Origin of the sequence: Dietzia sp. B32 (assembly GCF_024732245.1) — a bacterium.
Classification (GTDB): domain Bacteria; phylum Actinomycetota; class Actinomycetes; order Mycobacteriales; family Mycobacteriaceae; genus Dietzia.
Window position 1 is genome coordinate 513,686 of sequence record NZ_CP093845.1, and the last position, 115,343, is coordinate 629,028.

The window sequence follows — 115,343 nt, forward strand, 5'->3', positions numbered from 1 at the left end:
ACTCCTCGACCGCCTCCAGCGCCGCGATCGCGGCGTCCACGACCTCACGGGCCTCCGCCTTGAGGTTCTTGGCAGCCGACTTCTCGTCGACCGTGAACGCGGACTCGTCCACGATGAGGAACCGGATGAGGTCCCACGCGTCCGACAAAACCACGATGCGGGTCTGGAGCAGGTCCGCGACCATCGCCCACCGCGGGCCGTCGAGTTCCTCGGGCAGCGTCAGCCCGTCCTCGGCCGGATGTGCGACGAGGTACTCGCGCAGGCGGCGGGCGAACTCGTCCACCGGAAGCTGCCTGATGTGCTCGGCGTTGATCGCGTCGGCCTTCTTCTGGTCGAAGCGGGCCGGGTTGGCGTTGACCTGGCGAACGTCGAACGCGTCGACCATCTCCCGGAGGGAGAACACGTCGCGGTCATCCGAGAGCCCCCATCCGAGGAGCGCCAGGTAGTTGAGCAACCCCTCCGGCAGCATCCCGCGGTCGCGGTGGAGGAACAGGTCCGACTCGGGGTCGCGCTTGGACAGCTTCTTGTTGCCGTCCCCCATCACGAAGGGCAGGTGCCCGAACGAGGGGACCGCCTCGGCCACCCCGATCCGCATCAGGGCGCGATAGAGGGCGATCTGCCTCGGGGTGGAACTGAGCAGGTCCTCGCCGCGGAGGACGTGGGTGATCTTCATCAGCGCGTCGTCGACCGGGTTCACCAACGTGTAAAGGGGGATCCCGTTGGCGCGCGTGAGCACGAAGTCCGGCACTGTACCCGCCTTGAACACGGTCTCCCCGCGGACCAGGTCGTCCCAGGACAGGTCCTCGTCCGGCATCCGCAGCCGGATCACCGCGCCGCGTCCCTCGTCACGGAAGGCCTGCTTCTGCTCCTCGGTGAGGTCGCGGTCGAACCCGTCGTATCCGAGCTTGGGGTCGCGCCCGGCGGCCCTGTGCCGGGCCTCGACCTCCTCAGGGGTGGAGAACGACTCGTACGCCTCCCCCGCCTCGACGAGCCTGCGCACGACGTCGAGATGCAGATCGCGACGCTCGGACTGGCGGTACGGCGCGTACGGGCCACCCACCTCGGGGCCCTCGTCCCAGTCCAGACCGAGCCACCGCAGCGCCTCGAGGATGGACTGGTAGGACTCTTCCGAATCCCGGGCGGCGTCGGTGTCCTCGATGCGGAAGACGAACGTGCCGCCCGTGTGCCGGGCGTGGGCCCAGTTGAACAGTGCCGTGCGGACGAGACCCACGTGGGGTGTTCCGGTGGGAGACGGACAGAAGCGGACGCGGACGTTCGAGGCGGTCATGGGGACCATCCTAGTGTCGGTCCCGGGTCGCACCCCCGGCGAGGACCGGCCTAGGATCGGCGGGTACCCGTGGCCGCCACCGTGTAGGCGGGATCCACGCTGGAGTCCGAACCGAGGGAGGCGTGCCGTGGCGTCTGGGCACCATCCCGACGTCGCACGCCCGGTGACCGCCCCGGACTTCCTCCTGTCCCGTCCGACCGGTTCGCTGCGCACCCAGGGTGCCCTGAACTCGTTCACGGATCCGGCGGACGCGGCCCTGGCCCTGCGCTCCGGGGCCAGCGGACTGGTGGTCGGCGCGATCGGGTTCGAGCCCGACGCGCCCGCGGCCCTGGTCGAACCCGACGTGGTGGTCCGCGTCGACGGGCCGCTGGAGCCCCCCGCCTACTTCCGCCGGATGCGCACCCGCGCCCACGTCGCCCGGGAGATCCCCACGGCGTCGGAGCACCGATCCCGGGTGTCCACCGCGATCGCCGGGGTGCGCTCCGGCGAGATCGACAAGGTGGTGCTGGCCAGGGCCGTCCGTCTCGCGTCCGATGAGCCCATCGACCCTCACGCCGTGTGTGCGGCTCTGATCGACTCCAGCCCCGCTGCGGACGGCTACCTGGTCGACCTCTCCCCCGCCGGTGGGGCCTACGCCGGCCGGGTCCTGGTGGGCTCGAGCCCGGAGTTGCTCGTCCGCCGTCGTGGCGACCTGGTGGAGTGTCACCCCCTGGCCGGCTCCGCACCACGGTCCGCCGACCCCGCCACCGACCAGGCCGCCGGGCGTGCCCTGCGCGCCTCCGGGAAGGACGCCTCCGAGCACGCGTTCGTCGTGGACTCGCTCGCACGGGCGCTCGGCCCGCTCTGCACTGATCTCGAGATCCCCGATCAGCCGACCCTGACCTCCACCCGCGAGATGTGGCACCTCGGCACCCGTATCCGGGGCCGTATCGCCGACCCCCGCACCACCTCGCTGGACCTCGCCCTCGCCGTTCACCCCACCCCCGCGGTGTGCGGGACCCCGACGGACGGGGCGCGCAGGGTGATCGCGGCAATCGAAGGGGATCGGGGGTTCTACGCCGGGGCCGTCGGCTGGTCCGACGCCGACGGCGACGGCGACTGGATGGTCACCATCCGGTGCGCCGAGATCGACGCGGACCGCTCGGGGGCGATCGCCTGGGCGGGCGGCGGCCTGGTCGCGGACTCCCAGCCGGACGACGAGGTGGCGGAGACCGGCGCCAAACTCCGCACCATCCTGCGGGCGTTCGGAGCCGACTAGCGAACCGGGGACCCCGGTCCGTGGGCCGGAGCCGGCCGGGCCGGGATCTACCTGTCGACGACGGGGTTCGTCAGGGAGCCGATGCCCTCGATCTCGACCTTCACGCGGTCTCCGGGCAGCATGGGGCCCACCCCGGCCGGGGTGCCCGTGAGGATCACGTCGCCGGGCAGGAGCGTCATGACCCGGCTCACGTACTCGACGATCTCGCCGACGGTGTGCATGAACTGGGACGTGTTGCCGTCCTGGCGCACCTCGGACGTGCCGTCGGAGTGGGTGAGAGTGACCCGGACGTCCAGTCCGTTGGGGTCCAGGTCGGTGACGATCCACGGCCCGAGTGGGCAGAACGTGTCGTAGCCCTTCCCACGCGTCCACTGTCCGTCCGATAGTTGCTGGTCCCTGGCGGTGACGTCGTTGGCGCAGGTGTATCCGAGGATGACCTCATGGGCGCGGGCGGCGGCGACATCCCGACACGGCTGCCCGATCACCACGGCCAGCTCGCCCTCGTGGTCGACACGCTCGGAGCTCGGCGGGTACGCGATGGCCGCCTCCGGGCCGATCACCGAGGTGTTGGGCTTGAGGAAGATCAGCGGCTCCGCCGGGGCCGCCGACCCCATCTCCTCGGCGTGGTCGGCATAGTTCTTGCCCACGCACACGACCTTCGACGCCAGGATCGGGGCGAGCAGACGCACGTCGGCCAGCGGCCAGTCCCGTCCGGTGAACTCGGGGGTACCGAAGGGGTGCTCGGAGATCTCGGCGCAGATCAGTGAGGACGGGTCGGAGATGTCTCCGCGGACCTCGACGAAGGCGAAACCCTGCGGGTGGGCGATACGGGCGAGACGCATACCCGCGATCCTAGGCGGTCCGTAGGTCGCGAAGCGTGCGCGCCCCGCGGTCCCGGAGTTCGGGGACCTGCGCGAGATACAGCTCCGCGCAGGCGAGGGCGTCCACCAACGGGTCGTGTGCCCGGTAACGGGGTAGGCCGTACCGCTCGCGGGCACCCCAGAGCCGCAGTCGCTCGGGAGACGGGTCCGCGGTGAACCCCATGTCGACGCCTCCGCCCAGGACGCGGCGGTGCAGTTCGAGGGTGTCGACGGACTCGAGCGGCGGGCGCACTCCGCACGTGCGCCGACACACTGCGCCGAGGAAGTCGACTTCTATCGGACTGTAGTGCGCGACCAGGATCCTCCCGGTGAGCGCGGTGAAGACCAGGTCCAGCACGTCGACGACGTCGGCCCCCGCCGCCACCCTGTCATCCGTGAGCCCGTGCACCGTGGCGCTCTGGCCCACCCCGTCGTCGTCGTCGCCCGGGCGGTGATCCGGGCGCACCACCATCGACCCCGCGCCGCCCAGGTCGATCCGGTCCCCGTCGATCGGGACGAACCCCACGGCCAGCACCCGGTCGTGGCGCGAATCGAGTCCCGTGGTCTCCACGTCCACCGCGAGCAGCGACAACTCCTCGAGCGGCGTGTCCGGATCCGGCGTGGGTGTCTCCAGAAATCGTCGCAGCGGTCCGTCGGGGGCCCGCCGCGCGGCCCGGCGACGACGACCCGCCGAGGTCAGCCGTTGCAGCACCATCACATCTGCCCCACCCGGTATCTTATCGCCAACGCGCTCTGCGCCCCGGCGATGATGCGGAACGCCGCCCTGAGCCGGTGGCGGTCTTTGGTCCCGAAGGTCGAGGGGTCCACGTTGTTGTCGAGGGCCGACCCCTCGCTGATCTGCCGTCCGTGGTGCCGGGAGGCCAGTCCACGCAGGAACCGGAACGCCTCGATGAGGTTCTCCGCATCCGACCGGGCGATCACCCCGGCCGTCGCCGCAGCGTCGAGCCGGTCGATGGTCGACACCTCGTCGAGGCCCGCGGACAGGGCGTACAACCGGGCGATCTGGACGACGGGCGCCACTCCCCCGGCCTTGAGGTCCAGGGTGTTGCGGTACTCCCCACGACGCGCGACGACCAGACCGCGCAGGAATCCGAGGGGAGGTTGCCAGTCGCACGCTATCCGGGCCAGGTGGGCCTGGAAACGGGGACTGCCCTGGGAACGCACCACCGTCTCCCTCCGGACCCGCTCCGCGAGCGCGGTCTCCCCGTGCACGGGGCGCAGGTCGAAGAAGACCTGGCTGTGCAGCACCGATTCGGCCTCCGGGGCTCCCACCCAGTCCCGAACCGTCTGCTCCCAGTCCGAACAGGTCCGCCGCCACCGGGGATTGGTCGCCATGACCTCACCCGGACACAGCGGGAAGCCGGCCCGGTCCAGCCCCGTGCAGACACGCTCCGCGAGTGCAGCGAAGTACGCGTCCGCGCCAGCTCCCGCAGCGGCCCGGTCGTCGAGGATCAGCGCGTTGTCCTGGTCACTGGCCACCCCGAGCTCACCGCGGGCCTGGGAGCCGAGTCCCACCCAGCAGTACGGCACCGGTGGCGGGCCGAGCTCGGACTCGGCGAGCGCGATCAACCGTCGGGTGGCCGCGTCGGCGGTGGCGGTGACGACACGGCCGATGTCCCGCGGCGTGGTCCCGCGGCGGACGAACTCGGCGACCAGCGGCAGCAACCGCGCGGACAACTCGGCCACCCCGTCGGCATCCTGGGCCCGGGAGATCCGCGCGGCCAGATACACGGGGTCCGCCTGGGCGAGGCGCAGCAGGTCCCCGCTCGTGACCATCCCCACCGGAACACCGTTCTCGCACACCGGCAGGTGGTGGACGCCCTTCTCGATCTGGAGCAGTGTCGCGTCGAACGCGCGGGTGCCCGCGTCCACCGAGACCGGGTCGGGGGTCATGATCGTCGACACGGGTTGCCCGGTGTCACCACCGACCGCGACCACCTTGGAACGCAGGTCACGGTCGGTGAAGATGCCCACCACGCGCCCGTCCCGCACCACGAGCAGCGCGGAGACGCGTTCCCGCGACATGATCTGCGCCGCTTCCAGGATCGTGGTCCCCGGGGCGGTGGTGACCGCGTCGCGGATCAGGAGATCCCCCACCGGGGTGCTCAGGGGGTCCCCGCCGGCCGCGGCGACGCGCGCCGAGGCCAGATCCTGCCGGATCCGGTCACTGCGCTCGCCGAAGAAATCCCGGATGCTCGGATACTCGGCCGCGAGCTCGTCGAAGACCGCCCGCGGCATCTCCAGCAACAGGGTGTCCGCGACCGCCTCCATGCGGTACCGCGACGTGCTGGGGCGGGTCAGCGTCGAGTAACCGAAGCAGTCACCCTCGTCGCGGGCGTCGAGCAGGGCACCATCCGGATCGCACACCTCGACGGCACCCGTGCGGATGATGTGCAGCGTGTCATTGGCGGCCCCCGCGTCGATGATGACCGTCCCCCGGCGGTGATAGCGCTGACCGAGCCTCGCCGGCAGGCGGTCGAGTACGTCCCCGGGCAGTTCGTCGAACGGGGCACAGCGCGCGAGGAAGTCCCTCACCTCGGCGAGTTCGACATCCATGCCACCACTGTGGACGCCGACGGCCCGCGGCGTGATCACTTCAGGTGATTCACACCCGCGGGCCGCGGGGCCGGACGTGGGGTCAGCCGGGCGGGGTCTGACCGCTGACGGCCGCGACGATCCGGTCGCCCACCTCGGAGGTGACGATCGGTGCGTCGCCGCGCGACCCGAGGTCGGCCTCGACGGCCGCCTCGACGCGGTCGGCCTCGCCCGTGTGCCCCAGGTGGCGCAACAGCAGTGCCACCGACAGGATGGCGGCGGTCGGGTCCGCCTTGCCCTGGCCGGCGATGTCCGGGGCCGAACCGTGGACGGGTTCGAACATGGACGGGTTGGTCCCCGAGGCGTCGATGTTGCCCGACGCCGCGGTGCCGATGCCGCCGGTGACCGCGGCCGCCAGGTCCGTGATGATGTCGCCGAAGAGGTTGTCGGTGACGATCACGTCGAACCGGGACGGGTCCGTGACCATGTAGATGGTGGCGGCGTCGATGTGGCAGTAGTCGACTTCGACACCGGGGAACTCCGGAGCCACCTCGTCGACGGTGCGCTGCCACAGCCCACCGGCGTTGACGAGGACGTTGGTCTTGTGGACCAGCGTGAGTTTGTTGCGCCGCGACTGCGCGCGGGCGAACGCGTCGCGGACCACCCGCTCGACGCCGTATCGGGTGTTGACCGAGGTCTCGGTACCGATCTCGTGCGGGGTGCCGACGCGGATCGCGCCACCGTTGCCGGTGTAGAGGCCCTCGGTGCCCTCGCGGACCACGACGAAGTCGATCTCGCCCGGGTTCTTCAGTGGCGTGGCCGACCCCGGGAAGAGCCGGGAGGGCCTCAGGTTGACGTGGTGGTCTAGTGCGAACCGGAGCGGCAGCAGCATGCCTCGCTCGAGCACACCGGCCGGCACCGACCGGGGGTCACCGATGGCACCCAGCAGGATCGCGTCGTGCGTCCTGAGGCTGTCGATGTCGGCATCGGTGAGGGTCTCACCGTTGCGCAGGTAGCGCCGCGCGCCGAGGTCGTACTCGGTCGTGGAGACGCCGGGCACCAGGGCGTCGAGCACCCGGAGCGCCTCGGCCGTGACCTCGACGCCGATGCCGTCGCCGGGGATGACTGCGAGCTTCATTGCTGTGTGGGTTCCTTCTGCTCAGTCCAGGTTGATCTGGGTGGCGGTGGCCCCGAGCTCGGAGACGATCCGATCGACGGTCGGCTCGGCGACCGCGCGGTCGACCCGGAGGATCAGGGACGCTCCCTCGCCGGAGGCGTCCTGGCTCAGCGCGGCGGCCTGGATGTCGATGTTCTCGCCGCCGAGAATGGAACCCACCTTGCCGAGGACGCCCGGCCGGTCGGAGTAGTGGACGAACAGGTTCTGACCCTCGGCGCGCAGGTCGAAACCGCGCTCGTTGATCCGCACGATCTTCTGGACCTTCTCGAGGCCGGAGAGCGTTCCGGTCACCCTGCCGGTGGCGCCGTCGGCGGCCACGGCCGTGACGGTGACGGTGCTGCGGTAGGACTTGGACTCACTGCGGGTCTCGACCGAGTGGGTGACGCCCCGCTGCTCGGCCATCTGTCCGACGTTGACGAACGTGGCCGGCTCGTCGGTGATGGCGGAGAACAGGCCGCGCAGGGCGGCGAGGCCCAGGACGTCGACCTGCTCGGCGGCGAGCTCTCCCGCGACCTCGACGTTGACCGTCGTGGGCACGCCCGGGCAGAGGTGACCGGCGATGAGCCCGACCTTGCGGACCAGGTCGAGCCAGGGCGCGACCTCGTCTCCGACGGGGCCGCCGGAGACGTTGACCGCGTCCGGGACGAACTCGCCGCGCAGGGCCAGCAGGACGCTACGGGCGACGTCGGTGCCGGCGCGGTCCTGGGCCTCGCTGGTGGAGGCGCCGAGGTGCGGCGTGACGACGGTGTTCTCGAGCTCGAACAGCGGCGAGTCGGTGCAGGGCTCGGTGTCGAACACGTCGAGCGCGGCGGAACGGACCTTGCCGGACTTCAGCGCGTCGACGAGGGCGTCCTCGACGATCAGGCCGCCACGGGCGGCGTTGACGATCACGACGCCGTCCTTGGCCCGGGCCAGCCGCTCGGCGTCGAACAGACCGGCGGTCTCCTTGGTCTTGGGCAGGTGCATCGTGATGATGTCGGCGCGGGAGACCAACTCGTCGATGTCGACGAGCTCGATGCCCAGCTGCGCCGCGCGAGCCGCGGGCAGGTAGGGGTCGTAGGCGATGAGGTTGGTCTCGAACGCGGCCAGTCGCTGCGCCACGAGCTGACCGATGCGGCCCAGCCCCACGACGCCGACGGTCTTGCCGAGCAGCTCGACGCCGTTGAAGGAGCTGCGCTTCCAGGTGTGCTCGCGCAGGGTCGCGTCCGCGGCCGGGATCTGGCGGCAGGCGGCCATGAGCAGTGCGACGGCGTGCTCGGCCGCCGAGTGGATGTTGGAGGTGGGCGCGTTGACCACCATGACGCCCCGCTCGGTGGCGGCGGGAATCTCGACGTTGTCAAGTCCGACGCCGGCGCGACCGATGATCTTGAGGTTCGGCGCGGCGGCGAGCACCTCGGCGTCGACGGTGGTGGCGGAGCGCACGAGGAGCGCGTCGGCGTCGGCGACCGCCTCGAGGAGCTTCGGACGATCCGGGCCGTCGACCCAGCGGACCTCCACGGCGTCGCCGAGCGCGTCGACGGTCGACTGGGCGAGCTTGTCGGCGATGAGGACGACGGGCCGTCCGGATGCTGTCACAGTGGGATCTCCTCGGTGTCAATTCGGGCACGACCAGTCTAGGGCACCGGAAAGCGGCGGCGACCAGTGGCCGGTACGCCCCCGGACGCCTACCGTGGCGGGGGTCCGCCCGGACGTGACCACCGACACGCGATGAACGGAGCACCGATGCCCCGCACCCCCCGGTCGGCCCCGCCGCCGGCACGTTTCCCCGACCCCTGGTTGCCCGTGCTCGCCCCGGCGCGCGGCCCGACGGCGGTGGCGACGTATCTGCGGGCCCACCTGTACGGCGCCGCGGTGGGACGCAGCGTCCTGGACCGCTGCATCAGTGCCGTCGACCCGGCGGACCGCGTGCGGTTGGTCCCGCTGCGTGAGGAGTTCGAGCAGGAGATCGCCAGTGCCTCCCGGCTCCTCAGGGTGCTCTCACCGGTCGGCACCCCGGGCCGTCGGCTGGTGCGTGTGTCGTCCGCGATCACCCTGTCCGCGCTCCCGGTGGGCCCGCTGCTGCGCGACCCACTCGCACGACTCGCCGTCCTGGAGGCACTGCGCACGCTGGTGGTGGCCAAGCGCTCGATGTGGGAGCTGCTCGCCGCCTCCTGGGTCGCGGACGGGCCGGCCTCGGCAGGCGGGGGGCCTGTGGGAGAGCGCGACGACGACGACGAGCTCGGCGGTCCGGGCACCGGCCGGCTCCTGCTGGGCCTGGCGGAACAGGCGCGGGCGCAGGAGGAGTTGCTGGAGCAGCTGCGCCGTACCTACGGTCTGGCGGTGTTCGAGTGAGCGCTGTGGGACGCGTTCGTGCCGACGTCGTCGTGGTGGGCTCCGGCCCCAACGGGCTGGCCGCGGCGTTGCTGTGTGCGAGGGCCGGGCGCAGGGTGGTCGTCCTGGAGGCGCAGGACACGATCGGCGGTGGGTGCCGGACCCTGCCGATGGGCGATGTCGCGTCCGGGATCCCCGGCGACCTCGCGGACGGATTGATGGTCGACCCGTGTTCGGCCGTGCATCCCATGGCGGGGGCCTCGCCGTTCTTCCGAGAATTCGACCTGTCCGCCCACGGGGTCGAGATGGTCACGCCCCCGGTGCAGTTGGCCCACGCGTTGCCGGGCAGGGACGCGATCGTCGTGCCGGCGGCCCCCTCCCCCGACACCCTCTCCGAGGGGTTGGGGTCACGCGCCGAGGCCGACCGGTGGTTCAGCCTGATCGGCCCTCTGGGCCGTCGGGCGGAGGACGTGGTCGCCACGGCTCTGTCCGATCAGCGGTCGGTCCCGCCCGTGGCCGCGACCGCGGCGCTCGGCGCGGCGTTCCTGCGGGCCCATCCCCGTGGCGCACTCGGCGACGCCCTGGGACCGGATGGGCGGACACTGTTGTCCGGTATCTCGTCCCACGCGATCACGCCGCTGTCCTCCCCGGCCGCGACGGGCGTCGGCCTCGTCCTGGGCTCGTTGCTCCACTCCCCTCTCGGCTGGACCCTGCCGGTGGGTGGCAGCGGCGCGATCACCGCCGCGCTGGAGGAGGCGATCCGGGACGCCGGCGGCGAGCTCCGGACCGGGGTCGGTGTGGACTCGTTGGCACGGATCGACGCCCGGGACGTCGTGTTCAACACCTCCTCGCGGATCCTCGGCGAGATCCTCATGGCGTCCTCGCCCTCTCCGTCCGTGGCCCGCCGTGCGCGCCGGCTCCAGGAGGCCCCGGTCGGCGGTGCGGCGGCCAAGGTGGACCTCGTGCTGTCCGGCCCGGTGCCGTGGCGTGACGGCCGGCTCGCCGACGCCGGGACCGTCCACCTGGGAGGGGACTCCCACGCGATCGCGGCCGCCGAGCGCGAGGTCGCCGCCGGCAGGCACGCCGACCGGCCCATGATCCTCGTCTCCCAGCCGTGGGTGACCGACCCTGGACGTGTCGCCCCGGACGGTCGGCGCCCGCTGTGGACCTACGCCCACGTGCCGGCGTTCTCCGACCGTGACCAGACCGAGCAGGTGCTCTCCGCGCTGGAGGAGGTCGCGCCGGGGGTGCGGGACGTGGTCGTCGCCGCCCACTGCACGCCCGCGGACCGGATGGCCGAACACAACGCCAACAACGCCGGTGGGGACATCGCGGCGGGGCGGGTGGACCTGCGGGGCCTCATCGCGCGCCCGGTTCCGCGGGCCGACCCGTTCGCGACCGGGGTGCCCGGGGTCTGGCACGCCTCCGGCTCGACCCCGCCCGGCCCGGGCGTGCACGGCACGGCCGGGCAGCACGTGGCCCGGAGGATCCTCGGCCGATTACCGGCTCACTGGTAGGACACGAACCAGGGCCGGGGGCGCACCGCCATCGTCTGCTCGGGCGTGAACGTCGGGGTGTCCTCGTCGTAGAAGTTCTTCCACGCCATCCAGATGTCGGGCGACAGGCCCTGACGCAGGACGTCCCACGTCTCCATCTTCAGGTCCGGCGTGCCGTGGCCGTCGGCGTGCAGGGCGATCGCCACCTCGGGCCGGGAGGTGTCGATCCGCTCCCGGTCGTCGATCATCGCCATGCTGAACTGGTGGAGGATGAGCAGCTTCTGCGGTCCCCCGCTGTCGCGGGTGAGATCGGCCAGCCAGGTGGTGACCTGGTTGATCTCCTCGGCGTCAACCGACCCGATCTGCGCACCCGGCTGTTGACCGGGGTCGAGTTTCCACTCTGGATCGAGCGCGAGGCCCACCCCGGGGCGCTTGAGCAACTCCTCGAAGATCTTGGCCTGGTCGAGCATGTCGGCCATCCCCGGCTGCAGGTCGATCACGGCGTACCCGCCGGCGTCGGTGATGGCGTCGACAAGGGGGAGGAAGACCTCGGGGTCCCATTCGTTGGTGAAGTTGCCGTCCGCGCCCGGGCCCCCGGCCGCGACGGTGCCGATGATCTCGAACGCCGGGACCACCGGCTCCGGGGAGTACGGCTGGTACTCCTCGACCAGGCGCTGCACCCGCGCCACGCTCTCCTCCGGCCCCTGCTCGCCGAGGATGCCCAACACGGGGGTGATGGGTGAGCCGTACGCCGCCACGAACCGGCGGCCGGGGAACAGCAGTTGTCCCCCGCCCGGCAGTTCGGGAACCGTCCGAGCCTTCTCGACCCGGTCCTCGAGCTCGTCCTCGGTGCCCCATCCGGGCCCCAGTGCGTAGACCGCCTCGGCGTCCCGCACCGCCTCCACGGACCCGCCGTCCACCCGCGGGTCCGGGGCGCGCAGATGCGACACCGCCGCGCCCACGGCCACGGCGGTGGCGATCGCCGCGACCGGGGTCTCGTCGTGCACGAGCACGCTGGGCGCGCCGTCTCCGTCCCACGCGGGCTCGCCGCGCTCGAACGGCTCGGCCGCCTCACCCGCGCCGTCGGCCGGGGTGAACTCCCCCGCCGTCATCAGCGACGGCGTACCCGGCGACTGGTGGACGGTGACGTCGTCGATCCGGCCCTGCGGGACCTCGACCTCGGAGTCGAAGGAGATCCCGGTCAGCTCCTCGAGCTCCGGCCGGCCTCCCGGGGTGTCGACGACCTCGCCGTCGTCGGGTGTGAAGGCCACCTGCCCGACCCTCAGCACCCGCTCGGCGCCCAGCCGCTGCACCTCGTCGGCCAGCGCCTCGTCCCCACCCGGCACCGCCGTGAGCATCGGTGCGCGCAGGCCCACCGCGACGGAGGCGGCACGCGCCTGGGCGGCGTCGTCCGGCGCCGCCACCACGACCACCGGCGCCGATTCCACCAGCAACCGTGTGGTCTCCACGCCGGATCCGTCGGCGTCCGCGGCGACCCGTGTGCCCTCCACCGGGGTGACCTCGGCCCCCGAGCCGTCGCCACCCGAGTCCCCCGTACACGCCACCGTCGTTCCCACCAGGGAAATGGCGAGGACCGCCGCACCCACTCCTCGGTTGAAGTGGCGCACGGCGGTCCTCCTGCTGGACGTGGGGAATCGATCCCGCAGGACCCTACAGGGGTCTCACCGGGACCGGGCCCGCAACACTCAGGCGGTCTCCGTGATCGGCCGGTCGACCCAGCTCATGAGGTCGCGCAGCTTCTGGCCGGTGACCTCGATCGGGTGCTCGGCGTTCTCCTTGCGGAGGCCCTCGAGCTCCTTGTTGCCACCCTCGACGTTGGCCACGAGACGCTTGGTGAATTCGCCGCTCTGGATGTCGGCGAGGATCTCCTTCATGCGCTCCTTGGTGCCGGCGTCGATGACGCGCGGGCCGGAGAGGTAGCCGCCGAACTCCGCGGTGTCGGACACCGAGTAGTTCATGCGGGCGATGCCGCCCTCGTACATGAGGTCCACGATGAGCTTGAGCTCGTGGAGCACCTCGAAGTAGGCGAGCTCGGGCTCGTAGCCGGCCTCGACCATGACCTCGAAGCCCGTCTTGACGAGCTCCTCGGTGCCGCCGCAGAGCACGGCCTGCTCACCGAACAGGTCGGTCTCGGTCTCGTCCTTGAAGGTGGTCTTGATGACGCCCGCGCGGGTGCCACCGATCGCCTTGGCGTAGGACAGCGCGAGCGCCTCGCCCTCGCCCTTGGGGTCCTGCTCGACGGCGATGAGCGCCGGGACGCCCTTGCCGTCGACGAACTGACGACGCACCAGGTGGCCGGGGCCCTTGGGCGCGACCATCGCGATGGTGATGTTGTCCGCCGGCTTGATGAGGCCGAAGTGGATGTTGAGGCCGTGGCCGAAGAACAGCGCGTCGCCGTCGTTCAGGTTGGGCTCGATGTCCTCGGTGAAGATCTGGGCCTGCGAGGTGTCGGGGGCGAGCAGCATGACCACGTCGGCCCACTTGGTGGCCTCGGCTGCGGTCATGACCTTGAGGCCGGCCTCCTCGGCCTTCGCGCGGGACTTGGAGCCCTCACGCAGGCCGATCGCGACCTCGACACCGGAGTCGCGCAGGCTCAGCGAGTGCGCGTGCCCCTGCGAGCCGTATCCGATGACGGCGACCTTGCGGCCCTGGATCAGCGACAGATCCGCCGAGTCGTCGTAGAACATCTCCACTGCCATGGTGGATTCCCTTCGTGTTGGTTCGTGTAGCCGAGACTTGTGTAGGAGTCGAGACTATCGAGTGGTGTTGATGGACTTGGGGCCGCGTCCGAGCGCGACCATGCCGGACTGCACGATCTCGCGGATGCCGTAGCCGTCGAGCATCCGCAGCAGCGCATCGAGCTTGTCGGGGGTACCCGTGGCCTCGAGCGTGAGCGACTCCGGCGAGACGTCCACGATGTGAGCGCGGAACAGACTCGCGATCTCCACGATCTGACCGCGGTTGGTGGCATCGGCGCGGACCTTGACGAGAGTGAGCTCGCGGGCCACCGAGCCGGCCGGATCCTGCTCGACGATCTTGATGACGTTGACGAGCTTGTTGAGCTGCTTGGTCACCTGCTCGAGCGGGAAGTCCTCGACGTTCACGACGATGGTCATGCGCGACAGACCCTCGGTCTCGGTCGGGCCCACGGCCAGCGACTCGATGTTGAACCCGCGCCGGGAGAACAGCGACGAGACGCGCGCGAGCACGCCTGGCTTGTCCTCCACCAGCACGCTCAGGGTGTGGGAGCGAGCGCTCACTGGTCCTCCTCCTCGGCGGCGATCACCGCGGCGTCGATCCGCTCGGTCGCCTCGTGGATGTCCGTGGCCTCATCCGCCACGGAATCGGTGTCGTCGAACAGCGGCCGGATGTCCCGGGCCGCCATGATCTCGTCATTGGACGTACCCGCCGCGACCATCGGCCACACCTGGGCGTCCTTGCCCACGATGAAGTCGATGAGGACCGGGCGGTCGTTGATCGCGCGGGCCTGCGCGATCACGTCGTCGACGTCCTCGGCGCGCTCACACCGCAGCGCTACGCAGCCTAGGGCCTCGCCGAGCTTGACGAAGTCGGGGATGTGCATGGAGTGCGTCGACAGGTCGGTCTGCGAGTACCGCTCCTCGTAGAACAGTGTCTGCCACTGACGGACCATGCCGAGGTTGCCGTTGTTGATCAGCGCCACCTTGATGGGCGCGCCCTCGATGGCGCAGGTGGCCAGCTCCTGGTTGGTCATCTGGAAGCAGCCGTCACCGTCGATGGCCCACACCTCGGCGTCCTGGCGGCCGAACTTGGCACCCATCGCGGCGGGCACTGCGTACCCCATGGTCCCCAGACCGCCCGAGTTCAACCACGTGCGGGGCTTCTCGTACTTGACGAACTGGGCGGCCCACATCTGGTGCTGGCCGACGCCGGCGCAGTACACGGCGTCCGGGCCGGCGGCGGCGCTCAGCCGCTCGATGACGTACTCCGGAGAGAGGGAACCGTCCGACTGCGGGCCGTACCCCAGCGGGAACTCGCTGCGGATCTCGTCCAGCTCGCCGACCCACGCGGACGGCTCGGTCAGCGTGCCGGACTCGCTCTCGCCGCGCAGCGTCTGGACGAGCTCGACGAGGACCTCCCTGATGTCGCCCACGATCGGGACGTCGACGGCCCGGTTCTTGCCGATCTCGGCCGGGTCGATGTCGGCGTGGATGACCTTGGCGTCGGGGGCGAACGTGTCCAGGCGGCCGGTGACGCGGTCGTCGAACCGCGCACCGAGGGTCACCAACAGGTCGGACCGCTGCAACGCGGCGACGGCGGCGACCGTTCCGTGCATCCCCGGCATGCCGTAGTGCAGGCGGTGGGAGTCGGGGAACGCCCCCCGTGCCATCAGCGTAGTGACGACGGGGATGCCGGTGAGCTCGGCCAGTGCCATGAGCTCCTCGGAGGCGTCGGCCTTGATGACGCCGCCGCCGACGTAGAGCACCGGGCGGGTCGCCTTGGCCATCATCCGCGCGGCCTCACGGATCTGCTTGCCGTGTGGCTTGGTGACCGGACGGTAGCCGGGGAGCTTCATCTCCGGCGGCCACGAGAAGGTCATCTCGGCCTGCAGCACGTCCTTGGGGATGTCCACCAGCACGGCACCGGGGCGACCGGTCTGTGCGATGTGGAACGCCTCGGCGATCATCCGCGGGATGTCGTCGCCGTGCGCCACGAGGAAGTTGTGCTTGGTGATCGGCATGGTGATACCCGAGATGTCGGCTTCCTGGAAGCCGTCGGTGCCGATGAGTGCGGTCCCCACCTGCCCCGTGATCGCCACGATCGGGACCGAGTCCATCTGGGCGTCCGCGAGCGGGGTCACCAGGTTGGTGGCACCGGGCCCCGAGGTGGCCATGCAGACGCCCACCCTGCCGGTCGCCTGCGCGTACCCGGTCGCCGCGTGCCCCGCGCCCTGCTCGTGCCGGACGAGGACGTGCCGGACCTTGGCCGAGTCGTAGAGCGGGTCGTAGACCGGCAGGATGGCCCCGCCGGGGATGCCGAAGACGACCTCGGTCCCGATCTCCTCGAGGGACCGGACGACGGCCTGCGCCCCCGTCATCCGCTCTGGGGCCGCTGACCGGGCCTTCTGGTCTGCACCCGGACGAGGTCCGGGCTGTGCCGTTGGTGCGCTCACTTCAACTGTCCTTCATGCTGGTCGTGGAGCCGTGGTTCGTGGTCGGCCGTGTTGTCTGGGATTTCTGACCGCGGTCTGACCCGGCAACAAAAAACCCCCGTCGGCCACGGAGGCCGGCGAGGGTGCGCGTCGACGGAAAGCCAGGTAGGGCTCAGGCGCCGACGCGCCGGCCGAGTACGAGACCGTTCCAGGTGTTCACGGGCCCCAGACTAGGCCGCGGCCGAGCGCGTCGTCAACTCGTGGAACATCGATCCCACGATGTGGACCGTGCCAGACTGGTGGCATCATGAGTGCCCCTTTCAGATCCCCCGTCCCGGAGTCGAGCCCCCGCGATCACGCCCTCTTCCGGGTCAATCCGATGTCGTACGTCGTCGTCGTCATCTTCGTACTCGCGATCCTCTGGCCCGTCACGTCCTACCCCGTGGCCCTGGGCTGGCTGGTGCTGCTCCCGATGGCCTTCGCCTGGTGGGTGGCCCGGACCTGGACCCGCCTGGACGAGGGGGGCGTCCACCTGTCCTCCTGGCGCGCCCGTCAGTCCGTGCCGTGGGATGAGGTCAAGGGCGTGATGTTCCCGAAGCGTGGGTTCGCGCGGCTCGTGACCACCGCTGACGCGTCAATCCCGATGGGCGGGGTCTCGTTCCACGACCTCCCGCGGCTGTCCGGCGCCAGCCGCGGCCGTATCCGCGACCCGTACGCCACGCCCGGGGCCGACGCCTCCTGATCCCGCCCGGTTGTCGGCCTCGCCGCGCGCGTCCGCCGCACCGCGACCCTCCGCCGCACCGCGACCGACCGCAGTTCCGCGCCCGACCGGAACCCCGCGCCCGGCGGGGACCCGGTCGGCCACGGCCTGGCGACGCATCCCCATCCGCTCGTAGACCAGGGTGACCACCACGCCCACCGCGAGTCCGGCGACAGCCCAACCGCCGAGCACCCAGACCGCGTGCCCGAGACCCGCCTCCCAACCGGAGTCGAAGAACATGATCGACCGCAGCCCGAGGTAGGCCTGGTGCATCGGTTGCAGCGTGCCGATGGCCACGAACACCCGCGGCAGCATCTCCGTCGGGGTGGCACCACCGGAGGTGGGGATCCCCAGCACCACGAACACCACGAGGTTCACCAGCAGCCCGGCGTTGCCGACGGCCGCGATGATCGTGTGCGCGCACAGCCCCACCGCGATGATGACCAGGTTCGAGAACCAGAACATGTGCCACGGGTCGTATCCGGTCACACCGATGATGTGCGCCACCCAGAGCACGAGCGCCGACACGAGTGGGGCGGTGATCAGGGTGACCACCCACTTGCGGACCAGGGTCTGGAGCCGCCCGAACGGCGCGACGTGGACGTGGAGCGCCAACGGTCCGATCTCCAGCGGGATGAAGCCGAGTCGCGCGTCGAGGAGCGCGGAGATGATCATCGCCCCCGTGAAACCCGCCAGGATCACGATCAGCGCGTAGAACATCGGGAGCGATGCGTTCGACACCCCGTCGGGCAGCGGATTCCACGCGGTCACGTCGATCATCACCGGGTCCGCGAGGGCGACCGCCGCCGCGGCTCCGACGGTCCTGCTCTCCGCCTCGGCCAGCAGACGGGACTGCGACAGCAGTTCGGTTCCCATCCGGTCGTGGAATGACTCCTGCATCGCCTCGGCCATCGTGTTCATGACCTGGCCGGACACGATGGACACGCGTGGCGAGTACTCGAGCGTGATGCGCGCCCGTTCGGGCGGCTCCGCCGCGGCACCCGCCTCCGTCGCCGCGGCGTCGATGAGACCGACGACCTGCCGGCTCAGATCGGCGGGGATCCTGACCGCGCCGAAGAACGTCCCGTCGCGGAGTCCCTCCTCGGCGGCCTCCGGGTTCACCACGTGCAGGCGGACCCGCTTCCAGTCGTTGTTCTGGAGCAGTCCTGCGGTGATCTGCGACCCGATGTCGACCCCCCGCGGCCCGATCGGCGTCTCCAACGTCGCGGCGTCGTCCTCGTCCACCACCGCCACGGGGATGTATCTGGCGTGGGCCTGCGGATCCGCCGTGCCTCCCAGGTACATGAACGACAGGAGGAAGAACAGGCCGCAGACCAGCACCACCGCCCCCGCGGAATGCGACAGGAACTCACGTAGTCCGCCCGTGTGACCAGAGTCGGTCATGTCCATCCCCGTTCGTGCCGCGTTCACGGTCGGCCGGGTGGCCGACCGTGAAAAGGGTAGACCCACGCCGGGGCGTATTGTGTGGTGGTCACGGCGCGTTCGGGTGCCGCCTCGGACGCGCGCACAGCGCGGCACCGTGCGGCACGGCCTCCGGAATGCGCCCTCCCCTTCGAATCGGAGCGAGGTCCCATGCCGCCCCTGAGGTCACGAACCAGTACCGCCGGACGTAACGCCGCGGGGGCCAGGGCCCTCTGGCGGGCGACCGGTATGACGGACTCGGACTTCGGCAAGCCGATCATCGCCATCGCCAACTCGTACACCCAGTTCGTCCCGGGCCACGTGCACCTGAAGAACGTCGGCGAGATCGTCGCCGAGCAGATCGCGGCAGCGGGTGGAGTGGCGCGCGAGTTCCACACCATCGCGGTGGACGACGGTATCGCGATGGGCCACGCGGGGATGCTGTACTCGCTTCCCAGCCGGGAGATCATCGCCGACTCGGTCGAGTACATGGTCAACGCGCACACCGCGGACGCCCTGGTGTGCATCTCGAACTGCGACAAGATCACCCCTGGCATGCTCAACGCCGCGATGCGGTTGAACATCCCCACCGTGTTCGTCTCCGGCGGCCCCATGGAGTCGGGGTTCTCGGTCGTCGTGGACGGTGTGGTCAAGGCCGGTTCGGACCTCATCACCGCGATCTCCGCCTCGGCCAACGCCGCCGTTGACGACGAGGGACTGGACGCCATCGAGCGGTCAGCCTGTCCCACCTGCGGATCCTGTTCGGGCATGTTCACGGCCAACTCGATGAACTGCCTCACGGAGGCCCTGGGGCTGTCGCTGCCCGGGAACGGCTCGACTCTGGCCACGCACAGTGCCCGGCGGGCGCTGTTCGAAGAGGCCGGCCGTGTCATCGTCGATCTGTGCACCCGGTACTACCGGGACGAGGACTCCTCGGTGCTGCCCCGTTCGGTCGCCACCAAGTCGGCGTTCACCAACGCGATGGCGCTGGACGTCGCGATGGGCGGTTCCACCAACACCGTCCTCCACATCCTCGCCGCCGCACAGGAGGGCGAGGTCGACTTCGACCTGGGCGACATCGAGCAGATCTCCCGCCGTATCCCCTGTCTGGCGAAGGTCGCACCGAACTCGGACTACTACATGGAGCACGTCCACCGGGCCGGGGGCATCCCCGCGATCCTCGGCGAGCTCTACCGGGGTGGCCTGCTGGAGACGGATGTCCACTCGGTCCACTCCCCGTCGCTCGAGCAGTACGTCGCGGACTGGGACATCCGCAGCGGCACCGCGACCGAGAAGGCGATCGAGCTGTTCCACGCGGCCCCGGGCGGCGTGCGGACGATCGAGCCGTTCTCGACGGACAACCGCTGGGAGTCGCTGGACACCGACGCGGTCAACGGCTGCATCCACTCGGTGGAGCACCCGGCCACCGCCGAGGGCGGGCTCGCGGTCCTCCGCGGCAACATCGCACCGGATGGGTCGGTGTTCAAGACGGCGGGCGTGTCGGAGGAGAACTTCCACTTCTCGGGCCCGGCTCGCGTCGTCGAGTCGCAGGAGGAGGCCGTCTCGGTGATCCTGGGCAAGACCCTGAAGGCCGGTGAGGTCCTGGTCGTGCTCTACGAGGGGCCGGCCGGCGGTCCCGGGATGCAGGAGATGTTGCACCCGACGGCGTTCATCAAGGGCGCCGGCCTGGGCACGAAGTGTGCGCTCATCACCGACGGCCGCTTCTCGGGCGGCTCGTCCGGACTGTCCATCGGCCACATCGCCCCGGAGGCCGCCGCGGGCGGCCCGATCGGCCTGGTCCGTGACGGGGACATCGTGACCATCGACGTCGCCACGCGGTCCATCTCGGTGGATGTCGACGACGACGAGTTGGCCCGCCGCCGGGCCGAGAAGGGCCCCCTCCCGTGGCGCCCGGAGAACCGGGACCGGAAGGTCTCCACCGCGCTGCGGGCCTACGCCTCGATGGCGTCCTCGGCCGACAAGGGCGCGGTCCGCATCCTGCCCGACTGAGTCTCCCCGCAGGGATCAACGGTCTCCCCGTAGGGATCCACACCCTCCCCGTCAGGGGTCCACGCCCCGGCGCCCGGGCTCTCAGCCCGCGGTGACCGGGGCGCTGTCGGCCGTGGAGGTCAGCGGGTTGGTGCCGTTGAGGAAGTACCAGACAAGCCCGGCGACGACGGCGACGACCACCAGCCACACGATCCCGGAGAAGCGGGGACGGTGGGACCACGCCCACTTGCGGTCGGCGGACCAGCGTCCCGGGCCGGCGAAGAGCAGCGCCACGAGGGCGGCGGCGTAGAGGATCGAGACCTCGAGCCCGCGAGTGGTATCGCTCAGCACGGGGATGGGATCGGCCCCGGTCAGTCGGATCGCGATGCCCAGTCCCACCAGACCCAGCAGGCCGGCGGCGGCCACCGGGGTGGCCAGACCCACCACGAGCATGACCCCGGCGACCAGCTCGACGGCCCCACCGGCGATCGCGATGATGCGGGCCTGGTCGAACCCGGAGTCGGTGAGGGTCTGGGTGAACCCGTCGATGCCGGGGCCGCCGAACATCCCGAACAGTTTCTGCAGCCCCCGCATCGCGAGGAGTACGCCCACCGCCAGGCGCAGGACGAACAGTCCGAAGTCCGTCGTCCCCCGTCGTGCTATCTCATCGCGGGACGCGGGGGCGATGGTGGCCGGCTGGTCGCCGAACGGCAGCGGGGAGGACATGTCGTAGCCACCGGACTCGGCGAACTGGGAGTAGTCCGTGCGCCCGGCCGCGGGGAAGGCGGTGGTCGCGGTATCCGTGGATCCACCGGCCGAACCGGATGCACCGGCCACGCCGGCCGTGCCGGCGGTGCCGCCACTTCTCCCCGGGGCGTTGGGTACGTCCAGCGGGTAGTCCACGTCGTGGATGATCTCGGTACGGGCGTCGTCGTCACCGCGTTTTGAGGAAGTCACGTACCGACTGTATGCCGATGCCGGTGCCCCGGCATCGAGGACACGGCGCGCCGTAGTCTTGTCGGCATGAGATCGCTCCCGCTGCTGCTGGCACTGGCCGTCGCCGTGTCCGGTTGCGCGAGGTTCGACGACCGTCTCGAGGACCCGTTCACCCCCGCCCCCGGGCCCGGGATGGCGGCCGGACCGCCCCCCGCCAGCCCCGGCTCGCCGTCCCCACCGCCGTCGTCGCGATCGGGGGAACCGGAACCCCCGCCCGAGACAGGGCCGTGCGTCGACCCGGATCCCGCCGTCATCGCGACCTGCCTCGACCCCGCCGTCGCCGTGGCAGGGCTGGGTGAGCGAGCCGTGGTCGCGGAGTCGACGGGAGCGGTGAAGATCGTCTCGCCCGATGCGCCGCCCGAGCGGTTCGGCCGGGTCGACCCCCGGGGCGGCCGGGTAACCGCCGTCGCACCCTCCCCGGACTTCGCCCAGGACCGCTTGGTGTATCTCCTCGTCGTCGGCGACGGACCCACCCGGGTGGAGCGCCTGGCGCGCGGTGACGCCCCCCGGACGGTCGCCGAGCTGCCCCCCGCGGACAGTGGGGGGCTCGCGTTCGTCAATGACGTCCTCACCGTGGGCGTCGGCTCCGATATCGTCCGGTTCCCGTCGTTCACCGGTATCGGCCGAGCCGAGAATCCCCAGACCGTCGGCCGGGAGTTGGGCCGCATCCAGGCGCTGTGCCCTCTCGGAGACGAGGTGTTCCTCTCCACCGTCACCGACCGGGGCGCCGCGATCCGGACGCCTGAGCGCACGGTGTGGACGTGGCCGGACCAGCGCTCGGCAGGGGGGTGCGCGGCGTCCGAGGGCACACTCGCCATCGCGCTACCGGACGCCGAGCGGGTCGACACCCTCGAGACCGCCGGGGGCGCGGCAGGAGGTCAACCAGAGGCGCTGGCCGAGGGTCGGTACGGGCGCCTGACCGGGCTCACCGTTGCCGGGCAGGGCCTCCTCCTCGCCGGTACCGCGAACAAGTCGGGCGGATCCGCCGTGCCCACGGACGACCGCGTGGTGATCCTCCCCCAATCCGGCGGCGGCGCGGACGCCCGGACCTAGTCGATTCGAACGCTTGTGCCATTTCCCGCCCGCGGATAGAGTAGTACACACATTCGATCAACGGTGGCGTGCGGGGTGAGGGCCTTGGTGACGACGACGACGAGCTCGTCCGGATTCACGGCGCTGCGCGCGGTGGATGAGCCGTTGGAGTCGTTGGACGCGGCAGCGCTCAGCGAGGCGGCCCGGTCAGCGACGCTGGCGCAGAACCTCGCCGCGGCGACCCGGCTGCACGCCGCGTACCTGCTCGTGGAGAGCTTCCGGCGCCTGGACGAGGCCACCCACGGCGACCCCGCCGGCGACACCCGCCCCGCCCACGCCCGCCTGGACCCGGCCGGCCGGGCCCGCGATCACCTGGCCGCGGCCATGTCACTGACCTGCTGGCACGCCGGACACCTGGTCACCGCCGCCATCCAGGCCCACACCCGGCTACCGCGACTGCGGGGCGCCGTCGAACGCGGCCTGCTGCCCGAACAGTTGGCCATCGACGCCGCCTGCCGCCTGGCCGACGTCCCGGACGAGGCGATCGGCCCCGTCGAGTCCGAGGTCATCGGCCACCTCACCCGGGCCCTTGCCGGTGGCCATCGGCCCAGCCGCTCCGCACTGGACACCTCCGTCGACAACGCGGTCGCACGCCACGCCCCACAAGCCGCCCAGGACGCCGTCGACGCCGCCGCCGACCAGCGCACCGTGCGATTCCGTCCCGGCCGCAACGGCATGACCTCCATGTGGGCCCACCTGCCCTCCGGCGACGCCGAGAAACTGCGCCGCCGCATCGACGCCGCCGCCCGCGCCGCCACGGACCTGTGCCACCCCCGCAGCCGCAACCAACTGCGCGCCGACGCCCTCATCGCCCTGGGCGACCCCAACACCACCGACATCGCCGACCCCGCACACCACCCCGCACACCACCCCGAGCACACCCCGACCAGCAGCCCCGCCGGCACCGGTACCGACGACCGCGGACACCGGCCCCCGCTCGGCGCCTCGTGGGGCACCGACAAGCCCATCCGCATCTCGGTCATCAACACCCTCGCCGACGGACTGCCCAACCAGGTCCAGTTCGTCAACGGCGCCTACGCCAGCTTCGACTGGCTCTGCGAAGAACTACTCTCCGGCGGCGACGCCACCGTCCGGTTCGAACTCATCGACCCCGCCCCCGGCAACCTCGACGTCCCCGACGCGATCCTCAAATACTTCATCACCCCCGCGCTGGCAGAACGCATCCGACTGCGCGACGGGACCTGCCGCCACCCCGGATGCACCGTCGACGCCCACGACTGCGAGATCGACCACGCCATCGTCTTCGACCACAGGCGGCCCGAACTCGGCGGCCCCACCGCCGAGTGGAACCTGATGTGCCTCTGCCGCAAACACCACCGGGAAAAAACCTTCGGCCACTGCGCCTATCGCCCCGGCCCCCTGGGCGAGCTGACGATCATCACCGAAACCGGCCACGAACACCACACCAGCCCCACCGGCCCCCTGGCCCAGGCGCGCAACCACATCCTCGAACGCCAATGGCGAGCACACCTCGACCACCTCACCGCCGACGACGGCCACCTCACCAACCCACCAGGCACCACCCGACACCGGCGGGCCGCCACCGGCAGCACCCGGCCACCTGTCGGGACCGAGCCGCCTGACGGGGCCGAGCCTCCAGTCGGGACCGAGCCGTCGGTCGGAGTCGAGCCGTCGGTCGGAGTCGAGCCGTCGGTCGGTGCCGGGCAGTCCGACGACTCGGTGTGGCGCCGCACGCGGGGCCGAGACTGCCCACCGCGCGACGCTACCGAGGGCGATCAGTCCGCCTAGCCATCGCCGATCGGTATGGATGTCCGTGCCGCTCAGCTACCGTGCTGCTCGGCTACTGATGATTCGGCTACCGTGCGAACCTCAGTTGCACGCCGCGATGACCAGCTCTTTCACGCGCGCCGGGTCTGCCTGACCGCGGGTCGCCTTCATGACGGCACCGACGATCGCGCCGGCAGCCTGCACCTTGCCGGAGCGGATCTTGTCGGCGATGTCGGGCTGGGCTGCCAGGGCGTCGTCGACGGCCTTCTGCAGGGCCGAGTCGTCCCGCACCACCTCGAGGCCCTTGTCCGCGACGATCTGGTCGGGCTCGCCCTCGCCGTCGAGGATCGCGTCGACTACCTGGCGGCCGAGCTTGTTCGTGAGCTTGCCCTCGGCGACCAGTTCGATGACCCGCGCCAGCTGTGCTGGGTCGATGGCGAGTTCGGTGAGGGCGACACCGCGCTTGTTGGACTGCTGGGTCATGTACGACACCCACCACGACCGGGCCTCGGCGGCCGGGGCGCCCGCGTCGACCGTGGCGAGGATGAGATCGAGGGCTCCGGCGTTGACGAGGTCCCGCATCTCCTCGTCCGAGACGCCCCAGTCCGCCTGGACTCGTGCGCGGCGGACCCACGGCAGCTCCGGTAGCGTCGCGCGGATCTCCTCGATGAGTTCTTCGGTGGGCTCCACGGGCGCGAGATCCGGCTCGGGGAAGTAGCGGTAGTCCTCCGCAGACTCCTTTGGCCGCCCGGACGTCGTGGTGCCGTCCGACTCGTGGAAGTGGCGGGTCTCGAGCACGACCTCGTCGCCTGCGGTGAGGACGTCGGCCTGGCGGCACATCTCGTGCCGAACCGCGATCTCGACGCTGCGCAGGGAGTTGACGTTCTTGGTCTCCGTGCGGGTGCCGAACTCGGTGGCGCCCTTCGGCATCAGCGACACGTTCGCGTCACACCGCATCGAACCCTGGTCCATCCGGACGTCCGACACGTCGAGACTGGAGAGCAGATCTCGCAGCGTGGTGACGTAGGCGCGGGCGATCTCCGGCGCCCTCTCCCCCGCCCCGACGATCGGCTTGGAGACGATCTCGATGAGAGGGACGCCGGCGCGGTTGAAGTCGAGCAGCGAGTGGGTCGCACCGTGGATGCGGCCGCTGGCGGAGCCGACGTGGGTGGACTTGCCGGTGTCCTCCTCCATGTGCGCGCGCTCGATCTCGACCCGCCACGTCTCGCCGTCCTCGAGCTGTACGTCGAGGTAGCCGTCGTGGGCGATCGGCTCGTCGTACTGCGAGATCTGATAGTTCTTCGGCTGGTCCGGGTAGAAGTAGTTCTTGCGCGCGAAACGGCTGTGCGGCGCGATCGAGCAGTTGAGCGCCAGACCGATCTTGATGGCCCACTCCACGGCCTGACGGTTGGCCACGGGCAACGCGCCCGGCAGACCGATACACACCGGACACACCTGGGTGTTGGGATCCGCCCCGAACGCGGTGGGACATCCGCAAAACATCTTGGTGGCGGTGTGCAGCTCTACGTGCACCTCCATGCCCATGACGGGATCGAAACGTGACACGACCTCGGTGAACTCCATGCGGAACAATCTAGCCGAAGAGGCAGGCGGCCTCGCGGTAGCGGTCCTCCGGAACGGTCTTGAGCACCGCGACGGCGTCCTCGACCGGCACCATCTCGATCGACTCCCCGCGTAGCGCGACGATCTGGCCGAAGTCACCGCGGTGCACGGCGTGAGCCGCGTGCACCCCGAAACGGGTCGCCAGGACGCGGTCGTACGCGGTCGGGGTCCCGCCTCGCTGGATGTGACCCAGCACGGTGGTCCGGACGTCGCGGTTCATGCGCTCGGCGATCGCGGCGGCCATCTGGTCGGCCACCCCGGTGAACACCTCGTGGCCGAACTGGTCGTTGCCGCCCGCGCGGAGCGTCATCCCGGATCCCTCGACGGGCGTCGCCCCTTCGGCCACCACGCAGATCCCGTAGGCCTCCCCCATCTGGAACCGGCGCTTCATCACCTTGCACACGTAATCGATGTCGAACGGCACCTCGGGGATGACGATCATGTGCGCGCCGGACGCCAACCCCGCGTGGAGCGCGATCCAGCCGGCGTGCCGGCCCATCACCTCGACGAGCATGACCCGCTCGTGGGACTCCGCCGTCGTGTGCAGCCGATCGATCGCATCGGAGGCGATCGAGACGGCGGTGTCGAAGCCGAAGGTGTAGTCGGTGCCGCCGACGTCGTTGTCGATGGTCTTGGGCACCCCCACCACGGGGATGCCGTTCTCGGTCAACCAGCGGGCCGCCTTGAGCGTTCCGTCGCCACCGATGGCCACCAGGGCATCGATCGCATGCCGCTCGAGGGTCTCGCGGATCTCCGGCAGGCTCGCCGTGAGGATGTCGGGGTTCAGTCGACCGGTTCCGAGAATCGTGCCACCGCGCAGCAGGATGCGATCGATGCCCTCGTCGTCGAACAGCGGTACCGCACGGTCGTTCACCAACCCGGACCACCCGTCCTGGAACCCCAGGACCGGGGAGTCGTACTCCGAGTTGGCGGTGCGGACCAGCGCGCGGATGACCGCGTTGAGTCCGGGACAGTCGCCGCCGGCGGTCAGGACACCTATACGCACGTCGAGCTCCTCTCGGTTCCCCCGCAGTCTAGGTCCGCATGCGGCCCACCACGGTGGTCACCGCGCCGGGCTCACCGACTGTTCACCGGTTCGGAACGCCATGGTGGCCAGACCGCCCAACAGGACGACCGCGGCGGGCAGGTACATCGCGTCCGCCACGGCCTGACCGATGTCACCGTGCGCGACGAACCGGGCCTGCACCAGGGCGCCGATCGCGGCGGACCCGAGGACCGCACCGACCTGGCGGGTGGTGTTGTAGACACCGGACCCCGCGCCAGCCGACGCCATCTCCAGGCGCCGCATCGCCGTCGACGACGTCGGGGCCCACACACACCCGTTGGCCACACCCATCAGTGCGATCGGACCGAGCAGGACGGGAATCGAGGTCTGGGCGTCCATCACCAGGGCGAGCCAGAACAGGGACACCGCGTACGAGAAGTAGCCGATGCCCGTGAAGATCCTCGGGTCGATACTGTCCGCCCACCGGCCGACCACCGGTGCGAGGACGCCCGCGATCAACGCCATCGGCAGCAGCATCATGCCCGCGCGGGTCGGACTGAGCTCCTTGACCCCCTGGAGATAGAACATGATCGGGACCATGGTGCCGGCGGTGACGAAGCCGATCGTGGAGACCCCGAACGTCCCGATCGAGAAGTTGCGATCGCGGAACAGGCGTAGAGGAACGAGCGGCTCGGTCCGGACCCGGGACTGCCACCACACGAACACCACGAGTCCCACCACGCCGGCGACGATGAGCCCCGTGGTGGTGCCGCCCCACCCGTGCTCCTCCCCCTGCTGGATCCCGAACACCAGGAAGAACATGCCGACGGCGGACAGGACGATCCCCGGCACGTCGTACGAACGCGACCGGGTCTCCAGAACCGGTACCCACAGCCACACCAGCACCACGGCGAGGACGCCGAACGGGATGTTGACGAAGAAGACCCACCGCCAGTCGAACGCGTCGATCAATACCCCGCCGAACACCGGGCCCACGACGGAGGCGATCCCCGCGACGGCGCCCCATGCGCCCATGGCCGCGCCGCGCCGGGCCGGCGCGAACACACGGGTGATGACACTGAGCGACTGCGGGGTCAGCAGTGCCGCGCCGAAACCCTGGAACACCCGCGCCACGATGAGCGTCTCGATGTCGGGTGCCAATCCGCACCACAGGGAGGCGCCGGTGAACACCACCAATCCCGCGATCGCCACGGTGCGGGGCCCGACCTGGTCACCGAGACGGCCGGTGAACAGCAACGGCACCACGTACGCCAGCAGATACGCGCTGGTCACCCAGATGACCTGGTTGGTGGTGGCACCGAGCTGGGTGACGAACGCGTCGGTGGCCACCGCGACGATCGTCTGATCCACCAGGATCATGAAGAACCCGATGACCAGTGCCGCGAGCGCCTTCCATGCGTCCCTCTCGGGGACGGTCGTCACGCTATCGCGCCTCTCGCGGCCTCGTAGGCGGCCCCGACCCGGTACAGGCGGTCGTCGGCGAGCGCCGGCGCCATGATCTGCAGACCGGCGGGCAGGCCCTCGACCAGGCCGGACGGAACAGACATGCCGCAGTGCCCGGCCAGGTTGAGCGGCAGGGTGCACAGGTCGAACTGGTACATGGCGACCGGGTCCTCCACCTTGTCCCCGAGCGGGAACGCGGTGGTCGGCGTGGTCGGCGAGATCAGGACGTCGACCTTCTCGTAGGCGGCGTCGAAGTCGCGTGCGATGAGCGTGCGTACCTTCTGGGCCTGGCCGTAGAACGCGTCGTAGTACCCGGCCGACAGGGCGTAGGTGCCGAGCATGATGCGGCGCTTGACCTCGGGGCCGAAGCCGGCCTCGCGGCTGGCGGCCATGACCTGGTCCGCCGAACCGTCACCGGTCCGCAGGCCATAGCGCATGGCGTCGAAGCGTGCCAGGTTGCTGGAGACCTCGGACGGCAGGATGAGGTAGTAGGCGGGCAGTGCGTACCGGAAATTGGGGCACGAGACCTCCACGATCTCCGCGCCCAGCTCGCGCAGCGTGTCCACCGCCGCACGGAAGGACGCCTCGACACCGGGCTGGTAGCCCTCACCGGAGAACTCCGTGACCACGCCGACCCGCAGGCCGGTCAGATCGCCCCTGGCGCCCTCCCGGGCGGCGGCGACGACGTCTGGGATCGCGACGTCGAGACTGGTGGAGTCGCGCGGGTCGTGCCCGGCGATCACCTGGTGCAGCAGCGCGGTGTCCTCGACCGTGCGGCCGCACGGGCCGCCCTGGTCGAGAGACGACGCGCAGGCCACGAGGCCGTAACGCGAGACCGTGCCGTAGGTGGGCTTGACGCCGACCGTCGCGGTGAGCGCGGCGGGCTGGCGGATCGACCCGCCCGTGTCGGTGCCGATGGCGATCGGCGCCTGGTGGGAGGCCAGCGCGGCGGCCGAACCGCCGCCGGACCCGCCGGGGGTCCGGCTCGGATCCCACGGGTTTCGGGTGGGCCCGTAGGCGGAGTTCTCGGTCGAGGACCCCATCGCGAACTCGTCCATGTTGGTCTTGCCGAGGATCGGGATGCCCGCCTCGCGGAGCCTGGCGGTGACCGTCGCGTCGTACGGCGAGCGGTAGCCCTCGAGCATCCGAGAGCCGCACGTGGTGGGCGCGTCCGTGGTGGTGAACACGTCCTTCAGGGCGATGGGCACGCCGGCCAGCGGGCCGAGCTCCTCGCCGGCCGCCAGTCGGGTGTCGACGTCCCGGGCCGCCCGGAGGGCCTCGTCCGCGCCCACGTGGAGGAACGCGTTGATCTGGCCGTCGACCTCGTCGATCCGGTCCAGGTGCGCACGGGTGACCTCCTCCGAGGACACCTCCCGCGCGGCGATCCGGCCCGCCAGCTCGGCGGCGGTGGCGGTGGTGAGCTCGGTCATGCGTCCTCCCCCAGGATCTGCGGAACCTCGAAGCGCTGTTCGTCGGCGGCCGGGGCCTGGTCGAGGGCCTGCTCCGGGGTGAGGCCCGGGGTGACCACGTCGTCCCGGTACACGTTGGTGATAGCGGTGGGGTGGCTCATCGCGGGCACGTCCTCCGCGGCGACCTCGGACACCGCCTGCACGTGGTCGAGGATGTCGGTGAGCTGCTGTGCGAACGAGTCCAGCTCGGAGTCGCTCAGTTCCAGGCGGGAGAGCCTGGCCAGATGCGCGACGTCCCCGCGTGAGATCGAGGTCACGTGCCTGCCCCTTTCCGTGACGTGGTCGGTACCGGCCCAGCCTAGTCAGCCCATATGCGTGCGGCACAATGGGCGTCATGTCTTATCTTCTCCGTGTCATGCTGCCCGACCGACCGGGCAGTCTCGGTTCCCTCGCGGTGGCGCTGGGGACCGTGGACGCGGACATCATCAGCCTCGACGTGGTCGACCGTTTCGACGGGGTCGCCGTGGACGACATCGTCGTGGAGGTCCCCCACGGCACCTTCCCCGACGCCCTCATCACCGCGGCGGAGCGACTGGACGGCGTGCACGTCGACTCCCTTCGCCCGTTCGGCGGGATCCTCGACGCCCACCGCGAACTCGAACTCATCGACGCCGTCGCCGGGGCGGGTGCAGGGGCCGCGCAAATGCTCGCGGACGAACTCCCCGCCGCGCTGCGCGTCGGCTGGGCCCTGGTGGTGGAGGTGACCGGGGACGCGGTGTGCCGGCTGGCCGCGCGGGGCGAATCCGCGCCGATGTGGGACGGTGGCGAGGTGTCCGTGTTGTGCGGCCTGGACCGGGTCACCGCACTGGATGACGACGACGACGGCGTGCCGGCGGAGTGGAGGGCCATGGACACCTCGCTCGCCGCGGCGCCGTTGAACTCGGGGCACGTCCTCGTGGTGGGCCGACCGGGCGGTCCCTCGTTCCGGCCGTCCGAGATCGCCCGCCTGGGATATCTCACGGGGATCCTCCGGACCCTCGACGCGGGCTGAGGCGCAGCCCCGCCGCGACCAGGGCCGAGACGATCGCGACCGCGGGGAGGATCCACGCGAGCCGCCAGAGGGTCGCGAACATCGAGAACTGCTCGTTGCTGAGGAACTGGGTCGCCGGCGACCAGATGCCGACGAGATGCTCGAGCACCCCGACGCCATCCGTCGCCCGGTAGGTTTCCCGCAGCCACAGCAGTCCGAGGAACGCTGAGGCCGCGGACGCGGCGATCGCCGTCGCCGTCCAGAACGCCGGACGGGCGGCCCACCGGCGACCGCCCGCCACGGCGGTCACGATCACGCCCGCCAGCGCCCCGCAGTAGACCGGCCACCCCGAGCGCCAGGGCAGATACATCGGCATCTCGAGGATCGGCTCCACGGGCTGCCTACTCGTCGACCGGGGCCGGGGCCGGACCGTTCTCCATCAGGTCCACGAAGCCGGCCTCGTCCAGGATCGTCAGCCCGAGTTCCTCGGCCTTGGCCGCCTTGGACCCCGGATTGTCCCCCACGACCACGTAGTCGGTCTTCTTCGACACCGAGCCGGAGGCCTTGCCGCCGCGGGCGATGATCGCCTCCTTGATCCCGTCCCGGGTGAAGCCCTCCAGCGAACCCGTGGCGACGATCGTCAGACCCTCCAGGGTCCGGCGGATCGACTCGTCCCGCTCGTCGGCCATCGAGACCCCGGCGGCGGTCCAGCGGTCGACGATCTCCCGGTGCCAGTCGACGTCGAACCACTCGACCACCGAGGCCGCGATGGCCGACCCCACACCGTCCGTCTCCGCCAGCTCCTCCTCGGAGGCGGCGCGGATGGCCTCCATGGTCCCGAACCTGGTCGCCAGGGCGCGCGCGGCCGTGGGGCCCACGTGCCGGATCGACAGGGCGACCAGCACCCGCCACAGCGGCCTGTCCTTCGCGGTGGCGAGGTTGGCCAGCAGCTTGCGGCCGTTCTCGGTGAGCACGGTGCGCTCGGCGTCGGCCCCCGCCTCGATCTGCTTGCGGGTCGCCTTGTCGATACGGGTGTAGAGGTCCGTTCTGAGCAGGTCGGACTCGGAGAGGTCGAACAACCCTGCCTCGTTCTCGAGCACCCCGCTGGCGAGCAGGTCCGAGGCACCTTCGTATCCGAGCGCCTCGATGTCCAGGGCGTTGCGGGAGGCCAGGTAGAACAGCCGCTCCCGCAGCTGGGCGGGGCAGGAGCGCTGGTTGGGGCAGCGCCAGTCCGCATCGCCCTCCTTGGCCGGGGCCAGGACGGTGTCGCACTCTGGACAGCGTTCGGGGAAGACGAACTCGCGCTCGGTGCCGTCGCGCCGCTCGACCACCGGGCCCAGCACCTCGGGGATCACGTCACCGGCTTTGCGGATCACCACCGTGTCGCCGATGAGCACGCCCTTGCGGATGACCTCCGTCTGGTTGTGCAGGGTCGCCAGCGAGACCGTCGACCCGGCGACGGTGACGGGCGCCATGTGGGCGAACGGGGTGACACGCCCGGTGCGTCCGACGGAGACCCGGATGTCCAGCAGTTCCGTCATGACCTCCTCGGGTGGGTACTTGTAGGCGATGGCCCACCGCGGCGCGCGCGAGGTCTGACCGAGCCGGCGTTGGACCGCACGGTCGTCGATCTTCACGACCAGACCGTCGATCTCGTGCTCCGGATCGGTGCGGTGTTCGCCCCAGTACCGCATCCGCTCGACCACCTCCTCCACCCCGGTGGCGGGAGCGGTGTGCGGTGAGACCGGCAGGCCCCATTCCGCCAGTGCGAGGTAGACGTCGTGGAGGCTCTCGAAGGTCGCGCCCTCCACTGCGCCCAGTCCGTGGCAGTACATGCCGAGTCGACGCTGGGCCGTGACGGCCGGGTTCTTCTGACGCAGTGATCCGGCCGCACTGTTGCGGGGGTTGGCGAACGGCGGCTTGCCCTCGGCCACCAGGCGGGCGTTGAGGTCGGCGAAGTCCTCGAGACGGAAGAAGACCTCCCCCCGGACCTCGAGGAGCGACGGCACCGGTCGGTCGTCCGACGAGGTGAGGGTGACCGGGATGTCATCGATGGTCCGTGCGTTGAGGGTGACGTCCTCGCCGGTGCGACCGTCTCCGCGGGTCGCGGCGCTGACCAGTCTGCCGTCGCGGTACACCAGATCAAGTGCGACGCCGTCGATCTTGACCTCGCACAGGAACGGCAGCCTGTCCTCCGGTACGCCCGCCTGCTCGACGGCGGAGGCGACCCAGTCCCGGAGCTCCTCCTCGGAGAAGACGTTGTCCAGGCTGGTCATCCGCTCGAGGTGTTCGACCGGGGTGAACTCCGTCGAGAACCCGCCGCCGACCAGCTGCGTGGGCGAGTCCGCGTTCCGCAGTCCCGGGTGCTGCTCCTCGAGCGCCTGCAGCTCGGTGAAGAGCCGGTCGAACTCGGCGTCGGAGACGATGGGCGCGTCCTTGACGTAATAGCGGAACTGGTGGTCGCGGACGGTCTCCGCGAGTACGGTCCACTCTTGCCGCACCTCCGGCGGGATGTCCCCTGTGCCGACCGGCTCGCTGCTGTCATCGGGATGGCTCACGTGGACAGGGTAATGCCGAGCGGACCTCGATGTCGGAGCGCTGCCCTACGGTGAGCCCATGACAACCGACATCCAGCACCCCACCGCCATCGACCGGAACCGACTTCTCGCCTTCGATCTGGAGACCACCGGTCCCGATCCACGAACCGCGCACATCGTGTCCTCGGCGCTCATCGCGATAGACGGGGCAGACAAGAAGGAACGGAACTGGCTCGCCGACCCGGGGATAGAGATACCCGAGGGGGCGACGGCGGTCCACGGCATCACCACGGCGCACGCACGGGAGAACGGTCGCCCCCACGCCGAGGTGGTGACCGAGACCGTGGCGGCCATCCGGCGCGGTTGGCGCGAGGGCCGCACCCTCGTCGTGTTCAACGCGTGCTACGACCTGACGATCCTGCGCCGGTGGGACCCGTCATTCGAGATCCTCGGGCCCGTGGTCGATCCGTATGTCGTGGACCGGGCTGTCGACCCCTACCGGAAGGGCAAGAGGACTCTCGCGGCCGTGTGTGGGGTCCACGGTATCGCGTTGGACTCCGCTCACGAGGCCGCGGCGGACGCGCTCGCGGCCGCACGGCTGGCATGGAAGATGTTGGGCGTCCAACAGGAACTGTCCGGGTCCGACTGGCGGGAGGTCAACGCGCAGCAGTCGCGCTGGCACCAGACGCGGCAGCGTGACTTCGTCGACTATCTGGAGCGCTCGGGCAAGGATTCCTCCGACGTCAACCTGCTGTGGCCTCTGGCTGCGGTGTAGACGCGTCGCGCGGCGCCGTCACCGTCGGTCACTCCGCCACCCGCGGGGCCGTCTCGGCCACCAGCCGGGCTCCACGGAGAGCGGCCGTGGCCTGTGCGGCACCGGAGGTGGTCTCTTCGGGGGTCAGCGAGAGCACCACCCGACCCAGGCTCGAATACCTGGGTGCGCTCAGGCGGTCGAGCAGTGCGAGCAGACTCACCGCCGTCTGCTCCGCCTCGGCCGTGGTGCGCGGTGGACGGGCAGCACCGGGAAGCCCCTCCAGATGGAGGATCCCACCGTTGCCGAGCACCGTACCGGCGGCGTCGAGTGCGTCGTGCGACTGTGCGGAGTAGAGCGGGGCCGCGGTCAGGCACACCCCGTCGAGTGGCGTCTCGTCACGTGGTGTCTCGGTGACGACCGACCAGGCCGGGGGTGCCCCGGGATCGGAGATGACCGGGACGCGAATCAGGACCTCGGCTGCCCCCGCGCGACGCAGTGCGTCGCCGAACCGGCACAGCGACACGGCGAGTCGATCCGGCGGCACGGCCGCGATGGGATCGAATCGGCTGGGCGAGTGGACGGTGCCGGCCGCGACGTGCCAGAGAAGCGGCTCGTCCAGCACGATGCGGGCGCCCGCTCCGATGCGGCGTGCCAGTTGCGCGGCTCGCGCGCTCGCCCCCTCCGCGAGGGAGGCGGCGAGGTCTCGTCGGGCCCCGCGGTCGCTGAGGACGGGCATCCCACCGGGAAGCTCGATCCCGGCGGCCAGGGACCACGGGCCCACCACACGGACCTGCAGGCGGCGGCTCCCCGGTGACGGGTCCGCCTCGGGATCCCTGGCCTGCTCGTCGGCCTCCTCGAGCGCGTCCGCGTCCCGGTCGAGGAAGTCGGTGGCCCGACGGGCGAGGCGGCCCGGGGCATCGGCGAGTCTCCACCCGCGCGGCGAGACGTCGACCGGAAGGTCCGCGAGCAGAGCCAGCGTGCGTCCGATCTGGTCCGCGCCCGGGCCGCGTTCCGGCAGCTCCGGCAGGAAGGGCAGCGCGTGGCATTCCCCCATCACGACCCGGGCCGACTCCCGAGGGTCGGTCCCGGGCATGGGTCCGGGCCCGGTACCGGCCGGTGCCACCGGGGTCACGCGGTCTCCGTCACCGGTCGTGATGCGGAGATGGTCCCGCTGCCGAGCACGCGGTCGCCGTCCGGTTCGGGCCGGTACAGCACGGCCGCCTGCCCCGGGGCCACACCACGGATCGGCTCGTCGAGGGTGATCTCGAGGAGGGCCTGCGCGCCGTCGCCTACCCGCCGGACGTAGCCCGGTGTCGCTTCACCATGGGCCCGGATCTGCACGAGGCAATCGGTCTCGCGGATGTCGTCGTCGACCAGCCAGTAGGGCGAGGTCGCGGTCATCGCGACGGAGAGCAGATGATCCGCGCCGCCGACGGTCACCGTACCGGTGTCGGCGTCGATCGCGGTCACGTAGCGGGGACGGCCGTCCGCGGCGGGGCCCCGGACCCCGAGGCCCTTTCGCTGGCCGATGGTGAACCCGTGCACGCCCTCGTGGCGCCCGAGCTCGTCGCCTGTGTCGGCGTCGACGAGCGCTCCGGGACGCAGTCCGATGCGCGCCCCGAGGAACGCGCGTGTGTCCCCGGAGGGGATGAAGCAGATGTCGTGACTGTCGGGCTTGGAGGCCACGGGCAGCCCGGCGGTCCCGGCCTCCGCTCGGACCTGGGACTTGAGCGAGTCCCCCAGCGGGAACATCGAGTGCGCGAGTTGTTGCGGGGTGAGCACGCCGAGGACGTACGACTGGTCCTTGGCGTCGTCCACGGCGCGACGGAGAACCGGCCGGTGGGAGCCGTCGGGCAGTTCCTCGGTCGACAGACGTGCGTAGTGGCCGGTGGCGACGGCGTCGAAGCCGAGCGCAACCCCCCGTTCGAGGAGTGCCTCGAACTTGATGCGCTCATTGCACCGCAGGCAGGGGTTGGGCGTCTCGCCCCGGGCGTAGGACTCGACGAAGTCGTCGATCACGTCCGCACGGAAGCGTTCGGCGAAGTCCCAGACGTAGAACGGGATGCCCAGCAGGTCGGCGACACGGCGGGCGTCACCGGCATCCTCCCGGGAGCAGCATCCGCGTGACCCGGTACGGAGGGTCGCCGGATCGGCGCTGAGCGCGAGGTGGACACCGACGACATCGTGTCCGGCGGCGACGGCCCTGGCGGCGGCGACGGCGGAGTCCACTCCCCCGCTCATGGCGGCGAGAACCCTCATGACGCGGCCACTCCGGCGCGGGCGAGCCCGAGGCCGGCGACGCGGGCTCGTTCGGCTGCGGGTCCGAGAGCGGCGATCGCGGCGTCGACGTCGGCCTCGGTGGTGGTGTGCCCCAGACTCAGACGCAGACTGCTGCGGGCCGCGGCGTCGTCGGCCCCGAGGGCCAGGAGAACGTGGCTCGGCTCGGCCACGCCGGCGGTGCAGGCCGACCCGGTGGAGCATTCGATCCCGGCGGCGTCGAGCAGCAGGATGAGCGACTCGCCGGAGCAACCCGGGAACGTGAGGTTGGCGATCCCGGGCAGGCGCTGGCCTCCGCCGTTGGCGATCGCGCCGGGAACCTCGGCGAGCACACCGGCGACCAGTCGATCGCGGAGCCGGCTGAGGCGCAGGGCCTCGGAATCCATCTCCCTTACCGCCTCCTCGAGCGCGGCGGCCATCGCGACGGCCCCGGGGACGTCCACGGACCCGGACCGCAGGTCCCGCTCCTGGCCGCCCCCGTACCCGATCGGCAGGCAGTCGGCACTTCGGTCGAGGAGCAGTGCGCCGACACCGAGCGGGCCACCGAACTTGTGCGCGGAGAGGCTGAGGGAGGTCACGCCGAGGGCGGAGAAGTCGACCGGGACGTGCCCGACGGCCTGGACCGCGTCGGTGTGGACGGCCGCACCCACCGCGCGGGCCGGGCCGGCCGTCGCCGCGACGTCGGTGAGGGTGCCTATCTCGTTGTTGCCGAGCATCGTCGCGACGAGGGCGAGCCGGGACCCGACCTCGTCGGCGAGGTCGCGGACCGTGCCCGGGGTGACGGCACCTCGGGAATCCACGGGCAGCACGCGGACGTCTTTCCGCCCGCCGCGGTCGGTGGCCAGGTGCGCGGCGGCGTCGAGGACGGAGTGGTGTTCCGTCGCCCCGACGGCCACCACGTCGCCGGCCGCGGCGCCGGCCTGACCCAGGACGGCGAGATTGTCGGACTCGGTCCCCCCGGAGGTGAACACGACCTCGGACGGTCGGCAGCCGAGATGGTGCGCGAGCGACTCGCGGGCTTCCTCGACACGGCGGCGGGCACGGCGTCCGGAGCCGTGGAGCGAGGACGCGTTACCGACCGCGGAGGCCGCCTCGGCGTAGGCGGCGACGGCGGCCTCACGCATCGGGGTGGTCGCGGCGTGGTCCAGATAGTGCACGGAGCGGGTGGTGGGCATATCGCTGGCAAGGATACGCCCGAACGCGCCGGACCCCGGCACCGCAGGGGTGCCGGGGTCCGGGGACGCTGGTGGACGCGGTGTGCGTCCCGACTCACTTACGGGCGTTGATGGCCTCGGTGAGCTGCGGTGCGACGTTGAACAGGTCGCCGACGATGCCGTAGTCCGCGATCTCGAAGATCGGGGCCTCCTCGTCCTTGTTCACGGCGACGATGGTCTTCGACGTCTGCATACCGGCGCGGTGCTGGATCGCGCCCGAGATACCCAGGGCGATGTACAGCTGCGGCGAGACGGTCTTGCCGGTCTGGCCGACCTGGAACTGGCCCGGGTAGTAACCCGAGTCGACGGCCGCACGCGACGCGCCGACCGCACCCTTGAGGGAGTCGGCGAGGGGCTCGACGACCTTCTCGAAGTTCTCCGCGGAGCCGACGCCACGACCACCCGAGACGACGACGGTCGCCTCGGTGAGCTCGGGACGGTCGCCACCGACGATCGGGTTGCGCGAGATGACCTTGGCGGCGTTCTCGGGCTCGGGAACCTGCACCTCTACGACCTCTCCGGCGCCGGCGGCCGGGGCCGCCTCGACGGAGCCCGGACGCAGCGTGTAGATCGGGGTCTCGCCGGAGACGGTCGCCTCGACGGTGAATGCGCCACCGAAGATCGAGTGGACGGCCGAGCCGTCGGACTTGATCTCGACGACGTCGCAGAGGGTGCCGGACCCGGTGCGGGCCGCGAGACGACCCGCGACCTCCTTGCCCTCGAACGTGGCGGCCAGGACGATCGCGGCGGCGCCCTGCTCGGCGAGGCCAGCCAGGACGTCGACCTTGGGTGTGACGAGGTAGTTCTGGACCGCGTCGCCCTCGGCGACGTAGATCTTCTCCGCGCCGGCCTCCTTGAGGGCCTCGGTGAGCGCGGCGGCGGTGCCGGTCTCACCGAAGACGACCGCGGAGGGCTCTCCGAGTGCACGAGCGGCGGTCAGCAGCTCGAGGGACACCTTCTTGAGTTCGCCGTCGACGTGCTCGACCGCGACGAGGACTTCAGCCATGGTGGATTCTCCTTGAAAAAGACTGGGATGAGTCGGTCGGGGTGAGTTCGCGTCAGATGAGCTTCTGCGACACGAGGTACTTGGCGACGTCGTTGCCGCCCTCGCCCTCGTCCGTGACCTTCTCACCGGCGGCGCGCGGCGGCTTGGGGCTCGCGGAGGTCACACTCGACGCCGCGTTGTCCTTGCCCACCTGTCCGGCCTCGACGTTCGCGTCGGCCAGGGTCAGGTTCTCGACCGGCTTCTTCTTGGCGGCCATGATGCCCTTGAAGGACGGGAACCGCGGCTCGTTGATCTTCTCTCCGACGGAGACGACGCACGGCAGGGGCGCCTCGACCTCGAAGATGCCCTCGTCGGTCTCGCGCTCGCCCTTGGCGACGCCGTCGGCGATCTCCAGGGTGCGCATGTGCGTCAGCTGGGGAAGGCCGAGGTACTCGGCGAGGATGGCCGGGACGGCACCCATGCGCCCGTCGGTGGCCTCGTTACCGGCGATGACCAGCTCGGTGCCCTCGATGGTGCCCAGGACGTTGGCCAGGGCCCACGAGGTCTGGACGACGTCGGAGCCGTGGAGCGCCTCGTCGTTGAGGTGCACGGCCTTGTCGGCGCCCATCGACAGGGCCTTCCGGATGGCCTCGGTGGCGCGGTCCGGGCCGGCGCACAGGACGGTGACCTCGCCGCCGTGGGCCTCCTTGATCTGGAGAGCCTGCTCGACGGCCTTCTCGTTGATCTCGTCCAGGACCGCGTCCGCGGCCTCGCGGTCCAGGGTGTAGTCCCCGTCCGAGAGCTTGCGCTCCGAATAGGTGTCGGGAACCTGCTTGATCAGTACGACGATGTTCGTCATGGGCCTGCGTCGACCTCCTGCGAGTCGGGGCGGGGTGCGCCCCCGTCATGACCGGGCGCACCGGATTGTGGTCCTGCCACACACAATAACGCGGCCACGCCCGCGGTGACGGGGCCGGGGCCGGTCGGTGGCCGCCGGCGGTCGGTGGCCGCGGTCGGCGGCTCAGTTGATGCGCTTCTCCCAGCCGGACCACGCGGCGTCGCGCAGTTCGTTCTTGCGCACCTTGCCCGTGGACGTCCGCGGCAGCGCCTCGGTCAGCTCCACGGCGCCCGGTACCTTGTAGCGCGCGATCCGGGTCCGGCAGTGTTCGACCACGCCGTCGGCGTCGAGGGCCGAGCCCGGCCTGACCACGACGTAGGCCTTGGGGCGCTCGCCCCATTTCTCGTCGGGCATGGAGACCACGGCGCAGTCCACGACGTCGGGGTGCGAGACGATCGCCTGCTCGACCTCGATCGTGGAGATGTTCTCGCCGCCCGACACCACCACGTCCTTGGCCCGGTCGAGGAGCTGCACGTAGCCGTCCGGATGCATGACGCCCAGGTCACCCGAGTGGAACCAGCCGCCCGCGAACGCGGTGGCCGTGGCCTCGGGGTCGCCGAAATACCCCTTCATGACCCCGTTGCCGGTCATGACGACCTCGCCCATGGTCACTCCGTCGGCGGGCACGTCGACCAGATGGCTCTCCCCCGGCGAGGTGCGTTCGACGACGCGCACGGTGTCGGCGTGGATCATCGCCACCCCCTGCCGCGACTTCAGCCCTGCGCGCTCGTCGGGATCCAACCCGGACCACCCCGGCTGCGGCGTGCAGACCGTGAACGGGCCGTAGGTCTCCGTCAACCCGTACACCTGGGTGACGTCGATTCCGAGGTCCTCGAAGCGCCGCAGGATGGTCGGCGAGGGCGGGGCCCCGGCGGTGACCATGCGGATCCCCTCGATCGGCCGGGCTGCCGGGTCGTCGGCGATGGTGGACAACACGGCTGGTGCACCGGCCAGGCGGTTGACCCCCTCGTCGTCGAACAGTCGCCAGATCTCGTCCCCGCGGACGGCGCGCAGACACACATGGGTCCCCCTCGCACCGGTCAGGGCCCAGGTGGTGCACCACCCGTTGCAGTGGAACATCGGCAGCGTCCACAGGTACTTCGAGTCGGCGTCGAGGCCCTGGGTGATGATCTCGCCGAGGGAGTTGAGGTAGGCGCCCCGATGCGTGTACATGACGCCCTTGGGTCGGCCGGTCGTACCGGAGGTGTAGTTGACCGCGATGACGGAGTCCTCGTCGGCGACAGTCCACGACACGGGCTGCGGCGAGGCGGACGCGAGGGCGTCCTCCAGGGACTCGGCGCGCGGGCCGAACCGGGCCGGGTCGGGTTGCGAGCCGTCCGCGTCCGGGGCGACCAGGACGAGGCGCAGCGCATCCGGGACATCGTCGCCCAGCCCCGCGAGGAGGTCGGCGTCCGCGATGAGGACGGCGATCCCGGCGTGCTCGACGATGTAGGCGATCTCCGCAGGGGCGAGGCGGGTGTTGAGGGCGACCACGGCGCCGCCCGCGAGCGGAACGCCGAACTGCGCGAGCAGTGCCTCGGCCGAGTTCGGCGCCAGGACGCCCACCCGGTCACCGCGCGCGACGCCACGCATCTTCAACACGGAGGCCAGCCGGGTGGCCCGGTCGGCGAACTCGGCGTAGGTCTGACGGCGCGGGCCGTCGACGACCGCGGTGGCGTCGGGTGAGACGCGCGCGGCCTTCTCGAGGAAGCTCAGCGGGGTGAGCGCGGTGTCGAGTCCGGAGTTCGCTGTCATCGGGGTGTAGCCGCCTCTCGTGGGCACGGGTGATGCCCGTCACGGTAGCGGCGGAGTGCACTCCGCGATCCGCGATTCCCCCTCCCGCACCCCTGCCCCGGGCGGCTTCGGGGAGCGCCGGTCAGGTGAGGGGCGGGCGGCGGACTACTCTCTCGTGTGACTGTCTCGACTCGACGGGGGGACCTGTGGCACCGGCATCGACACCGGCACTGACACCGCGCACCGCGCGGTCCCTGGTCGCCGTCGCGCTCGCGGCGGGAGTGCTCGCCGGGTGCGCCTCGGACACCGAGAGCGGCGGTGCCCGCCTGGGCCAGGCCGCGAGCTGGTCCTCGGTCGCCGGCGGGCCGCCCAACTCCGGTCGTGCCCACTCCGCGGTCACGGACGCCCCCGAACTGCTGTGGTCCCGTGCGTTGGGGGCGCCCGCGATCGGCGTGGCCTCCTCGGACGGCATCGGCACGTCATTCCAGGCCACGGTCTCCGAGCGCGGGTGCAACCTCTTCGCACTGACCGCCGAGGACGGCCGCAAGCGCTGGTGTCTACGACTGCCGACGGACGGCCCGCGCATCACCGCGACGGTCGACGCACGCGGGTCGTTGTTCGTCCCGATGTACGGCGGGGTGGGCGCGCTGGCGGCCGAAGGCGAGAACCGCTGGTTCGCCGCGACGAAGGGCGTGCCCACCACCGTGACGTTGCTGGACGGCCGTCACCTGCTGCTCGTGTCGCATCTCGGGGTGGCGCGGGTGGTCAACGCCCACACCGGTCTGGACGCCACTCCCGAACTGCGGCTCACCGGGAACATCGCGACCGACGACCGGGCCTACGGCCTCCCGTGGTGCGCCACCGGTGAGCGCGGCTGCCCGGCGCCCTCCCCCGCCGCCGTGGACACCGACACGGCGACGGCCTACCTCACCGCATGGACGCCGGGCGCCGACGACCCGGAACTGGTCGCGGTCCGGCTGGTCCCCGGCGAGTTCACGGCCCTCGAAGAAGTGTGGCGCGTGCCCCTGCCCGACGGTCGCCTGGGCACGCCGGTGGTGTTGTCGAACGACCGCGACGAGGTCTACGTCCACGCCGCCGACGGCACCCTGGGCGCGTACTCGACGTCGGACGGCGCGGTTCGGTGGTCCGCCCCGGTCGGCTACCGGCCGGACACGCCCCCCGCCCTGCTGCCCGACGGGACGCTGGTCAGCGGCGGTCGCACGACCACCGTGTGGAGGGGACCCGACGACGACCACGACGACGACGCGGGCCCGGCGCCCGTGGTGGCCGTCCGCGGGGAGGACGGAACCGGCCGGGAGGTCTGGCGCCGGGACGACCTGCGTCAGCTCACCAACCCCGCCGCGACGGCCGACGGGCGGGTGCTCGTGGCCGTGCGCTCGGGAGGTACCGACGACGAGCCCGGGATCGCGGTCCACCTGCTCGACGGCGACGACGGGGCCACCCTCCACCGGATCGAGGTACCCGCGGCGACGGGCCCGGTCTCGGGGCTCAGCGTGGACTCGGACGGCCGGATCGCGCTGACGACCGCGGTGGGCGCGGTGTACGTGTTCGAGTGACCGGGTGGTCGGGCGGTCAGTCCCGTCGGGCGGAGCGCGGCCCGCACACGAACACCACCGCGGAGCTGCCGATCCGGGTCACGACGAGGGCCAGCGGCCGTGACCCGCTGAGGGCGAGCGATCGCCGCAGCACGTCGGGATCCGTGTCGACACCGCGCACGAGGATCTCCAACGACCCGCAGTCGCGCTGCCGCAGCACGCGGCGCAGCTGCTTGCGGTCCAGCCTGCACTTCTCGAGGACCTCGAACCCGGTGTAGCCGTCCGGGACCCGTGGGCCGGTCAGGTGGGCGATCCTCGGGTCGAGCTGACGGAGCCCGTGACGGCGGGCCCAGTGACGTACGAGACCAGCGCGGACGACCGCCCCGTCGGGATCCACGATGAACCGCTCGGCCTCCTCGTGGGCGTCGACCTCGTCGTCGTCGCGGTCGGTCACCTCCTCCACGTGGACCGCGACACCGTCCGCGACGAGGCGCGGTGGCCCCCACGGCCCCGGCGCGTGGGCGGCGGTCGTGCGGAGCACCGTGGCCCGACGGCGCACGCCGGCCGACAGGCCCGGCGACCACAGGCACGCCTCCCGCACCGAGCCGTCGAGGGACACCAGTTCGACCTCCCCGGAATGGTCGAGCTGCGAGGTGTCCAGGCCCGGGGCGCACTTGATGACGTGATCGCGGTCGGCGGCGACGGTGAGCAGGTCCGGCAGCGGCGGGCTGAGCCGGGCCGGGTCGTGGACGCGCCGGCCGGCGGAGCGGCGCGCGGGGTCCGCCACCAGGACGGCGTCGCGGCTGGGCGGGGCGAGCGCGTCGGCCACACACACGAGCGCGTCCGGGACGTTGTGGGCGGCCATCCGGGCGCGGACCGGGTCCAGGTCGGAGCCGATAACCCGGTCGGCGGTGCGCACCAGCTCGTTCAGTTCGGCGCCGACGGAGCAGGTGACGTCGTGGACGTCCCGGCCGGCCAGACGGCCCGCCCGCAGCGCCGCGACCGGCCACGCCGTGGCCTGCTGGACCGCCTCGTCGGTGAGGAGCATCGCCCCGGAGCCCCGGATCCGACCGTGAGCACGGGCCCGCGCGGTGACGACGTCGATAGCCGCCGCCGCATGCACGGGATCGGCGCGGCGGACGGCCGCGGTCGAGGCCACGAGGCCGGCGCGGGACCACTCCAGGCCCGCCGCGAGGTCGAGCAGGTCGCGTCCGGCGGGAGTGCGCAGGAACTCCAGGTCCTCGGGGGTCACCGCCGCAACGTTAGTTCCCGCCCGGCGCGATGGCTCGCGGGGTGGCCAGGACCTCGGCGACGTCCGCGGCCCCCGCCAGGTCGGACAGCACGTCGAGGGTGGGACGGAGCATGCCGAGCCGACCCAGGATCCCCGCCTGGGCGGCGTCGTCGGCGCGGATCCACTCGGTCGCGCGCGCCTCGGTCGTGCCGCCGTCCGGGTCGACGCCCGCCGGCAGGGCAGCCACGAAGAACAGGGTGTCGTAGCGGCGTGGGGGCCCGACCGGGGTGGTCCAGCGATCCCACGGGCGCAGCAGGTGGGCGGCCAGCACCAGCCCGTGCGCGGCGAGCAGCGAGTCCAGGTCCCCCTCCCCCGCGTCGAGCGCGCGCCGCTCGTCGGGTCCCGGCGGTCCGGCCGGTGCCGTCGCGGCCAAGCCGCCGACACCCGCCCCGGACCCCGACGCGCCCTCCGGTTCGGCGAGCAGCACCCCGGTCTCCTCGAACAACTCCCGGGCGACCCCGCGCACGGCGGCGGCGGCGCGGTCGGTGTCGATCCCGAACCGCTCCGCCCACCACGCCGGTCCGGGCCCGCGCCACGGGCGGGTGCCGTGGTAGTCCCGCGGCTCGACGCCGCCGCCGGGGAACACCGACATCCCGGCGGCGAACTGCATGGTCGCGACCCTGTGCTGGAGGAAGACCTCGACACCCCCGCCGACCCGTGCGTCGCGGATGAGGGCGACCGTGGCGGCCTCGCGGATCGGCACGGATCCCGGCGCGACGATCGCGGGCGCCTCGCGCCCCGGTCCGCCGCTCACGCCCGCGGGGCCCGTCGGTGCCGACCTGAGCGCCGTGCACGACGCGCGAAGTAGCGGCCGTCGATCGAGTCGACCACGATCGACTGGGCGAACGCGCGGCTGAGGTTGTCCGAGGTGATCACCTCGTCGATGAGTCCCATCGCGGTGACCTCTCCCTCCGCCAGGAGCATCGCGTGGGTGAAACCCGGGGGGATCTCCTCCACGTGGTGGGTGACCAGGACCGTGGCGGGGGCGTCCGGGTCCATGGCCATGTCCCCCAGACGGGCGACGAGATCCTCACGGCCTCCCAGGTCCAGGCCGGCACCCGGCTCGTCCAGCAGGAGCAGCTCGGGGTCGGTCATCATGGCGCGGGCGATGAGGACGCGCTTGCGCTCCCCCTCGGAGAGGGTGCCCCAGGTGCGCTCGGCCAGGTGCTCGGCCCCGATCGATTCGAGGGTGTCCGCGGCGCGGGCGAAGTCCTCGGGGTCGTACCGCTCCCGCCATCGGCCGAGCACGGCGTACCCGGCGGAGACGACCAGGTCCTGCACCACCTCGTCACCCGGGATGCGGCCCGCCACCGCCACCGAGGACAGACCCACCCGGCTCCGCAGCTCGGTCACCTCCGTCCGCCCCAGCTGCTCGCCGAGGATCACGGCCGTCCCGGTACTCGGGTACTCGAGCGCCGATGCGATCCGCAACAGCGAGGTCTTCCCCGCGCCGTTCGGTCCGAGCACCACCCACCGCTCATCCAGTTCCACCTGCCAGGACAGGGGCCCCACAAGGGTCTTGCCGTCCCGCCGGAGCGAGACGTCACGGAGGTCGAGGACGAGGTCGGGGTCGCTGTCGATCAGGGTGCTCACGTCGCCCATCTAACCGGTTATCGGGTCGCCGGGTGGCCAGGAACACGGCCCCGCAGGTGAACGCCGACTCGTGCGGCCCTGAAGGATCGTCCCGACTTCGATAGCGTCGTGGGGGTGACGCCGTCCACCGCGGCGCCCGCCCGCCGAGAGGAGCACCGACGTGAACGACCGTCTGGCCATCGATGAGGTCCGTCCCCTCGTCTCCTGCGGGAGGTTCCCGTCCAAGTCCGTGGTCGAAGAGATCCTGCCCGTCTCGGCGATCGTGTGGCGCGAGGGCCACGACGCGCTGTCCGCCAGCCTGGTGGTCCGACGGCCCGGTGGCGCCTCGTCCCGGGCCACGATGGTGCCCGGCACCGAGCCGGACACCTTCCACGCGCTGCTGCCCACCGACGTGCCGGGGATGTGGTCGTTCCGCGTGGAGGCGTGGTCCGACCCCTACGCCACGTGGCGTAGCGGGATCGTCAAGAAGATGGCCGCCGGCCAGGACTCGGATGAGCTGGGCAACGAGTTCGAGGTGGGCGCCCGGGTGCTCGACACGGCGATCGCCCGGGCGACCGTCGCCGGCGTCGCCGACCGCGTCGACCTGCTGACCGCCGCCGCGGCAGCGCTGCGCGGCTCCGGTGACGCGGCCACCCGCACCTCCCCGGCACTGTCGGACGAGGTCGCCGACGCGTTGGCGGACGACCCCGTGCGCGAGCTGGTCACCGTCGGCCAGACCCATCGCGTGTGGGTGGACCGCCGCGAGGCGCAGTTCAGTTCCTGGTACGAGTTCTTCCCCCGCTCCACCGGCGGCTGGGACGACGAGGGACGCCCCGTCCACGGCACGTTCGCCACCTCGCGCTCCTATGTGGACCACGCCGCCGACCTCGGGTTCGACGTCGTGTACCTGCCACCGATCCACCCCATCGGCGAGATCAACCGCAAGGGCCGCAACAACACGCTGACCCCCGGGCCCGGCGACGTCGGGTCCCCGTGGGCCATCGGTTCCGCCGAGGGTGGGCACGACGCGGTCCACCCTCTCCTCGGCACCATCGAGGACTTCCGCGAGCTGGTGGCCCACGCCCGCGAACGCGGCGTCGAGGTCGCGCTGGACCTGGCCCTGCAGTGCGCACCCGACCACCCGTGGGCCGCCGAGCACCCGGAGTGGTTCACCGTGCTGCCCGACGGGCACATCGCCTACGCCGAGAACCCGCCCAAGAAGTACCAGGACATTTATCCGGTCAACTTCGACACCGACGCGGAGGGCATCTACGCCGAGGTGCTGCGCGTGGTCCGGCTGTGGACCTCGCTCGGGGTCCGGATCTTCCGGGTCGACAACCCGCACACGAAGCCGGCCGACTTCTGGAACCGCCTCATCAGCGAGGTCAAGCGGACGGAGCCGGACGTGCTGTTCCTCGCCGAGGCCTTCACCCGTCCGGCGCGGCTGTTCGGCCTGGCCAAGCGCGGCTTCTCGCAGTCGTACACCTACTTCACCTGGAAGACCACGAAGTCCGACCTGGTGGAGTTCTGCGAGCAGCTGCTGGCCCACGTGGACGAGGCCCGCCCCAACATGTTCACCAACACCCCGGACATCCTGCATGAGTCGCTCCAACGCGGCGGCCCGGCGATGTTCGCGATCCGGGCGGTGCTCGCCGCGACGCTCTCCCCCTCGTGGGGCGTGTACTCCGGCTACGAACTCTACGAGTGGCAGCCCGTCGCCGACGGCAGCGAGGAGTACCTGGACTCGGAGAAGTACGAGCTCCGCCCCCGCGACTTCGCCGCCGCGGAGGCCGCCGGGCAGTCACTGGCCCCGTGGTTGCGCACCCTCAACCGGGTCCGCCGCGAACACCCCGCCCTGCAGCAATTGCGCACCCTGCGGTTCCACGACGTGGACAACGACCAGATCATCGCCTACTCCAAGATCGATCCGGCCACCGGGGACTGCGTGCTCGCGGTGGTCTCCCTGGACTCCCTCGGTGTCCAGGAGGGCACCCTGCACCTGGACATGGCGGCCCTGGGGTACGACGACGACGCCCGGTTCAGCGTGCGCGACGAGGTGTCCGGCTCCGAGTTCCACTGGGGGTCGAGCAACTACATCCGGCTCGAACCCTGGACCGCCGTCGCCCACATCATCGTCATCCCGCCCTGCGACGAAGCACGTAGGGTCGAACTGACCTACCGCACGCACACCGTGGATTGAGGCGAACGGCCATGGCAAAGCACAAGAAGAAAATCCGCTCCACCGACCGGCTCGGACCGGAGCAGACCTCGTCGTCGTCATCGGCGCCCGCGGCGGCTCCGGCGACGCCTGCCGTGCCCACCACTCCCCCCGCGCCCCCTGAGCCGGCCATCGCCGCCGAGCCCACGCCGATCCCCGACGAGGTACTCGGTCGGCTCCGGTCCGGAACCCACCACGACCCCCACTCGGTCTACGGCGCGCACCGGGACGGGGACGGCTCCGTCGTGCGCACCGTCCAGCCGGGCGCGGTGGAGGTGGAGGTCGTCATCGGCGACCGCACCGTCCCCATGCGCCCGATCGGTGACGGACTGTTCCACGCGGCGCTGCCCGACCCCGACGTTCCCGACTACCGCTACCGGGTCCGCTACCCCGACGGCCACACCCGCACCGTCGCGGACGGTTACCGTTTCCTGCCCACCCTCGGCGAGATCGACCTGCACCTCATCGGCGAGGGACGCCACGAACGACTGTGGGACGTCCTCGGCGCCCACGTGCGCACCTACGACACCCCGGGCGGGCCGGTCACCGGCACCTCCTTCGCGGTGTGGGCGCCGGGCGCCCGCGGGATGAGCGTGGTCGGCGACTTCTGCGGATGGAACCCCACCGCGCTGCCCATGCGCTCGATCGGATCCTCCGGGGTCTGGGAACTGTTCGTGCCCGACGTCGCCGACGGCGCGGTCTACAAGTACTGCGTCCGCGGCGCCGACGGCCGGACCATCGACCACGCCGACCCCATGGCGGTGGCCACCGAGGTGCCCCCCGCCACCGGGTCCAGGGTGTTCACGTCCGGATACGAGTGGAACGACGACGAGTGGATCGCCGCCCGCGCGACCCGCGACCACTCGCGTTCCCCGATGACCGTCCTCGAGGTCCACGTCGGATCCTGGCGACCCGGACTCGACTACCGGGAGTTCGCGCACGAGCTCGCCGACCACATCGCCGAGACCGGGTTCACCCACGTGGAGCTCATGCCCGTCGCCGAGCACCCCTTCGGCGGTTCGTGGGGCTACCAGGTCTCCTCCTACTACGCCCCGACCAGCCGGTTCGGCTCCCCCGACGACCTGCGCTATGTCATCGACCACCTGCACTCGCGCGGCATCGGCGTCCTGGTGGACTGGGTACCCGCGCACTTCCCCAAGGACGAGTGGTCACTCGGCCGGTTCGACGGCACCCCGCTCTACGAACACGCCGACCCCCGCCGCGGCGAGCAGCCCGACTGGGGCACCTACGTGTTCGATTTCGGCCGTCACGAGGTGCGCAACTTCCTCGTCGCCAACGCCCTCTACTGGGCCGAGGAGTTCCACGTCGACGGCCTACGAGTGGACGCCGTGGCCTCGATGCTCTACCTGGACTACTCCCGCGAGGCCGGCGAGTGGACCCCCAACATCTACGGTGGCCGGGAGAACCTCGAGGCGATCTCGTTCCTCCAGGAGGTCAACGCGACCCTGGCGCGGGAGCATCCCGGATTCCTCACCGTGGCCGAGGAGTCCACGTCCTGGGGCGGCGTCACCTCGCCCACCTACACCGGCGGCCTCGGGTTCTCCATGAAGTGGAACATGGGGTGGATGAACGACACCCTGCGGTACGTGGGGCTCGACCCGATCTACCGCGGATTCCACCACGGCGAGATCACCTTCTCGATGATGTACGCCTGGAGTGAGCGCTTCGTCCTCCCCCTGAGCCACGACGAGGTGGTCCACGGCAAGGGGTCGATGTGGGAACGCATGCCCGGCACCTCGTGGGACCGGGCGGCGGGCATCCGGAGTCTCTACGCCTACATGTGGGCGCACCCCGGGAAGAAGTTGCTCTTCCAGGGGCTCGAGTTCGGCCAGACCACCGAGTGGGACGCCGACAAGGGTGTCGCCTGGGAGAACCTCGAGGGCTGGGAAGGCGAGTACCATCGCGGCATCCTCGCCTGCGTGCGGGACCTCAACACCCGCTACGCCGACAACCCCGCCCTGTGGTCGCTCGACGACGAGCCCTCCGGCTTCTCGTGGATCGACGCCAACGACGCCGCCCACAACACGTTGTCCTTCCTGAGGACGGACCACGCCGGCAACACGATCGCGTGCGTGGTCAACTTCTCCGGCGCCCCGCTCGGCGACTACCGCATCGGGCTGCCCGAGGGCGGGTACTGGGAGGAGATCCTCAACACCGACGCGTCGGGTTACGAGGGTTCGGGCGCGGGCAACCTGGGCGGGGTCGACGCCGAGAACACGCCCCACCACGGGCGGCCCTACTCGGCGGCGATCACGGTCGGTCCCCGGGCCACCGTGTGGTTCCGGCACGCGACGGACACGTCGGTCGGGGCGTCGGTCGAGGCGTCGGACGCCTGATCTGCGCCGCCGCCCGCCCGATGGCGGGCGGTCGGTCGGCGCACGGCCGGTCGGCAGACGCCCGCCGACCAGCTCGGTCGCGGATCGTCAGTAGAGTGCGCTCGCGAGGTCACGGCGTCCGGCGAGGACACGCGGGTCGTCCACCGGCAGTGCCTCGAGGAGCTCCAGCAGGCGTGCACGCAGCGTGGCGCGGTCGTCCCCGAAGTGGACACGGATCGCGTCGACCAGGGTCGTGAACGCCGCCTCGTACTCGCCGCCCACGAGCGCACCATCCGCCGCCCGCAACGCGTCGGGGACGGCCCCCTCGCCCACATCGGTCCCCTCCGCCACACGGCGGGTGGCCTGCACGTAGCGCAACGCCTCGACCAGGGAGTGCTCGCCGGGGCGGGACTGCACGAGCGCACTGAAACGCTCCTCCGCCGCGACGAGGTCACCGTCGGCGAGCGCGTCCTCGGCGGCGTCCCGCTCGGGGTCCGTGGGTTCCTCGGGCTCCGCGTCGCCGGTGTCCGGGGCGGGACCGCTCAGCTTGCCCTCGGTCGCCCGGAGCACGGCGTCGAGCCACTGCCGCAGGGCGTCCTCCGGCTGCTCGCCCTCGAAATCGGCGAGTGGGCGACCCGCCGCCACGGCGTAGACCGTCGGGACGGCGCGGGCCTGCAGGGCCTGGGCGATGCCCGGGGAGACGTCGACGTCCACCGTCGCGTGGACCCACCGGCCACCGGCCTCCAGCGCCAACGCGTCCAACAGGCTCGTCAACGCGGTCGGTGCCCGCTGCGAGACCAGTTCGAGGATCACGGGAACCTGGCTCGAACGGACCAGTACCTCCTGCTCGAAGGAGGTCTCGTCCACCTCCACCAGAACCGCGGGACCCGAACCATCCGGACCCGGGCCCGGCGGCGGGCCGCCCGGCCCGGGGGCGCGACCGGTGTCGGTCGCGCCCCGGCGGGTCTCGGCCCGCTTCTTCAATCCGGACAGGTCGACGGCGCCGGCGAGCGACGCCGCGAGCTTCTGCTCGGCGGCGGACGGGGGTCGGTTACCTGGTCTCGTCACGGTTCCGATCCTGCCACGGCGGGCGCGTGGGGGTGTCAGCCGGCCGCGGGCACCCGGATGATCAGGGCGTCACCCTGGCCGCCGCCACCGCACAGCGCGGCCGCGCCGAGCCCTCCGCCGCGGCGGGCGAGTTCGAGGGCGAGGGTGAGCACGACGCGGTTTCCGGAGACCCCGATCGGGTGACCGAGCGAGATGGCACCGCCGTTGACGTTGACCTTGTCGGAGCTCAGGCCGAGCATGCGGGTCGAGTGCAGGCCGACCGAGGCGAAGGCCTCGTTGAACTCGAACAGGTCGATGTCGGAGACCTCCACGCCCGCCCGCTTGCACGCGTCCAGCACCGCGTCGGCGGGCTGGTGCTGCAGGGTCGAGTCCGGGCCCGCGACGGTGCCGTAGCCGACGATCTCGGCGAGCACGGGCCACCCCTCGGCCTCGGCGCGGGCAGCGGAGGTCACGATGACCGCGGAGGCGCCGTCGGAGATCTGCGACGAGGAACCGGCCGTGATGGTGCCGTCCTTGGCGAACGCGGGACGGAGCTTGCCCATCGACTCGGGGGTCGAGTCGGCACGCACGCCCTCGTCGGTGTCCACGACCGTGTCACCCTTGCGGCCCTTGACCGTGACCGGCACGATCTCGTCGGCGAACCGGCCCTCCTTCGCGGCCGCGGCGGCGCGCTGGTGGGAGATCGCCGCGAACTCGTCCTGGTGCTCGCGGGTGATCTCCAGCTCGACGTTGCGGGCCTCGGTGAGCGCACCCATCGGCTGGTCGGTCGGGACGTCGTGCAGGCCGTCGTACGCCATGTGATCGAGCACCTCGATCGATCCGTACTTGTACCCGGCACGGCTCTTGGGGAGCAGGTGGGGAGCCTGGGACATCGACTCCTGACCGCCGGCCACGACGACCTCGGAGTAACCGGAGCGGATCGCCTGATCGGCCAGGGCGATCGCCGTCAGTCCGGACAGGCACATCTTGTTGATGCTCAGTGCGTCGACACGCTTGGGCAGACCGGCGGCGAGCGAGGCCTGGCGCGCGGGCATCTGGCCGTTGCCGGCGGAGAGAACCTGCCCCATGATCACCTGGTCGACGGCCTCCGGCGAGACGCCTCCGCGCTCGAGCGCGGCGCTGATGGCGATGCCGCCCAACTCTGGGGCGGAGAGGGACGACAGTCCGCCCTGCAGGCGGCCGAACGGGGTGCGGGCCCCGGAGACGATGACGGTGCGGGTGGGGTCGGCGGTCATGGGACACCTTCCGGTGGAGGGGATGAGACTGTACTCGCCAAACTACCGCGAGAGGCGACCGACTAGCGTGGCAGGTATGACCACTACCCCAGCAGGCCAGCCCCTACTGCCCTCCGAGCTCGTCGTGGCGATCGACCACGTCGGTGTCGCGGTTCCCGACTTCGACGCCGCCGTGGCCTGGTACCGCGACAACCTGGGTATGGAGAACCTCCACGAGGAGGTCAACGAGGAGCAGGGGGTGCGCGAAGCGATGCTCGGCTCCCCCGGTCGCCCCGAGGGCAGCGCCCTGCTCCAGGTCCTCGCCCCCTTGGACGAGTCCTCCACCATCGCGAAGTTCATCGACCGGAACGGTCCCGGCATCCAGCAGATGGCCGTCCGGGTGACCGACATCGATGCGATCACCGCTCACCTCACCGGCCGCGGAGTCCGGGTTCTCTACCCGGCGCCCAAGAGGGGCACCGCGGACTCGCGCATCAACTTCGTCCATCCGAAGGACGCGGGCGGTGTGCTCCTCGAGCTCGTCGAGCCCGCGGACGGACATCACTAGTCGCCCGGTCGGCCCCCGCCGCTAGGGTGGGGGCCATGTCGAGCATGCACACGTCACCCACCACCACGGAGGCTTTCGCGGTGGTGCGCAAGGGTTTTGACCGTGAGCAGGTGATGAGCGCCCTCAGCCGTCTCGAGACCGAGACGGATCTGCTGCGCGCCGACCGGGACGCCGCCGTCGACCGGGCCGACCGGGCCGCGGCGGACGCCGACCGGTCACGCCGACGGGTGGCCGAACTCGAGGCCAGGATCGTCGAACTCGGCCGTACCCCCGTCACCAGTGAACAGATGTCGGACCGATTGTCGACGATGCTGTCGCTGGCCACCGCGGAGGCCGAGTCCATCCGCGACTCCGCCCATACCGTCGCCGACCGCATCCGCACGGAGGCCGAGGAAGAGGCGTGGCGCCTGCGGGAGGCGGCGGCAACCGAGTTGGCCGAGGCCCGCGGCAGGGCGGAGTCGGTCCGCGCCGAGCACACCACCGTCCTCACCGCGGCCAGGGCCCGGGCCCGGGAGATCGTCCTCGCCGCGGAACGCGAGGCCCGCCGGCTGGACGACGAGGCCGCACGCCGCCGCCAGCAGATCGACGACGACCACCGACTCGCCTCGGACCGACGCCGGAGTGAGGCGCTGCGCGACGAGGCGGAACGGCACGACGCTTCGGAGGCGGCGGCGGCGTCACTGCGCCGCGAGGCGGAGCGGGAAGCGGGTCGGATCGTCGACGCCGCCCACGCCAGGGCCGATCGGATCATCTCCGTGGCCCGGGAGCACGCGGACGAACTGCGGACCCTCCGGGAGCGGGTACTCGACGAGCTCGCCGCCATCCGGGCGACGCTCGAACCGGTCCCCGGGCGCCGCAGGGGCGGTCAGTACGACCTGCCCGAGGAACCGGACCTCAGCTCCATCGCCGAGTGAGACCACGCCGGCCGCGACCGGACCAACAACCGGTGTGCCAGTGGCGGCGTTCCTCGTCCCCGCGCGGCCGATCCGGCCACGCCACGACATGCGCGGTACCGGCCGACACGACGTGATCACACCCCGGACACCGGTAGTCCTTACCTGCACGGGACCCGGGTATCCGACGGACGCGGTACATGTCGGGGTCACCGGATGGCCCGGACTCGAGCGCCCCTCCGCCGAGACCGTCGCGCCCGGGTAGCGGCCGGTCCGCGTCGCCGCGTCGGTGTCGTCTGGGCACGAGGCGGTCGGTGGTCAGAAGAGCCGGAGGTCCGTGGACTCGATCCCGCGCAGCGAGTCGTAATCCAGGGTCACGCAACGGATCCCGCGGTCCTCGGCGAGAGTCCTCGCCTGCGGCTTGATGATCTGGGCGGCGAAGACGCCACTGACCGGCGCGAGCAGCGGATCGCGGTTGAGCAGCTCCAAATAGCGGGTGAGCTGCTCGACACCGTCGATCTCGCCGCGGCGCTTGATCTCCACCGCCACGGTCGTCCCGTCCGCGTCCCGTCCGAGTATGTCCACCGGTCCGATCGCCGTCATGTACTCCCGGCGCACCAGTGTGTACCCCCGACCGAGTGTCTCGATGTGCTCGGCCAGCAGCTCCTGCAGATGCGCCTCGACGCCGTCCTTGACGAGCCCCGGGTCCACGCCCAGCTCATGGTGGGAATCGTGGTGGACCTCGGCGACGGTGATCCGCAGCTGCTCCCCCGCCTTGTTCTCCACGACCCACAGTCGATGATCCGGATTCTCGGGATGGTCCTGCTCGGTCAGCGAACAGGGCGGTGTCATCCAGTTGAGCGGTTTGTAGGCGCGGTCGTCGGCGTGGACGCTCACCGACCCGTCAGCCTTGACGAGCAGCAGCCGTGGGGCCAACGGCAGGTGCGCGGTCAGGCGACCCACGTAGTCGACCTGACACGTGGCAACGACGAGTCGCAACGGTTCCTCCTGGGTAGGGCGCCGCACTCGGACGCGTGGCGAGGAGTCAGCGGTGGGGACGACGGGGACGGATCTGCTCGGTGGAGCATGCCTCCACCCACGCGAGCATCCCGGTCAGTTTGGCGGGCGCCACGCACAGTTCACCCTCGACCGGGCGCCCGCGCCGATCCTGCCCCGAGAAGGTGACGATCATCTCACCCTCCTCGGCCACGTCGAGCTCGGGGCCGGTGGGCTGCCGCCGCGGGCCGAGGACGAGGGTCCGCCTGTCCAGGCGCACGTCCGCCCCGAACTTCACGCTCATCAGACGGTAGAAGGCGACCTCGGTGTCGGAATATCGGACAGCGCCGTATCCCCACGCGTCCTCACCGGCCCGACGGACGAGAACCGATGTGGAGTTGCGACGAACGACGACCAGTCGATACACGACGGCCGCGACCACCGGGACGAGGACGAGCAGGATGACGACACCGAGAATGATCTCGATGGGAGCCGTCAATCTGCTCATCCCCTTCCGGCGGCCGCGGCCGTGTGTGACGGACGGACCGTGGTCGTACTAGGCGCCGGCCTTCTCGACGGCGCGAAGACGGCCGCGGGCGGTGGCCGCGGCGGCGGCGTCATCGCCGGCCTCGGACAGTGCCCGCTCGGCTGCGGCACGGTCGATGGCATCCGACCACTCCGCCGCCTCACCCAGGATACTGACCTTGTTCGCGGTCACCGAGAGGAAGCCGCCCTGTACCGCGGCGACCTTCTTGCCCTCGTCGGTGTAGACCGTCACGGTGCCACCGGCGTCCAGTTCTCCGAGCAACGGCTCGTGCCCGGCCTGGATACCGATCTCGCCCTCGGTGGTCTTCGCGACCACCATCGTCGCGGTCCCGGACCAGAAGCGGCGCTCGACCGTGACGAACTCGACTTCGATGTCAGCCATTGTCTACGGTCACTTCCCCGAGAGCTTCTTGGCGGCCTTCTCGACGTCGTCCAGACCGCCGATACCGTTGAACGCCTGCTCGGGCAGGTGGTCGAGCTCGCCCTTGACCAGCTTGTCGAAGGCCTCGATGGTCTCGGACAGCGGGACGACCGAGCCGACCTGGCCGGTGAACTTCTCGGCGACGAGGAAGTTCTGGCCCAGGAAGCGCTCGAGACGACGGGCGCGCTGAACGGTGACCTTGTCCTCCTCGGACAGCTCGTCCATACCGAGGATCGCGATGATGTCCTGGAGCTCCTTGTACTTCTGGAGGATCCGGATGACTTCCTGCGCGACGCGGTAGTGCTCCTCGCCGACGATGCCGGGCTCGAGGATCCGCGAGGTCGAGGTGAGCGGGTCGACGGCCGGGTAGATGCCCTTCGACGCGATGGAGCGCGAGAGCTCCGTGGTGGCGTCGAGGTGCGCGAAGGTGGTCGCCGGTGCCGGGTCGGTGTAGTCGTCGGCGGGAACGTAGATCGCCTGCAGCGAGGTGATCGAACGGCCACGGGTCGACGTGATCCGCTCCTGCAGCTGGCCCATCTCGTCAGCCAGGGTCGGCTGGTAACCGACGGCGGACGGCATACGGCCGAGCAGCGTCGAGACCTCGGAACCGGCCTGGGTGAAACGGAAGATGTTGTCGATGAACAGCAGGACGTCCTGGCCCTGCACGTCGCGGAAGTACTCGGCCATCGTGAGGGCCGACAGCGCGACGCGCATACGCGTCCCCGGCGGCTCGTCCATCTGACCGAACACCAGCGCGGTGTCCTGGAGCACGCCCATCTCCTCCATCTCGAGGAAGAGGTCGGTGCCCTCACGCGTGCGCTCACCGACGCCGGCGAACACCGACGTGCCGGAGAACTCGCGTGCGATACGGGTGATCATCTCCTGGATGAGCACGGTCTTGCCGACACCGGCACCACCGAACAGGCCGATCTTGCCGCCCTTGACGTACGGGGTCAGCAGGTCGATGACCTTCACACCGGTCTCGAGGATCTCGGTCTTGCCCTCGAGCTGGTCGAAGGCCGGCGGCTCGCGGTGGATACCCCACTGCTCGCCGTCGCGGCCGGTTCCCGGGGCGTCGAGGCAGTCGCCGAGGGCGTTGAAGACGTGGCCCTTGACGACGTCGCCGACCGGCACCGAGATCGGCTTGCCGGAGTCGACGACCTCGGCACCACGGACGAGTCCGTCGGTGGACTGCATCGAGATGCAGCGCACCATGTTGTCGCCGAGGTGCTGGGCGACCTCGAAGGTCACCGTCTTGGCGACGGCCGCGAGGGAGATCTCGGCCGTGAGGGCGTTGTAGAGGGCCGGGAGGGCGCCGCGCGGGAACTCCACGTCGACGACCGCACCCAGGACACGGGAGACCCGGCCGGTGAGACCGGCCGTGCCCGTCGTGCTCTGATCGGTTACAGCTGTGGTCATTGTCTAGTCACTTCCTGCGCTCGCGGCGAGCGCACCGGCGCCGCCGACGATCTCGCTGATTTCCTGGGTGATCTGTGCCTGACGTGCCTGGTTGGCCTCACGGCTGAGGCCCTCGACCAGTTCGGTCGCGTTGTCCGTGGCGGACTTCATCGCGGTACGACGTGCCGCCGACTCCGATGCCGCTGACTCGAGCAGCGCCGCGAAAGCCCGTGTCGACATGTACCTCGGGAGGAGGTTGTCGAGCAGGGTGTCCGCGTCGGGCTCGAAGGAGACCTCGGGCTTGAAGTCCGTCTTCGTCGTGTCGAGCAGGTCCTCGCCGAGATCCAGCTCCTCGATCTCGACCTGCGTCTCGATCGGGGCGAGACGACGCGCCCGCGGGGTCTGGGTGAGCATCGAGACGAACTGGGTGTAAACGATGTGCACCTCGTCCACGCCCTTGCGGGTGGTGTCCCCCTCGTGGTTCTCGCCGAGGAACTCCGCGGCGTCGAACGTCCCGTCCCCGCCGACCGCGAAGGCGGTCGACAAGAGCTGGAACGCCGGTCGCGCCTCCTGGTAGACGGGCTTCTGGGAGTGCCCGTGCCACGACCCGGCGAGGGCGATCTCGCGGAACGTGTAGTACACGATGCCCTTGTTGCCCAGGACGTAGATGTCGACCTCGCGGCCCTCACCCTCGAGGTACGCGATGAGCTCGGACGCCTCCTTGAGGACGTTGTGGTTGTATCCGCCGGCCATACCGCGGTCGGACGTCACCACGAGCACGGCGGAACGCTTGGCGTCCTCCGGCTCGTTGAGCATGCGGTGCTGGATCGACGACGCACTCGCGAGGTCGGTCAGGATCGCCGTGATCTGGTCCGCGAAGGGCTTGGCCGCCGCGACCCGTGCCTGGGCCTTGGAGATCTGCGACGTCGCGATCAGCTCCTGGGCCTTGGTGATCTTCTTGGTCGAGTTGACCGACTTGATCCGGTCGCGCAGTTCACGCAAATTCGCCATGGTCTCAGATCACGCTCCTCTCGCCCGAGTATCGGATGGCTGTCATCTCGAGGCCTCAGGCCTTCTTCTTCTTGGTGACCGTGAGGGTCTCCCGGTCGATCTCGTCCTCGGAGAGCGCCTCGGCCTCGGGCTCTTTGACCACGCTGGAGCCGTCGGTGGTCTGGAAGCCCTCCTTGAACTCGTTGGTCTTGGCCTCGAGGGTCGACTTGGACTCGTCCGAGAGCGCGCCACCACCGTCGATCTGCGAGTAGACGTCCGAGGCCGAGTGGTGCAGGTGCTCGAGCAGCTCGGTCTCGAACCGGCGGACGTCCTCCACCGGAACGGAGTCGTAGAAGCCCTCGCCCGCGAGGTAGATCGACACGATCTGGTCCTCGACGGCCACCGGCGAGTTCTGGTCCTGCTTGAGGATCTCCACCAGACGCTGGCCGCGCTCGAGCTGGGCCTTGGAGGCGGCGTCGAGGTCGGAGGCGAAGGTCGCGAAGGACTCGAGGTCGCGGTAGGCGGCCAGGTCGAGACGCAGCGAACCGGAGACCTTCTTCATGCCCTTGGTCTGGGCGGCGCCACCGACTCGGGAGACGGAGATACCGACGTTGACCGCGGGGCGGACACCCCGGTTGAACAGGTCGGACTCGAGGAAGACCTGACCGTCGGTGATGGAGATGACGTTGGTGGGGATGAAGGCCGAGACGTCGTTGGCCTTCGTCTCGATGATCGGCAGACCGGTCAGCGAGCCGCCGCCCATCTCGTCCGAGAGCTTGGCACACCGCTCCAGCAGACGGGAGTGGAGGTAGAAGACGTCACCCGGGTAGGCCTCGCGGCCCGGCGGGCGGCGCAGGAGGAGCGAGATGGCGCGGTAGGCGTCGGCCTGCTTGGACAGGTCGTCGAACACCACGAGAACGTGGGCACCGTCGTACATCCAGTGCTGGCCGATGGCCGAGCCGGTGAACGGCGCGAGCCACTTGAAGCCGGCGGAGTCGGAGGCCGGGGCCGCCACGATGGTGGTGTACTCCATCGCGCCGTGCTCCTCGAGGGTCGCCTTGACGCCCGCGATGGTGGAGCCCTTCTGACCGATGGCCACGTAGATGCACCGCAGCTGCTTGGTCTTGTCGCCCGACTCCCAGTTGGCCTTCTGGTTGAGGATGGCGTCGATGCAGACCGCGGTCTTGCCGGTCTTGCGGTCACCGATGATGAGCTGGCGCTGGCCGCGACCGATCGGCGTCATGGCGTCGATCGCCTTGATACCGGTCTGCATCGGCTCCTCGACCGGCTGGCGCTCGAGGACGGAGGGCGCCTGCAGCTCGAGGGCGCGGGTACCTTCCGACTCGATGTCACCGAGGCCGTCGATCGGCTGACCCAGCGGGTTGACGACGCGTCCGAGGAAGCCGTCACCGACCGGGACCGAGAGGACGTCACCGGTGCGGCGGACCTCCTGGCCCTGGGCGATCTCCTCGAAGTTACCGAGGATGACGGCGCCGATCTCGCGGTCTTCGAGGTTCAGTGCCACACCGAGGATGCCGCCGGGGAACTCCAACAACTCGTTCGCCATCGCCGAGGGGAGGCCACTGATGTGCGCGATGCCATCACTGGTGTCGACGACGAGGCCGACCTCTTCCTTGGTCGCGTCGGTCGAAACAGTCGAGGTGTAGTTCGCAATCGCGCTGCGGATCTCATCGGAGGAGATCGTCAACTCCGCCATGTCATTCCTGCTCTCAAAGTCGGGATGTGCTTTATGGGTGTTTGCGTGAGCCACTACCGCTGGGATACGGCCGAGTCGCAGCTCGTCTTGTGCCGGACCAGCCGGTCAGCGGAGGGTTCGACGCATCGCGTCGAGCCGTCCCGCCACGCTGCCGTCGATGATCTCGTCGCCCACGCGGACGACTGCCCCTCCCAGGAGGGCGGGATCGACGTCGTTGTGGATGGCGATCTCTCGTCCGTAGATCGACGCGAGTCGTTCACGGAGATCGCCGGCCTGCTGCTCGGAGAGCGACTCGGCACTGGTCACCACGGCCACGGTGCGGCCACGGAGCTCAGCGGCCTGCCGCGAGATCTCCATGATGTCGTCCGCGGGCATTCCGGCGGGCCGGGCGACGGCCTGGGAGGCCAGCGCCTCGGTCACCGCGGTGACCTTGCCGTAGAGCACCTGGGCGAGGAGTGCCCGCTTGGCGCCCGTGTCCGCGGTCCGGTCGGCCAGGGTCTGCTCGAACTCGGCGTCGCCGGCGATGATGCGGCCGAGCCGGAACAGCTCGTCCTCAACGGTCTGGAGCTGACCCTGCTCCTCCGCGGAACGCATGAGGGCCTCGCGACCGAGCAGGATCAGGCCCTGCCGCAGCTCGCGCGGATTGGACCAGTCCCGGGCGACCGCAGCGAGGAGGAGGTCGAGTGTGGCCTGGTCGACCTTCCACCCGAACACCCCGCGGACCAGATCCTGCCGGGCCTCGACCGAGGCCGAGGTGTCGGCCACGGCGACCCGCAGTGACCGGTTGTCCTCGAGGACGTCGACGACCTGGAAGAGTTCCTGGCCCACCTTGGCACCGGTGGCACCGCCGGCCGGGTTCGAGGCCAGTGCGGACTTCAGATCGTCACGGGTCTGGTCGAGCGCATCGCGACTCGCTGCGTGCATGGACTCCACTTCCCTTAGTTCTTGCCCGCGCCGGGGACCCGGTCGAGGTCTGCCAGAAAGCGGTCGATGGTGCCGGAACGGCGGACCGAATCCGACAGCTGCTCACCCATGAGCCGCTCCGCCAGGTCGACGGACTGCCGACCGAGATCCGTGCGCAGCTCCGCGATGATCTGCTGGCGCTGGGCCGAGAGCTGCTGGTTGCCGGCGGCGACGATACGGTCGCTCTCCGACTGGGCCTCGGCCTTCATGTCGGCGAGGATCTGCTGACCCTGGGCTCGCGCGTCGTCGCGGATCTTGGCCGCTTCGCTGCGCGCCTCGGCGAGCTGCGCCTTGTACTTGGCGAGCTCCTCCTTCGCCTCGGCCTGGGTCTGCTCGGCACGACGCAGACCACCCTCGATTCGCTCCTCTCGCTCATCGAGAACCTGCTGGAACTTCGGAAGGATGAACTTCCAGAAGAGCCAGAGGATGACGGCGAGCGGGATGAGCGACCAGACGATGTCATACAGCGGAGGAATGAGCGGGTTGGGGCTTTCCTCCAGGGGGAGCGACTCCCCCTCGGCCGCCAAGAAGGCGATGACGTTGTTCATGGTGCGTCCCTAAGAGGTCGGTGTGTCGCGATCAGAACAGGAAGCCGGCGACGATACCGATCAGGGCGAGCGCCTCGGTGAAGGCGATGCCGAGGAACATCGTGGTACGGAGGGTGCCGGCCATCTCGGGCTGACGGGCCATGCCCTCGACGGTCTTACCGACGAGGATGCCGATGCCGATGCCGGGGCCGATGGCGGCGAGGCCGTAGCCGATCGCGCCGTAGCCGGTGACGGTCTGCTCGGTGGCCTGGGCGAGAGTGACGATGTCCATGGGGTTTCCCTTTCAGATGGCCGGCGCGGGTGGTTCCGCTCCGGTCGGACGTGGGTTGTCTGATTGACAGGTGGTCGGGTCAGGCCTGACGGCCCGGGTTCTTAGTGGTTCTCCGCGTGGAGCGCACTGTCGATGTAGACGGCGACCAGCAGGGCGAAGATGTACGCCTGCAGGAAGATCACCAGCAGCTCGAACAGCGTGAACGCGATCGACAGCGCGGAGACTCCGACGGACAGCAGGGTCCAGCCGTTGAGCTGCCAGAAGAAGAAGTTCGTCGCACTGAAGAGCAGCACGAGGATCAGGTGACCCGCGAGCATGTTGGCCATGAGACGGATCGTCAGCGTGGCGGGGCGCAGGATGAACGTCGAGACCAACTCGATCGGCACGACCAACAGGTGCAGGGCCGGCGGGAGGTTGGGGATGACGACGCTCGCCTTGATGAACCGGGCGAAGCCATAGCGCTTGGAACCGGCGTAGATGAAGGTCACGTATCCCAGGAGTGCGAGGACCAGCGGGAAACCGATCCGGGCGTTCGGGGAGATGTTGAGGCCCGGGATGATGGCCGGGAGGTTCATCGCCACCACCGCGAAGAAGATCGTGGCGATGATCGGGAGGAAGCGACGTCCCTGATCCTTACCGAGGATCTCCTCCGCGATATGCACCCGGACGAAGTCGAGGCAGATCTCGGCGACGTTCTGGACCCCGCGTGGGACCAGCTTCGGATTACGCATGGCGATCGCGAAGAAAGTCAGCAGCACGACCGCCATGAGCAGGCGGACGATCATGAGCCGGTCGAGGGTGAAGGCACCGCCTGCGAAGTCCGTCAGCCACTGCTGGGCCGGGAAGAACTCCTTGTCGATGTTCGGGGGATGGAACTCGCCTTTCAAGGCCAGAAGCGTGGTACTCAGTGTGTTCTCCCCTGGTCGTGTCGGGCGACGGGCGCCCCAGCGCGTTCGGTACGAGCGGCCCGGAGTTCGCGGCCGGGTCGGGTCAGCGCGCGAACGTCGTCAGGCCACGTGGCAGCCCGGTGACGTGCTCGTCTCACCGTGGAAGAGAATAACACCTCGGTCTCGGCGCGGCGTCACCGGGGGACTGCTCAGGGGACGGTCGGTTCGACGTACGGCGCGCGGGTCTTGAGGATGGCCCACGTCTCCCCCGCCAGCACCACGATGAGTGCGGCGATGATCGTGACGGCGAAGGCCGGCCTCGAGTAGAAGTCGAAGCGGTCGAGCACGGCGACCACACCGATCGCCACCACGAGCTTGAGCAGCCAGGTCCCCAGCAGGACCGCCGCGGTGGTCTGCGGCGCGGAGTGAGCCGTGGCGATCACGACGATCGCCGTGGTGAGGACGAACGCGCCGCCGATACCCGCCCCCATGAGCGCGCCCCAGAGACCCGGTGTGCCGTCGACGAGGGTCCACCCGGCCGCGCTGACCACGGCGAGCACCACCAGGGCCGCGGTGCCGAGCCTGACGGCCTTCCGCAGGGCGGTGGTGTGGGGACTCTCGGCGGGCTGCTCTGGGGACGTGGGGGTGTCTGTCATGCCGTGCAGCCTAGCGGGGCGGGTTGTCGTCCCCCACGCGGTCATCGGTCCGCGCGCTGCGCAACCGGGGCACCAGCGTCGCGGTGAGAACCGAGATCAGACCTGCCGCGACCAGCGGGACGACCACCTCGGTGGGCAGCATCGTCGCCCCGACCGCGCCGAACGCGATGAGCGAGACCCACGCGTAGATGACCAGCGCGACGCGCCGGTGGGAATGCCCCAGCGCGAGCAGTCGGTGGTGCAGGTGCATCTTGTCGGGCGCGAACGGGCTGCGGCCCGCGCCGACCCGACGCACCACGGCCATCACCAGATCGAGCATGGGCACGAACATCGCGGCCGCCACCACGATCACCGGCGAGAGCAGGACGATCATGTCCTGCGGCCCGTAGAGGCTCTGCGAGATCTTTCCGGACGCGCTGGTCGAGGCCGCCGCGAGGACCAGACCGATGAGCATCGACCCGGAATCACCCATGAAGATCCGCGCGGGTTGGAAGTTGTGGGGCAGGAACCCGAGGAGGGCCCCGGCGAGCACCGCCGTGACGAGCGCGGGTGGATAGGCACCGACCGTGCCGCCCTGGTCGATCATGATGCCCACGGAGAACACGCAGATCGCGGTCGCCGCGATCGCCCCGAGTCCGGCGGCGAGTCCGTCGAGTCCGTCCACGAAGTTCAACGCGTTGACGATCGTCAGCGTGAACACCACGGTGAGCAGTCCCGCCTGGAGTTGGTCGAGGACGAGGATGTTGCCGTCACCGAACGGGATGTACAGCAGGGTCCAGGACACCCCCATGGCCACCAGCACTCCGGCGGCGGCGGCCTGACCCGCGAGCTTGGTGACCGCTCCGAGTCCGAGGATGTCGTCGACGATCCCCACCAGCACGATCACACCGCCGGCGATGATGGTCGCCTCGACGTCGGGCGCGAAGGGCGGGAAGGCCCTGTTCAGGGCCGGGAGCTGGGCGGCGAGGTAGATGGCGACGAGCATCCCGGTGAAGATCCCCACCCCGCCGAGCCGGGGGGTGGGGACGCTGTGCACATCGCGCTCGCGCGGGTACGCGAGCCCACCGATGGCGGGCGCCACTCCCCTGACCAGCCCGGTGACGACGAAGGTGACCAGCCCGGCGGTGACCGCGATGAGCAGGAGCTCCCGGAACGGGATCCCGACGCCCACGGCTCAGCCGCGCAGGGCCGCGGGGTCGACGCCGAGGACCTCGCCGACGCGCTCTGCGGTCACCGCGCCCTCGCGCACGATGCGGGGACCGGGTCCGGTGAGGTCGACGATCGTGGAGGGCTGCCCGATTGCGCAGGGACCGCCGTCGAGATACACGGCCACCGAGTCGCCGAGCTGCTCGCGGGCCTGGGCGACTGTGGTCGCCGGCGGCTGCCCGGAGACGTTGGCGCTGGACACCGCGAGCGGACCGACGTCGCGGAGGAGCTCGATGGCCACGGGGTGCAGCGGCATACGGAGCATGACTGTGCCGCGGGTGTGGCCGAGGTCCCAGCCCAGGGACGGCGCCTGGTGGACGATGAGGCTGAGCCCGCCCGGCCAGAAGGCGCGGATGAGGTCGCGGGCGGCGGCCGGGGTGCTGACCACCAGCCCGTCGATGGTCTCCCACGAACCGACCAGGACCGGAACCGGCATGTCGCGGCCGCGGCGCTTGGCGGACAGCAGGAGCGTGACCGCGTCCGGGTCGAAGGCGTCGGCGGCGATGCCGTAGAGCGTGTCGGTGGGGGTCACGACCAGCCGGCCCGCGCGCAGGGCGCCGGCCGCGGAACTGAGGCCGACCTCGCGGCCGGTGTCCTCGGTGCAGTCGTAGGTGATGGTCACCGGGTGATCCCCTTCCGGGCGGTCGTGACGACCTCGTCGTCGTCGGGTTCGTTGTCGGCGGGTTCGTTGTCGGCGGGTTCGTTGTCGTCGGGTTCGTTGTCGGCTCTGCCCTCGCGAGCCGCGTCGAGTCGCGTCGCGGTGACGAACCGCGGACGGCCGGCGAGGTCGGTGTGCTGCTCCACGGTACCGAAGCCCCCCTGCGCGGACACGACCGCGGCGACCGCGGCGCCGGTGGTGTCGTCGTGCTCGACGGCGAGGTGCCCTCCCGGGGCGAGGAGCGCGGCGGCGACGTCGACGAGGGGGGTGACGACGACGAGGCCGTCCCGTCCCCCGAACAACGCGGTGGCCGGCTCGTGCGCGAGGACATCCGCGGGGAGGTCGTCGGTGACGGGGATGTACGGCGGGTTGGACACGACGGCCGTGACGCGTCCGTGCAGGTTCCCGAGCGCGTCGGGGTCGGTGGCATCGGCGTGGTGGACCTCGATCGGGGTGTCCCCCGCGGCGGCGCGCTCGTCCGCGTTGCGGCGCAGCCACTCCAGCGCGGCCTCGTGCAGTTCGACCGCGTGCACCCGGGCGTCGGGCCGGGCGTGGGCGATCTCCAACGCCAGGGTGCCGCTGCCCGCGCAGAGGTCCACCACGAGCGGGCCGGGGACGGAGCCCGGCGCGGGCAGGGCCGCGAGCGTCCACTCGACCAGCAGCTCGGTCTCCGGCCGCGGGATGAACACCCCCGGCCCCACGGCCAGCTCGAGCCGGCCGGAGACCGCGCGGCCGAGCAGGTACTGCAGCGGGGTGCGGTCGCGGACCCGGGCGGCGACGATCCGCTCGACCTCGCCCCTCGCGGCGGCGTCGAGGTCGTCGGCGAGCATGAGCCGGTGGCGTTCGATGCCGAGCACGTGGGCGCAGATGAGCTGCGCCTCGGCGTGTGCCGAGTCCACGCCCGCCGCGGCGAGCGTCTGCGCGGCCCGGCGCACGACCCCGGTCACGCGGCCCGGGTGGGGGTCCACGGCCTAGGCCTGTTCCATGCGGCGGCGTCGCTCCTCGGCCGCGAGGGCGTCGAGCACCGCGTCGAGGTCCCCGTCCAGAACGGCGTCGAGGTTGTGCGCCTTGAAACCCACCCGGTGGTCGGCGATCCGGTTCTCGGGGAAGTTGTACGTGCGGATGCGCTCCGAGCGGTCGACCGTGCGGACCTGGGTGGCCCTCCCCTCGGACGCCTCGGCGTTGGCGGCCTCCTCGGCGGCGGCCTGGAGCCGCGCGGCGAGGACCTGGAGCGCGCGCTGCTTGTTCTGCAACTGACTGCGCTCGTTCTGACACGTGACGACCGTGCCGGTCGGGAGGTGGGTGATCCGCACCGCCGAGTCGGTGGTGTTGACCCCCTGCCCGCCCTTACCCGACGAACGGTAGACGTCGATACGCAGATCGGACTCGTCGATCTCGACCGGCCCCACGTCCTCCGGCTCCGGGAAGACGAGCACGCCTGCGGCCGAGGTGTGGACCCGGCCCTGCGATTCGGTCACCGGCACTCTCTGTACCCGGTGCACCCCGCCCTCGAACTTGAGTCGCGACCACACGCCGTCCCGCGACGGCTGGCGGGCGCGGATGGAGAAGGAGGCGTCCTTGTAGCCGCCGAGGTCGGACTCGGTCAGACCGAGCACCTCGACGACCCACCCGTGCTTCTCCGCGTACCGCGTGTACATGCGGGCCAGGTCGGCGGCGAACAGCGCGGACTCCTCCCCCCCCTCCCCCGACTTGATCTCCATGACCACGTCGTCGGCGTCATGGGGGTCTCGGGGCGCGAGCAGGTCGGCCAGTCTCGTCTCGAGCTCGGCGGCCTCGGTCTCCAGCCGCTCGGCCTCGCGGGCGAACGAGGAGTCCTCGTCCGACAGTTCCCGCGCCGCGGCGGCGTCATCGCGCGTGGTCACCAGCGCGCGGTGACACTGCACGATCGGCGTGAGCTCGGCGAAACGCTTGCCCACCCGTCGAGCGGCGGAGGCGTCCTCGTGCAGGGCCGGGTCCGACAACTGCGCCTCGAGCCCGTCGTACTCGGCCAGGACGTCGTCGACGGAGGACGGCGATCGCCCCTCGGCCCCGCTCACTCCTCGTCCTGCGGCAGGGTGGGCGTCGTCTTGGCCACCTGCAGCAGGAACTCGTAGTTGGTGTTGGTCTTACGCAACTGCGACATGAGCAGGTCGATGGCCTGGTGCGAATCCAGACCCGAGAGCACCCGACGGAGCTTGTGCATGATGCCCGCCTCCTCGGGGCTCATGAGCAGCTCCTCCTTGCGGGTGCCGGACGGGCCCACGTCGACGGCGGGGAAGACGCGTCGCTCGGCGATCCGGCGGTCCAGCTTCAGCTCGGCGTTGCCGGTGCCCTTGAACTCCTCGAAGATCACCGTGTCACCGGCCGAGCCGGTCTCCACCATCGCCGTGGCGATGATCGTGAGCGACCCGCCGTTCTCGATGTTGCGCGCCGCACCCAGGAACCGCTTGGGCGGGTAGAGCGCCGTGGAGTCGACACCGCCCGAGAGGATGCGGCCGGAGGCGGCAGAGGAGTTGTTGTACGCGCGGCCGAGACGCGTGATCGAGTCGAGGAGGACGACGACGTCCTGCCCCATCTCCACCAGGCGCTTGGCCCGCTCGATCGCCAGTTCGGCGACCTGCGTGTGATCTGACGGCGGACGGTCGAAGGTCGACGCGATGACCTCGCCCTTCACCGACCGCTGCATGTCGGTGACCTCCTCCGGTCGCTCGTCGACGAGGACGACCATGAGGTGGCATTCCGGGTTGTTGATCGCGATCGCGTTGGCGATGTTCTGCAGGATCGTCGTCTTACCGGCCTTGGGCGGCGACACGATGAGCGCGCGCTGACCCTTACCGATCGGCATGATCAGGTCGATCACGCGGGTGGAGATGATGTTCTTCTCCGTCTCGAGCCGCAGCCGCTGATTGGGGTACAGCGGGGTCAGCTTGGAAAAGTCCGGTCGATTGCGGACCTGGTCGACCGGCCCACCGTTGACGGAGTCGATGCGGACCAGCGGGTTGAACTTCTGGCGGTTCTTGCCGCCCTGCCCGCCACCCTGGCCTCCGCCACCCTGGCCCTCGCTCTGGCCGTCGCGCGGCATCTTGACCGCGCCGGTGACGGCGTCACCGCGGCGCAGACCGTGCCGACGGATCATGTTCATGGACACGTAGACGTCGTTCGACCCGGCGAGGTAACCGGACGTGCGGACGAACGCGTAGTTGTCCAGCACGTCGAGGATGCCGGCGACCGGCTGGAGGACGTCGTCCTCCCGCACCTCGGTCTCGCCCTCGACCGGGCGTCCCCCACCACGATTGCGTTCGCGGCGGCGACGGCTGCGACGACCGCGGCCCCCGCCGTCGTCGTCACGGTTAGAACCGTCGTCGCGGGGACCGTTGTCCCCGCCCTGGTCGGACTGGTCGTTGCGGGCGCGACCCTGCTGGTCGCGGTTGCCCTGATCGTTGCGACCGCCACCCTGCTGGTCGCGGTTGCCCTGCTGGTCCCGGTTGCCACCCTGGTTGCCCTGGTCGTTGCGTCCGCCACCCTGTTGGTCGCGGTTACGTCCGCCCTGCTGGTCCCGGTTGCCGCCCTGGTTGTCCTGGTCGTTACGACCGCCACCCTGCTGGTCGCGGTGACGTCCGCCCTGCTGGTCCCGGTTCTGCTGATTGCGCCCCTGACGCTGCCCGCCACCGCGGTTTCCCTCGTCGCGCTTCCGGTCACCCTGACCGCGACCATCGTCCCGCGAGCGATCGTCGCCACCGGAGCGGCCGGAGTCGGAGTCGTCGGATCCACCCTGTGGGTTCTCGGCACCCCCGTCCGCCCGGGCGCCGCGGTCCCGCCTGCCGGACCGACCCTGCTGGGTGTCGGCATCGGCGTCGGGCCGTGCGAAGGGGTCATTCGAGGCGGCCTCGGACTCTGCTCTCCGGGGGTCGGCCTTCGGAGAGTCGGCCTTCGGGGCGGGCTCGGCCTTCGGGGCGGGCTCGTTCTTCGGGGCGGACTCGCGGGTCTGGGCGGGACGCCCGCCGCGGGCACCCTCGATCATCGCGACGAGGTCGCCCTTGCGCTTACCCGACAGGCCCTTGAGGCCCATCTGCTGTGCCAGCGACTTGAGATCGGTCAGGCGCATCGCAGACAGCGAGGCACCCTGTGCTGGCGTGGAAGTGGTGTCCGTCGAGGTCACGGGGATCCTTTCTGGGCCCGGGGCCGGGGCGGTGTACTCCGCCTCGCATCGAGCAGGTGTCCGGGAAGCGGACTCGGCGTCCCGGGGTGGCCGCTGGGGCCTTCCGTGGCGGCGACGTGGCCGGACACGGATCTTTCGTCTGAGGGGGATCTTCAAGAGGGGGAGAACCGCTCGATGATGAGGATCCCTGGTGCGCCACTCGCCGTTCGACCGCTCCCACCGAGGTCCGTCCGCGCGATACCGACCGACTGCGGAGGGTAGTGCGTGGAATGACTCGGGATGCTGGGACGACCGGGCGCCCGTGGCTGAGTGCAAGCATACTACCCGTCGGCCGATCGCGCGCAGCTCCCCCTCCCGCGAGTCCCGACTCCGGTCTCACTCCGCCGTCCGCGGGCGGTAACGTGAAGCCCACGGCAAGGGCCACTCGACCCCGGAGGTGACCGTGTTCGGAACGATGCTGGACACGCCACTGCTCGTGTCCCGGATCCTCGAGCACGCGGCGGAACGCCACGGCGGCTCCACTGTCACTGGGTTCGTCGGTGACATGGAACCCCGCCCGGTCAGGTACGACGTCGTGGCCTCACGTGCGGCCGCGACCGCGAACGCGCTCACCGACCTCGGGGTTCGGCCCGGTGATGTGGTGGGGATCCTCTCCGGCAGTCGTACCGAGGTCGTCGAGGCGATGTTCACCCTCCCCTCGATGGGCGCCGTGGCCCTCCCGGTGAACGTCCTCCGATCGGTGGAGTTCATGGTCTCCGTCCTGAGGGACAACCGGGTCGGAGTCGTCCTCGTGGACCCCGAACTGCTCCCCGCGGTCCTCCCGGTGGCCGCACAGGTCGAGTCGCTGCGCCACCTCGTCGTCGTCGACAGTCGGATACCCACCGACTGCGGTGACGTCGGCGCGGAGGTCCACGCCCTCGAGGCCCTCCTCGACGGCCAGCCCACCACCTACCCGTGGCCCGACCTCGACGAACGCTCCGCCGCCGCGATCGCCTACACCTCCGGCACCACGGGCGCCTCCAAGGGCGTGGCCTACACCCACAGGTCCATCTGGCTCCACTCGATGCAGATGTCCATGGCCGAGAGCGCCGCCCTGCGCAGTGGCGACACCGTCCTGACGACCGTCCCGATGTATCACGTCATGTCCTGGGGACTGCCGTACGCCGCCTTCATGACCGGCGCCGGCCTCATCACCGCCCGGCCCCGCCCGGGTCGGGTGATCAACACAGGGCATGACATGGCCGACCTCCTCCGCGAGTTCCGGCCGAACAAGATGGCCACCACGCCGGCGACCCTCCAACGACTCCTCCGGCGGCTGGAAACCCACCCGCAGCCGATCGGCCATCTCGGCGAGATCCTCGTCGGCGGCTCCCCCGTTCCCGAGGCCCTGTTCGACGCGTTCGTCGAGCGTCACGGGGTCACCATCATGCAGGCCTACGGACTCACCGAATCCAGCCCCATCGCGACGTTCGCCCGCCCCGACCCCCACTCCTCGGCGACCCGCCGACGCTCGCAGATCCTCGGGCAGGGACGGTTCCCCGCCGGGGTGAAGGCACGCATCGTCGACGGCGGCCGGGTCCAGCCCAGCGACGGGTGGTCCGTCGGCGAACTCCAGATCCGCGGCCCGTGGGTGACCGCCCGGTACCTCGGGAACGAGGCCTCCGACAGGTTCGTCGACGGCTGGCTACGTACCGGTGATGTCGCCAGCATCTCCCCCAAGGGCTACCTCGACGTGGTGGACCGGGTGGACGACATCATCGCCTCCGGCGGAGAACTGATCTCCACCATAGAACTGGAACACGCGGTGCTCCTCGACGACCGCGTGGCCGAGGTGGCCGTCGTGGGCGTACCCGACCAACGCTGGGGGAACCGCCCACTCGTCCTGGTCCAGCTCAAGACCGGTGCCACCGCGACGGCCCGCTCCCTCTGGGAGGGGCTGGACGGCATCATCGAGAACTGGAAACGCCCGGATCACTGGGCCTTCGTCGACAGCATCCCGCAGACCACGGTGGGCAAATTCGACAAGATCAGGATCCGGGCGAGCCATGCCGCCGGGGGGTACGAGGTCACGACGATCGCCCCGGCGGCGCCGGACTGAACCCCCGCGGCAGGGTGCGGGCCGGACGCAGTACCGGTCGGTCCGGCGACCGGTCGGTCCGGTGATCAGTCGGTCGGATGACCGGTCGGTCCGGTGATCAGTCGGCGGCCACGACCCGGGCACCGTCCGCGATCTGCAGGTCCAGCACCGTCCAGCCCTGATTCTCGGCGTCCGCACGCAGATCCGCCGGCAACCCGTCGGTTCCCAGCACCAGCACGGTCGGGCCGGCGCCGGAGACCGTCGCGGCGAGGCCCCTCTCGCGCAGTCGGGTCACCCACTCGGTGGTCGCGACCAGCGCGGGGGCCCGATAGGACTGGTGGAGCCGGTCCTCGGTCGCCGCCAGGAGGAACTCCGGGTGGGCCGCCAGCGCGACCGACATGAGCGCAGCACGACTGGCGTTGAAGGCCGCGTCCTCGTGCGGAACCGTGGCCGGGAGCAGACCGCGGGTCTGGGCGGTGGAGGACGTCTCCGACGGCACGAGCACGGTCGCGACGATCGAGGGATCGACCTCCATCCGGACCGCACGGTAGTGCACGCCGGTGGCGGAACGCTCCGTCCACGAGACCACGACCCCACCGAGGACACTGGCCGCGGCGTTGTCCGGGTGCCCCTCGAACTCGCTCGACAGCTGGACCAGGTGCTCGTCGGTCAACACGCCGCCCATCAGCCCGTTCGCGGCGACCAGTCCCCCGACCGCGGCGGAGGCCGACGACCCGAGACCCCGCGAGTGCGGGATGGCGTTCCGACACGAGATCCGGACGCCCGGCACCCCGACCCCGCCGGCGCGCAGGCCGGCCTCGACGGCCTTGGCGACCAGGTGCGAGGCATCCTCGGGCACCTGACCGGCGCCCTCGCCCGACACCTCCAGCTCGAGACCGGAGTCGATGGTGGTCACCGTGACCGAGTCGTACAGCCCCAGGGCGACTCCCAACGCGTCGAAACCGGGGCCGAGGTTCGCGCTGGACGCCGGAACCTCGATCGTGACGGTCCGACCGACCGGCAGGATGCGGCCACCCGAGCTACCGAAGACCTCCGGGCCGGGTCCGTTCACGTCGCTCACTCCAGGCCGAGCGCGCCGGCGACAGCCGACGGGTCCACGGGGATGGCCTCGACCTCGGGCATGCCGAGCAGCGCGGTGTCCGGGTCCTTCAGACCGTTGCCTGTCACGGTGCACACGATGGTCTGCCCCGCTTCGAGCTCGCCGCCGGCATGCGCGTCGAGCAGTCCGGCCACCGAGGCCGCGGAGGCAGGCTCGACGTAGACGGCGTCCTTGCCCGCGACGATCCGGTAGGCCTCGAGGATCTGCTCGTCGGTGCGCTTGCGGAACGTCCCACCGGACTCGTCGCGGGCGGTCACGGCGCCGTCCCACGACGCCGGGGCGCCGATCCGGATGGCGGTGGCGATGGTCTCGGGGTTCTTGACGGGGGCACCGTCGACCAGCGGCGCGGCGCCTGCGGCCTGCACGCCCATCATCCGTGGGCGCGCCGAGATGACGCCGTCGGCGTGATACTCGGTGTAGCCCTTCCAGTACGCGGTGATGTTGCCCGCGTTGCCCACCGGCAGGAAGTGCAGGTCGGGCGCGCGGCCGAGGACGTCCACGATCTCGAACGCCGCGGTCTTCTGACCCTCGATCCGGACCGGGTTGACCGAGTTGACCAGCCCGATCTCGGCATAGGTGGCGGTGGTCTTGCGAGCCAGCTCCAGGCAGTCGTCGAAGTTACCGTCGACCTGGATGATGGTCGCCCCGTGCATCACGGCCTGCGCGAGCTTGCCGGCGGCGATCTTGCCCTGCGGGATCAGCACCGCACAGCCCATCCCGGCACGCGTGGCGTACGCGGCGGCCGACGCGGACGTGTTGCCCGTGGAGGCGCAGAGCACGGCCTTCTGACCACGCGCCTTCGCGTCCGTCACGGCCATCGTCATACCGCGGTCCTTGAACGACCCGGTCGGGTTGAGGCCCTCGACCTTGAGGTACACCTCGCACCCGGTGACCTCGGAGAGGTACGTCGCGCGGATGAGCGGGGTGCCGCCCTCGTAGAGCGTCACCGGCTCCCAGTCGGAGCCGATCGGGAGACGATCGCGGTAGGCCTCGATGAGGCCGGGCCACCGGGTGTGCACGGGCTGGTGGGTGTTGCTCATTCGGTGTCCACTCCCTCGAGACGGATGACGCTGGTGATGGCCGTGACGGCGTCCTGGTCCGACAACGCGGCCACGGTGTCGGCGAGTGCGCGCTCGGACGCCCGGTGGGTCAGGACCGTGAGTTCTGCCGACGGCTCGACGTCGTCGAACCCGGTCTCCGGCACCTCGACCTCGGTCTGTCGGACCTGGGCGATCGAGACGCCGTGCCGCGAGAACTCGGCTGCGACCAGGGCGAGCACGCCGGGCTTGTCGGCGACCCGCATGCGGACGTGGTATCGCGTGGAGATCTCGTCCATCGACGCCACCGGCAGGGCCGCGTACGTGGACTCCCCCGGGGCGCGGCCGGCACCGACCTTGTTGCGGGCGGCGGCGACCATGTCGCCCAGGACCGCGGACGCGGTAGGGGCACCGCCCGCGCCCTGCCCGTAGAACATGAGCCGGCCGGCGGCCTCCGCCTCGACGACGACCGCGTTGAACGCGCCGTTCACCGTGGCCAGCGGATGACTGTTGGGCAGTAGCGCCGGGTACACGCGCGCGGAGACGGCCTCGGAGCCGTCGGACTGGGTCAGCTTCTCGCAGATCGCGAGCAGCTTGATCGTGCAGTCCATGTCGCGGGCGGACTCGAAGTCGTCCGGCGAGATCCGCGAGATGCCCTCGCGGTAGACGTCCCCGGCCGTCACGCGGCTGTGGAACGCGATCGAGGCGAGGATCGCGGCCTTCGCGGCGGCGTCGTAGCCCTCCACGTCCGCTGTCGGATCCGCCTCGGCGTATCCGAGACGGGAGGCCTCCGCCAGGGTCTCCGAATAGTCGGCGCCGGTCGACCCCATCTCCGACAGGATGTAGTTGGTGGTCCCGTTGACGATCCCCAGGACCCGCTCCACCTGGTCGCCGGCCATCGACCTGCGCAACGGTCCGATGACCGGGATCGCACCGGCCACCGCCGCCTCGAAGTACAGGTCGGTGTTCGTCGAGTCGGCCATCGCCGCGAGCTCGTCCGTGTACTCCGCCAGCAACGCCTTGTTGGCGGTGACCACGGACTTGCCGTGGCGCAGCGCCTCGAGCAGGAGGGGACGCGGGACGTCGATGCCCCCCATGAGTTCGACGACGACATCGACGTCGTCGCGGGTGACCAGTGATGACGGATCGGCGGTCAGCAGGTCCGGGTCGACCCCGCGGTCCTTGCCCAGGTCGCGGACCGCCACACCACGCAGGACGAGGGGCGCGCCGATGCGGGCCGCCAGTGCGTCGGCGTTCTCGGTCATGTAGCGGATGACCTCGGTGCCGACGGTGCCCATACCGAGCACCGCCACCCCCACGGGTCGCACGCCTGACGCGGTTGCGTCGCTCACTGTCCCACCTCCAGGCTCGTCAGATCGTCAAGGGTCTCACGACGTAGCACCAATCGTGCCCGCCCGTCGCGCACCGCCACGACGGCGGGTCGTCCGATCATGTTGTACCGACTCGACATCGAGTAGCAGTACGCACCCGTGGCCGCGACGGCCACGAGGTCGCCGGCTCCGGTGTCCTCCGGCATCCACAGGTCGCGAACCACCACGTCGCCGCTCTCACAGTGCTTACCCACGAGCCTCGCCACCACCGGGTCTGCGGCCGAGGATCGGCTAACGAGTCGAGCGTCGTAGACGGCGTCGTACAGGGCGGTGCGGATGTTGTCGCTCATCCCGCCGTCCACACTGATGTAACGACGGCTCTCCCCGCCCGCGAGCTGCACGTCCTTGACCACGCCCACCTCGTAGAGCGTGATCGTCCCCGGACCGGCGATCGCGCGACCGGGCTCGACCACCAGCGTCGGCGGATCGAGTCCCGCGTCCCTGGCGAACCCCTCGACGATCTCCCGCAGGGACGCCGCCAACTGGGACACCGGCGGCGGGTCATCCGAGGAGACGTAGCTGATGCCGAGGCCACCGCCCAGATCGAGGTGGTCGAGCTGGGCGGTCCGCTCGGTACCGAACTCGTCGACGATGTCGCGCAGGAGACCGATCACCCGTCGGGCCGCGAGCTCGAACCCGTCGATGTCGAAGATCTGCGACCCGATGTGGCTGTGCAGCCCGGTCAGCCGGATGTTCGGCGCATCGAACACCGCGCGCACGGCCTGCATCGCCGCGCCTCCCGCCAACGAGAAGCCGAACTTCTGGTCCTCGTGGGCGGTCGCGATGAACTCGTGGGTGTGTGCCTCGACGCCCACCGTGACCCGGATGAAGACGTCCTGTACGACGCCCTCCTCGCCGGCGATCCGATCGAGCAACCCGATCTCCGACATCGCGTCGATCACCACGTGGGCGACGCCGCTGCGCACGGCGAGTCGCAACTCGTCCGTCGACTTGTTGTTGCCGTGGACGGTGATCCGCTCCGGCGGGAACCCCGCCTTCAGCGCTATCGCGAGCTCGCCGCCCGAGGCGACATCCAGCCCCAGCCCTTCTTCGGCGACCCACCGAGCGGTCTCCATGCTCAGGAACGCCTTGGACGCGTAGTGGACCCGGTCCGCACCGCCGAACGCCTCCGCCATCTCGCGGCAGCGGGACCGGAAATCGTCCTCGTCGATGACGAATAGCGGAGTTCCGAAATCCGCGGCGAGATCGCTCGCGGTCACACCCGCGAACTCCACGACGCCGTCGTGGCGGCGTTCGGAGCCGCGCGGCCACACGGCCGGTGCCAGCGCCATGATGTCGTCCGCGTCAGCGGGTCGCTCGCCGATTCCCGGCGCGTGCGGGACCTCGTGGCGGGCCCCGGCGGGGTGGGCGCTCACATCTTCTCCGGCGCGGTGACGCCGATCAGGCGCAGACCGTTGGCGAGCGTCTGCCTGGTGGCAGAGCTCAGCGCGAGCCGGGCGGCGTGCAGGGGCCCCGGTTCCTCGTCACCCATCGGCAGGACCCGGCAGGTGTCGTAGAACCGGTGGTAGGCGGCGGCCAGTTCCTCGAGGTACCGCGCGACGCGGTGGGGCTCACGAAGGTCGGCCGCACTGGCGACGACCCGGGGGAACTCGCCGATGGTGCGGATGAGCGCACCCTCCCGGTCCTCGGTGAGCAGCGCGAGGTCCGCACCCTCGGTCGTGACCCCCAGATCTGCGGCGTTGCGCGCCAGGGAGCAGAGGCGGGCGTGGGCGTACTGCACGTAGAAGACGGGGTTGTCGTTGGTCGCGGACGTCCACAGCGCCAGGTCGATGTCCATCGTCTGGTCGACCGAGGACCTGATCAACGCATACCGCGCTGCGTCGACCCCGATCGCGTCGACGAGGTCGTCGAGCGTGATGACGGTCCCGGCCCGCTTGCTCATCTTGACCGGGGCCCCGTCCCGCACGAGGTTGACCATCTGCCCGATGAGGACCTCGATCGTCGCGGGGTCGTCGCTCAAGGCGGCCGCCGCCGCCTTGAGTCGGGCGATGTACCCGTGGTGGTCCGCACCCAGCATGTAGATGCACAGGTCGAAGCCACGCTCGCGCTTGTCGAGGAAATAGGCGATGTCGCCGGCGATATACGCCGCATCGCCATCGGACTTGAGCACGACGCGGTCCTTGTCGTCCCCGAAGTCGGTGGACCGGAGCCACCAGGCACCATCGGATTCATACAGGTTCCCGTTGCCCTTGAGCGTCTCGATCGCCCGGTCCACCGCGCCGGAGGTGAACATCGAGTTCTCGTGGGTGTAGACGTCGAAGACGGTCCCGAACTCGGCGAGCGAATTCTTGATGTGGGTGAACATCAGGTCCACGCCCGTGACACGGAACGTCTCCAGGGCCTCTGCATCCGGCTTCTCGAGCACGTCCGGGTGCTCGGCGAGCACGGTCGACGCGATGTCCTGGATATACGCACCGGCGTACCCGTCCTCGGGGGTCGCCTCCCCACGGGCGGCCGCCGCCAGCGACCGGCTGAACCGATCGATCTGGGCGCCGTGGTCGTTGAAGTAGTACTCACGTGTGACCGCTGCACCCGAGGCTTCGAGCACACGGCCCAGTGCGTCACCGACCGCGGCCCAACGGGTCCCGCCGAGGTGGATGGGCCCGGTGGGGTTGGCCGACACGAACTCCAGGTTCACCCGACGCCCGGCCATGGCGTCACCGTTGCCGTACTCCTCGCCCTTGTCGAGCACGGTCGCGACGAGCGAGCCCTGCGCTCCCGAGTCGAGACGGATGTTGAGGAACCCCGGTCCGGCGATCTCGGCCGACGCGACGCCCGGGTCCTGTACCAACGCGGTCGCGAGGTCCTGCGCCAGATCCCGGGGCGCCGATCCGACCTTCTTCGCCAACTGGAGGGCGACATTCGTCGCGTAGTCCCCGTGTTCGGGGTTGCGGGGCCGCTCGACCGTCACCGTCTCCGGAACGACCGACGTGTCGGCCCCGCGCTCGGCGAGAACGGAGATGAGGGCTGCGCGGATAACGGCGGCGAGATCGGCGGGAGTCACGTCTTCGTATCCTAGGTGTCGGCACGTCGCGGCGGGAATCGGCCGTCCGGCCGACCTCCCCGCCCACACCCCGGCGGGCCCGATGCGGCCCCATCCGAATGCCGGTGCTACGATCAGTCTCGCTGTTCGAGCGGCACCCCGGTCACGGGACGCCGCCCGGAGCGGCCTCCGGCCCGTGAGGGTCGGTATCCCGCCCTCGTAGCTCAGGGGATAGAGCGTTGGTTTCCGGTACCAAAGGTCAGGGGTTCGATTCCCTTCGGGGGCACAGGTGAGACGAGTGAGGGGCCCGGGCGAAAGCCCGGGCCCCTCACTCGTCTCACGCGGAACTCGTCAGCTCGGACGGGTTATTCCGTCCACCTCTTCGATTCGGTCGACGACCCGCTCGTAGATGTCGGTCAGGGTCTGCACCTCGTGCTCACTGAGCACGTCGATGAACAACTCGCGGACCTTCTCCACATGCTTGGGCGCCACCGAGGCGATGGCCTGTGCGCCCGCCTCCGTGAGGGTGACCACGGTCCCGCGTCCGTCCTCGGCGCACTCCCCCTTGGCGACGAGGCCGCGGCCCTCCATTCGCCTGACCTGGTGAGATACCCGGCTGCGGTCCCAGCCGAGAGCCGCGCCCAGTTCGCGCGCCCGGAGTCCCCGGTTATCGGCCTCGCTGAGGCTCACCAACACGGAGTAGTCGGACTGAGACATCGACGCGTCCCGCTGTAGCTGGCGCTCCATCGCGAGCTCGAGCAGTTGGTTGACCTCTCGATACCGCCGCCACATGCGCTGCTCATCGTCACTCAACCAGCGTGTCTCTGTCATGGGGCTATTACAGCACGACCATCCCCTGCACTCGTCCTGCCCTACCGCCCGAACGGGCCCGGTGTGGTCGACAGCGTCTACTCCCGTTCCGCGCCGGACCGCTGCATGACGTGGGTGTGGGCGCCCCCGATGCCGGCGAACCGTGCACGGTCGCAGGTCAGGACGATCACCTGGGAGGTCGCGGCGGCGGCGGCGATGACGGCTCCCATCGTGAGGCGGCGGGACGGATCCGTGTACCCCATTGTGTCGTCCAGGAACACCGGGACGCCGTCGTCACCCACCAACCGCGCACAGGCGATCCGGACGATGACCGCCAGCTGCTCTCGCGCCCCTCCGGACAGGGACTCGTAGTCGACGGAGACGTTCCCGATCCTCCTTGACAGGATCGTCAGGTCCTCCCCTAGACGGACGTCGAAGTCCCGTCCGTACACGAGGGTGCCCAGTTCGACCACCGCACGGTGGAACGGCGCCTGGTAGGCGAGCAGGGCCTCCGCGCGCCGGGCGGTGAGGGTGCGGTGGAGCAGATCGGCTGCACGGGCGCGGCGCCACAGCGCGGAGTTCTCCCTCGCCGCGGACTCGAGCTCGCGTTCCGCGGCGGCGACGCCCTCGAGGCGCCCCTGATCACCGATCGCGTTGACCCTGCCCAGGGACGTGGCGACCGCTGCCGCGGAATCGCGTTCCTCGGCGGCGAGTGAGGCGAGTGAGGCCCGGGCGTTGTCCAGCAGTCCCGGTGGGGCGTCGGCGAGCGCATCCTCCAGTCTGGCCTTCGCCTGCCGTGCCTTCTCGCGGGCGGCCTCCGCACGGAGGCGTGTCTCCTCCCCCGCCTCCTCCAAGCGGCGATCGGCGACGTCCTCGCGCGCGGCCGCCAACGCCGCGCTGCATTCGCTGTGGCGACGAGCCGCCTCGTCCACCAGTGCGGTACGGGTCGAATGCTCGGTGCGCAGCGTCTCGGCTTCGGCCGAGGCGGCCCGGTCCTCCGCGCGGCAACGGCTGAGCTCGCCCTCCGCGGCCGCGGCCTCGGCCACCGGATCGTCCGACGTCTCGACGTCCGTCCGGCCCGCCCGGTCATCCGTGGACCCGCCGGTCGCCGACGGACCGGAGAGGACGAGGGAACTCAGTTCCTCCCGCCTCGCCGCGAGGTCCTCGGAGGAATCCCCACCGAGGAGATCCGTCCGCCGGCGACGCAGGGCCGCGATCTCCGCGCGGAGCGCCTCCGCACGGCGGGCGCGTCCCTCCGCCTCCGTCGGGGACTCCACGCCGAGATCGGCGAGGAGACCCTCCAACCGGGCGCGGGCGACCTGCTCGTCACGTCGCACCGCGTCGGTGTCACCCGCGGGCACGACGGTCAACGTCACCGTGCCGATCTCGAAGACGGTGTCCTCGACGATGTCCCGCGTCCACCCCGCGGACGCATCGAGGGCGTCCCCACCCACACGGACGTCTCCCTCTCCGCCGATCTCGACCCGGGGCGCGCTCGCGGCGGACCGGACGACGGCCTCCCGCAACATCTCGTCCGCGCGGCGGAGAGCGTCGACGTCATCATCGGCGATCTCCACCTCTGCGAGTTCCGCCTTCGTGCGGCGGAGCTCGTCGCCCACCTCCGCCAGGTTCTCGAGCAACCGGTCCAGGTGCTCGAGATCCGCGCGCCTGCGCTCGTCCTCCTCGACCGCGCGTACGGCGTCGAGCCGCGTCCTAGCCCGGGTGACCCGCTCCTCCGCGGCCTCCAGCTCGGCCCGGGCCCGCCGAGCCCGTTCCTGGGCCGGGTCGAGTCTCCCGGCGGCCACCGCCGCAGTCGACCGCAGCTCGGATTCCCTCCGGTGCTCCGTGGCCACCCTGTCGACGAGCTCGCGGCGTTCCCGGAGCTCACGCACAGCGGCATCGTGTGCCGCCACCGCGCGGTCCACCTCGGCATCCGCGGACGCGCATGCTCCGCGGAGATCCGCCACGGCACGACCGGCGGCCTCGAGGCGCGCCACCTCCGCCTCGAGTGTCGCCAGCGATTCGAGCCGGGCGCGGTGGACGGCGGACCGGGCCTCGTGGTCCGCCACCGCGGAGTCGAGCTCCGCGTGCCGGGCCCGTGCCTCGGACAGCGCGGCCTCGGCCTCGGCCAGTCTGGACTCCGACCGTGCGAGGTCACCGGTGGGCTCGCCCCGCCGTGCCGTCAGATATCTGTTGCGTTCCTCGGCCACGCGTTCGACCAGCGAGTCGTCTCCGGTCGGATCCTCGCCGCCTGCGGCGGTGTCGAGCGCACGGCGGAGGGAGTCCATCCCTTTGGCCGCATCGACCTGCCCCACCGGTTCGTCCTGGGCGATCCGCAGGGCCCGCCACAACGAGCGGTCGACCTGGCGGTCCAGGAGGTCACGTACATAGTCGTGTGCGTCGTCCCCCGACATCGCGGTGCGCGCCGAGTCGGGGAACTCGAGGGACGTCCGTTTCCCGCGGACGAACTCCTTCCGGTACCGCATCCGCTCCCCGTCGACGGTGAAGTCTGCCTCCACGATCACGGGAACGTCCCTGCCGACCGGGCTAGCGGCCTTGATCTCGGCGCGGCCGGACGACGCCTTGTGCTCGAGGAGCATCTCCAACGCGTCCATCAGGCTGGTCTTGCCCGACTCGTTGGGGCCCTCGATCACGAGCACGCCCCGCGGCGGTAGGTCCACCTCCTCTCGCACCACCCCGCGGAAGTCCTCGAGCATCAGTCGGTGCAGGATCATCTCGTTCCCCCGTCCACGAGCCGGTACAGGAGACTGAGCGCGTGCCCGGCGTCCTCGGCATCGGTGCCGCCGGCGCCGGCCAGGGCGACCAGATCCGCCACCGCCCGACCGGCGTACCCGTCCACGAGGTCGGTGAAGTCGGAATCCTCGGCGCGCACGACGAGATGGGTACGCGACTGACGCAGATAGGCGGAGGCGAACAGCGCGTCCCAGGTCTCCAGGAGCGCGTCGATCCTCGCGCGCAGGGCCACCCCGACGGTGCCGGTCAGCCCGAGCTTGAGCACGGTGCGGGACTTGTCCTGCACGGCCTCGATCCGCTCGGCGAGGGAGTCGAGGTCCCCGTCCGTCTCGATCTGGGCGTCCAGCGCCAGGAAGGTCCAGCGTCCCGTCCGCAACGGCGTGACGTGGCAGGGGCCCCTGTCTCCCGATGGTGCCCGCCGTCCGAGTTCGACGAGGAGTACGTGGCCGGAGTCCGTCTCCACGTCGTCGTAATCCGTGGTCTCGGGGCTGCCCGAGAACCAGATCCGGTCGCCGGAGCCCACCCGGGTCACCGAATGCCGGTCCCCCAACGCCACGTAGTCCAGGTGCCCGGCCCCGATCGCCTCCTCCAGTGACGCCACCGGGATCGCCTCCACCGTCGGGGAGTGTCCGCCGTAGACCTCGTCGGTGCCCCCGTGCGCGACGAGGACGCGCACGCCGTCCGTGGGGTCGAGCGACGCGAGCAGCGCCGGCAGGCGTGAGGGGTCCGGGCGCTTGGAGGTCCACGGGACGCCGACCACCTCCACCCCTGGCACGACCTCCACCGGACCGGAGCCGTCGAGGACGACGACCGCTCCGCTCTCGAGTGCCGGGGAGAAGTCCCTGCACCGGAACACCGACGACACGTCCAGCGGATCGTGGTTCCCGGGCAACACCAGCACCGGAACCGGGAATGCGGACAACGCCTCCTCCGCGCGGAGGACGACCGAACGGGGCACGGCGTTGTCCTCGAAGACGTCACCTGCGACGACCACGAACTGCGCGCCGTGGTCCGCGGCCAGGGCGCCGAGCGCCTCCACGGCCGCGAGTCTGTCGGCCGTGAAGACGGCCTGCGATTCGTCGCCGAGGAACCGCCGGGTCATCCCGAGTTGCCAGTCGGCCGAGTGGAGGAATCGGATGGTGTCCCCGTCCCGTGGGTTGGTCATGGCCGCATCGTAGGTCGCGGGTCCGACACTCCCCCCACCGGCGGCCCGGGTCACCGCGGCCGGTACCGGCTGAACGCGTCGAGGAAGTCCTCGAGATCCGCCACCACCCGCAGTTGCTCGAGCGGATCGTTCGTCGCCGCGGCCGCGAGTCTCCGGGTCACCGGCGCGTCCAGGAGGTCTTCGAGGCCGGCCGGCGCGGGAGACGGCTCCGTCGGCAGGATCGGATCCCGACCCCACAGCGCCACCTCCACGTCGACGGAGACCTCGTCGTCGTCCCCCGCCCCCCGGAGTACGGCCCCGAGCTGGTCGGGTCGCAGGCCCCTCAACGCGAACAGGACCTCCGGGTGGGAGTCCCACCACTCGACCATGATGTACGCCGCGGCCAGCACGTGGCGACAGGGGCCGGGCTGGACCGGACAGTGGCAGGAGAAGGTGGTCGCCCCGTTGACCGCCGGGAGCAGGAGGAACCCGACGGTGTCGGAGAAGTCCCCGGCCAGGGCACCGAGCACGCCCCGTTCCTCCCGCCTGAGCGCGGTGCGCAGGGCGTCCGAGTCGGTGCCGTCGAGCGGGGCGAACGTGAACTCCACAGTGAACGGCTGCGGTCTGCTGCCCTCGACATCGCACCGCACGGTGCGGCCCGTGTGGTCCAGGGACAGGACTTTGTCCTTGCGGGCGTCCTGGCGGGCCATGTACACGTCGCCGCGGGAGACCCCGGACTCGATGTCGCCCGCCCACCGACGGCTCCACATGTGCGCGCCGAACTGCCCGGCCCGCGACCGGGCCGGGATACCCACGGAACCGCTCACGGTTCGTCCCTCCCCTCGTCGGTGAGTTCGACGAGCGCGGCGAGGTCCGCGTCGTCCAGCTCGGTCAGGGCGCCGGCCAGCGGACCCAGGGTCAGTTCGGCGAGATCCCGCTTGGCCTCGAGGAGTTCGTCGATGCGGTCCTCGACCGTCCCCGGCGCGACGAGCGTACGTACCTGCACCACCCGGGTCTGCCCGATGCGGTGCACCCGGTCGGTCGCCTGGTTCTCCACCGCCGGGTTCCACCAGCGGTCCAGGTGGACGACGTGGTTGGCCTCTGTCAGGGTCAGACCGGTCCCTCCCGCGCGGAGGGACGCGAGCATGACGGGCGGGCCCTGGGGTGATTGGAACTGCTCGACCATCTGCGCCCGTCCGGCCGCGGGGACCCCGCCGTGGAGGAACGGCACCGTGGCCGCGGCCCGCCTCTCCAGCAGGGGCAGGATGAGATCGCCGAACGCCCGGTACTGCGTGAACAGCAGGACCTTCTCCCCCGCGTCGAGGATCTCGGTGAGGACCTCGTCGAGTGCCGCCAGCTTGCCCGAACGGTGGCGGCCGCCGCGGAGGAGTGCGGAACCGTCGCCGAGGTAATGCGCGGGGTGGTTACACACCTGCTTCAGCGCGGTGAGGCCGGACAGGATGGCGCCCTTGCGGGCGGCCCCCTCGGAATCCTTGACCTGCTCCATCATGTCCTCGACCACCGCCCGGTACAGGGTCGCCTGCTCCCGGGTCAGGGGTGCGTCGACACGGATGTGCTGCTTCGCCGGCAGGTCGGCGACGACCCTGGGATCGGACTTGAGGCGACGCAGCACGAACGGGGCCGCGAGTGCCCGCAGTCTCGACGCCGCGGCCTCGTCGCGGTGGGACTCGATCGGAACCGCGAACCTGGCGCGGAAGGTACTCGCCGACCCCAGCATGCCCGGGTTGGCGAAGTCCAGCACCGCCCGCAGCTCATCCAGCCGGTTCTCCACCGGTGTGCCGGTGAGCGCGATCCGGTGTTCCGCGGGGATGGCCCCGACGGCGCGCGCCACGGCGGTGGTGGGGTTCTTGACGGTCTGCGCCTCATCCGCGACCAGACGTCGCCACGCCACCCGGGCGAGCAGCTCGGCGTCCCGGGTGGCGGTCCCGTACGAGGTCAGGACGAGATCGGCCGCTGCCAACAGCGCAGCGGCGTCGTCGCCCCGTTCCCGCGCCGGGCCGTGATGGACGTGAACCCGCAATTCAGGGGCGAACGTCGCCGACTCCCGGGCCCACGTCGCCACCAGCGTCAGCGGTGCCACCACCAGGGTGGGTCCGGTGCGACCACGCACATGTTCGGACGCGGTCAGGGCGAGCACCTGCATCGTCTTCCCGAGACCCATGTCATCGGCGAGGACGGCCCCGACGTCCGCGTCGGACAGGGCGGTCAACCACCGCACCCCCTCCAGCTGGTAGGGGCGGAGTGTGGCGCGGAACCACGTCGGGAGGTGGACGGTGATCGACGACGACGAGGGGATCCAGTCGAGGGTCGTGGGCGCCTCGATCTCCACTCCCTCGCCCTCCTCGGACATCAACGCGGCGACGAGTGCGGGTGCCGAGACCCGCTCTCCCCGCCGGGCCGCGAGGAAACGGGCTGCCCGTCGGAGTGCACCGGGATCCGCCCGGACCCACTGCCCGCGGAGCTTCACCAGGTCGGACGCCGCGTCGAGGAGCATCTGTGCCTCCGCCGCGTCCAGCGGGACATCGTCGACGACCATCTCCCAGTCGACGTCCGCCAACTGGTCGAGGCCCAGGCGGCGACCGGAGTCGACGTTCTCGGTACCGGGGTCCTTGACCGCGACCCTGACGGCCGTCCTCACCCTGGTCCAGGCCCGCGGCAGCAGGACCTCGACTCCCCGGCCCCGCAGGGCCTCCACTCCCTCGTCGACCAACCGGATCACGAGGTCCACGGGGAGCAGCAGGTCCGGGCTACCGGCAGCAGGGACGGCGCGTCCCAGCGGGGGCCATGACCGGACCGCCCGGTCGACGACATCGCGTACGGCGTCCCCCACGGCCGAGCCATCGGGCAGTTCGGTGAACGGGCGCAGCGAGTCGATCCCGGTACGTACGAGGACTTCCAATCGCCACAGGATCTCCGCACCCGCCGGCTGCCCGCCCTCGTCCCCGGACTCCTCCCCGTCCCCGGAATCGCCGCCGGAGGGTTCGACGATCCGGAGCACGACCTCGACGTCCCGCGCGGCGGCGGCCCGCCAGAACTCGTGGACCGCGTCCGCCAACGGCTGCCCACCGGAGGTCACGCCGCCGCCCGTGATCAACGCCGTTCCGAGGTCGCTCCTCCGGTCGGCGGCCAGGGGCGCCAGCGCCATCCGCGCGTGCTGATCCGCCAGAGCGGCGAGCAACCTGTCGAGTTCCTCACGGTTCTCGACAAGCCCGTGACAGCGGGACAGACTCTCCGCGGTCCACGCCGACACCACCGGAGACGCCGCGAGGGCCCAGGAGGCGTCCCACCCGCCCTCCGCACGACCGAGCGAGGGCACGACGTGCCCGGCACGGACGAACGCCGCCACACCGTCGGAGAGAGCCGCCAGTGCGCGCAGGCCGGGACCGACCCAGTGATCGGTGGCGTCGACCATGCCGCAGAGGTCGACCGCCGATCCGACCGAGACCCGGATGCCCGGCACCGTCGCCGACCGGACCCTGCCCTCGACCGGGACACGAACCCCGATCCGGTGCGTCAGGGAGAACCGCTCGAGGGACCGGACCACCTCCGGCGGGGCTCCCGCCCGGCCCACGGCCGTCACTGTGGAGGCGGGGGCGATGGACTCCGGCCTACGCAGTCCCGTCTCACACCACAGGCCGACGACCCCCGATTGCCAGACGGCGTGCAGACGCGGTTCGGCGGACGGGCTCACGTCCACATGAAAGCACGCCGGTCCGACAGCGGGTCGGGCATGCCCCCGCCGGGGTTCGCGGCGCGTCATCCACAGGCACCGCGCCCCTCCACAGTTCCACCGCCACACCCGCTGCCCGGGCCGCCACCGGTGAGATCGCGGTTCAGACTCGATCCGTGTTCCGCGTGTACCGCAACCCGGTGTCGACGTCCCCTGCCGGCCGGGTCGTGCCGCCCCTCGCGCCCCGTGCGCTCGTCCTGGCACTCGGTGTGCTCGTCGTGCTCGCGGCGGTTTCGTGGTTCGGGCAGCCGCGCCGCTCCGTTCCCGGTAGCCCGGTGCGGGACGAGGTGGCCGCGCTTCTCGATGCGGTCGAGGTGGTGGACGAACGGACTCGTGCGCCCGGATACGAGAGAGAGTGTTCGGGGAACTCGGCCTGTGTGTTCGGTCCGGCCTGGAGTGACACCACCGGTGCCCCCGGGGCGGCGAACGGGTGCTCCACCCGCCACGACGTCCTGTCCCGGGACCTCATCGGCGGAACTCGGGAGGACGGAGCGGGGTGCGAGGTTCCCGGCGGAGTCCTGACCGATCCGTACACCGGCAGGGTGATCGACGCCGGCACCGTGGGGCTACGCGGAATCCACGTCGACCACGTCTATCCGCTCTCGGCAGCGTGGGACCTGGGAGCCCGGGCGTGGCCACCGGCTCGTCGCGCAGCGTTCGCCAACGACGTCGACCGGAATCTCCTCGCGGTCTCCGCCTCGGTCAACACCGGCAAGAGCGATTCGACGCCGGCGGACTGGTTACCGCCCGACCCCGGTCGTCACTGCTTCTACGCTTCCCGGTACCTGACCGCCGCCGTCGCCTACGGCCTGCCGGTGACGGCGGCGGATCACAGGGCGCTCGCGGGGGCGGTCCGGAGATGCCCGGACCGCCCCTAGCAGCGCGGGGAATCAGTGACGGTCGGGACCACCAGCGGAACGCCCGCGGAACCCGCCACCTCGGCGGTCGTCCTCACCACGGCGGAAGCCCCCGCGGTCGTCGCGCTTGTCGTCCCGTCGGTCACCGCGACGGTCGTTGAACCGGTCGCCACGGTCACCGCGGTCATCGCGGCGGGGCCCGCCACCACGCGGCTTGCCACCCCGGTCGTCCCGGAATGAGGACGGGCGCCCGGACGGTGCGCCCGAATCCGGGCGGATGTCGATCTCGGAACCGCCCACCCGGATGCCCTTCATGGAATTAAGCTGGTCCGAGGGGAGATCCGCCGGGAGTTCGACGATGGAGTGGTCGAATCGGATCGAGATGCGTCCGATGTCGCCACCCCGGAGACCGGCCTCGTTCGCCAGGGCCCCCATGATCGAGCCGGGCTTGACGTTGTTCCGCTTGCCCACCGCGATCCGGTACTGCGCCATGTTCTTCCCGGAGCGCGACGGCCGCGGGCCGTCGGAGAACTCCCGTGCCGGCCGATCGCGGCGATCGTCCCGGCGGTCGTCCCGGCGCTGCGGACGCTCGGGCTCACGCATGAGGAAGTCGTCCGAATTCCGCGACTGGGTCGCCAGTGCTGCCGCGATGTCGGACATCGACACGGAATGCTCGGAGGCGTACTCCTCCACCAGGCGGCGGAAGAGCGCGATGCTCGGGTCCTCGAGGCTCTCGGTGATCGACTGCGCGAACTTGGCCATCCGCATCTCGTTGACGTCGTCCACACTCGGGAGCTGGATCTCGGTCAGCGGTTGGCGGGTCGCGCGCTCGATCTGCGAGAGGAGTCGCCGCTCCCGGGGGGTGACGAACAGCAGCGCCTGACCGCTCCGGCCGGCGCGGCCGGTGCGACCGATGCGGTGGATGTACGACTCGGTGTCATGCGGGATGTCGTAGTTGACGACATGGCTGATCCGCGGGACGTCGAGGCCTCGGGCGGCCACGTCGGTGGCGACCAGGATGTCCGTGCGTCCGTCCTTCAGCGCCTCGATGGTGCGCTCCCGGAGATTCTGCGGGATGTCACCGTTGATGGGCGCCGCAGAGAACCCGCGTGCCCGGAGCCGCTCCGCCAGTTCCTCGGTCGCGGACTTGGTGCGCACGAACAGGATCATCGCGTCGAAGTCCTCGACCTCGAAGATCCGCGTCAGGGCGTCGAGCTTGTCCCGGTGGTTGACCAGCACGTATCGCTGCGAGATGGTCGGTGCCGTCGAGGTCTTGGACGCGACCTTCACCTCGGTCGGATTGGTGAGATACTTCTGCGAGATACGACGGATCGCCGCGGGCATGGTCGCCGAGAACAGGGCCACCTGGGTCGACTCCGGGGTGTCCGAGAGGATCCGTTCGACGTCCTCCTGGAAGCCCATCGCGAGCATCTCGTCGGCCTCGTCGAGGACGAGGTGACGCAGACCCGACAGGTCGAGGGTGCCCTTCTTGAGGTGATCGATCACACGGCCGGGGGTGCCGACGATGATCTGGGCACCGCGCCGCAGCCCGGAGAGCTGGATGCCGTACGCCTGACCGCCGTAGATGGGGAGGACGTTCACCTGGGGCATGTTCGCCGAGTACGTGACACACGCCTCGGCGACCTGGAGGGCGAGCTCGCGGGTCGGGGCCAGGATCAGGGCCTGGGGGCTCTTCACCGCCGGATCGATCAGCGAGAGGATCGGCAACGCGAACGCGGCGGTCTTGCCCGTACCAGTCTGCGCCAGCCCGACGACGTCCCGCCCCTCGAGTACCAGCGGGATCGTCGCCGCCTGGATCGCCGAGGGGACCTCGTAACCCACGTCCTTGACCGCCTGCGCGACGGCCGGTGCCAGCCCCATGTCGGCGAAGGTCACCTCGGGCTCGTCCTCTCCTCCCGCCGATGAGGCGGCTGCGGTGGCGGTGGCGGTGCCGGAGTCCGCGGGGGCGGCGGCTGGTTCGGGGGTGCTGGCGTCGGTGTCGACCTCGTCGCCGGCGGTGGCGGTACGGTCCTCGTCATTGTTGTCCATGAGGTCTTACATGCTACGGCGTCGGGGGCCCGATGAGCGACACGCCGTGCGCAGGTCACTCCCCCGTCGTCGCGCGATCCGCGGACCCGTGGGTCTCCTCGGCGACGATCCAGGGGACCACGGCCACCAGCAGCAGCACGCCGGAAACGGCGAAGCCCGTCTTGTAGCCCAGCAGGTCCACCACGAGTCCCACCACGATCGGGCCGAGGATCGCACCGGAGTCGCTGGCCATCTGGAAGGTTGCGAGGACCTTGCCGCCGGCCCGGTCCGCGCCGATCACATCGGCGACCGCGGCCTGCTGCGACGGGTTGAGGATGCCCGCGCCCATCCCGGCGATGACCGAGGCCGCCACCAGGAGCGGGACGGTGTCGCACCATCCCAGGACGAGGGTCGTCACACCGGAGATCACCAGCCCCAGGATCACCATCGGGCGCCGCCCGTACCTGTCGGACAGCCATCCCGCGAACGAGACCACCGATGCGGTTCCCACCGCGAACGAGGCGAGGGCGGTCCCGGCGATGCCGGCTCCGGCATCGAAGTTCGCCGCGGCGAACAGCGGAACGATCGCGACCCGCACACCGAACGACGTCCACCCGTTGACGAAACTGGAGATCAGTGCGGCGCGATACCCGCTGTGCCGGAGTGCCTCGCCCACCAGGAGGGGTTCCTGACCGGTCGCCCCGTCGTCGGCCGAGGGGCGTCGGCCCCCTCGCAGGAAGACCGCCACGACGCCGGTCGCCACCAGCAGAGTGCCCGCGTACACGAAGAACGGGATGCGCATCCCGAACCCCGCCAACAGTCCGCCCAGGACGGGGCCGCCGATGTTGCCGATGAGGAAGGCCGTGGCGTACAGCCCCGCGATCCGACCCCGCGCGCCGGGCGGCGACAGCCTGGTGAGCAGGGCCATGGCGGAGATGGTGAACATGGTCGACCCGAGCCCGCCCAGCCCCCGGAACACCAGGAGTTGCCAGTAACTCTGGGCCAGCCCCGTCGCCAACGTGGAGACCACCACGATGAGCAGGCCGGACATGTAGACCCATCGTTCACCGAGCCTGTCGACGAGGAACCCGCCGGCCGGGGCGAACACCAACCGGAAGAAGGCGAACGCGCTGACGATGACCGACGCCGCGGTCACCGATACGTCGAAGCTGCGGGCGAACTGGGGCAGCACGGGGGCGACCAGTCCGTAGCCGATCGCGACGGCGAACGCCGCCGCGACCAGCACCCAGACGTCCGCCGGCAACCGGGTACGCGGCGCGGGGTTACCCGTGAGCGCGCCCCTCACGCGGACCGGAGCACGCGGGCGAGCACGTCGGCTCCGAAGTGCAGTGCGTCCACCGGTACCCGCTCGTCCACCGCGTGGAAATGACCGAAGACGTCGAACTCGTCCGGCACCCGCAGCGGGACGAATCCGTACCCATCGATCCCGAGCGGGGCCAGGTGCTTGTTGTCCGTGCTGGCCGGGAGAAGGTAGGGCACGACCACGGCATCGGGATCGGACTCGGTGACGGCCTCGCGGATCACCTCCACCAACGGGGCGTCGGCGGGGGCCGCGATCGGCGGTTCCCAGATCCACTCGACAGAGACGTCGGGGCCGAGTTCCTGCTCGATCTCGGCCCGGAACGTGTCCTCGCCCCCGGGGAGCACACGGCAGTCGATCTCCGCGTGCGCCTCGGTGGGGATGACATTGGTCTTGTACCCAGCGGACAGGACCGTCGGGGAGGCGGTGTGGGACAGCGACGCCGCCACGAGGGGCCCGAAATGCCCGAGGACCTCGAGGCGCTCCGGAAGGTCGGCGATCTCACCGCTTCCACCGGCGATCCGTCCGACCGCTGCGGCGAGCGCCGTGTTGGCCTCGGTCGGTTCGACCGGGAACTCCAGGTCCGCCACGCGGTGAACCGCGCCGGCGATGGCGGCGACGGCGTTGTCCCGGGTAGGCCGGGACGCGTGCGCGGCGGTACCGTGCGCGGTGACCGTGGCCCAGGCGACGCCCTTCTCGGCGACGGCGATCGGATAGAGGCGGCGTCCGTCGACGGGCACGGACCACCCGCCCACCTCGCTGAGTGCCTGGGTCATGCCGTCGAAGATCTCGGGCCGCTCACGGACGATCCACTTGGCACCCATGATCCCGGCGGCCTCCTCGTCCGCGAAGAACGCGAGCAGGAGTGTGCGCCGCGGGACGATGCCCTCGCGCCGGTAGTGCCTGACGACCGCGAGCATCATGCCGATCATGTTCTTCATGTCGACGGTGCCCCGCCCGTAGAGCCAACCGTCACGGATCTGGCCGGCGAACGGCGGGACGGTCCAGTCCTCGGCGACCGCGGGCACGACGTCGACGTGCCCGTGCACGACCAAGCCACCCGCCCCCGGGTCGGAGCCCTCGACCCGGGCGAACAGGCTCCCGCGACCCGGGACCGACTCCACCAGTTCGCTCGCGATGCCGACCTCGTCGAGGTACTCCGCGATCCGGCGGCACACCCTCGTCTCGCCGTCGCCGATCGTCGCGGGGTCACCGGTGTTGGTCGAATCGATCGACACGAGGTCTGCCGTGATCGCGACGGCCTCGGCATGCATCCGCTCCCGCGCCTGCTCGGACGCCTGCTGGGCGTCGGTCATCCGAAACACTTCCCTTCACCACGATAGGTGGGCCAGCGGTCCACCACGGCGGGCCCGTTCCCAGTCTCGTCCACCACGTGCAGTGTGTCGAACCGCTCGCACAGCTCCCCGGCCTTCGCGTGGCGCCACCACGCGCGCCCACCGATGGCCACCTCACCGTGCACGGGAGTCTGGACCTCCCCGGCCCCCTCCCTGCCCAGGTAGTGCATGCCCGCCGGTGCGACCGGAACGGGCAGACGGTCACTCCCGGGGACGCCCGAGGCGACATATCCCCCGTAGAGGAATGTGGTCAGGCCCCGGGCCGGCGTCCGTACGGCGGGGAGGGCGAACATCAACGCCGGCCGAGGGGTGAACGTCCGATAGGCGTCGAAGAGTCCGGGGACGTACAGGCCCGACCCCGCGGTGACCTCCGTGACGGCGGGTGCCGCCGCGCTCTCGGCGACGGATCCGGAGCCCCCCGAGTTGATGATCTCCGGTGGCCGCCCGGAGATCTCCTCGATCGTCGACGCGACCGCCCGGCGGATGCCCAGCAGCCGGCGCATGGACAGTCGCTTGACGATGCCGATCCCCCGGACGTCGTCCGGCACCCCGGCCACCTGCGCCTCGTAGAACATCGCGCCCGTCACCCTGAAGCCGGAGTCGACAGCGTGACGCACCAGCGGCGCCACGTCGTCCGGTCCGCGGAGCGGGGACCGTCGCACCCCGAGGTGGACCGGCCCCAGCCGCAGAGAGCAGTCGACGTCGATGCACACCTTCGCTCCGGTGGCCCCCGCCTCCCGCGCGATCGCCAGCTGGCGCGGATCGTCGACCATGAGTGTGACCGACTCCAGTGCCAGTGGATCGGCTCCCAGGCGCGCGAGCGCCGAGCGGTCGACGGTCGGATATCCCATCAGGACGTCGTCGCAACCCGATTCCACCAACCACAACGCCTCGTCGAGCGAGTAGGCCATGATCCCGCGGACCGTCTCGTCGCCGCGCAGTCCGTCGCCGAGGACCTCGCGAAGGACGCCACGCGCTCGCACGGACTTGCTCGCTATGCGGATCCTCGTACCCCCGGCCCGCTGCCGCAGGTCGGCCAGGTTCGCCCGCAGGCTCGGTAGGTGCAGCGCGGCGAGGGGTGCTTCCAACCCGGCGGTCGCGGCCTCGAGCACGTCGACCACGCCGGGTGGTCCCCCACCCGCCGCGCTAGGCACCGTCGACCGGCCGCGCGTCCCGGACGACGAGGTCGACGGCCCTGTGGAGAAGATCGTTTGCCTCGTCGTCGTTGCGGTAGATCTGCCACCTCAGACTGATGCCCGTGATGATCGACAGGACGACGCGCACCATGTCGTCGAGCCCCATCGCCCAGCGGACGTCGGCGGACTGCGCGGTGCGCTCGAGCACGGAGCGGACGATCGCCTCGTTGGATTCCTGCTGGTCGCGGGCCAGGCCGACCTCGGGCAACCCGTGGGTCCGCAGCGAGTACGACACGATCTCGTAGGTGAGCAACTGCCGATCGGGCGACGCGGAGATGACCGCCCAGATCAGATCGATCGCCTCGTACAGTCGACGGCGCAGCCCCTCGGTCCCGCGGATCCCGGAATCGAAGTCGACGCTCACAAACGCGTGGGCGGCCTGGTGCACCTCCGAGTTCACGGCCCCGATGACCTCGCGGAGAAGCTCTTCCTTATCCGTGTAGCAGTAGTGGACGACGCCCAGCGACACGCCGGCACGTTCGGCCACACCACGGACGGTCACCGCACCCAGGCCGTCGTGTTCGGCGATCTCGAGGGCGGCCTGGAGAAGTTGCGCCCGGCGTTGATCGGCAGGAAGTCGTCTGGTCACTCGTCCATCGTACGTCGGCGAGCGTGACGTGGACACCGTTAACCGCATCGTCCCCCGACCTCGCGGGCGCGTGGCCCCCGGTTCAGGTCGATGGTCCAGGTCCGCATCGCATCCCGCTCCCCACAGGTAACGTGTCCAGCCATGACGACCTCGGGAGTGACCTGGCAGAACTGGGCCGGCAACGTGCTGGCGTCACCCTCGGGCCGGGCGCTCCCGACCACCGTCGCCGAGGTCAGTGACGTGGTCGCGCGGGCGGCGGACCGGGGGACCCGGGTCAAGTGCGTCGGCGCGGGCCATTCCTTCACACCGGCGGCGGCGACGGACGGCGTGCTCGTGTCGCTCGACGACCTGGCCGGAGTGGAGTCCATCGTCCCCACCCGGGACGGGGATGGCCGTGTGCAGGGTGCCGACGTGACCGTCTGGGCGGGCACCCGGTTGCACCGGTTGGGACCGCTTCTGTGGGAACTCGGTCTGGCGCAGCCAAATCTCGGTGACTTCGCGGAGCAGTCCCTCGCCGGCGCGGTGTCGACCGGGACGCACGGCACGGGGTGCGCGGCACCCGGGCTCCCCGCCACCGTGGTGGGACTGCAACTCGTCACCGCTGACGGCACGGTGCTCACGTGTTCGCGCGAGTCCGAACCTGAGGTGTTCGAGGCCGCCCGTCTCGGTATCGGGGCACTGGGGATCATCACCAAGATGACGATCCGCTGCGTCCCCGCCTTCGCCCTCCGGGCGGAGGAGCGACCGTGGACGCTGTCGGCGGCGTTGACCGACCTGGAGGGCTTCGCGCGGTCCGCCGACCACGCGGAGTTCTTCTGGTTCCCCCACACGGACGCGATCAACGTCAAGCGGAACACCAGACTCCCCGGCGACACCGAACTCCGGCCGGTGGGACGGATCCGGGAACTGGTCAGCGACGAGTTCCTCTCCAACGAGGCGTTCGAGATGGTGTGCAGGACCGCCACCCGACGACCGGCGCTCACCCCTCGCCTCAACCGGCTCGCCTCACGGGCGCTGTCGGCCCGCGACTTCACCGACCGCAGCTACCGCGTGTTCGCCTCGTCGCGACGAGTCCGCTTCCGCGAGATGGAGTACGCGGTACCCGTCGAGGCGGCGGCCGGGGTGCTGAGGGACCTGCGGGACACCATCGATCGCTCCGGGATCGTCACCCCGTTCCCCGTCGAGGTCCGGTTCGCCGCCGCCGACGACGTGTGGATGTCCACCGCGTACGGACGGGAGGTCTGCTACGTCGCCGTGCACCAATACCACCGGATGGACCACACCGAACTCTTCCGACTGGCGGAGGCGATCTTCCTCGCGGCGGGCGGGCGACCGCACTGGGGCAAGATGCACACCCGCGCCGCCGAGGACCTGGCCGCGATGGTCGACCATTTCGACGACTTCGTCTCCGTCCGTGACCGTCTCGACCCCGACCGCGTCTTCGCCAACGAATACACCGAGCGTGTGCTGCCGTAGGACACGGTCCCGCGCCGGTTACGTACGGTGGGGGTTCGAACCCGGCCCAGCCCCTCGCCGCCCCGAACCCCAGGAGTGACCAGTGCCCGATCGAGTCCCCGCTGAATCAGAGATCTCCGGTCCGGCCGCGGGGGTGATCACGGCCGCCCTGCGCCGGGCGATCCGTAGCCAGGCCGGTGCCGCCCGCGCCTATGTCCGCGGGCTACGGGAGAGCCACCCCGACGAGAGCCCCTCGCAGATCCTCGGGCGACTGGACAGCCGGTTCCTCAACGCGGTCACCGCCTCCGGCGCCGCCGTCGGGGCCACCGCCGCCGTCCCGGGCATCGGCACCGTCATCGCCTTCGGAGCGATCGGCGCGGAGTCGCTCGTGTTCCTCGAGGCGACCGCGTTCTACACCCTCGCCGTGGCCGAGGTCCACGGCGTCGACGTCCGTTACGGCGAGCACGAGGAGCTGCTGGTCATGACGGTCATGCTGGGCGCCTCCGGCACCGCCCTCCTGGCCAACGCGGTCGGTTCGTCAGGCGGGTCGGCGGCAGGCGGTTCTCTCGCGGGTCGGGCCCTGCGAGTGCCCGGGTTGGCATCGGTCAACCGCCGGATGATGAGCCGTTTCGTCCGGAAGTTCGCCGTCAAGCGGGCGGGTCTGGCCCTGGGCAAGATGGCCCCCGCCGGCCTCGGTGCCGCCGTGGGCGGATGGGGCAACCGGAGGTTGGGCCGCACGGTCGTCGAGACCGCCGCGTCGACGTTCGGTGCGCCCCCGGACTCCTGGCCGGCCACATGAACCACGGGTGACGGCCCGGCGGCATCCCCCTGTCAGGTGAGATCGCGGAGCCCTGTGCGGGCAGAAGGTCTAGCCTGGATCCAATCGACGTGTGAAACCCACCACAGAACCAGAGAGGCACCAAGAGATCGTGAGCAACAACGTCTCACAGTTCGGACAGAACCAGTGGCTCGTAGACGAGATGTACGAGCGGTTCGCCAAGGACCCGTCCTCCGTGGACAAGTCCTGGCACGAGTTCTTCGACGCCAACCCGGAGGCCGCCTCCTCCTCCGGCGGTGGCTCGACCAACGGCACCTCCCCCGGCAAGTCGGGTGGGGACTCCGGCAAGAGCAGCCGGCCGCGGTCGGGAGGTGGGGACAGCGGAGGTGCGGGGAAGCAGGACAAGAAGGCGTCCGAGCTGACTGTTGACGACGTCACCCCGGAGGCGTCGGCGAAGGACATCGCCGCCAAGCCCGCGTCGGACGCCTCGCCCAAGCGCAAGGCCCGCGGCGAGGGCGTGCCCGCCCCGGTACGCACCCCGGAGACCCGGGACAAACCCGACGCGGCGGCGAAGAGGCCTTCCCGCCCCGTCTACAGCCCGCCCGAGGAGCAGGAGAGCAAGGTCCTGCGGGGGGCGGCCAACGCGATCGTCAAGAACATGAACGCGTCGCTGACGCTGCCGACCGCCACGTCGGTCCGCGCGGTCCCGGCGAAGCTGATGATCGACAACCGGGTGGTCATCAACAACCACCTCAAGCGCACACACGGTGGCAAGATCTCCTTCACCCACCTCATCGGGTACGCCATGGTCCAGGCCATCAAGGCCTACCCGAACATGAACAACCACTACGACGAGGTCGACGGCAAGCCGAACGTGGTGACCCCGTCCGGGATCAACCTCGGTCTGGCGATCGACATGAAGACCAAGGGCGGTCGTTCCCTGGTCGTCGCGGCGATCCGACACTGCGAGAAGCTGGACTTCCGCGGCTTCCTCGACGCCTACGAGGACATCGTCGCCCGCGCCCGTGAGGGCAAACTGACGATGGAGGACTTCTCCGGCGTCACCGTCTCGCTGACCAACCCCGGCGGCATCGGCACCGTGCACTCGGTCCCCCGTCTCACGGTGGGCCAGGGCGCCATTCTCGGCGTGGGCGCGATGGAGTACCCGGCCGAGTTCCAGGGCGCGAGCGACGAGCAACTGGCGAACAACGCGATCGGCAAGATCACCACGCTGACCTCGACCTACGATCACCGGATCATCCAGGGCGCCGAGTCCGGCGAGTTCCTGAGGGAGATCCACCGACTGCTGCTCGCCGATGAGTTCTACGACGAGATCTTCGACGTCCTCGGCATCCCCTACGAGCCGGTCCGGTGGCGTCAGGACATCACCGATCCCCGGGTCGACAAGGACGCCCGCGTCCTCGAGCTGATCGCCGCCTACCGCGACCGCGGCCACCTGATGGCCGACATCGACCCGCTCGACGGCAGGCACGCCAAGCGACGACGCACCTTCCACCCGGACCTCGATGTCAATTCGCACGAGCTCACGCTGTGGGACCTCGACCGCAAGTTCTCCGTCGGCGGGTTCGTCGGCAAGGACAAGATGCGGCTGCGGGACGTGCTGTCGGCACTGCGCGCCGCCTACTGCCGCAAGATCGGTATCGAGTACACCCACATCCTCGAGAACGAGCAGCGCCAGTGGATCCAGGAGCGCCTCGAGGGTGTCGACGACAAGCCGACCGTCGCCGAGCAGAAGTACATCCTGTCCAAGGTGAACGCGGCCGAGGCCTTCGAGACCTTCCTCCAGACCAAGTACGTCGGCCAGAAGCGCTTCTCCCTCGAGGGCGCCGAGTCGGTCATCCCCATGATGGATGCCGTCATCGACGAGGCCGCCGAGTTCGGGCTGGACGAGGTCGTCATCGGCATGCCGCACCGTGGGCGGCTCAACGTCCTCGCGAACATCGTGGGCAAGCCGTACCGGCAGATCTTCACCGAGTTCGAGGGCAACATGGATCCCTCGGCCGCCCACGGCTCGGGAGACGTCAAGTACCACCTGGGCGCCGAGGGCATCCAGTACCAGATGTTCGGCGAGAACGAGATCAAGGTCTCGCTCACCGCTAACCCGTCGCACCTCGAGGCCGTCGACCCGGTCCTGGAGGGCATCGTCCGGGCGAAGCAGGACCTCATCGAGGACCCGGAGTGGCGGGCGGAGTACCCGGTCGTGCCGCTCATGCTGCACGGTGACGCCGCGTTCGCCGGCCAGGGTGTCGTGGCCGAGACCCTCAACCTCTCCCAGATCGACGGTTACCGTACCGGCGGCACGATCCACATCGTGGTCAACAACCAGATCGGGTTCACGACGGCGCCGGAGGCCGGCCGGTCCAGCCAGTACTCCACGGACGTCGCCAAGATGATCGGCGCACCGATCTTCCACGTGAACGGTGACGATCCCGAGGCATGTGTGCGGGTGGCGCGTCTGGCGATGGACTTCCGTCAGCAGTTCAAGAAGGACGTCGTGATCGACCTCGTCTGCTACCGCCGTCGCGGACACAACGAGGCCGACGACCCGTCGATGACGCAGCCGCGGATGTACGAGGTGATCGACGGCAAGAAGAGCGTCCGTCAGTCCTACACCGAGGATCTGGTCGGTCGTGGCGACATCACCGAGAAGGAGGCGGAGAATGCCCTCCGCGACTTCCAGGGCCAGCTCGAACGGGTCTTCAACGAGGTCCGTGAACTCGAGAAGCATCCGGTGAAGGCGTCCGAGTCGATCCTGCCCAACCAGCCGCTGCCCAAGCGTCTGGTGACAGCGGTGGACGAGTCGGTCATCCACGCCATCGGCGACGCCTTCGGAAACCTGCCCGAGGACTTCCACATCCACTCGCGCGTCAAGCCGGTCTACGAGGCGCGCCAGAAGATGGCCTACAACGGAAACGTCGACTGGGCGTTCGCGGAGCTCCTCGCGATCGGCTCCCTCGTCAGGGAGGGCCGGACGGTGAGGCTTGCCGGGCAGGACTCGCAGCGCGGCACCTTCACCCAGCGCCACGCGGTGGTGGTCGACAAGACCACCTCCGAGACCTACTCGCCGCTGCAGAACCTCGAGGACGCCGAGGGCCGGTTCGAGGTGTGGAACTCGGCGCTCACCGAGTACGCGGGCGTCGGGTTCGAGTACGGCTATTCGGTGGGTGACCCCGAGGCGTTGGTGCTGTGGGAGGCGCAGTTCGGTGACTTCGTCAACGGCGCGCAGACCATCATCGACGAGTACATCTCCTCCGGTGAGGCGAAGTGGGGCCAGAAGTCGTCGGTGACGCTCCTCCTGCCGCACGGCCACGAGGGGATGGGCCCGGACCACACGTCCGGCCGCATCGAGCGGTTCCTCCAGCTGTGTGCCGAGGGTTCCATGACCGTCGCCCAGCCGTCGACCCCGGCGAACTACTTCCACCTCATGCGTCGTCATGCCACCGACGGCATCAAGCGACCGCAGGTGGTCTTCACGCCCAAGTCGATGCTGCGGAACAAGAAGGCCGTCAGCGCGATCTCGGACTTCACCACCGGGAAGTTCCGTTCCGTCATCGACGACCCGACGTTCGCTGATGGTTCGAAGGACGCGGGCAAGGTCAAGACCATGCTGTTGGTCTCCGGGAAGCTCTACTACGAGCTCGCCGCCCGCCAGGAGAAGGAGGGCCGCGACGACATCGCGATCGTCCGACTGGAACAGATCCACCCGATCCCGTTCCGTCGCCTGCGTGAAGCCCTCGGGCACTACCCGAACCTCACCGAGGTCCGGTGGGTCCAGGAGGAGCCGGCCAACCAGGGTGCGTGGAGCTTCCTCGCCCTCAACCTGCCGGAGGTCATCCCGGAGTTCCCGCCGATCAAGCGGGTCTCGCGTCGACCGATGGCCGCGACCTCCACGGGCCTGAGCAAGGTCCACGCGGTCGAGCAGAAGGCCTTGGTGGACCAGGCGTTCGACTGACGGCGTGAGACGGAGGGCCCGACCGCTCGGCGGTCGGGCCCTCCGTCGTGTTCCACCACGGTGGTGACCACGCCACGGGCCCGGGTCCGGGCCTGGTCACCGTGACGTCAGTAGCCGTGCTCGTCCAGCCAGAAGTTCGCCAACGACACGGGGGTCGCGGAACCGAACTCGATCCCCAACAGGAGCTCCCGGATATCATCCGAGGTCAGCTCCCCGCTGATCCGGTTGACCAGGGCCAGTTGATCCTCCGAGAGCGAGCCCTTGCGGAACACCGGCACCAGGTTCTGCGCGAGGATCGCGTCTTCGTCGTCGTCCAACGGCACGATGTCCTCCGGATGGAGGACCGGGTCGGCGGACTGAACCAGCCCCACCCCGATCTCTCCGGCACGCAGGGAGTCGAACACCGCGCGGGGGTTCGGACCCATCGCCACCCGTCGGCCGAAGCCACAGTCGTAGGTGGCACCGACGGCGGACGCCAACTCGCGATCCGCCAGGGCCTCCTCCCGCGCACCGAGGGTGAATCCACCGCACCTCCCGGCCAGATCGGACATCGTGCGCAGACCCTGGGACTCGGAGGTGTGCCGCGTGACGACGTACACGGGGGCGTCCTCGGCGGGCGCCGGATCAGCGGCGGTCACCCCTTCGGGGAGTGCGGCCATCATGGCGGTGTATACCTCGTCGGACCCGACCGCGGTGGAATTCGGGTCGAACCTCCGGAGCAGCTCACCGGTGAACCCGAGCGTGAAGGTCGACTCCCCCGCCACCACCGATTCGATCACCTCGTCCTGGGTCCCGGATTGTGGGCGGGCGGTCACCCGCCATCCGGACCGCACGAGGGCGTTGCCGTAGATGTGGCCGACGATCTCGGCCTCGCCGAACGAGGCCGTCTCGACCACGACCACAGGATCGTCCCGGTGGGCCGGGACGATCGACGACTGCGCCTGGCAGCCGGACAGCGCCATCCCCACGATTCCCGCGAGCACCACGGCACCACGCCCGGTCCGCTCCCACGTCCGCCGCACCCGACCACGTCCTTCCTCACACCGGCCGCGTCAGGCGACGCGGAGACCATGTGGGTCATTCTCCCAGCCCCGCACGGCCGTCGTCGCCCCGACGCCCCGCTGGGCGGATACTGTCAGGCGAGACGAGGAAAGGGGGCCGGGTGCCCGCGATCCCACCACGACGCCCGTCGTCCGCCGAACCCGGTTCCGGACCGACTCGGCCGACCGCGCCGACGCCACGACCGTCGGCGGAGTGCGCCGTCTACATCGACGGGGTGCGCGCCCACGACCACGTCGCACTCCGCGAGGCGGTCGGCCTGGTACGCGACACCGGTCGCGGCTTCGTCTGGATCAGTCTCGACGACCCGGATCCCGAGCAGATGGAGGCGCTCTCCCGGGAGCTGGAGTTGCACGAACTCATCACCGAGGACGCGACCAGCGGACAGCAACGGCCCAAGTTGGAGGCCTACGACGACGCTCTCGTACTCAGCATGTCGACGGTGCGCTACCTGGCTCACGAGACCGTCACACAGGTCAGCGACATCGTGTCCACGGGCGAGGTGCTGGTGGTCCTCGGCCGGGACTTCGTGGTGACCGTCCGACACGGGGACCGGACGGTCACCGTGGACATCCGCAGCGAGCTGGGGCACTCGCCCGGGAGGTTCGCGCTCGGGCCGGCGGCGGTCATGCACGCGGTGGCGGACCGGGTGGTCGACGGCTACACCGAGGCCGCCGAGGGATTGGCCGCGGACATCGACGAACTGGAGTCGGCGCTCTTCACGCCTCACATCCCGGTGGACATCGAGCAGATCTACGTCCTCAAGCGGGAACTACTCGAACTCAAACACGTCATCGGGCCACTGACCACGCCCCTGCGCCGCCTCTCCGTCGACCACCTCGACCTGATCCCCGGCGAGATCCGTCACTACTTCCGCGACGTCCAGGACCATCACGCGCAGGCGGCGGCGGAGGTGACGACCCTGGACGAGCAGAGCACCTCGCTCGTCAGCGCGGCGGCGGCGATCGTCGGGGTCCAACAGAACACCGATATGCGCAAGATCTCCGCGTGGGTCGCCATCGCGGCCGTACCGACGATGATCGCGGGCGTCTACGGCATGAACTTCCGTCACATGCCCGAGCTCGACACGCGATACGGCTACTTCGTGGTGCTGGGGGTCATGGTCGCGATGTGTTCCGGGCTCTTCCTGCTGTTCCGTCGAAACGGCTGGCTGTGATCAGCGGGTCAAGCCGGGATTGACCGCCGACCGGCCGGGATCGGTGACGTCGATACCGGCCTCCCGCCATGCCTCCTCGAGTTCGGCCGCACCCTTCATCCGTACCCACGCCGCCTCCGTGTGGGTGACCGGAACCGCCCGGAACACCGTGACCGGCGCTGCGTCGCCGGGCAGCGGGACGTCCGGCACGTCGGGGGCGCGCAGGACGACCCCGGTGAAGGCCGCACCCGGCCAGAGCGGCTCGCCGAGGTCGATCAGCGCACCCTCGGACAACACCAGTCCCTCGACGGCGGGCGCAGCAGCGAGCACCGCCAGCGCACGGACGAGGCCGTCCACGCCGCCGCGCAGCACCAGACTGAGTTCCGCACGCGGGGCGGTGGGGTCGGGGACCAGCGCGGCGGGGTCGCCCATCGGCTCGGCGGAACACCCCAGGGAGACATAGCGCACCACGCCTGTTTCGATGTCCACGAACCGGAGGATCCTGATGGGTGACGCGCCGAGGAACGTCACCGACGCCTCCTGCGGATCCGGTCCGTAGTGCTCGATCAGGTGGGCCCGCACCGTGGAGAGGACGTCCGGGGAACCCGCCGGACCGCCGGGCAGCACTACTTGAGTCCGAGCCGGGCGAGCTCGTCACGCACCCGTTCGGCGTTGGCGGGTTCGCACAGCACGTCGTACCGTCCCGCGACGAGCTGAGAGGTGGAGGCGAAGTCACGCTTGCCCCGGGTGGCCGCGTAGGACAACGAGGCCGAGACGATGCCGAAGACCGACCCTCCCACCAGGCCCGTGAGGACGACACCCCACATCGGTTGGGTGAAGATCCCCAGCAGCAGACCGATGAACAACCCCAGCCAGGCACCGGTGGCCAGTCCGCCGAGCAGGACCTTGGGCCAGGTGAGTCGGCCGGTCACCCGCTCCACCTGCATGAGGTCGACCCCCACGATGGTGACCTCGTGGACGGGGAACTCCTCGTCGGCGAGATGGTCGACCGCAGCCTGTGCCTGCGCGTAGGTCGGGTACGACCCCACCACCCAGCCGGTCGGCGGCGTGGGCAACCCGGGGGTCTGCCCGGTCCGGGTCCGTCCGCCCGCGGGGTTCACGGGTGAGCTCATGGGGTCCGTCCTTCCGGGTCCGTTCCTGCGCCTGTCCGGTCCGATACGGCCATCCCGGCCGCGCGGCCCCGCGCGGAGACGACCAATGCCATCTTACGGCTGGCCTCGTCGAGCATCTCGTCGCCGAACATCACCGCACCGCGGGCCCCGCCCTCCACGGACGTCGACCGCGCGTAGGCCGCGAGGATGGCTTCCGCCTTGTCGAACTCGTCCTGGCGGGGGCTGAACACCTCGTTGCCCGCATCGACCTGTGCCGGGTGCAGGACCCACTTGCCGTCGAATCCGAGTGCCGCGGTGCGGCCGGCCGCACGACGGAACCCCTCGGTGTCACGGACCTTGAGGAACGGCCCGTCGATCGCCTGGAGTCCGTGGGCCCGGGCGGCGACGAGGATGGTCATGAGTACGTGGTGGTAGGCGTCGCCCGGGGCATAGCCCTCCGGCTGCTCGCCCACGGTCAGGGTGCGCATCCCGATGGAGGCCATGAAATCGGCCGGGCCGAACACGAGCGTGAGCACGCGCTGGCTCGCCGTCGCGATCTGGTCGATGTTGGTCAGCCCCATGGCGTCCTCGATCTGGGGCTCGATCCCGATGTGGCCAACCGGTAGACCGGCCGCCTTCTCGACCTGGGTCAGCACCAGGTCCAGGGCCACGACCTCCGCCGCGGACCGCACCTTGGGTAGCAGGAGGGCGTCGACACGGCCGCCGGCCCTCCCGACGACCTCGGTGACGTCACGCACCGTGTACTCGGTGTCCCACGCGTTGACGCGGACCACCACCGTCGGCGCCAGGAAGTCACCGCCGGTCAGCGCGGCCACGACGTTCTGACGGGCCTCCTCCTTGGCGGGTCCGGCCACCGCGTCCTCGAGGTCGAGGAAGACCTCGTCCACCGGAAGGGCCCTGGCCTTCTCGATCATCTTGACGCTGCTGCCGGGCACGGCGAGGACCGTCCGCCTGGGACGGGCGCGGAGTCCGGAGATCGCGGCGGCGGCATCCTCTGACGGTGCGGGTGTCGCGTGGGGGGCTGCGGTCATCGTGGGTGGCACTCCCTTACGTCCGGTATGGCGGGCGGGCGCCGCCCGCCGGTGACTAGCCTGGTCGTCATGGCGAACCTCAACAAGGCCTTCGTCGCCAGGCTAGCCGGACTGCCGGTGATCGGCCCTGACGGGGACGACATCGGACGGATCCGGGATGTCGTGGTGACGATGCGGTCCCGGCACAAGCCCCCCCGGGTCATCGGTCTGGTGGTCGAACTGCCCACGCGGCGCAGGATCTTCGTCCCGATGCTCAGGGTCGCCTCGATCGACCCCCGTTCGGTCTCCCTGGTCTCGGGCACCATCAATCTGCACCGGTTCCAGTCCCGCCCCGGGGAGAACCTGGTGCTGGGGGCACTGGTGGACTCCGTGATCGGCGTCGAGCGGGACCAGGTCGGTTCCGACCAGTCGGGCGGCGCCCAGAAGAGCCGCGACCAGAAGGACGCGCGCTTCCAGGTGGTCGACGTGGAGATCGAGCGCCAGCGCTCACGGGACTGGCTCGTGTCCCGGATCGCGGTACGGGCCCGTCGCGGGCGCGCCTCCCTCGGCCGCCGCGGGGAGGTGTCGATCCACCCCTGGAGCCGGATCCGGGGCCTCGACGACGACGCCATCGGCACGCCCGAGCACAGCGCCGAGAGCCTCGTGGAGCGGTACGCCGACCTCCGCCCGGCCGACGTCGCCCACGCGCTGCGCAATCTTCCCGAGGTCCGCCGCCTCGAGGTCGCCCGGACCCTGGACGACGAACGACTCGCCGACATCCTCCAGGAGTTGCCCCACGACGAGCAGACCGAGATCGTCACGCGACTCGAACTGGAGCGGGCCGCGGACGTGCTCGAGGCGATGGATCCCGACGACGTGGCCGACCTGCTCGGCGAATTGCCGGAGAAGGACGCGGAGTCGTTCCTGGAACGCATGAACCCCGAGGACTCGGCTCCGGTCCGGCGCCTGCTCTCGTTCGACGCGGACACCGCGGGTGGGCTCATGACCCCCGAGCCGATCATCCTGTCGCCGCAGACGACGGTCGCCGAGGCCCTGGCCCACTGCCGCAATCCCGATCTCAGCCCGGCTCTGGCGAGCCTCGTCTTTGTCGTGCGACCCCCCACGGCGACACCGACGGGAAAGTACCTCGGGTGTGTGCACATCCAGGCGCTGCTGAGGGAGTTGCCGTCGACGATGGTGGCCGAGACCGTGGACACCAGCCTGTCCACGCTGCGGCCCTCGGACTCGGTGGATTCCGTGACCAGGTTCTTCGCCACCTACAACCTGGTGTGCGGTCCGGTCGTCGACGACGAGGGGCACCTGCTCGGGGCGGTGGCGGTCGATGACCTGTTGGACCACGTCCTGCCCGACGACTGGCGGGATCTGGACCTGCACGACGACAGGGAGACGACCGGATGAGCGAACCCACCACCCGGTCATCACTCTCGATGCCGATGACCTCGCGCCGACCGCGGATCAGCTTCGACTCCGATGCGGTCGGGCGCTACAGCGAGGCCGTCGCACGGTTCTTCGGTACGGGCACCTACCTGCTCATCCAGACGATCATCGTGATCGTCTGGATCATCATCAACGTCGCGGTGGTCGCCCTACGCTTCGACCCCTACCCCTTCATCCTGCTCAACCTCGCGTTCTCCACCCAGGCCGCGTACGCCGCCCCGCTCATCCTGCTCGCGCAGAACCGCCAGGAGGACCGCGACAAGGAGTCCGTCAGGGAGGACCGCCTCCGCGCCACGCAGACCAAGGCGGACACGGAGTTCCTCGCCCGCGAACTGGCGTCGGTCCGGCTGTCCGTGGGCGAGACGGTCACCCGCGACTACCTGCGTCGCGAACTCGATGACCTCCGTGACTCCGTCGAACGGATCGAGACCCTCCTCGCCGCATTCGACCCGGATTCGAGTAACGCCGATCACAGTAAAACCGATTCAGATGGGAAGGGTCGGGGGTAGCCTCGGCCGGGACGGAACGTCGTGGGGGCGCAGCACGGCCGCTGCGCAGACCGGGAAGTCGTAGGGGGAAGTCTTGCGCCATTTCGCGCACAAAGCCGATCGCCGGGTTCTGACCAGTGCCGCCGTCACCGCGAGCGCGATCGCCGTGCTCTCGGCCGTCGGACTGAGCGTGGACACCAGCCGTCCCGCTCCACCGGAGATCACCCCGCTGGCGGAATCCTCGCCCAGTACGCCGACGGTCACCGAGGCTCCTCCCACCTCCCTCACCACCGGGCCGTCCCCGGAGAAGGAGTCCCCCGCACCGGAGGATCCCGGCGCCGCCCACATCGAGCCGGCGTCCGTCCCGGACGGTCCACTGGGCATCCCCGGGATCGCCCTCGACGCCTTCCACCGGGCAACCGACCGTCTCAACACGGAGAAGCCCACCTGTGAGATGGACTGGACGCTCCTGGCCGGGATCGGACAGGTCGAGTCCAACCAGGGCCGTGGTCGGTTCGATGTCCACGGCAACACCATCGGGCGGATTCTCGGCCCCCGCCTCGACGGGAGTCTCCCGGGTACCGCCGTCATCACCGACACGGACGGTGGCCGCTTCGACGGCGACCGGGAATTCGACCGCGCGGTCGGTCCGGTGCAGTTCATCCCGTCGACCTGGGCCGGTCTCGGCCGCGACGGGAATGACGACGGGGTGGCCGATCCGAACAACATCTACGACGGTGCGTTGGCGGCCGCCACCCTCCTGTGCGGGCAGGGTGGGTCGATGGCGGACCCCGCGGCCCGCACCAGGGCGGTCCTCGCGTACAACAACTCCCTGGCCTACGTCGCCAACGTGAACGCCTGGGCTCACGGTTACGCGGTCAACGCGTTCCCGCTGCCGTCGGACCTGCCGGAGATCCACCAGCCCGAACCCACCATCGAACCCCCGACGCCACCCGAGCGGTGCCCGGACGGATGGGAGGGCGAGCCCACCGCGGCACCGGAGTCCGTCGCGCCGGGCGAGCCCGAGGCCCCGGTCCCCGGGTGCTCGGAGGTCCGACGCCCACCCGCCCCACCCGCCCCACCGACACCCAGCGCGTCACCGACGCCCGCGCCCGAAGTGCAGGCGACCTCTCCGGCTGCGTCCCCGGCACCCGCCCCGATGGGCCTGCCCGTGATCCAGTTGCCGTGTATCCCTCCGTTCTGCGTGCCGCCGCCCCCTGCCTGAATCGTCACCGGGTGCCGCTACGCCTAGACTCGGGACATCATGAGTGCACCCAGCGAAGAACTGATCCGCGCCGCACTGGCGAAGGTCGATGACCCCGAGATCCGCAAGCCGCTCACGGAGCTCGGCATGGTCAAGGGCGTCGAGGTGGACCCCGCCACCGGCCGGGTCGACATCGGCATCTATCTGACCGTCGCCACCTGCCCGATGCGGGACACCATCACCGACCGCGTCCGCTCAGCCGTGTCCGACGTGGCAGGCGTGGGTGAGGTCACCGTCGAGCTCGACGTGATGAGCGACGAGCAGCGTACCGAGCTCCGCAAGCATCTGCGCGGGGACGCCGCGGAGCCCGTCATCCCGTTCGCGCAGCCCGGCAACCTGACCCGTGTCTACGCGGTCGCCTCGGGCAAGGGCGGGGTGGGCAAGTCCACCGCGACGGTCAACCTCGCCACCGCGCTGGCGTCACGTGGGCTGTCCGTGGGCGTCCTGGACGCCGACATCTACGGACACTCCATCCCGCGGATGCTGGGCACCGATGCACGTCCGACGCAGGTCGAACAGATGATCCTGCCGCCGGTCGCGCACGAGGTGAAGGTCATCTCGATCGCACAGTTCACCAAGGGCAACACCCCGGTGGTGTGGCGCGGGCCGATGCTGCACCGGGCCCTCCAGCAGTTCCTCGCCGACGTGTACTGGGGCGACCTCGACGTCCTGCTCATGGACCTGCCCCCGGGCACCGGCGACGTGGCGATCTCGATCGCCCAGCTCATCCCGTCCGCCGAGATCCTCGTGGTCACCACGCCCCAGCAGGCCGCCGCGGAGGTGGCCGAGCGGGCCGGATCGATCGCGCTGCAGACCCGTCAGCGCATCGCCGGCGTCATCGAGAACATGTCGTGGCTCGAACTTCCGGACGGCACGCGGATGGACGTGTTCGGCTCGGGGGGCGGCGCGGAGGTGGCGGCGAACCTGTCCCGTTCCGTCGGTGCACCCGTCGCGCTGCTGGGGCAGATCCCGCTGGAGCAGGCCGTTCGCGAACACGGGGACGAGGGCACCCCGATCGTGCTCGCGGAGCCGGATTCCCCGTCCGGTCGCGCGTATCGCGAGATCGCGGACGGCCTGGCCGTGCGCCCCCGGGGCCTGGCCGGCATGAACCTCGGGATCGACACCACCCGTCACCTCTGACGGGGGCGGCCGGGGCTCGACCTCCGGCCGTTCCCACCGGCGCCTCCGCCGATCCGGCCAGCCGCCGGTGCCAGCCTGGACACGGCCTCGCCGTGGGTCGACCTAGGTGGCGTCGCTGTCCCACACGGGACCGGAGGAGGGCGTCGACGAGGTGGGGTCGTGGAACGGCTCGACGCCGCCCGGGAGCGGGGCGGTCGTCCGGCGACGGTCGGCGGACGGCGTCCCCGAGGCGGCCACCGACCCGCCGGCGGCGCCCGCGGCGCCCCCCGCCGGGGCCGCGGCCCCGAAGTCCCCGGAGAACAGGGAATCGTCCCCGTCGAGCAGGTGCTTGGTGACCATCGCGCGAGGGCTCAGTCCCCGCAGGTCGTTGAGCTGCTTGAGGGGCTCGCGGAACTCGTCGAACTCCGTGCCGTAGTCGTCCCTGAGCTGCTGCTGGGCACTGCTGGCGAACTCACGGACCTTGCGGATCGCCGACGCCAGCCACCGGGCGGCCTCGGGTAGGCGCTCGGGTCCCAGCACGACCAGCGCCACGACCCCGAGCACCAGGAGCTCGGACCACCCCACGTTTGTGAACATCGCTGCAAGGATACGTTGCCGGGCTCACCGCCGGGAGTCCGATCCGGTCGGGGCCACCCCCCGGGTCAGCCCAGCACCGGACGCACGGTGAGTTCGACCCGCGTGCCGGCACGGATGACCTCGACCGGGACGTCGACGTCCGCACCGGCACGACGAACGGCCACCACGAGCTCGTCCGAGGACCGCACCCTCCGGTCACCGACCCGGGTCACGACATCGCCCTCGCGGACGCCGCCCTCCTCGGCCGGCGACCCCTCGCGCACGTTGACGATCTCCGCGCCCTCCACCGCCCCGTTGTCGGCCTTGCGGGCGTTGACGCCGATGGTGGCATGCCGGACCGAGCCCTCGGTCATCAGTGACGTCGCGATGTCGCGGACGTCGTTGACGGGGATGGCGAATCCGAGACCGATGGAGCCACCGGACTGGGTGAATATGGATGTGTTGATGCCGATCACCGCACCGGTTCCGTCGATCAGCGGTCCGCCGGAGTTGCCGGGGTTGATGGCGGCATCGGTCTGGATCGCGTCGATCACCACGTCCCCGTCGGAGGTGGACTCGCCGAGTGCGATCGGCCGCCTGGTCGCCGAGACGATGCCCTCGGTGACCGTTCGCGCGAGCCCGAGCGGCGAGCCGATTGCGATGACCTGCTCCCCCACCTCGACGTCGTCCGAGTCCCCCAGGGTCGCCACGGTGAGGTTCTGGACGTCCTCCACCTTGAGGACGGCGAGGTCGGTGGCGGGGTCCCGTCCGACCATCTCCGCCGAGACCCTCGAGCCGTCGGGGAAGATGACGTCGATGTCCGCGCGGTCGGCGGCCCCGTCCATCGTGACGACGTGGTTGTTCGTGACGATGTAGCCCTGCGGGTCGATGACGATCCCCGACCCCTCACCCCGGGCCGACGGGGTGGACACCTGGATGTTGACGACCGCCGGTTGGACCCGCTGGGCGATCTCGCCGACCGGGTTGTCGCCGTCCAGCACGTTCTCCGGGGCATCGGCGATCCGGACGGTGGAGGTGGTGAGGACCCGCGCGGAGTCGGCCACGACGGCGCCGATGGCACCGCCGGTCAGGGCGACGACGGCGACGGCCGCGACGACCCCGGCCAGGGCCTGTCTGCTCAGCCGACGATCGAACAGGGCCTCGGTCAGCGACAGCCTGGGAGGCGGGGCCTCGTCCGCGCCGGACAGGTCGACGGGCTCGGGATCCGGCGCGGCGCGGACCGCGGGCGCACCGTAGCCGACCGCGGCGTGGGGGTCACGCCACGGATCCGGAGGGGGCGGCTGAGGCGCGTCCGGGTCGTCCTGCCAGGTCGGATGGCGCTCGATGCCCCGTGCAGCGCCCGGGGCGGGAGCAAAGGCCTGTGCCAGCACGGGGTCCGCGACCCGGTCGAGGGATTGCCCGTCGTCACCGGGGCCGGCGGTACGGGACCGATCGAACCCTCCCGTGACCCCGTCGGGTCGGGAGAACAGGGCGACGTCGTTCTCGTCCACGACCGGCCGCCGGATCGGAGCGGGCTCGCGCAGGGGACGGTCGGGGTCGCCCTCGCGCGCCGCGTGCCCGGGCACGCCTGTCTCGTCCTCCACCCGGCCCACCCTAGTGGCCGCGGTGCCACAACCGGCGCAGCAGCCTCACCCAGCCCTGCCCGGGGTGGGAATCCGCCAGCGGACCGGGTTCGGTCCCGGGCGAGGGCCGGGGCGAGTCCTCGAGGGACCGGAGCCGCTCGACCAGCTCCCGGGGCATCCGGATGGGGCCGGAGCTGCGCAGGGCACGGCGTGCCTCGCGCTGGTCCTCCACTTCCCGACGACAGTGCCCGCACCGTGCGAGGTGGGCGTCCGCGCGCGCCTGCCCGGCGTTCGGGAGCCGACCGTCGACGTAGGCCGCGGCGGCTTCGGTAGACAGGTGGTCGGTGGACAGGAAGCTCTCCCTGGGACGTGGTGGTCCGGTCCTGTCGACCACTTCCCGCGCCGAGTCGTGGGACAACGTGAACTCCGGGCCGGGTACGGGTCCGCGTCCGTGGAGGTGTCTGTCCACGCCCCTCCCCTTCTCCGGTCATCACGCGGGCTCGTCTCGAACCCCGTCACGGTGTCAACGTCCGACGCACCCACGAGGTTCCCACCCCTGCGGCCGGTCGCCGGGCGCCCCGCGTCCGGCACCGGTCGCCCGAGGGGTCAGTCGATGCGCTGATGCGCGCCGGTCACCCCGGCGGCCTCGAGCTCGGCCCGCAACGCGGCGCGGCCCCGGTGGATCCGGCTCCGGACGGTGCCCATCTTGACACCCAGGATCCGGCCGACCTCCTCGTAACTGAGGTCTTCGATATCGCTGAGCACGACGGCCGCGCGGAACTCCGGGGACAGGTTGGCGAGCGCGGTCTGCAGGACGGGGTCGAACGTCTCCTCCGACAGCACCTGCTCCGGACTGCGTTCGCGGCCGGGCACCCGCTCGGCGTCCTCGGGGAGGGCCTCGAAGCGGATGCGCCCGCGCCGACGCGCGGAGTCGAGGAAGAGGTTGGTGACGATGCGGTGCATCCAGCCCTCGAAGGTTCCCGGCTTGTAGCGGTCCAGGGAGCGGAACACCCTGATGAACGCCTCCTGCGTGATGTCCTCGGCGTCGTGGGCGTTCCCGCAGAGACGGTAGGCCAGGCGGTAGACGCGATCGCCGTGCTGCGCGACGAGCTGCGACCAGGACGGCATGTCCGCAGCGTCGCCGGTGGCGTCGAAACGCGCGGTCCCGACCGACTCGTCGCGGTTGTCCGGAGCGGTCGCCGTACCGTGCACGGTTCGTGAGTACATACGCTGCCGCCGCCTTCCGGCACGGGCCGGAGCCCGCGCGGTGGTGAGCCGCACCCTCGTGGCGCGACCTTCCCCACCTTCCCCCATCGGCCTGTCCTCACGGTATACGCGTACTGAGATACCCCTGAGAGTCTGATACCGATCAGATCACCGCGCGTTGGTCACCGTTCGCTCGCCGGACGGCGATACGCTGCTCAGGTGTCCGATTCCTCTGACGTCCCCGCCACCGATCGCCCCGGGCTCGACGGGGTGGCGCAGCGTAGCGCCGCCCTCGTCGACGACTCCCTGTACGCCTCCGCACGGGCCGAGGCCGACGAGCTGGGCGCCGCCTCGCCGGATGCCCTGACCGCGGATGCCATCCGCCTGGTCGCCCGGCTGACCGGCGCGCGCGCCGCCGTGTGCATCACCCCCGCGCCCGGGGTCCCCGCGCTGGCCATCCTCGCGGCGGCCGGGCCCGGTTCCGGAGCCGTGGTCACCTGCATCACCGACGATCCGCATCATCTCGACGCGGCGCGGTCGGCCGTCCGCGGCGCCGGGCATCCCGCCTCGTCGGCGCGCTACATCGCCGCCCGGCCGCTCGAGGTGGCGGACAAACTCGCCGACGGCGCCTACGACCTCGTGGTCGCGGACGTGCCCGCGCACTCGGTGCCGCGCGTGATCTCGCGATCCCACCAACTGCTGCGGGTCGGCGGCGCACTGGTCCTCATCGGTGAGCACGCCCCGCTGCCGGAGGCCGCGGATCTCCCGGAGAGCGCGCACGTCACGGTGCTGCCGGTGGGGGCCGGACTGACCGTGGTCACCCTCTGACCGGTCCGCGGTCGGGGATCACCCCGGCAGCGAGGTGGAGGTGTTCTTCGCGACGCTCACCACACCGCCCGCACTCACCGGGAACCGGCTGAGGTCGCGTTCGCGATCCACCCCGATCAGGTCGCCGTCGCCGATGTGGCAGTTCTTGTCGACGATCGCCCTGCGGACCACGGCTCCGCGTCCGATGCGTACGCCCGGCATGAGGACGCTGCCCTCGACGACCGCACCGTCCTCGACGATGACGTTGTTCGACAGCACCGAATTGCGGACGGTGGCGGCGGAGACGATCGTCCCCGAGCCGACCATCGACTCCTGCGACATGCCGCCGTTGACGAACTTCGCCGGCGGCAGGTTGTCCTGCTGGGTCCGGATGGGCCACAGGGAGTTGTAGAGGTTGAACACAGGGTGCACGGACACCAGGTCCATGTGGGCGTCGTAGAACGCGTCGATGGTGCCCACGTCACGCCAGTAACCGGCATCGCGCTCGGTCTCCCCCGGCACGTTGTTCAGGGCGAAGTCGTACACGTAGGCACGTTCCTGCTCCACGAGTGCCGGGATGATGTCGCCGCCCATGTCGTGGGTGGAGTCGGGCTTCTCCGCGTCCGCCTTGAGTGCCTCGATGAGCGCCTCGGTCGTGAAGATGTAGTTGCCCATGGAGGCGAAGGTCGCGTCCGGATCGTCCGGCGTCCCCGGGGGGTCCGAGGGCTTCTCGACCCAACCACGGATGAGGTCGTCATCCCCCGCGTCGATGCACCCGAACGCGAACGCCTCGCTACGCGGCACCCGGATCCCGGCGACGGTCACGGCGGCACCGGTGGAGATGTGGTGCTCCAACATCTGCCTGGGGTCCATCCGGTACACGTGGTCGGCACCGAACACGACGATGTGGTCCGGCTTCTCGTCGTAGACCAGGTTGAGCGACTGCAGGATGGCGTCGGCCGACCCGGTGTACCAGCGGGGCCCGAGTCGTTGCTGGGCGGGCACCGGCGCGACGTACTCGCCGCCCATCCCCCGCATGTGCCAGACCTGCGCGATGTGTCGGTCGAGCGAGTGGGACTTGTACTGGGTGAGGACGCAGATCTGCATGAACCCCGCGTTGACGAGGTTGCTCAGGACGAAGTCGATGAGGCGGTAGGACCCCCCGAACGGCACCGCGGGTTTCGCGCGATCCGCCGTGAGCGGGAAGAGTCGCTTGCCCTCGCCACCGGCGAGGACGATTGCTAGGACGTGCGGCTGATTCCTCACGCCCCCACCGTATCGACTCCGCCCTCATCGGGGCCGGCCATCGTGGGGTTTGCCCCCGCCCAGTACCGAACCGTGACCCCGCGTACGGGCGGTGTTGGCCGGGCACGCCTCGGACGGGGGCCCGAGGGACTACCTTGGCCGGTGTGCGAGTAGCGATGATGACGAGGGAGTACCCGCCGGAGGTCTACGGCGGGGCAGGCGTGCACGTGACCGAACTGGTGGCGAATCTGCGGCCACTGTGCGAGGTGGACGTGCTGTGCATGGGGGCGGACCGGGACACCGCCCGCGCCTTCCGGCCGGATCCCGAGTTGGGTGCGGACGCCAACCCCGCGATCAAGACCCTCTCGGCCGGGCTGCGGATGAGCGTCGCGGCCGAGGGCGCGGACCTCGTCCACTCCCACACCTGGTACACGGGCCTCGCCGGGCACCTCGCGGGGCAGCTCTACGGCATCCCGCACGTCGTGTCCGCTCACTCACTGGAGCCCAGCCGGCCGTGGAAGGCCGAGCAGCTCGGCGGCGGGTACCGCGTCTCGTCGTGGTCGGAACGCAACGCCTTCGCGGGCGCCGACGCGGTGGTGGCGGTGAGCGCCCGGATGAAGGACGAGATCCTGCGCGTCTACCCGGAGGTCGAACCGGACCGGATCCACGTCATCCTCAACGGCATCGACACCTCCGTGTGGTCACCCGTCGAGACCTTCACCGGCGAGGAGTCCGTCCTGCGCAGGCACGGCGTCGACCCCGACCGCCCGATCGTGGCGTTCGTCGGCCGGATCACCCGTCAGAAGGGGGTGCCGCACCTCGTGCGTGCCGCGCGCGACTTCCACCCGGACGCGCAGCTGGTGCTCTGCGCGGGCGCGCCGGACACCCCCGAGATCGCCGCCGAGATGGAGGGACTGGTCGCCGACCTGCAGTCCACCCGCGACGGGGTGTTCTGGCTGCGCGACATGCTTCCCCGCGAAGAGGTCATCGAGATCCTCTCCGCGGCGACGGTCTTCGCCTGCCCGTCGGTCTACGAGCCGCTGGGGATCGTCAACCTGGAGGCCATGGCGTGCGACACCGCCGTCGTGGCGTCTGATGTCGGTGGGATCCCGGAGGTCGTGGTCGACGGCGAGACGGGCACCCTCGTGCACTACGACGAATCCGCGACCGGGGAGTTCGAAGCCGACCTCGCCGCCGCGGTCAACGAGCTGGTGGCGGATCCGGACAAGGCCGCCCGGATGGGTCGGGCGGGCAAGGAGCGGGCCGGGACCCGGTTCTCGTGGCAGGCGATCGCGGAGCAGACCCACCGGATGTACGCCTCACTGCTGTAGCGATCCCCCGGCGGGTCGCAGACGGTAGGTCCGCACCTCGACGTGCAGCCGGACGGGCCGGTCCTGCGTCCCGAGACGGTCCACCAGTCGCGCCCGGTCC

Annotated in this window: 98 protein-coding genes and 1 tRNA gene (2 of these 99 running past the window's edge); 27 read left to right on the plus strand and 72 right to left on the minus strand. The window is 70.6% G+C overall.

Translation table 11 applies throughout. The features are described 5' to 3' along the window. Positions 1-1,288: the 5' portion of a glutamate--tRNA ligase gene (gltX, locus tag L8M95_RS02495; protein WP_260487763.1), read on the minus strand. 197 nt of this gene lie to the left of the window's left edge; the window shows 1,288 of its 1,485 coding nt (coding positions 1-1,288); it begins with the start codon at positions 1,286-1,288; the stop codon falls past the left edge of the window. Between the two features lie 127 nt (positions 1,289-1,415). Between gltX and L8M95_RS02500 the strand changes: the two genes are divergently transcribed. Then, positions 1,416-2,546: an isochorismate synthase MenF gene (locus L8M95_RS02500; RefSeq protein ID WP_260487764.1), complete on the plus strand. Its 1,131-nt coding sequence runs from the start codon at positions 1,416-1,418 to the stop codon at positions 2,544-2,546. 47 nt (positions 2,547-2,593) lie between these two features. On the opposite strand, the gene L8M95_RS02505 is transcribed toward L8M95_RS02500, so the two are convergent. The 5 genes from L8M95_RS02505 to serA form a co-directional block, all read right to left on the minus strand. Further along, entirely contained in the window at positions 2,594-3,388 is a 795-nt protein-coding gene (locus L8M95_RS02505; RefSeq protein WP_260487765.1) for a fumarylacetoacetate hydrolase family protein, read from the minus strand. A gap of 10 nt (positions 3,389-3,398) precedes the next feature. After that, positions 3,399-4,121: an exonuclease domain-containing protein gene (locus L8M95_RS02510; RefSeq protein ID WP_260487766.1), complete on the minus strand. Its 723-nt coding sequence runs from the start codon at positions 4,119-4,121 to the stop codon at positions 3,399-3,401. Further along, complete coding sequence (locus L8M95_RS02515) at positions 4,121-5,983, minus strand: DUF294 nucleotidyltransferase-like domain-containing protein (RefSeq protein WP_260487767.1); 1,863 nt, start codon at positions 5,981-5,983, stop codon at positions 4,121-4,123. The genes L8M95_RS02510 and L8M95_RS02515 overlap by 1 nt, the downstream gene beginning before the upstream one ends. 82 nt (positions 5,984-6,065) lie before the next feature. Further along, positions 6,066-7,100 carry a 3-isopropylmalate dehydrogenase gene (locus L8M95_RS02520; protein ID WP_260487768.1) on the minus strand — a complete coding sequence of 345 codons (1,035 nt, stop codon included), beginning with the start codon at positions 7,098-7,100 and terminating at the stop codon, positions 6,066-6,068. Between the two features lie 21 nt (positions 7,101-7,121). Continuing rightward, complete coding sequence (gene serA, locus L8M95_RS02525) at positions 7,122-8,714, minus strand: phosphoglycerate dehydrogenase (RefSeq protein ID WP_260487769.1); 1,593 nt, start codon at positions 8,712-8,714, stop codon at positions 7,122-7,124. Between the two features lie 147 nt (positions 8,715-8,861). On the opposite strand from serA, the gene L8M95_RS02530 reads away from it, so the two are divergent. Both L8M95_RS02530 and L8M95_RS02535 read left to right on the plus strand, forming a co-directional pair. After that, the gene (locus tag L8M95_RS02530; RefSeq protein ID WP_260487770.1) at positions 8,862-9,470 is read left to right on the plus strand and encodes a hypothetical protein; all 609 of its coding nucleotides are present in this window, start codon (positions 8,862-8,864) and stop codon (positions 9,468-9,470) included. Between the two features lie 5 nt (positions 9,471-9,475). Beyond that, complete coding sequence (locus L8M95_RS02535) at positions 9,476-10,966, plus strand: NAD(P)/FAD-dependent oxidoreductase (RefSeq protein WP_260487771.1); 1,491 nt, start codon at positions 9,476-9,478, stop codon at positions 10,964-10,966. Here the strand turns inward: L8M95_RS02535 and L8M95_RS02540 are convergent. From L8M95_RS02540 to L8M95_RS02555, 4 genes are all read right to left on the minus strand, one after another. Beyond that, positions 10,957-12,573: a hypothetical protein gene (locus L8M95_RS02540; protein WP_260487772.1), complete on the minus strand. Its 1,617-nt coding sequence runs from the start codon at positions 12,571-12,573 to the stop codon at positions 10,957-10,959. The genes L8M95_RS02535 and L8M95_RS02540 overlap by 10 nt on opposite strands. Positions 12,574-12,651: 78 nt before the next feature. Beyond that, complete coding sequence (ilvC, locus tag L8M95_RS02545) at positions 12,652-13,665, minus strand: ketol-acid reductoisomerase (protein WP_260487773.1); 1,014 nt, start codon at positions 13,663-13,665, stop codon at positions 12,652-12,654. A gap of 54 nt (positions 13,666-13,719) precedes the next feature. Continuing rightward, on the minus strand, positions 13,720-14,226 hold the full coding sequence (gene ilvN, locus L8M95_RS02550) for an acetolactate synthase small subunit (RefSeq protein WP_067718247.1): 507 nt from the start codon (positions 14,224-14,226) through the stop codon (positions 13,720-13,722). Further along, positions 14,223-16,118, minus strand: a complete 1,896-nt coding sequence (locus L8M95_RS02555; RefSeq protein ID WP_260487774.1) for an acetolactate synthase large subunit — start codon at positions 16,116-16,118, stop codon at positions 14,223-14,225. The genes ilvN and L8M95_RS02555 overlap by 4 nt, the downstream gene beginning before the upstream one ends. Before the next feature lie 286 nt (positions 16,119-16,404). Here L8M95_RS02555 and L8M95_RS02560 point away from each other — a divergent pair, with 286 nt between their 5' ends. Further along, on the plus strand, positions 16,405-16,839 hold the full coding sequence (locus L8M95_RS02560; RefSeq protein WP_260487775.1) for a PH domain-containing protein: 435 nt from the start codon (positions 16,405-16,407) through the stop codon (positions 16,837-16,839). On the opposite strand, the gene L8M95_RS02565 is transcribed toward L8M95_RS02560, so the two are convergent. Further along, complete coding sequence (locus tag L8M95_RS02565; protein WP_260487776.1) at positions 16,732-18,261, minus strand: YhgE/Pip domain-containing protein; 1,530 nt, start codon at positions 18,259-18,261, stop codon at positions 16,732-16,734. The two genes, L8M95_RS02560 and L8M95_RS02565, sit on opposite strands and share 108 nt — an antisense overlap. A gap of 189 nt (positions 18,262-18,450) precedes the next feature. Here L8M95_RS02565 and ilvD point away from each other — a divergent pair, with 189 nt between their 5' ends. After that, positions 18,451-20,289: a dihydroxy-acid dehydratase gene (gene ilvD, locus L8M95_RS02570; protein WP_260487777.1), complete on the plus strand. Its 1,839-nt coding sequence runs from the start codon at positions 18,451-18,453 to the stop codon at positions 20,287-20,289. 81 nt (positions 20,290-20,370) lie between these two features. On the opposite strand, the gene L8M95_RS02575 is transcribed toward ilvD, so the two are convergent. Next, on the minus strand, positions 20,371-21,225 hold the full coding sequence (locus L8M95_RS02575; RefSeq protein WP_260487778.1) for a DoxX family protein: 855 nt from the start codon (positions 21,223-21,225) through the stop codon (positions 20,371-20,373). A 66-nt stretch (positions 21,226-21,291) separates the two neighbouring features. Between L8M95_RS02575 and L8M95_RS02580 the strand changes: the two genes are divergently transcribed. Beyond that, complete coding sequence (locus L8M95_RS02580; RefSeq protein ID WP_260487779.1) at positions 21,292-22,317, plus strand: oxidoreductase; 1,026 nt, start codon at positions 21,292-21,294, stop codon at positions 22,315-22,317. Positions 22,318-22,404: 87 nt separating this feature from the next. Then, the gene (locus L8M95_RS02585; protein ID WP_260487780.1) at positions 22,405-24,126 is read left to right on the plus strand and encodes an HNH endonuclease signature motif containing protein; all 1,722 of its coding nucleotides are present in this window, start codon (positions 22,405-22,407) and stop codon (positions 24,124-24,126) included. A gap of 81 nt (positions 24,127-24,207) precedes the next feature. Here L8M95_RS02585 and gatB read toward each other — a convergent pair whose 3' ends face one another. From gatB to gatC, 5 genes are read right to left on the minus strand one after another with little or no spacing between them, the layout of a single operon-like run. Continuing rightward, the gene (gene gatB / locus L8M95_RS02590; protein WP_260487781.1) at positions 24,208-25,689 is read right to left on the minus strand and encodes an Asp-tRNA(Asn)/Glu-tRNA(Gln) amidotransferase subunit GatB; all 1,482 of its coding nucleotides are present in this window, start codon (positions 25,687-25,689) and stop codon (positions 24,208-24,210) included. Positions 25,690-25,699: 10 nt separating this feature from the next. Then, positions 25,700-26,734 carry an ATP-dependent 6-phosphofructokinase gene (locus L8M95_RS02595; protein ID WP_260487782.1) on the minus strand — a complete coding sequence of 345 codons (1,035 nt, stop codon included), beginning with the start codon at positions 26,732-26,734 and terminating at the stop codon, positions 25,700-25,702. A gap of 57 nt (positions 26,735-26,791) precedes the next feature. After that, positions 26,792-28,177: a DHA2 family efflux MFS transporter permease subunit gene (locus tag L8M95_RS02600; RefSeq protein WP_260487783.1), complete on the minus strand. Its 1,386-nt coding sequence runs from the start codon at positions 28,175-28,177 to the stop codon at positions 26,792-26,794. Beyond that, a complete protein-coding gene (gene gatA, locus L8M95_RS02605) occupies positions 28,174-29,628 on the minus strand; it encodes an Asp-tRNA(Asn)/Glu-tRNA(Gln) amidotransferase subunit GatA (RefSeq protein ID WP_260487784.1) in 1,455 nt (484 codons plus the stop codon). Before gatA ends, L8M95_RS02600 begins: the two co-directional genes overlap by 4 nt. After that, complete coding sequence (gene gatC / locus L8M95_RS02610; protein WP_067718272.1) at positions 29,625-29,924, minus strand: Asp-tRNA(Asn)/Glu-tRNA(Gln) amidotransferase subunit GatC; 300 nt, start codon at positions 29,922-29,924, stop codon at positions 29,625-29,627. Before gatC ends, gatA begins: the two co-directional genes overlap by 4 nt. A 77-nt stretch (positions 29,925-30,001) precedes the next feature. Between gatC and L8M95_RS02615 the strand changes: the two genes are divergently transcribed. Further along, entirely contained in the window at positions 30,002-30,658 is a 657-nt protein-coding gene (locus L8M95_RS02615; RefSeq protein ID WP_260487785.1) for an amino acid-binding protein, read from the plus strand. Here the strand turns inward: L8M95_RS02615 and L8M95_RS02620 are convergent. After that, entirely contained in the window at positions 30,624-31,031 is a 408-nt protein-coding gene (locus L8M95_RS02620) for a hypothetical protein (RefSeq protein ID WP_260487786.1), read from the minus strand. The genes L8M95_RS02615 and L8M95_RS02620 overlap by 35 nt on opposite strands. Before the next feature lie 7 nt (positions 31,032-31,038). Further along, entirely contained in the window at positions 31,039-33,195 is a 2,157-nt protein-coding gene (gene ligA / locus L8M95_RS02625; protein ID WP_260487787.1) for an NAD-dependent DNA ligase LigA, read from the minus strand. 58 nt (positions 33,196-33,253) lie between these two features. Here ligA and L8M95_RS02630 point away from each other — a divergent pair, with 58 nt between their 5' ends. After that, positions 33,254-33,949, plus strand: a complete 696-nt coding sequence (locus L8M95_RS02630; protein WP_260487788.1) for an exonuclease domain-containing protein — start codon at positions 33,254-33,256, stop codon at positions 33,947-33,949. Between the two features lie 28 nt (positions 33,950-33,977). On the opposite strand, the gene L8M95_RS02635 is transcribed toward L8M95_RS02630, so the two are convergent. The 6 genes from L8M95_RS02635 to L8M95_RS02660 all read right to left on the minus strand — a co-directional run bounded on the left by L8M95_RS02635 (position 33,978) and on the right by L8M95_RS02660 (position 41,057). Further along, positions 33,978-35,060, minus strand: coding sequence for a cobalamin-independent methionine synthase (locus L8M95_RS02635; RefSeq protein WP_260487789.1), 1,083 nt, complete (start codon positions 35,058-35,060; stop codon positions 33,978-33,980). Then, positions 35,057-36,187, minus strand: a complete 1,131-nt coding sequence (gene mnmA, locus L8M95_RS02640; RefSeq protein ID WP_260487790.1) for a tRNA 2-thiouridine(34) synthase MnmA — start codon at positions 36,185-36,187, stop codon at positions 35,057-35,059. Before mnmA ends, L8M95_RS02635 begins: the two co-directional genes overlap by 4 nt. Beyond that, positions 36,184-37,380, minus strand: a complete 1,197-nt coding sequence (locus tag L8M95_RS02645; RefSeq protein WP_260487791.1) for a cysteine desulfurase family protein — start codon at positions 37,378-37,380, stop codon at positions 36,184-36,186. The genes mnmA and L8M95_RS02645 overlap by 4 nt, the downstream gene beginning before the upstream one ends. 94 nt (positions 37,381-37,474) lie before the next feature. Beyond that, the gene (locus L8M95_RS02650; protein WP_260487792.1) at positions 37,475-38,425 is read right to left on the minus strand and encodes an electron transfer flavoprotein subunit alpha/FixB family protein; all 951 of its coding nucleotides are present in this window, start codon (positions 38,423-38,425) and stop codon (positions 37,475-37,477) included. Positions 38,426-38,477: 52 nt separating this feature from the next. Continuing rightward, positions 38,478-39,263: an electron transfer flavoprotein subunit beta/FixA family protein gene (locus L8M95_RS02655; protein ID WP_260487793.1), complete on the minus strand. Its 786-nt coding sequence runs from the start codon at positions 39,261-39,263 to the stop codon at positions 38,478-38,480. Positions 39,264-39,425: 162 nt separating this feature from the next. Continuing rightward, on the minus strand, positions 39,426-41,057 hold the full coding sequence (locus tag L8M95_RS02660; RefSeq protein WP_260487794.1) for an AMP-binding protein: 1,632 nt from the start codon (positions 41,055-41,057) through the stop codon (positions 39,426-39,428). 185 nt (positions 41,058-41,242) lie between these two features. Here L8M95_RS02660 and L8M95_RS02665 point away from each other — a divergent pair, with 185 nt between their 5' ends. Continuing rightward, complete coding sequence (locus L8M95_RS02665; protein WP_260487795.1) at positions 41,243-42,613, plus strand: PQQ-binding-like beta-propeller repeat protein; 1,371 nt, start codon at positions 41,243-41,245, stop codon at positions 42,611-42,613. 16 nt (positions 42,614-42,629) lie between these two features. On the opposite strand, the gene L8M95_RS02670 is transcribed toward L8M95_RS02665, so the two are convergent. From L8M95_RS02670 to L8M95_RS02680, 3 genes are read right to left on the minus strand one after another with little or no spacing between them, the layout of a single operon-like run. Continuing rightward, on the minus strand, positions 42,630-43,844 hold the full coding sequence (locus L8M95_RS02670; protein WP_260487796.1) for a THUMP-like domain-containing protein: 1,215 nt from the start codon (positions 43,842-43,844) through the stop codon (positions 42,630-42,632). Between the two features lie 10 nt (positions 43,845-43,854). Then, the gene (locus tag L8M95_RS02675) at positions 43,855-44,637 is read right to left on the minus strand and encodes an NUDIX hydrolase (protein ID WP_260487797.1); all 783 of its coding nucleotides are present in this window, start codon (positions 44,635-44,637) and stop codon (positions 43,855-43,857) included. Further along, positions 44,634-45,485 (minus strand): ABC transporter ATP-binding protein, encoded by an 852-nt coding sequence (locus L8M95_RS02680; RefSeq protein ID WP_260487798.1) that lies wholly within the window; start codon positions 45,483-45,485, stop codon positions 44,634-44,636. Before L8M95_RS02680 ends, L8M95_RS02675 begins: the two co-directional genes overlap by 4 nt. 151 nt (positions 45,486-45,636) lie before the next feature. On the opposite strand from L8M95_RS02680, the gene L8M95_RS02685 reads away from it, so the two are divergent. Together L8M95_RS02685 and glgB are read left to right on the plus strand one after the other, a co-directional pair. Further along, positions 45,637-47,655 (plus strand): maltotransferase domain-containing protein, encoded by a 2,019-nt coding sequence (locus tag L8M95_RS02685; protein ID WP_260487799.1) that lies wholly within the window; start codon positions 45,637-45,639, stop codon positions 47,653-47,655. A gap of 11 nt (positions 47,656-47,666) precedes the next feature. Beyond that, entirely contained in the window at positions 47,667-50,030 is a 2,364-nt protein-coding gene (gene glgB, locus L8M95_RS02690) for a 1,4-alpha-glucan branching protein GlgB (RefSeq protein WP_260487800.1), read from the plus strand. Positions 50,031-50,117: 87 nt separating this feature from the next. Here glgB and L8M95_RS02695 read toward each other — a convergent pair whose 3' ends face one another. Together L8M95_RS02695 and L8M95_RS02700 are read right to left on the minus strand one after the other, a co-directional pair. Further along, positions 50,118-51,077, minus strand: a complete 960-nt coding sequence (locus tag L8M95_RS02695) for a tetratricopeptide repeat protein (protein ID WP_260487801.1) — start codon at positions 51,075-51,077, stop codon at positions 50,118-50,120. Positions 51,078-51,112: 35 nt separating this feature from the next. Next, positions 51,113-52,312, minus strand: coding sequence for an acetyl-CoA C-acetyltransferase (locus L8M95_RS02700; RefSeq protein WP_260487802.1), 1,200 nt, complete (start codon positions 52,310-52,312; stop codon positions 51,113-51,115). A 76-nt stretch (positions 52,313-52,388) separates the two neighbouring features. Here L8M95_RS02700 and mce point away from each other — a divergent pair, with 76 nt between their 5' ends. Together mce and L8M95_RS02710 are read left to right on the plus strand one after the other, a co-directional pair. Next, positions 52,389-52,859: a methylmalonyl-CoA epimerase gene (gene mce, locus L8M95_RS02705; RefSeq protein WP_260487803.1), complete on the plus strand. Its 471-nt coding sequence runs from the start codon at positions 52,389-52,391 to the stop codon at positions 52,857-52,859. 35 nt (positions 52,860-52,894) lie between these two features. Continuing rightward, a complete protein-coding gene (locus tag L8M95_RS02710) occupies positions 52,895-53,773 on the plus strand; it encodes a hypothetical protein (RefSeq protein ID WP_260487804.1) in 879 nt (292 codons plus the stop codon). Here L8M95_RS02710 and L8M95_RS02715 read toward each other — a convergent pair. The 17 genes from L8M95_RS02715 to rho form a co-directional block, all read right to left on the minus strand. After that, positions 53,754-54,056, minus strand: coding sequence for an ATP/GTP-binding protein (locus tag L8M95_RS02715; protein ID WP_260487805.1), 303 nt, complete (start codon positions 54,054-54,056; stop codon positions 53,754-53,756). The genes L8M95_RS02710 and L8M95_RS02715 overlap by 20 nt on opposite strands. 14 nt (positions 54,057-54,070) lie before the next feature. Beyond that, positions 54,071-54,751: an endonuclease NucS gene (gene nucS / locus L8M95_RS02720; protein WP_260487806.1), complete on the minus strand. Its 681-nt coding sequence runs from the start codon at positions 54,749-54,751 to the stop codon at positions 54,071-54,073. Positions 54,752-54,797: 46 nt separating this feature from the next. Next, positions 54,798-55,256 carry a DUF2550 domain-containing protein gene (locus L8M95_RS02725; protein ID WP_259822487.1) on the minus strand — a complete coding sequence of 153 codons (459 nt, stop codon included), beginning with the start codon at positions 55,254-55,256 and terminating at the stop codon, positions 54,798-54,800. Between the two features lie 48 nt (positions 55,257-55,304). Then, positions 55,305-55,676 (minus strand): F0F1 ATP synthase subunit epsilon, encoded by a 372-nt coding sequence (locus tag L8M95_RS02730; protein WP_259822485.1) that lies wholly within the window; start codon positions 55,674-55,676, stop codon positions 55,305-55,307. Positions 55,677-55,685: 9 nt separating this feature from the next. Next, positions 55,686-57,134: a F0F1 ATP synthase subunit beta gene (gene atpD, locus L8M95_RS02735; protein ID WP_132060961.1), complete on the minus strand. Its 1,449-nt coding sequence runs from the start codon at positions 57,132-57,134 to the stop codon at positions 55,686-55,688. 3 nt (positions 57,135-57,137) lie between these two features. Beyond that, positions 57,138-58,124, minus strand: coding sequence for a F0F1 ATP synthase subunit gamma (locus L8M95_RS02740; RefSeq protein WP_260487807.1), 987 nt, complete (start codon positions 58,122-58,124; stop codon positions 57,138-57,140). Between the two features lie 55 nt (positions 58,125-58,179). Beyond that, the gene (gene atpA / locus L8M95_RS02745; RefSeq protein WP_260487808.1) at positions 58,180-59,820 is read right to left on the minus strand and encodes a F0F1 ATP synthase subunit alpha; all 1,641 of its coding nucleotides are present in this window, start codon (positions 59,818-59,820) and stop codon (positions 58,180-58,182) included. A 105-nt stretch (positions 59,821-59,925) separates the two neighbouring features. Beyond that, entirely contained in the window at positions 59,926-60,744 is an 819-nt protein-coding gene (locus tag L8M95_RS02750; protein ID WP_260487809.1) for a F0F1 ATP synthase subunit delta, read from the minus strand. 14 nt (positions 60,745-60,758) lie between these two features. Beyond that, positions 60,759-61,331: a F0F1 ATP synthase subunit B gene (locus tag L8M95_RS02755; RefSeq protein ID WP_132060949.1), complete on the minus strand. Its 573-nt coding sequence runs from the start codon at positions 61,329-61,331 to the stop codon at positions 60,759-60,761. A 31-nt stretch (positions 61,332-61,362) separates the two neighbouring features. Further along, positions 61,363-61,602 (minus strand): ATP synthase F0 subunit C, encoded by a 240-nt coding sequence (locus L8M95_RS02760; RefSeq protein WP_106386252.1) that lies wholly within the window; start codon positions 61,600-61,602, stop codon positions 61,363-61,365. Positions 61,603-61,703: 101 nt separating this feature from the next. After that, complete coding sequence (gene atpB / locus L8M95_RS02765) at positions 61,704-62,489, minus strand: F0F1 ATP synthase subunit A (protein WP_260487810.1); 786 nt, start codon at positions 62,487-62,489, stop codon at positions 61,704-61,706. Between the two features lie 209 nt (positions 62,490-62,698). Then, positions 62,699-63,145 (minus strand): hypothetical protein, encoded by a 447-nt coding sequence (locus tag L8M95_RS02770; RefSeq protein WP_260487811.1) that lies wholly within the window; start codon positions 63,143-63,145, stop codon positions 62,699-62,701. Between the two features lie 10 nt (positions 63,146-63,155). Further along, positions 63,156-64,316, minus strand: a complete 1,161-nt coding sequence (locus L8M95_RS02775; RefSeq protein ID WP_260487812.1) for a glycosyltransferase family 4 protein — start codon at positions 64,314-64,316, stop codon at positions 63,156-63,158. 3 nt (positions 64,317-64,319) lie between these two features. After that, positions 64,320-64,973 carry an L-threonylcarbamoyladenylate synthase gene (locus L8M95_RS02780; protein WP_260487813.1) on the minus strand — a complete coding sequence of 218 codons (654 nt, stop codon included), beginning with the start codon at positions 64,971-64,973 and terminating at the stop codon, positions 64,320-64,322. Then, positions 64,970-65,977 carry a peptide chain release factor N(5)-glutamine methyltransferase gene (gene prmC, locus L8M95_RS02785; protein WP_260487814.1) on the minus strand — a complete coding sequence of 336 codons (1,008 nt, stop codon included), beginning with the start codon at positions 65,975-65,977 and terminating at the stop codon, positions 64,970-64,972. The genes L8M95_RS02780 and prmC overlap by 4 nt, the downstream gene beginning before the upstream one ends. A gap of 3 nt (positions 65,978-65,980) precedes the next feature. Next, positions 65,981-67,066 carry a peptide chain release factor 1 gene (gene prfA, locus L8M95_RS02790; RefSeq protein WP_260487815.1) on the minus strand — a complete coding sequence of 362 codons (1,086 nt, stop codon included), beginning with the start codon at positions 67,064-67,066 and terminating at the stop codon, positions 65,981-65,983. Then, positions 67,063-69,114 carry a transcription termination factor Rho gene (gene rho / locus L8M95_RS02795; protein ID WP_396119330.1) on the minus strand — a complete coding sequence of 684 codons (2,052 nt, stop codon included), beginning with the start codon at positions 69,112-69,114 and terminating at the stop codon, positions 67,063-67,065. Before rho ends, prfA begins: the two co-directional genes overlap by 4 nt. Before the next feature lie 490 nt (positions 69,115-69,604). Between rho and L8M95_RS02800 the strand changes: the two genes are divergently transcribed. After that, positions 69,605-71,266 (plus strand): AMP-binding protein, encoded by a 1,662-nt coding sequence (locus L8M95_RS02800; protein WP_260487817.1) that lies wholly within the window; start codon positions 69,605-69,607, stop codon positions 71,264-71,266. A 97-nt stretch (positions 71,267-71,363) separates the two neighbouring features. On the opposite strand, the gene thrB is transcribed toward L8M95_RS02800, so the two are convergent. The 5 genes from thrB to argS are packed head-to-tail and all read right to left on the minus strand — an operon-like array spanning position 71,364 to position 77,818. After that, entirely contained in the window at positions 71,364-72,326 is a 963-nt protein-coding gene (thrB, locus tag L8M95_RS02805; RefSeq protein ID WP_260487818.1) for a homoserine kinase, read from the minus strand. Continuing rightward, the gene (gene thrC / locus L8M95_RS02810) at positions 72,323-73,405 is read right to left on the minus strand and encodes a threonine synthase (protein ID WP_260487819.1); all 1,083 of its coding nucleotides are present in this window, start codon (positions 73,403-73,405) and stop codon (positions 72,323-72,325) included. Before thrC ends, thrB begins: the two co-directional genes overlap by 4 nt. Continuing rightward, positions 73,402-74,754: a homoserine dehydrogenase gene (locus L8M95_RS02815; protein WP_260487820.1), complete on the minus strand. Its 1,353-nt coding sequence runs from the start codon at positions 74,752-74,754 to the stop codon at positions 73,402-73,404. Before L8M95_RS02815 ends, thrC begins: the two co-directional genes overlap by 4 nt. Then, positions 74,751-76,169 carry a diaminopimelate decarboxylase gene (lysA, locus tag L8M95_RS02820; RefSeq protein ID WP_260487821.1) on the minus strand — a complete coding sequence of 473 codons (1,419 nt, stop codon included), beginning with the start codon at positions 76,167-76,169 and terminating at the stop codon, positions 74,751-74,753. Before lysA ends, L8M95_RS02815 begins: the two co-directional genes overlap by 4 nt. Then, positions 76,166-77,818 (minus strand): arginine--tRNA ligase, encoded by a 1,653-nt coding sequence (argS, locus tag L8M95_RS02825; protein WP_260487822.1) that lies wholly within the window; start codon positions 77,816-77,818, stop codon positions 76,166-76,168. The genes lysA and argS overlap by 4 nt, the downstream gene beginning before the upstream one ends. 192 nt (positions 77,819-78,010) lie before the next feature. Between argS and L8M95_RS02830 the strand changes: the two genes are divergently transcribed. Beyond that, positions 78,011-78,083 (plus strand) — tRNA-Arg (locus L8M95_RS02830). Between the two features lie 65 nt (positions 78,084-78,148). On the opposite strand, the gene L8M95_RS02835 is transcribed toward L8M95_RS02830, so the two are convergent. The 5 genes from L8M95_RS02835 to L8M95_RS02855 all read right to left on the minus strand — a co-directional run bounded on the left by L8M95_RS02835 (position 78,149) and on the right by L8M95_RS02855 (position 86,217). Beyond that, positions 78,149-78,628 carry a MarR family winged helix-turn-helix transcriptional regulator gene (locus tag L8M95_RS02835; protein ID WP_260487823.1) on the minus strand — a complete coding sequence of 160 codons (480 nt, stop codon included), beginning with the start codon at positions 78,626-78,628 and terminating at the stop codon, positions 78,149-78,151. A 77-nt stretch (positions 78,629-78,705) separates the two neighbouring features. After that, entirely contained in the window at positions 78,706-81,342 is a 2,637-nt protein-coding gene (locus L8M95_RS02840) for an AAA family ATPase (RefSeq protein WP_260487824.1), read from the minus strand. Further along, entirely contained in the window at positions 81,339-82,526 is a 1,188-nt protein-coding gene (locus tag L8M95_RS02845) for a metallophosphoesterase (RefSeq protein WP_260487825.1), read from the minus strand. Before L8M95_RS02845 ends, L8M95_RS02840 begins: the two co-directional genes overlap by 4 nt. A 50-nt stretch (positions 82,527-82,576) precedes the next feature. Continuing rightward, positions 82,577-83,332 carry a hypothetical protein gene (locus L8M95_RS02850; RefSeq protein ID WP_260487826.1) on the minus strand — a complete coding sequence of 252 codons (756 nt, stop codon included), beginning with the start codon at positions 83,330-83,332 and terminating at the stop codon, positions 82,577-82,579. Further along, complete coding sequence (locus L8M95_RS02855; RefSeq protein WP_260487828.1) at positions 83,329-86,217, minus strand: DEAD/DEAH box helicase; 2,889 nt, start codon at positions 86,215-86,217, stop codon at positions 83,329-83,331. Before L8M95_RS02855 ends, L8M95_RS02850 begins: the two co-directional genes overlap by 4 nt. 155 nt (positions 86,218-86,372) lie before the next feature. Between L8M95_RS02855 and L8M95_RS02860 the strand changes: the two genes are divergently transcribed. After that, a complete protein-coding gene (locus tag L8M95_RS02860) occupies positions 86,373-87,134 on the plus strand; it encodes an HNH endonuclease family protein (protein ID WP_260487829.1) in 762 nt (253 codons plus the stop codon). A 12-nt stretch (positions 87,135-87,146) separates the two neighbouring features. On the opposite strand, the gene L8M95_RS02865 is transcribed toward L8M95_RS02860, so the two are convergent. The 5 genes from L8M95_RS02865 to L8M95_RS02885 are packed head-to-tail and all read right to left on the minus strand — an operon-like array spanning position 87,147 to position 93,602. Continuing rightward, on the minus strand, positions 87,147-89,162 hold the full coding sequence (locus L8M95_RS02865) for a DEAD/DEAH box helicase (RefSeq protein ID WP_312027439.1): 2,016 nt from the start codon (positions 89,160-89,162) through the stop codon (positions 87,147-87,149). Positions 89,163-89,217: 55 nt separating this feature from the next. Further along, the gene (locus L8M95_RS02870; RefSeq protein WP_260487830.1) at positions 89,218-90,447 is read right to left on the minus strand and encodes an MFS transporter; all 1,230 of its coding nucleotides are present in this window, start codon (positions 90,445-90,447) and stop codon (positions 89,218-89,220) included. Further along, a complete protein-coding gene (locus L8M95_RS02875; RefSeq protein ID WP_260487831.1) occupies positions 90,444-91,778 on the minus strand; it encodes a M20/M25/M40 family metallo-hydrolase in 1,335 nt (444 codons plus the stop codon). Before L8M95_RS02875 ends, L8M95_RS02870 begins: the two co-directional genes overlap by 4 nt. Then, positions 91,775-92,938, minus strand: a complete 1,164-nt coding sequence (locus tag L8M95_RS02880; protein ID WP_260487832.1) for an alanine racemase — start codon at positions 92,936-92,938, stop codon at positions 91,775-91,777. Before L8M95_RS02880 ends, L8M95_RS02875 begins: the two co-directional genes overlap by 4 nt. A 25-nt stretch (positions 92,939-92,963) precedes the next feature. Next, positions 92,964-93,602 (minus strand): TetR/AcrR family transcriptional regulator, encoded by a 639-nt coding sequence (locus L8M95_RS02885; RefSeq protein WP_260487833.1) that lies wholly within the window; start codon positions 93,600-93,602, stop codon positions 92,964-92,966. A 141-nt stretch (positions 93,603-93,743) separates the two neighbouring features. Here L8M95_RS02885 and L8M95_RS02890 point away from each other — a divergent pair, with 141 nt between their 5' ends. The 3 genes from L8M95_RS02890 (at position 93,744) to L8M95_RS02900 (ending at position 99,808) form a co-directional block, all read left to right on the plus strand. After that, complete coding sequence (locus L8M95_RS02890; protein WP_260487834.1) at positions 93,744-95,078, plus strand: D-arabinono-1,4-lactone oxidase; 1,335 nt, start codon at positions 93,744-93,746, stop codon at positions 95,076-95,078. Between the two features lie 82 nt (positions 95,079-95,160). Continuing rightward, entirely contained in the window at positions 95,161-95,856 is a 696-nt protein-coding gene (locus tag L8M95_RS02895) for a hypothetical protein (protein WP_260487835.1), read from the plus strand. Positions 95,857-95,986: 130 nt separating this feature from the next. After that, the gene (locus tag L8M95_RS02900) at positions 95,987-99,808 is read left to right on the plus strand and encodes a multifunctional oxoglutarate decarboxylase/oxoglutarate dehydrogenase thiamine pyrophosphate-binding subunit/dihydrolipoyllysine-residue succinyltransferase subunit (RefSeq protein ID WP_260487836.1); all 3,822 of its coding nucleotides are present in this window, start codon (positions 95,987-95,989) and stop codon (positions 99,806-99,808) included. A 107-nt stretch (positions 99,809-99,915) separates the two neighbouring features. Here L8M95_RS02900 and L8M95_RS02905 read toward each other — a convergent pair whose 3' ends face one another. Further along, complete coding sequence (locus L8M95_RS02905; protein WP_260487837.1) at positions 99,916-100,830, minus strand: glycine betaine ABC transporter substrate-binding protein; 915 nt, start codon at positions 100,828-100,830, stop codon at positions 99,916-99,918. A gap of 140 nt (positions 100,831-100,970) precedes the next feature. Between L8M95_RS02905 and L8M95_RS02910 the strand changes: the two genes are divergently transcribed. Then, positions 100,971-102,044, plus strand: a complete 1,074-nt coding sequence (locus L8M95_RS02910; protein ID WP_396119338.1) for a magnesium and cobalt transport protein CorA — start codon at positions 100,971-100,973, stop codon at positions 102,042-102,044. Here L8M95_RS02910 and L8M95_RS02915 read toward each other — a convergent pair whose 3' ends face one another. The 3 genes from L8M95_RS02915 to L8M95_RS02925 are packed head-to-tail and all read right to left on the minus strand — an operon-like array spanning position 102,045 to position 104,187. Further along, positions 102,045-102,650 carry a suppressor of fused domain protein gene (locus L8M95_RS02915; protein ID WP_260487839.1) on the minus strand — a complete coding sequence of 202 codons (606 nt, stop codon included), beginning with the start codon at positions 102,648-102,650 and terminating at the stop codon, positions 102,045-102,047. Then, the gene (locus L8M95_RS02920) at positions 102,650-103,156 is read right to left on the minus strand and encodes a general stress protein (protein WP_260487840.1); all 507 of its coding nucleotides are present in this window, start codon (positions 103,154-103,156) and stop codon (positions 102,650-102,652) included. Before L8M95_RS02920 ends, L8M95_RS02915 begins: the two co-directional genes overlap by 1 nt. Next, on the minus strand, positions 103,153-104,187 hold the full coding sequence (locus L8M95_RS02925; protein ID WP_260487841.1) for a CoA ester lyase: 1,035 nt from the start codon (positions 104,185-104,187) through the stop codon (positions 103,153-103,155). Before L8M95_RS02925 ends, L8M95_RS02920 begins: the two co-directional genes overlap by 4 nt. 69 nt (positions 104,188-104,256) lie before the next feature. Here L8M95_RS02925 and L8M95_RS02930 point away from each other — a divergent pair, with 69 nt between their 5' ends. The 4 genes from L8M95_RS02930 to L8M95_RS02945 all read left to right on the plus strand — a co-directional run bounded on the left by L8M95_RS02930 (position 104,257) and on the right by L8M95_RS02945 (position 108,516). Next, on the plus strand, positions 104,257-105,585 hold the full coding sequence (locus L8M95_RS02930; RefSeq protein ID WP_260487842.1) for a magnesium transporter MgtE N-terminal domain-containing protein: 1,329 nt from the start codon (positions 104,257-104,259) through the stop codon (positions 105,583-105,585). Then, positions 105,582-106,133 (plus strand): DUF1003 domain-containing protein, encoded by a 552-nt coding sequence (locus L8M95_RS02935; RefSeq protein ID WP_260487843.1) that lies wholly within the window; start codon positions 105,582-105,584, stop codon positions 106,131-106,133. The genes L8M95_RS02930 and L8M95_RS02935 overlap by 4 nt, the downstream gene beginning before the upstream one ends. Before the next feature lie 73 nt (positions 106,134-106,206). After that, positions 106,207-107,337, plus strand: a complete 1,131-nt coding sequence (locus L8M95_RS02940; RefSeq protein WP_260487844.1) for a lytic transglycosylase domain-containing protein — start codon at positions 106,207-106,209, stop codon at positions 107,335-107,337. Between the two features lie 39 nt (positions 107,338-107,376). Beyond that, positions 107,377-108,516: an Mrp/NBP35 family ATP-binding protein gene (locus L8M95_RS02945; protein WP_260487845.1), complete on the plus strand. Its 1,140-nt coding sequence runs from the start codon at positions 107,377-107,379 to the stop codon at positions 108,514-108,516. Positions 108,517-108,618: 102 nt separating this feature from the next. Here the strand turns inward: L8M95_RS02945 and tatB are convergent, their stop codons facing one another. The 4 genes from tatB to sigE form a co-directional block, all read right to left on the minus strand. Then, positions 108,619-109,092, minus strand: coding sequence for a Sec-independent protein translocase protein TatB (tatB, locus tag L8M95_RS02950; protein WP_260487846.1), 474 nt, complete (start codon positions 109,090-109,092; stop codon positions 108,619-108,621). Positions 109,093-109,157: 65 nt separating this feature from the next. Beyond that, positions 109,158-110,675 (minus strand): S1C family serine protease, encoded by a 1,518-nt coding sequence (locus tag L8M95_RS02955; protein ID WP_260487847.1) that lies wholly within the window; start codon positions 110,673-110,675, stop codon positions 109,158-109,160. Positions 110,676-110,685: 10 nt separating this feature from the next. Continuing rightward, a complete protein-coding gene (locus tag L8M95_RS02960; protein WP_260487848.1) occupies positions 110,686-111,123 on the minus strand; it encodes an anti-sigma factor in 438 nt (145 codons plus the stop codon). A gap of 137 nt (positions 111,124-111,260) precedes the next feature. Then, positions 111,261-111,881 carry an RNA polymerase sigma factor SigE gene (sigE, locus tag L8M95_RS02965; RefSeq protein WP_260487849.1) on the minus strand — a complete coding sequence of 207 codons (621 nt, stop codon included), beginning with the start codon at positions 111,879-111,881 and terminating at the stop codon, positions 111,261-111,263. A gap of 198 nt (positions 111,882-112,079) precedes the next feature. Between sigE and L8M95_RS02970 the strand changes: the two genes are divergently transcribed. Next, the gene (locus L8M95_RS02970) at positions 112,080-112,688 is read left to right on the plus strand and encodes an O-methyltransferase (protein ID WP_260487850.1); all 609 of its coding nucleotides are present in this window, start codon (positions 112,080-112,082) and stop codon (positions 112,686-112,688) included. Between the two features lie 18 nt (positions 112,689-112,706). Here the strand turns inward: L8M95_RS02970 and glgC are convergent, their stop codons facing one another. Continuing rightward, positions 112,707-113,933, minus strand: a complete 1,227-nt coding sequence (gene glgC, locus L8M95_RS02975; RefSeq protein ID WP_260487851.1) for a glucose-1-phosphate adenylyltransferase — start codon at positions 113,931-113,933, stop codon at positions 112,707-112,709. Positions 113,934-114,076: 143 nt separating this feature from the next. On the opposite strand from glgC, the gene glgA reads away from it, so the two are divergent. Further along, a complete protein-coding gene (gene glgA, locus L8M95_RS02980; RefSeq protein ID WP_260487852.1) occupies positions 114,077-115,243 on the plus strand; it encodes a glycogen synthase in 1,167 nt (388 codons plus the stop codon). On the opposite strand, the gene L8M95_RS02985 is transcribed toward glgA, so the two are convergent. Beyond that, positions 115,232-115,343 carry the 3' portion of a putative RNA methyltransferase gene (locus L8M95_RS02985; RefSeq protein WP_260487853.1) on the minus strand. It continues 848 nt past the right edge of the window, so 112 of the gene's 960 nt are visible here — the last part of the coding sequence; its start codon lies off the right edge, out of view — the gene reads right to left on this strand; its stop codon occupies positions 115,232-115,234. The two genes, glgA and L8M95_RS02985, sit on opposite strands and share 12 nt — an antisense overlap.

Bases quoted from the DNA above. Each gene is read 5' to 3' on its own strand.
- L8M95_RS02505 (WP_260487765.1), bottom strand. From the start codon at position 3,388: ATGCGTCTCGCCCGTATCGCCCACCCGCAGGGTTTCGCCTTCGTCGAG.
- L8M95_RS02510 (WP_260487766.1), bottom strand. From the start codon at position 4,121: ATGGTGCTGCAACGGCTGACCTCGGCGGGTCGTCGTCGCCGGGCCGCG.
- L8M95_RS02515 (WP_260487767.1), bottom strand. From the start codon at position 5,983: ATGGATGTCGAACTCGCCGAGGTGAGGGACTTCCTCGCGCGCTGTGCC.
- L8M95_RS02520 (WP_260487768.1), bottom strand. From the start codon at position 7,100: ATGAAGCTCGCAGTCATCCCCGGCGACGGCATCGGCGTCGAGGTCACG.
- L8M95_RS02530 (WP_260487770.1), top strand. From the start codon at position 8,862: ATGCCCCGCACCCCCCGGTCGGCCCCGCCGCCGGCACGTTTCCCCGAC.
- ilvC (WP_260487773.1), bottom strand. From the start codon at position 13,665: ATGGCAGTGGAGATGTTCTACGACGACTCGGCGGATCTGTCGCTGATC.
- L8M95_RS02560 (WP_260487775.1), top strand. From the start codon at position 16,405: ATGAGTGCCCCTTTCAGATCCCCCGTCCCGGAGTCGAGCCCCCGCGAT.
- L8M95_RS02565 (WP_260487776.1), bottom strand. From the start codon at position 18,261: ATGACCGACTCTGGTCACACGGGCGGACTACGTGAGTTCCTGTCGCAT.
- ilvD (WP_260487777.1), top strand. From the start codon at position 18,451: ATGCCGCCCCTGAGGTCACGAACCAGTACCGCCGGACGTAACGCCGCG.
- L8M95_RS02580 (WP_260487779.1), top strand. From the start codon at position 21,292: ATGAGATCGCTCCCGCTGCTGCTGGCACTGGCCGTCGCCGTGTCCGGT.
- gatB (WP_260487781.1), bottom strand. From the start codon at position 25,689: ATGGAGTTCACCGAGGTCGTGTCACGTTTCGATCCCGTCATGGGCATG.
- gatA (WP_260487784.1), bottom strand. From the start codon at position 29,628: ATGACCGAGCTCACCACCGCCACCGCCGCCGAGCTGGCGGGCCGGATC.
- L8M95_RS02615 (WP_260487785.1), top strand. From the start codon at position 30,002: ATGTCTTATCTTCTCCGTGTCATGCTGCCCGACCGACCGGGCAGTCTC.
- L8M95_RS02630 (WP_260487788.1), top strand. From the start codon at position 33,254: ATGACAACCGACATCCAGCACCCCACCGCCATCGACCGGAACCGACTT.
- mnmA (WP_260487790.1), bottom strand. From the start codon at position 36,187: ATGAGGGTTCTCGCCGCCATGAGCGGGGGAGTGGACTCCGCCGTCGCC.
- L8M95_RS02645 (WP_260487791.1), bottom strand. From the start codon at position 37,380: ATGCCCACCACCCGCTCCGTGCACTATCTGGACCACGCCGCGACCACC.
- L8M95_RS02650 (WP_260487792.1), bottom strand. From the start codon at position 38,425: ATGGCTGAAGTCCTCGTCGCGGTCGAGCACGTCGACGGCGAACTCAAG.
- L8M95_RS02655 (WP_260487793.1), bottom strand. From the start codon at position 39,263: ATGACGAACATCGTCGTACTGATCAAGCAGGTTCCCGACACCTATTCG.
- L8M95_RS02660 (WP_260487794.1), bottom strand. From the start codon at position 41,057: ATGACAGCGAACTCCGGACTCGACACCGCGCTCACCCCGCTGAGCTTC.
- L8M95_RS02680 (WP_260487798.1), bottom strand. From the start codon at position 45,485: ATGGGCGACGTGAGCACCCTGATCGACAGCGACCCCGACCTCGTCCTC.
- glgB (WP_260487800.1), top strand. From the start codon at position 47,667: ATGGCAAAGCACAAGAAGAAAATCCGCTCCACCGACCGGCTCGGACCG.
- L8M95_RS02700 (WP_260487802.1), bottom strand. From the start codon at position 52,312: ATGACCGCCGACCCCACCCGCACCGTCATCGTCTCCGGGGCCCGCACC.
- mce (WP_260487803.1), top strand. From the start codon at position 52,389: ATGACCACTACCCCAGCAGGCCAGCCCCTACTGCCCTCCGAGCTCGTC.
- L8M95_RS02710 (WP_260487804.1), top strand. From the start codon at position 52,895: ATGTCGAGCATGCACACGTCACCCACCACCACGGAGGCTTTCGCGGTG.
- L8M95_RS02725 (WP_259822487.1), bottom strand. From the start codon at position 55,256: ATGAGCAGATTGACGGCTCCCATCGAGATCATTCTCGGTGTCGTCATC.
- L8M95_RS02730 (WP_259822485.1), bottom strand. From the start codon at position 55,676: ATGGCTGACATCGAAGTCGAGTTCGTCACGGTCGAGCGCCGCTTCTGG.
- atpD (WP_132060961.1), bottom strand. From the start codon at position 57,134: ATGACCACAGCTGTAACCGATCAGAGCACGACGGGCACGGCCGGTCTC.
- L8M95_RS02740 (WP_260487807.1), bottom strand. From the start codon at position 58,124: ATGGCGAATTTGCGTGAACTGCGCGACCGGATCAAGTCGGTCAACTCG.
- atpA (WP_260487808.1), bottom strand. From the start codon at position 59,820: ATGGCGGAGTTGACGATCTCCTCCGATGAGATCCGCAGCGCGATTGCG.
- L8M95_RS02750 (WP_260487809.1), bottom strand. From the start codon at position 60,744: ATGCACGCAGCGAGTCGCGATGCGCTCGACCAGACCCGTGACGATCTG.
- L8M95_RS02755 (WP_132060949.1), bottom strand. From the start codon at position 61,331: ATGAACAACGTCATCGCCTTCTTGGCGGCCGAGGGGGAGTCGCTCCCC.
- L8M95_RS02760 (WP_106386252.1), bottom strand. From the start codon at position 61,602: ATGGACATCGTCACTCTCGCCCAGGCCACCGAGCAGACCGTCACCGGC.
- L8M95_RS02770 (WP_260487811.1), bottom strand. From the start codon at position 63,145: ATGACAGACACCCCCACGTCCCCAGAGCAGCCCGCCGAGAGTCCCCAC.
- rho (WP_396119330.1), bottom strand. From the start codon at position 69,114: ATGCGCCTGACCGATCTCAAGTCGCTGGCACAGCAGATGGGCCTCAAG.
- thrC (WP_260487819.1), bottom strand. From the start codon at position 73,405: ATGAGCAACACCCACCAGCCCGTGCACACCCGGTGGCCCGGCCTCATC.
- L8M95_RS02835 (WP_260487823.1), bottom strand. From the start codon at position 78,628: ATGACAGAGACACGCTGGTTGAGTGACGATGAGCAGCGCATGTGGCGG.
- L8M95_RS02840 (WP_260487824.1), bottom strand. From the start codon at position 81,342: ATGATCCTGCACCGACTGATGCTCGAGGACTTCCGCGGGGTGGTGCGA.
- L8M95_RS02845 (WP_260487825.1), bottom strand. From the start codon at position 82,526: ATGACCAACCCACGGGACGGGGACACCATCCGATTCCTCCACTCGGCC.
- L8M95_RS02865 (WP_312027439.1), bottom strand. From the start codon at position 89,162: ATGGACAACAATGACGAGGACCGTACCGCCACCGCCGGCGACGAGGTC.
- L8M95_RS02875 (WP_260487831.1), bottom strand. From the start codon at position 91,778: ATGACCGACGCCCAGCAGGCGTCCGAGCAGGCGCGGGAGCGGATGCAT.
- L8M95_RS02890 (WP_260487834.1), top strand. From the start codon at position 93,744: ATGACGACCTCGGGAGTGACCTGGCAGAACTGGGCCGGCAACGTGCTG.
- L8M95_RS02920 (WP_260487840.1), bottom strand. From the start codon at position 103,156: ATGAGCTCACCCGTGAACCCCGCGGGCGGACGGACCCGGACCGGGCAG.
- L8M95_RS02925 (WP_260487841.1), bottom strand. From the start codon at position 104,187: ATGACCGCAGCCCCCCACGCGACACCCGCACCGTCAGAGGATGCCGCC.
- L8M95_RS02930 (WP_260487842.1), top strand. From the start codon at position 104,257: ATGGCGAACCTCAACAAGGCCTTCGTCGCCAGGCTAGCCGGACTGCCG.
- L8M95_RS02935 (WP_260487843.1), top strand. From the start codon at position 105,582: ATGAGCGAACCCACCACCCGGTCATCACTCTCGATGCCGATGACCTCG.
- L8M95_RS02945 (WP_260487845.1), top strand. From the start codon at position 107,377: ATGAGTGCACCCAGCGAAGAACTGATCCGCGCCGCACTGGCGAAGGTC.
- tatB (WP_260487846.1), bottom strand. From the start codon at position 109,092: ATGTTCACAAACGTGGGGTGGTCCGAGCTCCTGGTGCTCGGGGTCGTG.
- sigE (WP_260487849.1), bottom strand. From the start codon at position 111,881: ATGTACTCACGAACCGTGCACGGTACGGCGACCGCTCCGGACAACCGC.